The sequence below is a fragment of the Streptomyces similanensis genome (assembly GCF_039543625.1).
Taxonomy (GTDB): domain Bacteria; phylum Actinomycetota; class Actinomycetes; order Streptomycetales; family Streptomycetaceae; genus Streptomyces; species Streptomyces similanensis.
Genome location: NZ_BAABKC010000021.1, coordinates 1 through 106,287, shown reverse-complemented (window position 1 = coordinate 106,287; position 106,287 = coordinate 1). Strand labels below are relative to the sequence as shown.

The following is a 106,287-nucleotide window of genomic DNA, read 5'->3' as shown; positions in this document are numbered from 1 at the left end:
CGCCGCCGTGTGCGGGCCCCGGTCCGGGACCTGCGCGACGGGTCACCCCGTACGCAGTTTTCCCGCGCTGAACCCGGGGCCGTACGCGGCCACGAACTCGCCGATGATGGCGTCCCGTTCGCGCCGCACGTCGCGTTTGCCGCACAGCGAGTCCAGTACGGCGCTGAACTCCCCGTGCATCCGCTGCGCCACGTCATAGGGCACGTTGGTGAACGCGACCAACTGGTAGAGCGGGGTGAACAGTTCGGGGTGCAGCTCGTGCAGTCGGCGCTCCAGCGCGCGCCGGTCCAGGAACGCCAGGCTGTTGACGTGGTCCGACAGCTCCTCCAGGTTGCGCAGCGACAGTTCGGCCAGCGCGTGGCCCGCCTTCACCCGTACGTCGCTGTACTCGCCGACGGCGGCCTCCACGAGGGTCTCGTCCTCCTCGCGGCGGGCGAACCGGAACTTCTCCAGCAGCCCGGCGAGCGTGGCGGCGTCCTCGAAACTGCAGTTGATGCCCTGCCCGAAGAACGGGACGACCGTGTGCGCGGCGTCTCCGACCAGCACCGTGCGCCGGTGGTGGTACGGGGCGCAGTCGACGATCCGCAGCCGGCCCGGGCGGCGCGCGGTGAGGTCCTTGCCGACGCCGGCCATCCGGCCGAAGACGTCGGGGAACTCGGCCGCGCAGTACCGGCTGACCGCGTCGGCCGACGGCAGTCCGGCGAAGTGCGGTCGCGAGGCGTCGTCGGTCAGCGGTTTGAACAGGCTGGTGGTGAAGGTGCGGTCGCGGTTGGGCTGGGCCTGGAGGAAGTGGTCGCCGCGCGGCCACAGGTGCATGCCGGTCGGGTCGGCGTCCCCGTAGTCCATCGTGATCTCGGCGTGCCCGTGGGCGATGGTGCGCCGCCGCACCCACAGGTCGCCGGGGTGGGCGGCGGCGAGCGCGTCGCGCACCGCGCTGCCCGCGCCGTCGCAGCCGACCAGCAGGTCCGCCGTCACCCACGCGGTGGCGCCGCCGCTGTCGCGCAGCAGCGCCGCCGGGCGGCCGGTGTCCACGCCGACGCACGCGCGGCCGTAGTGGATCCGGGCGCCGGCCCGCAGGGCCTGGTCGCGCAGGGTGTCCTGGAGGACGCGGCGCGGGATGGACAGCAGGTGGTGGGTGTCGCTGGTGCCGTAGGGCTGGGTGGAGATCGCGCCGTCGCGGTGGTGGATGACGCGTTTGCCCAGCACCGCGCCTTGCAGATAGAGGCGGCGTTGCACCGAGCGGGGCAGGCAGCTCAGGCCGCGCAGGGTGAGGGTGAGGTTGAAGGAGTTCCCGGAGCCGCTGCCGGCGGACTCCGTCTCGCGTTCGTACACGTCCACGTCCACTCCCTGCCGCCGCAGCAGCAGGGCCAGGGCGCAGCCGACCGGTCCGGCGCCGATCACCGCCACCGAGCGCCTGTGCAGTTCAGCCATCGTGACCTCCCAGGGTGACCCCGTCCGGCGGCGGGACCGAGCCGTTGGCACGGAAGTACGCGAACATCTGCCGGATCCATTCCGTGTCCGCCGGCGGACACGGGCATCCGGCCTCGGCCGCGGCGCGCATGGTTCTCGTGTTGTCGAAGGTGTGGGAGCCCAGCCGCATCACGCCCTCGCGCATCAGGGGCACCAGCGGGCCGAGGCCCTGGCCCTGGGCGTCGGTCTCGACCTGCCGTTCGAGGGCGGCCAGCCACGCGGACGGGGCGGCCGGTTCCACGGCGTACCCCTGGGCGCGGATGGTGTCGAGGATGGCGGGCCAGGCGAGTCCCTGGGCGTGGTAGAGGTGCCAGTTGGCGTCGTCCGGGCCGTTCTCGGCCAGCCGGACGATCGCGTGCGCGACGTAGTCCACCGGCAGCAGATCGACGGCCGGCGCGTCGGCGATGTCGTCCGGGCAGCGGCCGAGCGAGGCGAACGCCTTCATCTGCAGCCAGAAGAAGTCGTCGTGGCGGCACGCGCCGGTGCGGCTGTGTCCGGCGATCCGGCCCACCCGGTACACGGTGACCGGCAGTCCGGCCCGCCGTGCCCCCGCCGCGAGCTGTTCGGCGACCCACTTGCTCTGGGAGTATCCGATGCCGAGCGAGGCGGGGTCGCCCGGGACGGTGTCCTCGCCGATCACCCCCGTGGTGGCGTCCGGCGGGAAGACGCCCAGGGTGGAGATCAGGCGCAGCGGTGTGCGGTGGGCGGCGCAGAAGTCGAGCAGGTGGCGCAGGCCGTCGACGTTGGTGCGTTTGACGGTGGGGTACGGGACGACGAAGTTGATGTGCGCGGCGGCGTGGTACACCTCGGCGACCTCGCCCGCGCGGGTCTCGAACGCGTCGCCGAGTCCGAGCCGGGGCCGGGCGAGGTCGCCCGGCCAGATCCCGGTGCGGTCGAGGCCGGAGGGGTCGAGGGCGAACTTCTCGAAGGCCGCCCGGAGCCGCTCGCGGCCCTGCGTCACGCTGTCGGCCCGCACCAGGCAGATCACGCGGCGTCCGGTGCGCAGGAGTTCGTCGAGCAGGTGGCTGCCGAGGAAACCGGTGGCCCCGGTGAGCAGCACCGGGCCGTCGGCGGGTGCCCGCCGCTCGCCGATGACGAGGTCGTGCAGGCGGGCCTCTGCGCGCAGGTCGGGCGGCTGGGTCGCGCCGCCGCCGGTGAGGCCGGCGGCCATGCCGCGCACGGTGGGTGTGCCGAGCAGCACCGAGAGCGGTACGTCGGCGTCCAGCCGCTCGCGGACCAGCCGGTGCAGGCGGGCGGCGAGCAGCGAGTGGCCGCCCTGTTCGAAGAAGTCGTCGTCCGGCGTCGCGGGCGCGTGCCCGAGGACGTCCCGCCACAGGGCGGCGACCGCCCGTTCGCGGTCCGTCCAGTCGGCCGGGTCGTCCGCGGCGGACTCGGTTGCGGCGGGACCGGCCGCGGCGGGGTCCGTCTCGGCGGGGTCGGCCGGCCGGGCCGCCAGGGCGCGGCGGTCGGTCTTGCCGTTCGGCGTGACCGGGAACGTGTCGAGCCGGGTGACGCTGTGCGGGACCATGTATCCGGGCAGGACGGCGGCGAGGCGGGCGCGCCAGTCGGGGGGCGGCTCCTGGCCGCCGCGCACGAAGGCGTGCAGCGCGTGGTCCTGGCCGGCCGGTACGACGACCACGGCGGCGGCCTCCACGTGCGGCAGCCCCTCCAACGCGGCCTCGATCTCGCCGGGTTCGACGCGGTAGCCGCGGATCTTGACCTGGTCGTCGGCCCGGCCGCGGTAGTGCAGGCGGCCGTCCGGGTCCAGGACCACCAGATCGCCGGTGCGGTACATGAGCTGGCCGGGGACGAAGGGGTCGGGGACCATCGCCCGGCGGGTCTTGTCGGGAAGGCCGATGTAGCCGGGCGAGACGACCGGCCCGGCGACGCACAGCTCTCCTTCGACGCCGAACGGCGCCGGCTCGTCCCCGTCCAGGAGCACCCGGGCGTCGAGTCCGGCCACCACCCGTCCGATGGACGGGATCGCGGGCCAGGCGTCGGGGTCGGCCGGCAGCGTCTCGGCGCTGACCAGGTGGGCTTCGGAGGGCCCGTAGGCGTTGATCAGCCGGGCCTCGGGGTGGCGGCGGAACATCTCCCGCAGCTCCTCGGTGATCACCAGCCGCTCCCCGGTGACGTACACCTCGCGCAGGTCGGGCAGGCGCGTCGCGGACGAGCGCAGGACGGCGGCGAGTTCGCGCAGCGCGACGTAGGGGAAGTACGCCCGCTCGACGCGCTGTTCGGCCAGCAGCGCGGCCAGCGCGGCGAAGTCGGTGCGGGCGTGCGCGGGCGGGACGATCAGCGTGCCGCCGGTGCACAGGGTGCCGAAGACCTCCAGGGAGAACACGTCGAAGGCGGGCGGCATGTACTGGAGGGTGCGCATCCGGCGGTGCTCGGACAGCACGGCCTGGTTGTGCACGAGGTTGGTCAGGGTGGGCTCGCGCAGCACCACTCCCTTGGGGCGTCCGGTGGAGCCCGAGGTGTAGACGACGTACACCTGGTCGTCGGGCGACTTCCTGAGGCCCGGTGCGGGCGCTGCCCCGCCGTCCAGGCCGGCCGGGGTGGCGGTGTGCGTCCCGTCGGGCAGCGGTACGTCCGTGAGGTCGGCGTCCGGTGCGTGCAGCAGGATCCGGGCGCCGCAGTCGGCGAGTGTGAAGGCCAGCCGTCCCGGTGGCTGGTCGGGGTCGAGGACGACGTAGCTGCCGCCGGCCCGCAGGATGCCGGTCACGGTGGTCACCAGGTCGAGGCCCGGTCGCATCAGCACGGCCACCGGCCGTCCGTCGCGCACGCCCCGGGCGGCCAGGCCGGCCGCCACCGCGTCCACCCGCCGGGCCAGTTCGGCGTAGCTGGTCACGGTGCCGTCCGCGACGACGGCGGGGTCGGCGGGCGTCGCCGTGACGGTGTCGGCGAAGAGGTCGGCCGTCACCTCGGCGCCCAGGGTGGGCGCGTCCTGGCGGCGGGCGCAGCGTGCGGCTACCTCCCGTTCCTCCTCCTGGCTCACCCAGTTCAGCCTGCGGACGTCGGTGTCCGGGCCGGCCAGCACGCCGCGGACGAGTGTCTCCAGGCGGCCGGCCAGGTGTGCGGCGAAGCGTTCGGCGGCGGGCGCGGCCGAGGTGTGTTCGACGACGAGGGCGTAGTGGCCGGGTGTCTCGTCCACCAGGACCGCCAGTTCGTACTTGGCGCCGCCGGACACGTGCTCCCACGTCCGCGCTCCCCAGGCGCGCAGGTCCAGGCTGCGGGCGGCGGCGGGCATCACCGTGAGCATCGCGTTGAAGAGGTCGCCGACGCCGTCCTTGCCGCCGTGTGCGGAACGGAGTTCGCCGACCACCACCTCCAGCGGTACGTGCCGGTGCCGCAGCGCGTCGAGCATGTCCCGCTTCACGGCGTGTAGGACGTCGCGGGCGCTCGCCCCGGCGGTCAGCCGGTGCCGCAGCACCACCGTGTTGGTCAGGTGGCCGAGGACGTCGGCGTCGCCGCCGTCGCGCACGGTGACCGGGATGCCGAGCAGGAGGTCGTCCCGCCGGGTCTGCCGGTGCAGCAGCAGGAAGGTGAGGGCGGCGAAGAACATGCTGGTGGTGACGCCCTCGGCGGCGCAGAACCGCCGTACCCGGTCGGTCAGCCGGTCGTCCAGGACGCGTTGGCGGGTGACGTGGCGCTCGGGGCCCTCGCCCGGCAGGGCGAGGGGCGGGGCGGCGGGCGCGGCCGCGAGCTTGTCCAGCCAGTGCGGCAGCGACCCGGACGCCTGCCAGCGTTCGGCCCACCGCGCGTACGCTTCGACCGCCTGGCGCCGGGGTGTGCCGGGGTGTTCCGGTCCCCGGGTGTAGGCCGTCTCCAGGCGGGTGAGGTACGGCTTCCACGACAGGCCGTCGAAGACGGTGTGGTGGATGTCGAAGACCAAGACGCTGCGGCCGCTGCGGCCCTCGTCCCGCAGCCGCAGGTGCCGGACCCGCGCGAGCGGTCCGCGGCGCAGGTCGAAGACGGTGGCCGCGATCTCGGCCACCTGCTCGGCCACCCAGGCGTCGGCGGCGTCGCCGGTGTGGTCGCGCACGTCGAGGATCGGTTCCAGCTCCTCGTGCACGAGCTGGCGCAGTTCGCCGTCCGCGTCCATGTCGAAGGTGGTGCGCAGCGAGCAGTCCTCCCGGTGGACCAGGCGCAGCGCCCGCTGGAGGCGGCCGTGGTCCAGCAGGGTGTCCAGGCGCAGCACCAGGGGCTGGCTGTAGGCGGTGGGGTCGGTGCCGTAGGTGCTGGCGAACCACAGGCCGGCCTGGGCCGGTGACGGCGGGAAGCTCTGGGCGCCGGTCGTGCGCCGGTGATCGGTGGCAGTCATCTCAGCCTCGGGCACGCTGGGTGCGTATCAGGTCGGCGACGCCGCGCGGGGTGCCGGCGTCGAAGATCTCGTCGGGCGCCAGGGCGACGCCCGCCACGTCGTCCAGCCGGGCGCCCAGGTCGATCAGGTGCAGGGAGGTGACGCCGTTCTCGATCAGGCCGTCGTCCGGGCCGATCGGGTCCTGTCCGGTCACCTCCGCCAGGGTGGAGCGGACGGTCTCGGCCAGCCGGTCCGCGGTGCCGCCGTCGGGCGTCGCGGCGCGCGGGCGGGCGGTGAGCCGGGCGGCGAGTTCCGTGCGGTCGATCTTGCCGTTCGCGTTCAGCGGGAAGGCGTCGAGGACGCGCACCGTGGCGGGGACCAGGTGGTCGGGCAGGTGGCGGCGCAGATGGTCGAGGAGGGCGGACTCGGCGAGTTCACGCCCGGGTGCGGGCACGCACCACAGGGCGAGCCGGTCGGCCGCGCCGTCGCTCGGCGCTGCCTGCGCCACCGCGCGTTCGACGTCCGGGTGGCTCTCGGCGGTCAGTTCGACCTGCCGTGGTTCGACGCGGAAGCCCCGTACCTTCAGCATCTGGTCGGTGCGGCCGGCGAGTACGATCTCCCCGTCCTCGGTCCGCCTGGCCAGGTCCCCGGTGCGCAGCAGGCGTCCGCCGCGGTGCGGGACGAACTTGCGGTCGGTGAGGTCCGGGTCGTCCAGGTAGCCGAGGGCCACGCCGTCGCCGCCGACGCACAGTTCGCCGATCTCGCCGGGCGGGCACTCCTCGAACCGGTCGTCGCGGACCGTCATCTCCACGCCCGGCATGGGCCGTCCGACCGGTACGGCGGCCCCGGACAGATCGGCGGCGGTGACCTTGTGGACGGCGGTGAGCGCGGAGTTCTCGGTGCAGCCGAAGGCGTTGAACAGGTCGCCGCCGACGACGGCGAGGGCGCGTTCGAGGTGTGCGGCGGAGGGGAAGTCGCCGCTGACGATGACCGAACGCGTCTGCGCGAGCGTGTCCGGGTGGTGTTCGACCAGGAGGTTGAACAGGCCGACGGGCAGGTTGAGCACGGTGGTGCGTTCGCGTGCGATGAGCGCCGCCAGTTCGCCGAGCTGCGGCAGTTCCTGCGGGGCGAGGGAGAGCCGGCCGCCGCGCAGCAGGCACGTCCAGATGTCGGTGGTGGACGCGGCGAACGAGGGCTGCGCGAGTTGCAGGAAGCGGTCCTGCGGGCCGGGGGTGAACCCGGTCAGGCCCCGGGAGACGCGGGCGATGCCGCGATGGGCGATCACGACTCCCTTGGGCTCGCCGGTCGAGCCCGAGGTGAACAGGATGAACGCCGGTGACTCGGGCGTCACTTCGGCGTCCACCGCTTCGGCGGGCAGCGGCGCGGCCTCGGCCAGCAGGTCGCCGGCCGGCAGTTGCCGGGCCGCCGCCGGGAGGCCGGGGGCGGCGTCGGAGTCGGTCACCGTGAGGGCCGGGGCGGCCAGCCGGTGCATCCGCGCCGTGTAGTGGGCGGGGTGGCCCGGGTTGAACGGGACCACCACGCAGCCGGCCTTCAGCGCGCCCAGGAAGACCTGGTAGAGGGCGGGGCCGCGATCCAGGCGTACGGCGACCCGCTGTCCGGGCCGCAGCCCGCGCTCGCGCAGGGCGCGGGCGATCCGGTCGGTGGCGGCGTCCAGTTCGGCGTAGGTGAGGGTCGTCGCACCGTCGCGCAGCGCCTCGCGCGCCGCGTGCTGCCGCGCCGTCCGGGTGAACGCCTGCGGGATCGTCTCGACGGTGGTCTGGGGCGCGACGGCCGGACCGGCCGCCGTGGCGGTACTGCGTCGTGTCATCACGCGGATGTCACCGTCCCTTCTCGTCTCGGGTCGTTCGGTCCCGATGGGGTCGTGTGCGCTCAGTTCTGGTGGGCCGCCACCAGGCCGAGGTGGGCCAGGGTGGTCCGGCCGAACGGGGTGGCCGGGTCCGCCAGGTCCAGCGGCAGGTCGAAGTGGTCGCGGTCGGGCACCACCTGGGCGGTGACCGGGACCGCGTGCGCGGCCAGGTGGGCGGCGTAGTCCTCCTGCTGGCGCAGGTACGTCCGTGTCTCGTGCCGGCCGGCGGCCAGCAGGACGGCGTCGCAGCGCGGTGCGGACATCCGTACCGGGCTGTGCTCGCGGGCGAGTCGGTCGGTCAGGCCGAGGGCGTCGTTGACGTAGGTGTGCGGGATCTCGCCGAGGTCGTACAGACCGCTGAGCAGGCACGCGGTACGGACCCGGGGGGCGGAGCCGTCGGCGAGCGCTGCGGCGAGCAGGTGAGCGCCCGCGCTGCTGCCCGCCACGTGCAGACGCTCCGGGTCGATGCCGAACCGGGACCCGCTGCCGGCGAGCCACCGCAGGGCCCGGCGCACCGAGGCGATCATGTCGGGCAGGGTGCGGTCCGGGGCGAGGCCGTAGCCCACGGCCACGAACGCGTACCCGTGCGCCACCGCGTTCTCGGCCGCGAAGCAGGCGTCGTCGATGCCGGACTCCTGCCAGTGGCCGCCGTGCACGAAGACCAGCGCGGGAGCGCCGGACCCGGTGGGCGCGGTGGGTGTGTCCTGGGCGGCGGGCGGGTGCGGCGGGGCGGCCGGGAACACGTGGCAGCGCTCGCCGCGCTCGGCGCCGTACGGGACGGCCGGGTGCGCGGTGAGCCGGGCGCGGGCCCGGTCGCCGCGCGTGCGGTAGCGCCGCAGCGTCCCGGCCGGATCGCGGGCGACGGTGCTCGGCGCGTACTCGTCGTCCAGCGGGCCCCGCTCACGCATCGGGCTTGCGCCCCTCGATGACGCCGTGCGGGGTCCAGCCGTCGCTGCGCACCCGGGTGATGTCGGCGAATCCCGCGGCGGTGAGCCAGTCCTCGTGCTCGCTCCACCGGTAGATCGTCGACTCCTCGGCGGGGAGGGTGGCGAAGTAGACGTTGTCCAGGGCGGTGTAGAGCGGCCCGCATCCGTCGTCGTCGGCGAACGCGTTGAACACCGCCACCCGGCCGCCCGGCCGCAGCGCCTCGTGGGCCCGCTTGAGCAGGGCGCGGTTCTGCTCCGGCGACCAGATCACGAACTGGTGGGCGAACAGCACCAGATCGAACCCGTCGGGCAGCGGATCGCCGAACATGTCACCGGCGACCACGCTGATCCGGTCCTCCAGACCGGCGGCGGCGACGTTGTCCCGGGCCACCTCGGTGGCGCCTTCGAGGTCGAACACCGTGATCCTCAGGTGCGGGTGGGCGCGCGCCAGGGCGATGGCGTTGACGGCGTCGCCGCCGCCGACGTCCAGCAGATCGCGTACGCCCGCGTAGTCCACCTGGTGCAGGAGCACCGGATTGGACAGCTCGGACCAGGAGTTCATCCCCCGGAAGAACAGGTTCTCCAGGTCCAGGGCCTGTTCCAGCCGCGAGTACAGGTCGCCGCCCGAGCCGGGCAGGTGTTTGAGCCCTTCGTTCTTGCCGGTGCGCAGCGATTCCGCGTACTCCATGGCCGGCAGGTACGACAGCCGGTGCTGGAAGTCGATGATGTTGCGGATCAGCGGCCACACGCCGCCGTCGATCGCGTCGCGCAGCATCGGGCTGGGCGCGTACCGCCCCTCCTCGTGCTCGGTCAGACCGAGGGAGGTGGTGCCGAGCAGCAGTTTGCGCGCCGACTTGGGCGGCAGCCGCAGCCCCGCCGCGACCTGGTCGCAGGTGGAGGGGCCGTTGAGGGTGAGGTACTCGAAGAGTTGCAGTTCCGAGGCGGCTCGCAGCTGCTGGAAGGCGGCGAACCCGAAGAGCACCGGAACGAGCGGCCCCAGGTCGACCGGCTTCCCGTCGGCCGGATTGACCACGACCGGATGCGGGTCGGTCGGCAGCCCCGTGCGGGGGTTCTTCATCACTTTCCTCCGTGGGTCGGTTCCCGCCCCGGGTCTCGGGGGCGGGTCGGAATGTCCGCGGTTCCGGGTCTCAGAGACGGGTGCGGAAGGTCCACAGCTCCGGGAAGAAACGGTGTTCGTTGATGGTGCGCAGCCAGGCGGCGCCGTCGCTGCCGCCGGTTCCGCTCTTGCCGCCGAGCATCCGCTCGACGACCAGCAGATGGGTGGCCCGCCAGTGGGAGAACTGGTAGGCGACCTCGGTCAGGCACTCGGCCAGGCGGTGCGCGTCGCGGTGCCGGTCCGGGTGCCGGTAGATCTCCAGCCACACGTCCTCGACGCGGGGGTCCTCCTCGTGCTGCTGCTCGGGCGGCCTGTTCACGAAGTCGGCCGGGACCTCGAACCCGCGCCGCGCCAGGTGCCGCAGCGCCGCGTCGTAGACCGACGGCCTGGCCAGCTCCGCCAGCACCGTCGGGTGCCCCTGCCGGAACGCCTCCTCCACCTGCCCGGAGGGCCGGTTGCCCATGATGAACTCCAGGGCGCGGTAGGCGAAGGACTGCACGCCCGAGGCGTCGCCCAGGACGTGCCGGAACGCCGCGAACTCGTCGGCCGACATGCCGTTCATCGACTCCCAGCAGGCGACCAGCACCCGCTGGGTGCGCACCGCCCGCGACAGCGCCAGGCAGGCGGCCGCCGCGTCGTCGTCCTCCAGCGCGTGCCGGGCCGTGTCCAGGTCGTCGGTGACCGCCCGGAACAGCAGTTCCTTGACGTGGCTGAGCAGGATGAAGTTCAGTTCGCCCCGGGCCTCGCTGCGCGGGTGCTGCAACTCGTGCAACTCGTCCATGCGGGCGTAGGAGACGTACTCGGGAGCCCGGTTCATCGCACTCCTTTCACGGCAGGGCGCGGTGCAGTTCGCGCACCGCGCGCCACACCTGCTCATGGGTCACATACAGCGGGGCGAACGCGAACCGGACCAGGTCCGGCGGCCGGGCGTCGACGAGCACGCCGGCGCCGGCCAGGGCCTGTTCGAGCCCTTCGGCGTCGGGGACGCGCAGGGCGAGGTGTCCGCCGCGCAGGTCCGGGTCGCGGGGCGAGGCGAGCCGCCGCGGCAGATCGGGGCGGCCCTCGCCCAGGCAGGTCAGGAAGAACTCCCCGAGGTCGCGGCCGCGTCGGTGCAGCTCTCGGATGCCGGTGTCCACCAGGGGGTCCAGGGCATGGTCCAGCGCGGCGAGGCTGAGCAGCGGCGGGGTGCCGGTACGGCCGCGGTCCACGCCCTCGGCCGGTTCGAACTCCGGCGCCATGGCGAACGGCCGCGCGTGGCCGTGCCAGCCCGCCAGCGGGAAGTCCACGTCCGGCTGGAGGTCGGAGCGGACGTAGAGGAAGGCCGGCGCTCCGGGGCCGCCGCCGAGGTACTTGTAGCCGCAGCCGACCGCCAGGTCCACCGCGCAGGCGTCCAGTTCGACCGGCAGGACGCCGGCGGCGTGGCTGAGGTCCCACACGGACACGGCGCCGGCGGTATGGCACAGCGCGGTGGTCGGCCCGATCGCGCGCCGCTCCCCGGTGCGGAAGTCCACCGGCGCGGTGAGCGCGGCCGCCGTCTGCCGCCCGTGCGTGGCGAGATACGCGTCGAAACCCGCCCGCGGTTCCACGACGAGCCGGCGGTCCAGGAGCCGCGCCACCGAGTCCGCGATGTACAGATCGGTGGGGAAGGCGCCGGCCTCGACGAGCAGGACGGGGCGGTCCGCGCGCAGCCGGCAGGCGGCGACCAGGGCGTTGAACAGGGTCGTGGACGTCGTCTCGCCGGCGACCACCACCTGGCCCGGACCGGCGCCGAGCAGCGGGGCCAGCTTGTCGCCGACGGTGCGGGGCAGGTCGAGCCAGCCGTCCTGGAACCAGGCCCGCACCTGCCGGGGCGCCCACTGTCCGGACACCACGCCGCCGAGTGCGGACGTGAGGCTCTCCCTGGGCGGTCCGAGGGAGTTGCCGTTGAGGTGGACGGCGCCGCCGGTGGCGTACCGGGAGGCGTACGCGGTCAGCGGATCGCGCTCGTCGCGGCGCCGTGCCTCGTCGCGCAGCGCCGGGAGGCCGGTCCGGGTCGCGGTCGCCGGGGCCGCCGGGGACGCCGACTGACGGGTAGTCATGACGCACCCGCTTTCCTGGACGCGCCAGCTTCCCGGTCGCCCGTCCCGCCGGTCCACACCCGTCCGGTGACCGTCATGCTCACCGCGCCGTCGCGGACGGAGCCGGTGCAGTGGAAGACCGACTCGGTGCGTCGAGCGGTGACTTGACGTACCGTCACCGGTTGCCGCACGTCGGTGGCCGGGCCCAGTGCCGTGGCGCCGAGCGCGGCGGCCGCAGGCAGGCAGCCGGCGTCCTCGGGGATGCCGAAGCCCGGCGCGAACACCCGTGCCAGCACCTCGGCGCGGACCGGGTCCCACCGGTAGAGGATGAGGTCGGTGAGGTTCCGTTCCCGCATGCGCCCGGGATCGGGTGCGGGCAGTGTGCGGGGGTCCTCGGTGACGGGCAGCAGGGTGAAGGCGCGGCCGACGCCCCCGGCGTACGGGGTGCCGGTGTACGGGCCGAACAGCGCGGCGTCGTAGGGGACTTCCTCGTGCACGAGGGGGCCGGCGAACGGCACCCGGACCTCGCGGCCGTCGGTCCACAGCGGCTGGGTGCCGCTCTCGGCCGTCCGGCTGACCTCCCCCGCCGGCAGACAGCCCGCGCCGACCAGGTACGCGGCCGTGCCCGCCAGGGAGTGGGTGGCGAACGGCGTCTCGCCGGCCGCGTTGAAGATCCGCGACGCGAAGGTCCGTTCCGCGCTGCGGCACTCGACCACCAGGGCGCTCTCGTCGGCGGGCGTGCGGCGCGCGTGCGCCGCGGCCTCCTCGGCCGCCGTCGCCTCCCCCGCGCCGTCCACACCGTGCGGGCCGTGCGGGTCTTCCGGGACGAGCACGTCCAGGGTGCTCCCCCGGCCCGGCGCCACACCGAACATGTCCACCGTCGTCACGCGCACGGTCCACCCGCCAGGTGCTCGGCGGCGAAGTCGAAGAGGACCTGTTCGTCGCCCTGGTAGGGCTGGTCGGGGCGCGGCCAGTGCACGACGAGGTCGGTGAAGCCGGCCGCCTCCAGCTCGCCCGCCGCGTCCTCGTAGGCGGACAGCGAGGCGGTGATGCCGCCGACCGCCGCGTCGGCCACCAGCAGCCGGCGCAGCGTGGCCGGGTCGCGCCCGGCCCGCTCGCAGGCCGCGTCCACACCGCGCAGTTGCTCGCGCAGCCCCGGCAGGGCCTCGCGCAGCGACCGGGTGCGGAAGTCGTTGGGCGGTCCGGAGGTGATCCAGTACTGCCCGAAGCGGGCGGTCAGGGCCATGCCCCGCGGTCCGGCGGCGGCCACCGCGAAGGGCGGGCGCGGCCCGTACCCGGCCCTCGGGTGGAAGGTCACGCCGTGCGCCGCGTACCAGGGTGTGGTCCGGTCCACGTCGCCGTCGACCAGCACCGCGTCGAGCAGTTCCACGAACGCGGCGAAGCGGTCGGCGCGTTCGCCGGGGCCGAGCGCCGGGCCGCCGAGGACCCCGCCGTCGTGGCCGGGGGCGCCGGAGCCCAGGCCGCAGATCAGACGGCCCTCGGCGATGTCGTCGACGGAGGCCAGGTCCTTGGCCAGCACCACGGGGTGGCGGAAGTTGGGGGTGGCCACGAGCATGCCGAGGCCGATGCGGTCGGTCACGACGGCCGCGGCGGTGAGGGTGGGGACCGAGCCGTACCAGCGGCGGTCGGCGAACCAGCGCCACATCAGGTGGTCGTAGGTCCAGGCGTGGTGGTAGCCGAGCTGTTCCGCGGTCCGCCACCGCTCGGCCGCGGCCTTCCACTCGTGTTCGGGCAGCAGGACGACACCGTGCCTCATGAGCGCACTTCCTCCAGGCGCAGGTGCGCCATCAGCCGCGTCGCCCGGTCCAGCACCCGCAGCACTCCGGTGAGCAGCGGCTCCATCACTCCGGCCGACTGCCAGGTGACGACCGGGTGATGGCGTCCGTCGACGTCGGGGTAGAGCCCGTTGTGCGCGAGGTCGGTCGCGACCTCGGCGACACGTGTGTCCAGCTGGGCGACGAGTTCGGTATGGCCGACGGGGCGGCGGACGGTGAGGAAGAAGTTGTCGTACAGGTCTTCCTTCTCGCGCGACACGCTCACTCCCGGCGCGCCGGCGGACTGCTGGAGCAGGGACCGTCCGTCGGGCACGAGGTGATTGGCTATGTGGTCGTGGGTCACGCCGTTGCGGGCGATCGCCTCGTCCAGGGCCTCGCACGAGCGGCCGCCCTGCCAGGGGAACCGGCCGCGGAAGATCCGGCGCACCGGCCGGTAGTCCGGCGCCCAGGCGCCGCTGAACGACGGGTGCTGGAGCGCCATCCGCGCCCGGGTGTGGGCGTGGTAGTGGGCCCGCGGGACGGTGGCCGAGTAGAGCAGCATCGCGCTGTACCCGTCGATGCAGGTGGCCAGCGCGTCGAGCTCGCGGTCGCCGGGCGGGTCGTCGGGGTGGCGCCACAGGATGTCGCCCATGGCCCGCCAGAGCACGAAGGAGATCTGGTGGCCGGCGATCCAGCGGTACCAGAACAGCCGCTGCGCGTCGACGGGCCGCGCGCCGAGCAGGTCGTACTCCGGCAGTTCCCGCTCGGCGGTCCCGGCGGTGTGCGGCGGCTCGGCGGGCCTCTGGTACGGGTGGCCGACCTGCGGCATGAACAGCAGTTGCGGCTGCATCAGCGGCGGGTGCCCCGCGCTGGGTACGGCGTCAGGTCCTCGGCGGTTGCTCACGATCCCGCTCCTGGAAAGTAGATGAACTCGAGTTCGAGACCGTTGGGGTCCAGGACGTAGAGGCTCTGCATGCCGTCGTCGTCGGTCACGATGTCCGACGGCGGTTCGTCCCTGGCCCACCGCAGGTCGGTCCGCTCGCGGGCGCGCAGCCATCGCTCGCGCAGCCGCACGAGGTCTTCCGGCCGGTCCACGGTGATCCCGATGTGCTGGTACTGGTAGCCGAGCGGGTCCGGGCCGCCCCGGCTGTGCTCCGCCCGGTCGAAGATGTGGAAGCGCGCGTGCCCCTTCCGTACCTCGACCAGCTTCCGGATGCCGGGAAGCCGTGCGTGAGTGAGGGGGGAGAAGGTGTCGAGCGACCACTCCACCGTGGCTCCGAGGAATTCCTCGTACCAGCTGATCGTGGCGTCCACGTCGTCCGTCTGGACGGCGACGTGGTGGAATCCCGGCGCGATGTCAAGCCCGTTCATCAAAAGCCTCTCCGTCGCGGATGTGCTCGGCTCGTTCCGTGTCTTCGCGGAGTGGAAGCAATCGATTCCATGTTCGGCGCGGGACGGCGTCGGCGGCAATCAGAGCCCCTACAAAGAAGCCTTAAATCGCTTTCAAGTGACTTTTTAGACGACCTTTCAGCCGGTCGCGCGGTCGGCCGGTCGGGACCGACGAGGGCCGGAGCGGCCCGGTGGGGCCTGTGGGGGCCGGTGAGGGCCTGTGGGGGCCTGCGTGGGGGCCTGTGGGGGCCGTCCGCAGGGCGGTACGTCGGCGCCCCGCGCGTACGGTGAACCGGTCGGCGCCCGGCCGGTATTCCCGTGGAGTTCGCCTCCGCGCGGTCCGCAGGGTCTCTTTCTTTCACACGGGAAGGGCCCGTATGCGATACGGGCCGAATATGGCGTGAACGCGGCCGTGGCGGAAAATGTTTTCCGCCACGGCCGCGCATTGTTCATCCCCCTCGTCCGCCTGTTTCACCTCAGGCTCTGACCGCTTTCCCGTCGCGCTCGGGCGCCGGCTCCTCCTCGGACCGCGCCCGGAGATCGGGCAGCAGGGTGGCCAGCGCGCACACCGCCATCACCGCCCCGATCCACAGCGGCGCCGCGAGGCCGAGTCCGGCGCTGATCCCCATGCCGCCGAGCCAGGGGCCGAGCATCACGCCGATGTTGATGGCGGACCCGTTGACCGTGTTGACCAGCGCGCCCTCGTTGGACACCGACATCACCCGGGCGGCCAGCGCCGGGTTGAGCGGCAGGCCGATCAGGCCGAGCAGCACGGTGCAGACGACCACCGGCGCCTGGTGCGCGACACTCAGCGCGAAGGCGGCGAGGACGAGGGTGACCGCGGCCAGGCCGCCGAAGAGGATCGGGCGCGTCCGGCGGTCCGCGAACCGGCCGACGACGGTGTTGCCCACCACCGTGGCCGCCCCGTACACCGCGAACAGCACCGGCACGGTCGAGGGGGTGAAGTGGGCGGCGTCGGTGAGGATCAGGGAGAGGTAGGTGAAGGCGGCGACGACCGCGCCGATGGCGAGCGCACTGGTCGAGTACGCGCCCCACAGACGCCAGTTGCGGAAGTCCCGCAGCTCTGTTCGCAGATCGAGGGTGTCGGGGTCGCCGCCGGCCGGCACCTTCAGCGCGACCGCCGCGACGCACCCGAGCGCCAGCAGGTCGACCGCCCAGAAGCTGGCCCGCCAGTCCAGGCGCTGTTCGATGAAGGTGGCCGCCGGCAGCCCGACGACCTGGGCGACCATGATGCCGCCGTACAGGGCCGACATCGCGCGGCCGCGCCGCTCGGCGCCGACGAGGCGGATGCACACGGCGGCGCTCACCCCGAAGAACGCCGAGGCGGCCAGCGCGGTCAGCACCCGGGCGACCACGAGCACCCAGTAGGCGGAGGCGAGGGCCCCGATCGTCTGCCCGACGACGAAGACCGCCAGCAGCCACAGCAGCGCCCGCTTCTGCGCCGTCCGGGACAGGCCGATGGTCAGCAGGGGGCCGCCGACGACCATGCCGACGGCGTAGACGGACACGAGGTAGCCGACGGCGGCGACGGAGACGCCGAGGTCGCCCGCGATGCCCTGGAGCAGTCCGGCGACCATGATCTCGGTCGTGTTGAGGCAGCAGACGGCCACCGCCAGCACGTACACAGCGAAAGGCATGCCTCTCCCCCCGGGGGAAGTCGGGCGGCGCTCACGCGCCGGCGGGCCGGGAGAAGGAACTCCACCTGATGCCGAGGGGGTCGGTGAACTGTCCGATGACCAGTCCGTCGGCGTCGGCGAACGGGCCGGTCACCCGTCGGCCGCCGCCCGCCTCGCACCGCTCCAGCAGGTCAGGGACGTCGTCCACGAGCAGGCCGGGGATCGCGTAGTCGGCCGCCTCGGGCGTGTCGGACAGGTCGAGCACTCCCCCGATGGGCTCGCGCGCGCCGGGGGGCAGGAAGCCGTAGTACTCCACTCCCACGGCCGCCTCGTCGCGCTGCTGCCTCCAGCCGAAGGCCCGCTCGTAGAACGTCCGGGTCGCCGCCGGGTCGTTCGTCCCGATCTCGAACCACGCCGTGGCGTTCGGAGCCGGCGGTTCCGGCTCGTACCGGCTGCCGGGTTCGAACAGCCCGAGCCGGTTGCCGCGCACGTCGGTGACGACCGCGTGCAGGTCACCCGCGGGGGTGCGGGCGGGCGGTTCGACGAGGGTGGCGCCCAGCGCCCGCAGCGGCGCGATCGCGGCCGTCACGTTGTCGCACACGACGCCCAGGGACACGGTGTCCCGCTCGCCCCGGCGCAGCGCGCCCATGGCGGACGCGGCGGCGGGCGCGGTGATCGTGCTGTAGGCGTCGTCGTCGGCCAGGGCGGTGAACTTCCAGTCCAGGAGGGTGCGGTAGAACTCCTGGCTGCGGGCCGGGTCGGTGGTGGTGATCTCGAACCAGCCCACGGTCGCCGGACGGATGTCGGGTGTGCTCATGGTTGTTCCCTCCCGGTGCGTCGGCACGGCGGTGGCGGTGCCGGTCAGCGGCGCACCTGTTCCAGATCGGTCCGCAGGTAGCGGGCGGTGATCGAGTGCTCGTCGGCGGCGAGTTCCTTGGGGGTGCCCTCGAAGAGCACCTGGCCGCCGTGCCGGCCGGCGTCCGGTCCCAGGTCGATGACCCAGTCGGCGTGTTTGACGACCTGGAGGTCGTGCTCCACGACGACGACCGTGTTGCCGTCGTCCACGATGCGGTCGAGCAGGGCGAGCAGCGTGTCGACGTCCGCCATGTGCAGCCCGGTGGTCGGTTCGTCGAAGACGAAGACGCTGCCGGTGTCCTGGAGGCGGTGGGCGAGCTTGAGCCGCTGCCGCTCGCCGCCGGAGAGGGTCGACAGCGGCTGGCCGAGCGTCAGGTACGACAGTCCCACGTCCTGGAGCGTCGCCAGCTTGCGGACCACGGCGGCGTCCTCCTCGAAGTAGGACAGCCCCTCCTCGACGGTGAGCGCGAGCACCTCGGCGATGTTCTTCCCGCGCAGCGTCTTCTCCAGTGCCTCGGGCCGGTAGCGGCGGCCCTCGCACACCTCGCAGGTGACGGTCACCGGGTCCATGTAGGCGAGGTCGGTCTGGATGACGCCGCGGCCCTGGCAGGCCGGGCAGCCGCCGGTGGAGTTGAAGCTGAACAGGCCGGGTTCGGCGTCGTTGGCCCGTGCGAACAGCGTGCGGACCGTGTCCATGATGTCCACGTAGGTGGCCGGTGTGGAGCGCGAGGAGATGCCGATGCCCGACTGGTCGATCATGACGGCCTCGGGGTACTGGGCGGCGAACACCCCGGAGATCAGGGAGCTCTTGCCGGAGCCGGCCACTCCGGTGATCGCGGTCAGGACGCCCGTGGGGATGCCGACGGTGACGTTCTTGAGGTTGTTGAGCGCGGCGTCGCGGATGGTCAGGGAGCCGGTGGGGGTGCGCAGTTCGTCCTTGAGGCCGCGGCGCTCGCGCAGCTTGCGGCCGGTGAGCGTGCCGGCCTTGCCCAGCTGCCGGTAGGTGCCCTCGAAGACGATCTCGCCGCCGTGCACGCCGGCGCCCGGGCCCATGTCGACGATGTGGTCGGCGGCGGCCATGACGTCCGGGTTGTGCTCCACGACGAGCACGGTGTTGCCCTTGTCCCGCAGGTCGCCGAGGAGTTCGTTGAGCCGGTGCACGTCCCGCGGGTGCAGGGCGACGCTCGGCTCGTCGAAGATGAAGGTGAGGTCGCTCAGGCTGCTGCCCAGGTGCCGTACCGTCTTCAGCCGCTGGCCCTCGCCCCCGGACAGGGTGGACGTCTCCCGGGCGAGGCTGAGGTAGCCCAGTCCGATCGCCTCCACCCGTTTGAGGGCGGCGGTGACCGCCTCGACGACGGGCTTGGCCACCGGGTCGTCGATGCGGGCGAGTTCGGCGATCAGCTCGGTCACTTCCAGGGCGGCGTAGTCGGCGATGTTCTTGCCGTCGATCCTGGAGGCGAGCGCCGCCTCGTTGAGCCGGCCGCCGCCGCACACCTCGCAGACCCCGGTCCGCACGACCTGTTCGGCGGCCCGGCGCTCCTTGCCCTTCAGCGCGTCCAGTCCGCCCTTGAGGTAGCGGCGGTTGAAGCGGACCACGATTCCCTCGTACTCATTGGAATACGTCAGTTCTCGGCCGGGCCGCTGGACCTTGAATCCCTCGCCGTGCAGCAGGAGTTCCCGGTCCTTCGCGGTGAATTCCCGGATCGGTTTGTCGGGGTCGAACAGTCCCGACTGAGCATAAAGTTGCCAGTTGAAGCTTCCCACGGCGAACAGCGATGACGTGATCGCGCCGTCGTTGAGCGACTTGTCCTCGTCCAGCAGCAGTCCGAGGTCGAGCCGCGCGGTGCGGCCAAGGCCCTCGCACTCGGGGCACATGCCCTGCGGGTCGTTGAACGAATACAGGGTGGACGGCCCGGCGCTGGGTCGGCCGTGCCGGGAGAACAGCACGCGTAACGCCGCGTTGATCTCCGTCATGGTGCCCACCGTGGAGCGGGAATTGCCGCCGATCGGTTTCTGGTCGACCACGATGGCGGTGGACAGATGGTCCATTCCCCGGGCGTTCGGGCGCTCGTGCTTCGGCAGCCGGTTGCGGATGAACCAGGGGAAGGTGGCGTTGAGTTGTCGTTGGGACTCGACGGCGATCGTGCCGAACACCAGGGACGACTTGCCGGATCCGGAGACACCCGTGAACACGGTCAGGCATCCTTTCGGGATGCGCAGCGAAACGTTCTTGAGATTGTTCTCCCGGACGCCTTCCAAAGTGATGGTGTCGTTCGCCTGCCGCCCGCCCCGGCTTTCCATGAATCCTCCCTCGGCCTTCCGGCACCTTTATGCGGAACTGGTCCCTGATCAGACGTTACCGCACTCGCACACAGCGCGACCGGAGTCCGTCCGGCGCCTGTGTGAAATGTGGTTTGAGGAGGCTCTGACAGTAACTTGAAAATCGTCTGAGTGTGCCGCGCCGGGCTCCCGGCTAGTGTTCGAGACAGGGCGGCGCACAGGCCGGGAAGCAGCGCGGGCGCGGCAATTCGAGCCATGGCCGCCCGGCGGGAGGAGTGGACGTGAAGACACCTGACGGGACACGACGGGAGACGACATGACGAGCCGCCCGGACCCCTCCGCGGACACCGCGGTCCTGGGCTACGACCCGACCGCACGCACCTGGGTCACCGGCCCCGCGGCCACGACGACATCGTTCGCCGCCGCACCGGCGATCGAGGGCGAACTCCTCGCCGACGAGGCGTCCCGCCGGGCGGTCGCCACCGACCTGGGCAACATCACCGTCCAGGCGCCGGGCGCGGTGCTGCGGCCGCGCTCGGCCGAGGACGTCGGCGCGATGGTCCGCTTCTGCCGCGAGCACGGCATCACCGTCTCCACCAGGGGACAGGCGCACACCACGCTCGGCCAGGGACTCACCGACGGACTCCTCATCGAGGCCCGCTCCCTGAACCGCGTCCACTCACTGGGCCCGGACACGGCCGAGGTCGACGCCGGCGTCCACTGGAAGGACCTGGTCCTGGCCGGCTTCGACCACTCGCCCCGGCTCACGCCCCCGGCGGTCACCGGGTACACCTCGCTGACCGTGGGCGGCACGCTGTCGGTCGGCGGACTCGGCGGCCTGGTCGGCGCGCTGCGCACCGGACTCCAGGTGGACCACGTCCGCGAACTGGAGGTCGTCACCGGTACCGGCGACATCGAGCGCTGCTCCCCGCACCACCGGCGCGACCTGTTCGAGGCGGTGCTCGGCGGGCTCGGCCAGTGCGGCATCATCACCAAGGCGGTCCTCGACCTCGTGCCCGCCCGGCGCTATGCCCGCACCTACGTGCTGGAGCACACCGACAACGCCGCGTTCTTCCGCGACCTGCGCGTCGTCATCGAACACCCCGGCATCGACCACGTCTACGCCGAGCTCTACGCGCCGGGCGCCGAGCCGACCCACAAGTGCTACGCGACCGTCTTCCACGACGGGCCGACCCCGCCGGACGACGCGACGGTGCTCGCCGGGCTGACCGCCGAGCCGGCCGTCGAGGACACCGGCTACCTGGACTACGTGTTCTCCATCGACCGCCTGGTGGACGGGATGCGGGACACCGTGGGCTGGGACGGGCTGCTCAAACCCTGGTACGACGTGTGGCTGACCGGGTCCGTCGTGGAGGAGTACATCGCCGAGCTCCATCCGACGCTCACCGCACGCGACATCGGCCCGTTCGGCATCAGCCTGATCTACCCGCAGCGGCGCTCCACCCTCACCCGGCCGCTGCCCCGGCTGCCCGAACCGGACGGCTCCGACTGGGTGTTCGTGCTCGACATCAACACCGTGGCCGAAACCCCCGGCGCCGACCCGGAGTTCGTCGAGGAGATGCTGGAGCGCAACACCCGGCTGTTCGCCGACGCCCGCGACCGCTACGGCGCGGTGCTCTACCCGATCGGCTCGGTGCCGTTCACCGAGCAGGACTGGCGCGCCCACTACGGCGACCAGTGGGAGACCTTCCGCGACGCCAAGAAGCGCTACGACCCCGACTCCGTCCTCACCCCCGGCCCCGGCATCTTCCGCAACGGCTGACCCGCGCGAGCGCCGCGCGACCGAGGACCCCACCCCACCCCCGACCATGGAGGAGCGGCATGCTTCCGTCCAAGCCCGAGCTGACCGGGACCGTCGGCGCCGTGGCCAGCACGCACTGGCTCGCCTCGGCCGCGGGGATGAGAATCCTGGCCAACGGCGGCAACGCGTTCGACGCCGCGGTCGCCGCGGGTTTCGTCCTCCAGGTGATCGAGCCCCACTTCAACGGCCCCGGCGGTGACGTGTCCATCGTCGCGCACCGGGCCGGCCGCGACGACGTGCAGGCCGTCTGCGGGCAGGGTCCGATGCCGCGCGCCGCGGACATCGACACCTTCACCGGCCTCGGGCTCGACGCCATCCCGGGGTCGGGACTGCTGCCGGCCTGCGTCCCCGGTGCGTTCGGCGGCTGGATGCGGCTGCTCGCCGAGTTCGGGACGATGCGCCTGGCCGACGTCCTGGCGCCGGCGATCGGCTACGCCGAGGGCGGCTTCCCGCTGCTCCCGGAGACCGCGCTCGCCATCGAGGTGCTCGCCCCGCTGTTCCGCGAGGAGTGGCACGGCTCCGGGCAGACGTATCTGCCCGGCGGCCGCGTCCCGGCGGCGGGCAGCCGGTTCCGCAACCCGGCGCTGGCCGCCACCTACCAGCGGCTGATCAAGGAGGCGGAGGCCGCCGCCGGCGACCGCGAGGCCCAGATACAGGCCGCGCACGACGCCTTCTACCAGGGCTTCGTCGCCGAGGAGATCACCGACTTCCTCGCCTCGGGACCCATGCTCGACGCCACCGGCCGGCGGCACCGGGGGCTGCTCACCGGGGACGACCTGGCCGGCTGGGAGGCGACGGTGGAGACCGCGCCGAGCCACGGCTACCGCGGCTACCAGGTGTACAAACCGGGGCCGTGGTCGCAGGGCCCGGTCTTCCTCCAGCAACTCGCCCTGCTCGAAGGCTTCGACCTGGCGGCGATGGGGCAGGGCAGCGCCGACTGCCTGCACACCGTGGTGGAGTGCACCAAGCTCGCCATGGCCGACCGCGAGGCGTGGTACGGCGATCCGGCGTTCAGCGACGTGCCGTTGGCCGGCCTGCTGGACGAGGAGTACACCCGGCGGCGGCGCGCGCTGGTCGGCGAGCGCGCCGAGCCGACCCTGCGGCCGGGCGAGCCCGGCGGCCGCACCTCGTTCATCCCCGCCCTGACCGCCCCCGACGCCGCGGAACCGGACACCGACTTGATGTCCCAGCTGCGCAACGGGCTGCCGACGGTCCTGCGGGCCACCACCGCCAAGGGCGACACCTGCACGGTCACCGCCGTCGACCGGCACGGCAACATGGTGGCCGCCACCCCCAGCGGCGGCTGGCTGAAGAGTTCGCCCGCCGTTCCCGGCCTCGGCTTCCCGCTCGGCACCCGCGGCCAGTCCATGTACCTGGTCGACGGGCACCCCAACTCGCTGGCGCCCGGCAAGCGTCCGCGCACCACCCTCAGCCCCACCGTGGTGCTGCGCGACGGGCGTCCGTTCGTCGCGTTCGGGACGCCGGGCGGCGACCGGCAGGACCAGTGGACGCTCCAGTTCTTCCTCAACGTCGCCGACTTCGGGCTCGACCTGCAGAGCGCGACCGAGACGACCGCCTTCCACACCGACCAGGTGCCCGCCTCCTTCACCCCGCACGCGCACCGGCCCGGCGTGCTGGTCGCCGAGGAGACCTGCGCCCAGGAGGTGGTCGAGGAGCTGGAACGGCGCGGCCACGAGGTGGAGCTCGTCCCGGCGTACTCGCTGGGCCGGGTCTGCGCCGCCGGACTGACCGGCGAGGACGGCTTCGTACGGGCCGCGGCCGGACCGCGCGGCCGGCACGCGTACGCCGTGTGCGAGTAGGACCGGGCGACGGCTTCGCGGACGACTGCGAAGACGCCTTCGGAGACGACTTCGGAAGGGAAGAGAACATGACGCTCAGCACCACCGGCCCGGAGGTCATCGAGCTTCAGGACGAGAGGCAGCGCCGGGACTGGCAGGCCTTCCTGCTGTCCGGCCTGCCCGAGATGATCAGCGCCATGCACATGTGCCACGCGGTGCGGGCGATCGCCGACACCCCGCTGCTGGAACGGCTGCGCAACGGCCCGCGGCGCCCCGAGGACGGGCTGCTGGCCGGCCTCGACCCCGACATCGGCAAGGGGTTCCTGCGCTACCTGGTCGACCGCGGCGTCCTGGAGACCCGCGCCGACGAGTACTTCCTCACCCGGCTGGGCGACTTCCTGACCACCGACGTCTCGCTGGCCCGCCTGGGCGTGTACCTGGGCGCGTACGGCGAGGTCACCAGCCGGACCGGCGACCTGCTCTCCGGCAAGGCCGTCTACGGCACCGACGTGACCCGCGACGGCGCCCAACTCGGCGCCCACTGCGCCACCTTGTTCTCCGCCTTCCACACCCCGGTGGTGCTGGAGGCGATGCGCGGACGCGGGGTGCGCCGGATGCTCGACATAGGCTGCGGCGGCGGCCAGTTGATCGTGGACGCCTGTCTGCGCGATCCGTCCCTGACCGGCATCGGGCTCGACATCGACGCGGACGCCATCGCGGTCGCCAACGACCTCGCGCGTCAGTACGGCGTGTCCGACCGGGTCGAGTTCGTCGTCGCGGACGCCTTCGCGCCCGACACCTGGCCCGAGGTGTGCGCCGAGGCCGACGGACTGTGCATCATGAGCGCGCTGCACGAACACTTCCGCAAGGGCGAACAGGCCGTCGTGGACCTGCTGGACGAGATCGCGGCGAAGTTCCCGCAGCAGAAGATCCTGCTGGTCGGCGAGCCGGAGATCCGCCACGACGGCCGGGAGAACGACGACGACTTCTTCCTGATCCACGTCCTGACCGGCCAGGGCCTCCCGCGCGAGCGCACCTCGTGGCTGCCGGTGTTCGAGAAGTCCACACTCCAGTGCCGCCGGCTGTACCACCGGCCCGGCGCGGGTCCGCGCATGTGCTTCTACGACCTGGCGGCGCGGCCGAGCTGAACCGCCACGGACGAGAGCAGAGAGGAACGAGAGCGTGACCGCAGCAAGGACGCCGACCGCCGCCCCCCGGACCGACCTGGAACTCTTCGCCACCGACGCGCTCCTGGACCCGTTCCCGCACTACGCGCGGCTGCGGGACCTGGGGCCGGTCGTCCACCTGGACGAGTACGACCTGTACGGCCTGTTCCGCTACGAGCAGGTGCGCGCCGCCCTCGTCGACTGGGAGACCTTCAGCTCCGCGCAGGGCATCGCCATGAACCCGACCGCCAACGAACTCTCCGCGGACTCCGTCCTGTCGGTCGACCCGCCCCGGCAGCGCACCCTGCGCAAGGTCTTCGACGACGCGCTGCGCCCCAAGTACGTGCGCAAGGTCGCCGGTGACATCGAGCGGCTGGCCGGCGAGCTGGTCGACGACCTGGTACGGCGCGGCGAGTTCGACGGGGTCGCCGACTTCGCGTGCAAGCTGCCGGTGGAGATCGTCATGGACCTCATCGGCTTCCCGCGCGACGAGCACCGCGCGGACATCCTCCGGTGGGCGCTCGGCGCGTTCAACTTCATGGGCCCGCCCGGGGAACGGCAGGAGTCGACGTTCCCGGACGTGCAGGCCCTGATGCAATATCTGGTGACGGAGGCGACGCCCGACCGGCTGCTGCCGGGCAGCTTCGGCCAGATCGTGTGGGAGGCGGCCGACCGCGGGGAGATCACCGGCAACGAGGCGCTGATGGCGATGAGCGCCTACGCCTGCGCCGGCCTCGACACCACGATCGCCGGGGTGGCCGGCACACTGTGGCTGCTGGCGCTCCACCCGGACCAGTGGCGGGCCGTACGGCAGGATCCGCAGCTCGTTCCCGGCGCGTTCCTGGAGGGTGTGCGGCTGGAGACGCCGCTCCAGGCCTTCTCCCGCGTCACCACGCACGACGTCGAGATCGACGGCGTGGCGATCCCGCGGGGCGCGCGGGTGCTGCTCTCCTACGGCTCGGCCAACCGCGACGAGCGCAACTACCCCGACCCCGACCGGTTCGACGTGCGCCGCAACCCGGTGGACACCCTCGGGTTCGGGGTGGGTGTGCACACCTGCCCCGGGCGCACCCTGGCCTCGATGGAGGCACACGCCCTGTTCGGCGCCCTCGCCGAGCGGGCCGTCACCCTGGAACTCGCCGGCGAGCCCGTCCGGTCGCCGAACCACGTCACCCGGAGTCTGGACCGCCTTCCCGTCCGCGTCTCGTGAGCACCTCGTGAGCAACCGGGACACCTGTCCACCACGGCGTACGAGGAAGGGCTGATCGAGGTGCGAGCGGCACAGATCGTCGGGTACGGCGAACCGCTGCGGGTGGGCGAGGTGCCCGACCCCGCCCCCGAACCGGACGGCGTCGTCGTGGCCCTGCTCGCCACCGGCATCTGCCGCAGCGACTGGCACGGCTGGCGGGGCGACTGGGGCTGGCTGGGCGGCCGGATCGACCTGCCCCGCACACCGGGGCACGAGATCGCCGGGGAGGTGGTGGCCACCGGCCCCGACGTGCGCGCCGTACACGTCGGCGACCGGGTCACGGTGCCGTTCCACCTGGCCTGCGGGCTGTGCGAGCGGTGCCGTGCGGGGCAGGCCAACCTGTGCGACGCGATGGAGGTGCTCGGCTTCTGGCGCGACGGCGGCTACGCCGAGTACGTGCGCATCCCGCACGCCGACTTCAACTGCGTACGGATCCCGGACGGCGTCACCGCGCTCACGGCCAGCGCGATCGGCTGCCGGTACATGACCGCGTTCCACGCGGTGGACGGCCGGGGCCGGGTGCGGCCGGGCGAATGGGTGGCCGTGCACGGCGCGGGCGGCGTCGGGCTGTCGTGCGTGCAGATCGCCGCGGCCGCCGGAGCGTCCGTCGTCGCGGTGGACATCGACCCGGCCAAGCTCGTCCTCGCCGAGCAGCAGGGCGCCGTCCACACGGTGGACGCCGGCGCCGGACAGGACGTGCCCGCGCTCGTCCGGGAGATGACCGGCGGCGGCGCCCATGTCTCGATCGACGCCCTGGGCGTGCGCGCCACGGTGGTCAACTCGGTGCGTTCGCTGCGCAAACGCGGCCGGCACGTCCAGGTGGGGCTGACCGGCGCCGAGGACGCCGGGGAGATCGCGCTGCCGATCGACCTGATCACCCTCGGCGAGCTGACCGTGGTGGGCTCGCACGGCAACCCGCACACCGGCTACCCCCGGCTGCTCTCGCTGATCGAGTCCGGCCGGCTCGCGCCGCAGAGCCTCGTGCGCCGCACCGTGTCGCTGGACCGGGCCGGGGACGTCCTCGCCACGATGGACGACTTCGCCACCAGCGGGCTCACCGTCATCGACCGCTTCCGAGCGTAGGGGGCACCCGTGCGCACCTCCCGGGCCGTGGCTGCCCACGCCTTCCTCTCCCGTCCCCGACCGCTGCTGATCGGCGGCCGGTTCACGGCCGCCGCCGCGGGCCGGACCTTCACCACCGTCGACCCGTCCACCGGCGAGGCCCTCGCGGAGGTCGCCCACGCGGGCCCCGAGGACGTCGAGGCCGCCGTCGCGGCCGCGCGGGCCGCGCTCGACGGGGCGTGGGGCAGGCTTCCCGCGGCCGAGCGCGGCCGGCTCCTGACCCGCCTCGCGGACCTGGTCGAGGAGCACGCCGGGGAACTGGCCGAACTCGAATCCCTCGACGCGGGCAAGCCGATCAGCAGGACCCGCACCCTGGACGTCCCGGCCGCCGCGGCCCAGTTCCGCTACTTCGGCGGCTGGCCCACGAAGATCGAGGGCGAGACGATCCCGGTCGCGGTGCCGGACACGCTCTGCCACACCCGCAAGGAACCGGTGGGGGTGTGCGCGCAGATCGTCCCGTGGAACTTCCCGCTGCTGATGGCGTCCTGGAAGCTCGGCACGGCGCTCGCCGCCGGCTGCACCGTGGTGCTCAAACCCGCCCAGCAGACACCGCTGAGCACGCTGCGGCTGGCCGAGCTGATCATGGAGGCCGGCTTCCCCGACGGGACGGTCAACGTGCTCACCGGGGACGGCCGGACCGGCGCCGCGCTGGTCGACCACCCCGGCATCGACAAGATCGCGTTCACCGGCTCCACCGCCGTCGGACGGGAGATCGGCGCCAAGGCCGGCGCCCGGTTCCAGCGGGTGACGCTGGAGCTGGGCGGCAAGAGCCCCAACATCGTCCTGCCCGACGCCGACCTCGACGCCGCGATCGCCGGCGCCGCCGAGGGGATCTTCTTCAACACCGGCCAGGCCTGCAACGCCGCCTCCCGGCTGTACGCGCACCGGGACGTGTTCGACCAGGTGGTCGAGGGCGTACGGGAGCGGGCGCGCACGGCGCGCGTCGGCCCCGCGCTCGACCCGGCGACCGAGTACGGACCGCTGGTGTCGGCCGAACAGTACCGCCGGGTGCGCGGCCACCTCCTGGACGGCATCGCCGAGGGCGCCACGCTGCGCGCCGGGGAGGTGCCGCCGGCCGAACCGGAGGGCGGGTACTTCGTGCGTCCGGCGCTGTTCACGGACGTCACCGCGGACATGCGGATCTGCCGCAGGGAGATCTTCGGGCCGGTGCTCGTGGCGGCGCCGTTCGACACGGTGGACGAGGCGGTCCGGCTGGCCAACGACACGGAGTACGGCCTCGCCGCCGGGGTCTGGACCCGCTCCCTGGGCGCCGCGCACGCCGTCGCCGCCCGGCTGAAGGCGGGGTCGGTCTACCTCAACACCTGGGCGCCCGGCGATCCGGCCGCCCCGTTCGGCGGGCTCAAGGCGTCCGGCGTCGGACGGGAGATGGGGCGCGCCGGCCTCGACGCCTACCTCGAACCGAAGACCGTGTGGACGTCACTGGCCCCGTGATCCTCAGCGGTGGTCCGCGCCGGTCGTGGCCGGCGGTCGTCCCGGCAATCGTTTGTTCCCGGCAGATAAGGGTGTGCCATGTGCGGAATCGTCGGCTGGGTGGACTTCGCCCGCGATCTCAGCTCCGAACAGCGGACCGTCCAGGCGATGGTGGACACGATGGCGCTGCGCGGCCCGGACGAGGAGGGCGTGTGGATACGCCCGCGCGTCGCCCTGGGGCACCGGCGCCTGTCGGTCATCGACCTCGAAGGCGGCAAGCAGCCCATGGTGACGCCGGAGACGCTGCCCGACGGAACACCGCTGGCGGCGGTCAGCTACAGCGGCGAGGTGTACAACTTCACCGAGCTGCGCGCCGAACTCGCCGCCACCGGGCACCGCTTCCGCACCCGGAGCGACACCGAGGTCGTGCTGCGCGCCTACCTGGAGTGGGGCGCGGACTTCGTCGAGCGGCTGAACGGGATGTTCGCCTTCGCGCTCTGGGACGCCCGCAACGAGGAACTGCTGCTGTACCGCGACCGGTTGGGCGTCAAGCCGCTGTTCTACTACCCCACCCGTGACGGCGTCCTGTTCGGCTCCGAGCCGAAGGCGATCCTCGCCCACCCGGACAGCCGGGCGGTGCTCACCCTCGACGGGCTGCGGGACGTGCTGTCGTTCGTCCGGGTGCCCGGACAGACCCCGATGAAGGATCTCCACGAGGTCCGACCCGGCCATGTCCTCAGGGTGCGCGACGGCCACCGGTCCGAACAGCGGTACTGGGCGCTGGAGGCCCGGCCGCACACCGACGACCTGCCGGCGACGGTCGGCACGGTGCGCGCGCTGCTGGAGGACATCGTCGCCCGGCAGATGGTCGCCGACGTCCCGCTGTGCAGCCTGCTCTCCGGCGGGCTGGACTCCAGTGCGCTGACCGCCCTGGCGCAGCGCGGGCTCGACTCCCGCGGGGGCGGCAAGATCCGCAGTTTCTCCGTGGACTTCGTGGGACAGGTGGAGAACTTCGCGCCGGAACCCCTGCGGGAGGCCCCGGACGCGCCGTTCGCGGCGGAGCTGGTGCGGCACGTCGGCACCGACCACCGGGTCATCCTGCTGGACAACGCGGAGCTGGCCTCGCCGGGTGTGCGGTCGGCGGTCATGCGGGCCTGGGATCTCCCGTACGGCGAGGGGGACTTGGGGCCGTCGCTGTATCTGCTGTTCCGGGCGCTGCGGGCCGAGTCCACCGTGGCCCTCTCCGGCGAGTCGGCGGACGAGGTCTTCGGCGGATACCTGTGGTTCCACGACCGGCGGGCCGTGGAGGCCGACACGTTCCCGTGGCACGCGCTCGGCGAGCGGCCGGTGACCGAGCTGTCCACGGCCTTCCTGGACCCGGACCTGACGGCGGAGCTGCGCCTGCCCGAGTACGTCGCCGACCAGTACCGGACGGCGCTGGCGGAGGTGCCGCGGCTGGCCGGGGAGAGCACCGGGGAGCGGCGGATGCGGTGCGCGAGCCATCTGAACATCACGCGGTTCATGCCGATGCTGCTGGACCGCAAGGACCGGCTGAGCATGGCAGCCGGGGTGGAGGTGCGGGTGCCCTTCTGCGACCACCGGCTGGTCGAGTACGTCTTCAACGTGCCCTGGTCGATGAAGACGTACGACGGCCGGGAGAAGAGTCTGCTGCGCGGCGCGGTCGCGGAGCTGCTGCCCGAGTCCGTCGTGCGGCGCCGCAAGGCGCCCTACCCCTCCACCCAGGACGCCGGCTACGACCGGGCGATCCGGCAGGAGTTGGGGAAGATCGTCGCGGAGCCGGCCTCGCCGGTGCTGCCCCTGCTCGACCTGGACGCCGTCCGGCGCCACCTGGACGCGCCGGTCGACGGGGCCTCGTCGATGCTGGTGCGGGGGCTGCACCACGAGACTCCGGCCCGGCTCAACACCTGGCTCGACGCCTACGGGGTGACCCTGGAGCGGTGACGTGCGGTGAGGGTACGGAAACGCGCCGGTCACCGCGGCGGTCCGGTCCGGGAAACAGGCGGTTCCTACCGTGACCGCTCATGGACACCACGTCACGAGCGTCGACGACAGGCACGGCAGGGACCGCCGCCGACCAGGCAGTCAAGGAGACACTGGAGGACTACACCCTCCGTTTCGCACCGCGGAGTTACCGCCGCTGGACCCCCATGGTCGTGGCCACCACCGCCCTGGGCGGGATCGCCTACCTGGCCGACTTCTCCATCGGCGCGGGCATCGGCCTGACGCACGGCACCGGCAACGCGCTGGTGGCGATCGCGGTGGCCGCGGTGGTCATCTTCGTCACCGGTGTGCCGCTGGCGTACTACGGCGCCCGCTACAACCTCGATCTGGACCTGATCACCCGGGGCTCCGGCTTCGGCTACTACGGTTCGGTGCTCACCAGCGTCATCTTCGCCAGCTTCACCTTCATCTTCTTCGCCCTCGAAGGCTCGATCATGGCGCAGGGCCTGAAGCTCGGGCTGCATCTGCCGTTGTGGATCGGCTACTTGGTCTCCACCTTCATGGTGATCCCGCTGGTGGTCTACGGCATGAAGGCGCTCAGCAGGCTCCAGGTGTGGACCACGCCCGTCTGGCTGGTGCTGATGATCGCGCCGCTGGTGTACCTGATCGCCCAGGACCCGGGCACGGTCGACCGTTTCCTCGGCTACGCGGGCACCGACGGCGACGGCGGCGTCGACACCGCCTCCGTGCTCCTCGGCGCGGGTGTGTGCCTGTCGCTGATCGCGCAGATCGGGGAGCAGATCGACTACCTGCGTTTCATGCCGCCCAGGACCGAGGCGAACAGGCGCACCTGGTGGGCCGCGGTGCTGATGGCCGGCCCCGGCTGGGTGGTGCTCGGCGCGCTGAAGCAGGCCATCGGCGTCTTCCTCGCCGTCCACATCCTGACCGAGGTCGGGCCGGCCGCGGCGACCGAGCCCATCCAGCAGTTCCGCGGCGCGTTCGACGCGATGATGCCGTCCTGGCTGGTGATCCCGCTGGCCGTGGTCCTGGTGGTCATCAGCCAGATCAAGATCAACGTGACGAACGCCTACTCCGGCTCGCTCGCCTGGACGAACTCCTTCACCCGGATCACCGGGCACTACCCCGGCCGTATGGTCTTCGTGCTGGTCAACCTCGGTTTCGCGCTCGCGCTGATGGAGGCCGACATGTTCGGCTTCCTCAACGACATCCTCGGCTTCTACTCCAACTGCGCGATCGCCTGGGTGGTCACCGTCGCCACCGACATCGGCGTCAACAAGTTCCTGCTGAAGCTCTCGCCGCTCCAGCCGGAGTTCCGCCGGGGCATGCTGTACGCGGTCAACCCGGTCGGGGTGGTGGCCTTCGTCGCCGCCTCGGGCCTGTCGATCGCCGCGTACTTCCACGCCCTCGGCGACACCCTCCAGCCGTACTCCCCCGTCGTCGCCGCCGTCCTCGCCTTCGCGCTGACCCCGCTGACGGCGATCGCCACCAGGGGCAGGTACTACCTGCGGCGCGCCGACGACGGCATCGCCGAGCCGCTGCTGGACGCGGACGGCAACCCGAGCGCGGTCGTCCTCGACTGCCACGTCTGCCACCAGCCCTACGAACGCCCGGATCTGACGGCCTGCCGGACGCACGACGCCGTCGTCTGCTCCCTGTGCCTGAGCACCGACAGGATCGGCGACCACATCCTCCCCGCCCGGCCGCCGGCCGCCTGACCCGCGCCCGGACGCGTGGCCTCCGCGGGCGGAGGCCCGGTCTCCGGCCGGCCTGGTCACCGACCAGCCGGCCGCGGAGGCCGTCCGGCTCAGGGCGCGGTGGAGTCCCAGGCCGCCTCGATCATCCCGAAGACCTCGTCCGTGGTGGCCCCGGGGTCGTCCGCCCGGCAGGCCAGCGCGTAGGCGTCGATGACGAATCGCGCGGTCGCCCGGCAGGCCGTCGCGCTCCGGGACAGCCGGGGGTCGGCGGCCAGGGCCGCGGCCAGGGCCTGCGCGTGACGCAGGCTCATCGACTCCTCGTACTCCCGCAGCGCCGGTGATCCCTCGATCAGGCGCCGGACGGGAGCGCTGCCCTCCGCCGTGCAGTGCCGCACCAGGGCCTGGACCTCGCGGCGCAGCGCCGGGACGAGCGGCTCGTCGGAAGGCCGGTCGGCGACCGCCCGGACGAGGCGCTGCTCGAAGTCCTGGTCGCGCTCGAACACCAGGGCCTCTTTCGAGGCGAAGTGGGAGAAGACCGTGGTGACGGCCACGTCGGCCTCGGCCGCCACGTCACGGATGCCCACGGCGTCGTACCCGCGCTCCAGGAAGAGCCGCAGCGCGGTGTCGGCGATCTTCTGGCGGGTCGCGGCCTTCTTGCGTTCGCGGCGTCCGGGCGGTGCGGTCATGCCATGACACTATCAGGTAGGAAACCCTGACGGTTGTTAAACACTAACGGTTAGGTCTATCGTCCCCGGCATGAAGATGATCCGCTTCGCCGAGTTCGGCGGTCCCGAAGTCCTGCGCCTGGTCGAAGCCGAGGAGCCTCACGCGGGCCCCGGCCGTATCCGCGTCGCCGTACGAGCGGCGGGCGTCAACCCCGTCGACTGGAGGATCCGGGAGGGCCAGGTCCTGGGCGCCCATCCGGTCGAGCTGCCCGCCGGAGTCGGACTGGACGCCGCCGGGGTGGTGGACGAGGTCGGCGAGGGCGTCGAAGGGGTCGAGATAGGCGACCGCGTGTTCGGCGAAGGCGTCGACACGTATGCCGAGTTCGCCGTGCTGTCGGCCTGGGCCCGGATGCCCGAGGGCCTCGGCTTCGCCGAGGCGGCCGGGTACCCGTCGGTGGTGGAGACCGCGCTGCGCGTCCTGCGCGAGGTCGGCGTGCGACCCGGGCAGACGCTGCTGGTCAGCGGCGCGTCCGGCGGCGTCGGATCGGCCGTGCTCCAGATCGCCCGCGAGCGCGGCATCACCGTGATCGGCACGGCCGGGGCCGCGAACCAGGACTACCTGCGCGGCCTGGGCGCCCTCGCCACCACCTACGGCGAGGGCTGGGTCGAACGGGTGCGGCGCCTGGGCCGGGTCGACGCGGCCCTCGACCTGGCGGGCTCGGGTGTGATCCGCGAACTCGTCGAGCTGACCGGGGACCCGGGCAGGGTCGTCTCCATCGCCGACCTCGGTGCGCCGGGGCTGGGCGTCCGGTTCTCCGGGGTGGCCGGGAGCGTGCCGGACGCGCTCGCCGAGGCCGTCGACCTCATCTCCCGGGGCAGACTCCACATCCCCGTCGAGAAGTCGTACCCGCTCGCCGAGGCGGCGGCGGCACACGCCGACAGCCACACCGGTCACACCCGGGGGCGCCGGGTCCTGATCATCTGAGCCGGACCGAGCCGGCGGGACGCCGGCCGCTCGCCGCGGGACGGGGACGGTCGTTCGGCCGGGGCCGCCTCCGCCCGGCGCGGCAGCGTCCGGTCCGAGAGGCCCTAGCCTTCACGCGTCCACGGCCGCAGCTTCTCCGGGTTGCGGGTCACCCAGACGCGGGTGACGAGGCCGTCGGCGGAGACGTCGAGCGAGGCCACGGTGACGACGGCGCCGGCGCGTCGGGCCACCAGGCCCGGGGCGCCGTTGACGGACCGCGCCAGGAGTTCGAGCCCCGGCGCCCGGTCGGCGATGGCGACCATGTACGCGGCGATGCGCGCGCCGCCCGCGACCGGGCGCAGGACGGTTCCGACCATGCCGCCGCCGTCGGCGGTCATCACGGCGGCCGGGTCGAGGAGGCCGACGAGGGCCGTGATGTCCTTGGTCTCCCATGCCTCCTTGACGCGTCTCACCACGTCGCCGCCGGTCGCCGCCGGAGCCGGGACGCGCGCGTCGCCGACCCGTCGCCGGGCCGAGGACGCCAGTTGCTTGCAGGCCGCGGGGGTCCGGCCGAGGACGCCGGCGATCTCGGCGAACGGGTAGCGGAAGACATCGTGCAGGACGAACGCCACCCGCTCGGCGGGCGTCATCGACTCCAGGACGACGAGGAAGGCCATCGCCACCGACTCGTCCAGCACGATCTGGTCGGCGGGGTCCGCGGGGCCGGCGGAACCCGCCCCGCCCGCGCGGTCCCACTCGGCGCGGTCGGGCAGCGGCTCGGGCAGCCACGCGCCGATGTAGCGTTCACGGCGGGCCCGCGCCGAGCCGAGCAGGTCCAGGCAGATGCGGCCGGTCACCGTCGTCAGCCAGGCGCCCGGGGACAGGATCTCCTCCCGCCGGCTGCGCGACAGCCCGTACCAGCGCGCGTAGGCGTCCTGCACGGCGTCCTCGGCCTCGGTGACCGATCCGAGCAACCGGTAAGCCACGTTGATCAGTTGACGCCGCTCGCCGGCTGTCTCCTCCGTACCGGTCCCGACCCTCGCCATGCTCGCGGACGCCCCCCTCGCCTTACCTTTCGCCGCCCTGCGTCGTCGGGCTGGTGAGACCTTATCGACACTGCCCGAGGGCGGAAAAGGGGACTGTGACATGGCCACTCAGGTGACGGCGAACGAGCGGCGCGCCTCCTCGTTCCTGCGGATCGCGATCGCCCTGCAGACCCTGACCATCTTCCTCCAGGCGGTCTCCGCCGGACTGCTGCTGACCGCGCACTACGGAGAGACGCTGCACAGCGTCGGCGCCCGGGTGATGTACGGGGCGGCGATGCTCTACGTCCTCGCGGCGGTGCTGGCGTGGAAGCCGGGCGGCGGCCCGACCCGCCCCATCTGGCACGCGTCGGGCTTCCTCGTCCTCGCCTCGGTGCAGGTCGTCCTGGGCATCGCCCACGTCCCGTCGGTCCATCTCCCCCTGGGCGTCCTGATGTTCGGCCTGAGCCTGCTGGCCCTGGTCCGGCGGTGACGGCCGGCGGCGGCCCGGCGCGCGTAGCGGGCCGGGCCGGTCCTCACCCGTCCGCGGGGTCGTGGAGGGCGTCGGGGTAGGTGCTGATCTCGACGAGGTTGCCGTCGGGGTCGCGCAGATACGTGCTGAGGAAGGGGCCGCGGGCGCCGGTGCGGCGTACCGGGCCCTCCTCGGGGGTGATGCCGCAGGCTGCCAGGTGTTCCAGAACCTGGGCCTGCGGTGTGTCGGTGACCAGGCACAGGTCGGCACTGCCGGGGGTGGGGCGAGCGGCGTGCGGCAGGAGTTCGCCGCCGGCCCGGTGCAGGTTGATCTTGCTGGCGCCGAACGCCAGGGCGCGGCGGCCCTCGCCGAACGTCACCGGTTCCATACCGAGGACACGCCGGTAGAAGTCGACGGTCCGCTCGATGTCCGCGACGGTGAGCACCAGATGGTCGACGCCGGTGACGCGCGGCGCCGTCGAGGTCCGCGGCCGGGCGTGCGGGCCGAGCTGCCGGACGCAGGCGGCCCACGCGCCGGCGGAGAGCAGGTCGCGCGAGCGGGCGAAGAGTGCGTACAGGTCGGCGCCGTGCCGGGCGGCCAGGTCCGCGTGGTGCGCGAGCACGTCCAGTTCGTTGGCGGCGGTGATCTCCACGAAGGCGCGCAGGTCGGCGTCGGAGGGGGTGTGCTCGCCGCCGGTGAAGCGGTCGCGGAACACCACCGGCCGCTCCCGGCCGAGCAGCGGATACACGGCGGCCCGGTCGCAGCCCGCGTAGAGGCGGACGAGCGCCTCGGCCCGGTCGCCGACGAGGCCGGCCAGCGTCGCGCGCTCGGTGAGGGCGAGCAGGGACGCGTCGAACCCGTCGGTCCCGTAGGCGGCGTGGCACAGTCCGGCGGCCTGGACGTCGGGATCGGCGCCCCACTCGGCCAACAGCCGGGCGACGCGCGTCAGATGGGCCAGCAGGGTGCCGCCGGGGTGGGGCACGCGGTCGGCGCCGCGCTCGCGCAGGAAGTCCTCGACGTGGGTCCAGGGGGACACGGATGCGTTCCGGCTCGTCGTCACGTCACGAGTTATAGTCGTGACGTGAAGGCCGGAGCAACCCCTTTCGACGCCGTCCCCGCCGAGGAACTGAGATTCAACTTCCGTTCCGGCCGGCTGTGTCTGAACTTCGTCGCCACGGTGGGCGAGCGCTGGCGGGGCAACCACGAGCGGCTGCGGGAGCCGGCGGACCTGGCCCGCTGGTACCGGGAGGCAGGTCTGCTCGACGTGCCGCCGGCGATCACCCCGGCCGGACTCGACGCGGCCCGCACGCTCCGGGAGGGCGTCCACCGGATCGCGCGGGCGCTGGCCGCCGGGCGGGTGCCGGCCGGATCGGACGAAGCCCTGGTCAACGCCGCCGCCGCGGCCCCGCCCCTGGTCCCGGAGCTGCGCGCGGGCGTCGGCAGACTGACGCTGCCCTCGGTCGGCGGGCAGGAGGCGGCGCTCAGCACGGTGGCGCGCGATGCCGTCGACCTGGTCACCGGCGCCGGCGCCGGCCGCGTCCGGGAGTGCGCCGGTGACGCGTGCGCTCTGCTGTTCGTCGACACCAGCCGTCCCGGACGGCGCCGTTGGTGCTCCAGCACGGCCTGCGGCGGCAAGGACCGCGCCGCCGCCTACCGCCGCAGACGGGCAGCGGACCCGGACCCCGGCGGCGGCGGTCCGGGGCGGGCGGCCGGTCCGGACTGAGCCGTCGTCGCCCTGCTCCCCCCGCTCCGGCGGGAGTTGGGGACGTCAGAGGGCGTCGGGCCCGACCACCCGGAAGCGTTGGGCGACGACCAGGGTGTCGTCGCCGACGACCGCAGTGTGTCCCAGGAACTCGCTCACACCCTCGCCGCGGAAGAACTCCTCGTGCGCCGCCCGCCATTGGTCGACGCCCGAGTAGCCCCGTCCCTCGGCGCGGGCGAAGTCGTCGTCGATCTCCTTCATCGGAACGACCCGTACCTCGACCAGTTCGATCGTGACGGCCGCGCGCCCGTCGGAGTCGAGCACCGAGAACCGCCGGCCGGCCGCGGGCACCTCCTCCCCCGCGTGCTCGTAGATCTCCAGCAGACCCGTGAGCGCGGTCTTCTCACCGCTCAGGATCGCCGCGACCCCCCGGTCGCGTTCCGGTCCGGGAAAGGCGAGTTCGAGCGTCGGCAGATCGTCGTCGTGTCCCATCGGGCGAGCGTACGAAGACCGGTGGCGTCGATCAAGGGGCGGCCGGCGGACCCGGCCGCGCGTATCCTCGGCCGATGGAGAACAACGCGGTACGGCTGGCGGCGGAGGCCACCAGGACGGCTCCCGCTCTCGTCCTGCGGCCCTGGGGTCCGCGGGACGTCGGCGAGCTGGTCGAGGTGTTCCGGGACGACGCCCTGCGCCGTTGGACGAGCGCGGCCGTGGACGACGAGGCGGGCGCGGCGCGGTGGGTCCGGGAGCAGCTACAGGGATGGGAGACGGGTGAGCGCTACGCGTTCGCCGTCGTCGAGTCCGGGTCGGCGGACGCCGGGGGCGGGCTGGCGGGCCATGTGGTCCTCAAGGGCGTCGTACCGGGCGTCCCGTCCGCCGAGGTCGGCTACTGGACCGTGGCGCACGCGCGCGGCCGGGCCGTGGCGCCCCGGGCCCTGCGGGCCCTGACGGACTGGGCCTTCACCGCCCTGCCCGCCGCCCGCGGCGCCGAACTGACCCGCCTCGAACTCGTGCACCGGGTGGACAACACGGCGTCGTGCCGCGTCGCGCGGAAGTGCCGGTACGCCCTGGCCACGCCGCTGCCCCCGGCCCCGCCGGCCCACCCCGGCGCCGGCCACCTGCACGTACGGGAGCGCGACGACGCCCATGCCGACCGGTCCGAACACGTGTGACGCGTGACATGTGACATGTGACGGTGTCATATGACGTGTGACGGTCGGGGGTGCTGGAGTCGAGGGCGTTCGGGGCGGGGCGGTGGTGGGGCCCTCGGGCGGAACACCGGCGGACTCGGCCGCGGCGGCCCGGCGGGTGCCGAACGGGGCGGCCGCACGGAGGGCTGAAGGACCCGGCCGCAGGGCACCTGGGTGGCACCGGCCCGCGAGGGGTACGCCGGCCACCGGCCGAGCGCCGTTTCCGGGCTCGGCGCCGCCGCTGTGCGATGGTGGCCGTCACCCCTGGGAACCAGGTGGCGGACGAATCGATCAGGGCACTCGCGCGGTGAGGTCGGCGGGCGGAAGGAGCCAGTGCGATGAGCCGAGCGGAGCAGCGCTTCGAGTGGGCGGACCGTCCGGAGGACGGGGCGTCGGGCCCGTCCGGGCTGCTGGACCTGCTGGGCGTCGCCGCGGTGCTGCTGGAGGCAGACGGCCGGATCGACATGTGGAGCCCCCAGGCCGAGGAGCTGTTCGGCTACACCCGCGCCGAGGCGGTCGGCCAGTACGCCGCGCCGCTGCTGCTGCACCCCGAACACCAGGAGGCGGCGATCGGCCTGTTCGCCGAGGTGATGGCGACCGGCCGGGAGTGGGCGGGGGCGTTCCCCGTCCGGCACCGGGACGGCGGCACCCGGATGGTCGAGTTCCGCAACATGCGGCTGACGGACAACCTCGGCGACCACTACGCCCTGGGGCTGGCCACCGACCGGTCCACGGTGCGGGAGGTGGAGCGCCAGGTCGCGCTGTCCACCCGCCTGGTCGCCCAGGCGCCGATCGGGCTGTCCGTCCTGGACACCCGCCTGCGCTACCTGACCGTCAACCCGGCCCTGGCCGCGATGCACGGCGTGGCCGAGGCCGACCACCTCGGCCGCAGCTTCCGCGAGGTGCTTACGGGCGCGTCGTTCGTGGGGGTGGAGGAGATGATGCGCCGGGTCCTGGCCTCCGGCGACCCGGTGGTGGACCTGGAGGTGGTGGACCGTACCGCCGCAGACCCGGAGCACGACCGGGCCTGGGCGGTGTCGCTCTTCCGGCTGGAGGACCACCACGGCCACGCGCTCGGCATCGCCAACGTGGTGGTGGACGTCACCGACCGCTACCGGGCGGCCAAGGAGGCCGAGCGGGCCCAGCACCGCCTGCGCCTGATGGCCACCGGCACGGCCGGCATCGGCACCACCCTGGACGTGGAGCAGACCGCGCGGGAGCTGGCCGACGTGCTGGTGCCCGGTCTGGCCGACCTGGTCACGGTGGACCTCCTGGACTCCTTCCTCGAGACGGGCCGCACGGAGGTGGGCGAGGAGCCGGCGCTGTTCCGCGCCCTGGCGGTGAAGTTCGCCTACCCCTCCGACGCCGTACGGGCGCTCGTCCCGCCGGGCCACCTCACCGCGTACCACGCCGACCACCCGGCCGCCCACTGCATCCGCACCCGCCGGCCCCTCCTGATCACCCGGCTGCGGCACGGCGACGTCGAGCGCGTCGCCGCCGACCCCGAGGCCGCCCGGCTGCTGGCCGAGGCCGGGGTGCACACCGACATGACGGTGCCCCTCATCGCCCGCGACCACGTCATCGGCGTGATGGGCCTGGCCCGCGCCCGCAACCCGCAGCCCTTCGACGAGGACGACCTCACCCTCGCCTGCGAACTGGCCTCGTGCGCCGCCCTGAGCATGGACAACGCCGTCCTGCACCAGCACATCCGCAGCGCCGCCGAGACCCTCCAGCGCAGCCTGCTGCCCCGCCTCTCGCCCCGTCACCCCGGTCTGGAGGTCGCCGCCCGGTACCGGCCCGCCCAGGCCTTCAGCGAGGTCGGCGGCGACTGGTACGACGTCATCCCGCTGGACGGGGACCGCACCGCGCTCACGGTGGGCGACGTCATGGGCAGCGGCATCCCGGCCGCCACCACCATGGCGCGGCTGCGCACCGCCACCTCCACCCTCGCCGACCTCGACCTCGGCCCGGCCCGCATCCTCACCCACCTCGACAAGATCACGCACGGTCTCGACCCCTACATCGCCACCTGCGTGTACGCCGTCTACGACCCCCACCGGGCCCAGCTGCGGGCGGCCTCCGCCGGCCATCTGCCGCCGGTGCTGGTACGGGCCGGCCGGGCGCCGGAGCTCCTCGACCTGCCCAGCGGCATCCCGCTGGGGGTCGGCGGCGCCCCGTTCCAGGCCGTCACGGTCGATCTGCGGCCCGGTGACCAGCTGGTCCTGTACACCGACGGACTGGTCGAGACCCGCAACGATCCCATCGACGAACGCCTGGGCGACCTGCTGCGGCTGCTGTCATCGCCGTACGCCTCGGTGGAGGAGACCTGCGACCAGCTCCTGAAGCAGCTGCGCGACCCCGCGGGCCATGACGACGTGGCGCTTCTCATCGCCCGCGCACACCCGCTGACCGCGGCGGACGGACCCGGCGCGGCCCGGGTCTGACCGCTCCCGGACGGTGCGGACCGCTCAGCCGGAGACGGTGTCGCGCGGCGCGCCGTCGCCGCTGTCCGTCAGCGCCTCGGCGGCCCGGCCGCGGTAGGCGCGGTAGCGGCGCAGGTACGACCGTGCCATGGGGCCCGGCGGGACGCCGCGGGCGAAGGCGCGCATGTTGCGCCCGCCGGTGTTGTAGCCCAGGGCGAGGAGTTCGTCGCGGGAGTAGCGGCGCACGTGCCGCCGCGGCAGGCTCCGGTCGAGGTCGCGCAGGTGCAGGGCCGCCGTGTGGATCGCGAAGGCGGGATCGTCGCGGAGGTCCTGCCACCGCCGCGTGAGGCCGTGGGCGCGCCGCACCCGCTCGAATGTCGCCCGGTGCATGTTGGCGACGCCGAAGGACGCCCCGGGCTTCCACCACTGCCACAGCCGTTCCAGCAGCGGATGGTGCGGCTTGTACGCCTCGTTGTGGAGCACGGTCATCACGAGCACGGGTGACACCCCGGCGGCGTCGGCGCTGTGCGCCACGTGGGCCGCGTAGTCGGCCGGGTCGTAGCCGCCGGGCCGCAGCGGCGGCGTCCGCGCGCCGTCCCGGCCGCCCGTGCCCGCCGCCCCGGGGCCCCGTTCCGCCGCCGCCGTGCCCCGCTCGCTCATCCCGTCTGCCTCTCCTCACCGCCCGCCGGCGCCGCACCGCACCGTCCCGGCGGACCGTCCGCCGTCCTGGGACCCGCATGCCCCCGCCGCCCCGGCCTCAACCGCCGACCGGCCCGGGTACCGCCGTCCGGGGTGCCGTACGGTCCCGCGCGTCCCGTGCCGCGGTGTCGCGCCGGCGGGCGGCCCGGCGGGCGACGGGTCCCGTCGCGTACGCCGCCGCCGTCATCAGCGCGCCCAGCACCAGCCAGCCGAGCGTCCCCCGGTCCAGCAGCAGCCAGGTCACGGTCAGCGGGCCCAGGGTGCGGGCGACGGTCACGCCGGTGCCGAACAGGCCCTGGTACTCCCCCATCCGGTCGGCCGGCGCCAGATCGAAGGAGAGCTGCCACGATCCCGCCGAGTGCCACATCTCCGCCACGACCTGGAGCGTCGCACCGGCGACCAGGATCACGGCGGCGGGCCAGGCGGACCGCCCCGCCGACAGCGCGAACACCGCGCAGGAGGCGGCCGTCACGAGCCCGGACCGGCGCAGCGCCCCGACGGCGGTGTCCACTCCGGTCACCGATCCGGCCGTGCGCACCTGGAACAGCGTCACCGCGCAGGTGTTGAGGACGAACAGCGCGGACGCCAGCCAGGCCGGCGCTCCGGTCCGCTCGGTGATCCACAGCGGCAGCGCCAGGCTGAGCAGCGGCAGCCTCAGCAGCAGGACGGTGTTGAGGAGCGCGAGCAGGGCGTAGGGCCGGTCGCGGAGCACCGCGAGCCGCCGCCCGCCGCCGGCCGCGGCCGAGGACGCACGGGGCCGCCCGGCGGGCAGCCGCAGCAGGAGCCCTGCGCAGCCCAGGAAGCAGAGCGCGTCCAGCGCCAGCGCGCCCCGGTAGGCCGCCGGCGTCCCGGCGCTCAGCGCGATCCCGCCGAGCGCCGCACCCACCGCGAGGCCGCCGTTCAGCGTCGACTGGAGGCGCGCGAGCAGCCCGGTCCGTTCCCCGGCCGACACCAGGCGGCCCAGCAGCGCCTGGCGGGCCGCGGCGAGCCCCGACTGAGCCGCGGCGTAGCAGCAGGCCGTGAGGACGAACGGCGTGAATCCCCGGACCAGGAGGAAGCCGGCGACCGCGGCGGCGGTGCCCAGCGCCAGCAGCACCGCCGTACCGCGCGGCCCGTACCGGTCCGCGAGCCGTCCGCACGGCACCCCGACCAGCGAGCCGGCTCCCCATGCGAGGGTCAGCCCGAGCCCCACCCGTGCGGGCGCGAGTCCGGCGATCCGGGTGAAGTAGAGCGCCGAGGTCACGTAGAAGGCGCCGTCGCCGATGGAGTTGGCCAGCTGGGCGAGCGCCAGAAGGCGTCCCGGTCGAGGTGTCATGCCTGCGACGGTAGAGGCACGGTGGACCGCTGATCAGACCCAATCCGCAGCTGTTTGTCTGGTCCACCCGGGCGTACGGCGGTGCGGGCGGGTGACCGTGGACGGCGGAGGGCTCCTACGGGTGATCGGGTGGGGAGGGGCGTTCGGTGGCGCGGTAGGCGGCGAGGTCGGCCCGGCCGCCGGCGCCCAGGACCCCGGCGTCGGCGACCAGGCGGGCCGAGGACTGGCGGCGCAGTTCCCGCCGCGCCAGACGGGTGACCAGGGGCGGGAAGGCGGGGCGCAGGGGCTGGCACCAGCGCAGCCAGGGGGGTGCGTAGATCTGGCGGGCCCGGTGGGCGATGCCGGTGGCCAGCCAGTCGGCGACCTGCGCGGTGCTGTGCACGACGCGGGTGAAGCGGGGCTGGTTGCGCCGCAGGGCCTGGAGGACGGGGTGCTCGTCGATGCCGGTGACCATGTCGGTCGCGGTCCAGTGCAGATAGGCGATGCCGACGGTGATGCCGTCGGGTTCGATCTCGCCGCGCAGGGCCTGGGCGAAGGACTCGACACCGGATTTGGAGGCGCAGTAGGCGCTCATCATCGGCGCGGAGCCGAACGCGGCGGTCGACGCGATCTGGAGGAAGTAGCCGCGGGTGCGGGCTAGTTGGGGCAGGAAGGCGCGGGCGGTGTTGGCGGAGCCGGTGAGGTTGACGTCGACGACCCGCTGCCACAGGTCCGCCGGGGTGTGCGCGAAGGGCCCGGCGGCGGCGATGCCGGCGTTGGCCACGACCACACTCGCCTGGCCCAGTTCGCCGGCGATCCGGCGGGCGGCGCGGTCGAGGGCGGCGGGGTCGGTGACGTCGGCCTCGACGCAGACGGTCGGTCCCGGCAGCGACGCGGCCGCCCGGCACAGGGTCTCCTCCTCGCGTCCGACCAGCGCGACGCGCAGCCCGGCCTCGGACAGGCGCCGCGCGAGGGCCTCGCCGACCCCGCGTGCGGCGCCGGTCACGACCGCGACCCGGCCCCGCAGCGCCGGGACGGGGTCGGCCCGGCGCCGGCCGGCAGCGGGAGTCACGCGCATACGCCCTCGTTCCTTCGCGGCCGCCTGCCCCACCGACAGCGGCACCCCTACCGGCATACCCGGCCGGGGCCGCCCGGTCCGCGCCTGCCACCCGATCGGCGCAGCGATCCTCGCGAAGCTCCCCCGGAAACACCTGCGGCCGTCCCGCGTGCGGCGGGACGGCCGGAGGTGTCGAGTGGGCGGTGAGGAGAGCGAAGGGACTGGAATCAAGGAAGAGTTGAGAAGGAAGCCCCTTCATGGCCTCGCCACGAGCACGGTAGCACTCAGGCGGGGATCAGGTCGCGCAGATTTTCGGGTGTGACGACCCGCGAGCGCGGATGCAGTCCGTCGGGCCGCTCCAGGCCGATGTAGGTGACGGGACCCGCCGGCACCGTCCCGCCGTCCCACAGGGTGACGGTGGTCGCGTCGTCGGTCATGAGGCCGGCCAGGTAGCGGACGGTCAGCTGTTCGCGTTCGACGAGGCCGCGCAGCAGCGTCGCGACCGTCACCCGGTTGCCCTCCACCCGGTTCGCCGACGGCTCCCCGCGCAGGTACAGGTGCAGCCACTTGGCGCGCCACCGGCCGTCGGACCCGCGCAGGAACGCCAGCGGCAGCGCGACCCGGCCGGGGCCGCGCAGCTCCGACTTCATCCGGACGGTGCGCGGCTCGAACGGGCGCCCCTTCCGCTCGCCCTCGCGGAGCATGAACCCGAAGAACGACTCCTCGGCCTCCTCGAAGCCCTCCCCGGCGTAGATGTTGACCTGCGGGACGATGTACGTGCCGCGTACGGCGCCCAGCCGCAGGTCGATGAACTCCGAGGCGCCCTCGGGCGCGTCCGTGACGTCGCCGGAGTGCGCGCCCTCCTTCTCACGCAGGTTGGTGTACGACAGCCAGGTGACGGTCGTGTAGCGGGCGTCCAGCAGCAGCGCCGACAGGTCGTAGTCGGTGCTGCGTCCGGTCTGCTTCCAGTACACGAAGAAGCGCAGCAGTTCTCCTTCGACCGGGGAGAGCGAGCCGCGCGGCAGCACGCCGAGCCCGGCCGCGGTCGCCCGGCCGCTCAGCGGCAGCGCCACGTCCAGCGCGTCCGGGTCGATCAGCAGGTGGCCGGCGGCGGGCAGCCGGCGGCGCAACTCGGCGTCCAGGGCGGTGATCAGCCGCTCACGCTCGGGCGCGGGCACCGGCCGGCGGGTGTCGTCGGCGGTCTGGGCCCGGCCGCGCCGGTTCACGAACACCCGCCGCGCGCCGGTCTCGCGCGCACGGTTGTGCAGATGCTCGCGCACCGACAGCACGACCCGGCCGGAGACGTCGGGCGCGACCTGCTCGGCGGCGGCCACGACCGCGGCGCGCTCGTCCGGTGTGCGGGCCGAGCGCAGCAGCCGGTCCAGCGAGCGGAACAGCTTGCCGGGCGCGGTCCGCAGCAGCGCGACGGCGGCGGTGAGGTCGCCGTCGGCGAGCAGTTCCTCCACCCGGCCGTCCAGGGAGCGTGCGGTCTTCTCGCCGCGGGCGACGGCGAACACGTCGGCCGCGTGCGGCCACCGGGGGTACTCGTGCGGGTGCAGCCGCTCGCCGAGCCGCTTCCACATCTCGCGGTGCGCGGGGACGTCGGCGAGCTTGGCCGGCGCGGCGGCGACCACCGCGTCCAGGCCGGCGAGCAGGGTCCGGCGCACCGGGCGGGGCAGGGTCCGCAGCCGCGTCGGCTCCTGGAGGGTCACGTCGCCGCCCGCGACGGCGCAGGCCAGCCGGAGGACGTCGGTGACGGTGTCCAGCAGCGGGTCGTGTCCGGCCGTCAGGCGGGCGAGGTTGATCACGGCCCGGTTCTCCCGGACCGGGATCTCCTCGGGCTGCGGTCCGTCCGCGCAGTGCCCGGCGAGGTCCCGCAGGTCCCGCAGGCCGTCCTCGCCCAGGGGCGTACGGCTGGCCGCCAACGCGAGGTAGAGGGCGCTGAGTTCGTCCTCCGGGGTGCCGCCGAGGTGCAGGAGGGTCATCCGGTCGCCGGCCGCGGCGATCAGCTCGTCGTGGTGGGCGAGCATCTCGGCCCAGGTGTGCTGGTAGTGGCCGTACGACGGGAGGGTGAGCAGGTTCACGACGCCGGTGCTCAGCTGCTGGAGGGTGCCGGCGCGGGTCGCGTCGTCGGCGAGCGCCTGCGCGACGCACCGCGTCCAGAAGTCGTAGGTGTCCGGCACGTTGGCCGGGAAGTCGACGAAGTACACGTTGTGCCGGACGTGGTCGCCGACCATCTCGCGCACGGTGCGCAGCGTCCGCTGGGCGGTGCCGACGACCCTGCTCGCGGCCAGTCCCGACAGGTGCTCCAGCAGCTCCGTCGAGAGCTTGAAACCCGCGGACATCAGCGCGGCGTCGAACTGCCGTGCCGCCACGGCGCCGTCGCCGGCGGGTCCGCCGGGGGCGGGGACGCGGTGGGTGTGGCGGACGACCAGGGGGTCGAGTCGGTGAACCATGCGGGCATGCTCCCAAGCCGGGACGAACGACCGCACCCGGTTTTCCGGCGCGCCACGTCGGCGCCGCCCCGGCCGGACAGGCCCCGGTACCGCGACGGTCTTGCTAGTTCGGCACGGCGACCAGGCGCACGGCAAGGCCGGCGAAGACCGTGCCGCTGAACACGTTGAGCCTGCGGGCCATCCGGCGGCTGCGGCGCAGCCGCGAGGAGAGCCGGCCGGCGAACAGCCCGATGGTGGCGTCCACGGCGAGACCCACCAGCACCAAGGTGAGGCCGAGCACGGCGAGTTGGCCTGCCACGTGGCCGAGGTCCGGGTTCACGAACTGCGGCAGGAAGGCGACGTTGAAGAGGATCACCTTCGGGTTCAGCAGGTTGGTGACGGTCCCCTGCCAGAAGGCGCGCAGCTTGCCCGGGGCGAGGCTCGCGGCCGTGCCGTCCTCGCCGTCGGCGCCCAGGGCGGAGCGGTCGCGGAAGGCCTTGACGGCGAGGTAGAGGAGGTAGGCCGCGCCCGCCCAGCGCAGCACGTGGTAGAGCAGCGGCAGCGACAGGAACAGCGCCGACAGGCCGAACATGGCCGCCACCGCGTGCACCAGGGCGCCGAACGCGACGCCCAGCGCGGCCAGTACGCCGGTGGACGGGCCGCCGCGGCCGCCCATGGCCACGATGAACATCATGTCCGGGCCCGGAGTGACGCACAGGGCGAGGGCGGCGACCAGGAAGGCCGCGTACAGGGAGGTGTCCACCATGGCGGCCATGCTCGTCACCGGGGGTGGGTGTGTCCAGCCGATTCCATGCGCTGAGACGGCGGTTGGCGGCGGCGGTCAGCCGCGGCGGGGTCCGAGCAGGTTCCCGGCGAGGGCGTCCACCAGGTCGGGCGGGACGTCGGACCCGGTCAGGGCGCGGTAGACGAGGGGCCCGACGACGGCGTCGAGCGTGGTGTCGGGGTCGAGCGCGGGCGTGATCTCGCCGGCGGCGCTCGCGCGTGTGAGCATGTCCCGTTCCTGGTCGCGGCGGGGCCGCAGATAGCGCTCCTGGAGGCGGTCGGCGGTGCCGGGATCGTGCTGCGCCTGGGCGACGAGTGCGAGCAGCACCTTGCCGGCCGGGTCGTCGGTGAGGAAGCGCGCGAAGTCGCGGAGGTAGCCGCGGACGGTCTCGGCGGTGGGCTCCAGGGCGGGGACGGGGAGGCGTTTGGCGCTGTCCTCGATGAGGGTGTCGAGGAGGATCTCGACCTTCGAGGGCCACCAGCGGTAGATCGTCTGCTTGGCGACGCCGGCCCGGCGCGCGATCGCCTCGACGGTCAGCGCCCCGAAGCCGTGCTCGACGAGCAGATCGTCCGCGGCGTGCAGCACGGCGAGGCGGGCGGCCTCGTCGCGCCGGTTGCCGGAGCGCGGCCTACGGGACTGCGGACTGGCTGCGGACATGCGCAACACCCTACCCGCCGTCGCCTCGGGCCCATTGCCTAGACGCAACGGCGCGTCTAGTCTGGCGAGCCTCACCGCCGACACCCCACCATGGAGAGTGCACATGTCCGCTCTGTCCGATCCGTCCGCCCTGTCCGACCGTCAGGCCGCCGTCCCCGACCGGCACGCTCTCGTCGTCGGGGCCTCGCGGGGGCTGGGGCTCGTCCTCGTCGACGAACTGGCCCGGCGCGGCTGGCGCGTCACCGCCACGACCCGCCGGCCCGGCGGCGCGCTCCAGGCGAGCGCCGACGCCGGGAACGGGCGGGTGAGCGTCGAGTCGCTGGAGATGACCAGCCCTGAGCAAGTGGCAGCTCTGCGACAGCGTCTGACGGGCCGTCGACTGAATCTGCTGTTCGTGAACGCCGCGATCGACCGGGGCGACCTGCCGATCCACGAGGTCCCGACCGACATGTTCACCGAGGTGATGGTCACCAACGCGCTGAGCCCGCTGCGCGTCCTCGAAGCGCTCCGCGACCTGGTCCCGCCCGGCGGAACGGTCGCGGTGATGTCCTCCGAGCAGGGCAGCGTCTCGCTCAACACCGAGGGCGGCTACGAGCTGTACAAGGCCAGCAAGGCCGCGCTCAACCAGCTGATGCGCAGCTACGCCACCCGCCACGCGGGCGACGGCCACACCAAGCTGCTCATCGACCCGGGCCACAACCGGACCCTGCTCGGCGGCCCCGACGCGCCGCTCGCCCCCGAGGAGAGCGTGCCCGCCGTCGTCGACGTGCTCGAAGCGCGGGCCGGCGTCTCCGGCGATCTCTGCTTCCTGGACCGCCACGGCGCGGTCGTCCCCTGGTGAGGCCGCCGGGCTCGGGGACCCGGGCGGCCGCACCCCCGGGCGTCAACCGGCCTTGGCGGCCGAGGCCTTGTCGTCCTTGCCGCCCTCGGAGCCCTCGGCGGGGGCCGGCGGGCCGGCCTTCTTCAGCGGGACCTCGATCACGAGGAGGGCGGCGAGGAAGGCGAGCGCGCACAGCACCGCGCCGGTGAGGAAGATGTGCCCGGTGCCCTCCGTGACGGCGTGCGGGTACGCGGCCCCGACCCCCGCCGGGAGCCCGCGCGGCGCGCCCGCGCCCGCGCCGGTGTCGGCGCCGTCGCCGCCGGGCAGGTGGGCTCCCACGGACCGGGTGAACAGCGAGCCGAAGACGGCGACGCCGAGGGAACCGCCCAGGGTGCGGAAGAGGTTGACCGAGCTCATGGCCGCGCCCATGTCGCGCAGCGGGACGCTGTTCTGGGCGATGGTGCCGGCCATCTGCAGGGTGCAGCCCAGGCCGATGCCGACGAGCACCATGTAGAGGCCGGTCAGCGGGCGCGGGGTGCCGGTGTCCATGGTGGCCAGCAGGCCGAGGCCGGCGGTGAGGAACACGGTGCCGAGGACGGGGAACACCTTGTACCGGCCGGTGGCGGACATGACCTTGCCGGCGAGGGTGGAGACGATCACCACGGGGACCATCATGGGCAGCATCAGCAGCCCGGAGTTGGTGGCCGAGGCGCCCTGCACGGTCTGCTGGAAGAGCGGCAGGTACAGCCCCGCCCCGAACATGACCACACCGGCGACCAGGATCATCACCATCGCGAGCGGGTAGTTGCGGTGGCCGGTGAACACACCGAGCGGCAGCAGCGGTTCGGCGGCCCGCCGCTCCACGCGCACGAACAGCGCGAGCGAGAGCACGGCCACGGCCCCGAGACCGAGTATCCGCCACGAACCCCACGGGTAGGCGACCCCGGCCCAGGTGGCGGCCAGCACGATCGCACTGATGGAGACGGCCAGCAGGGCGATGCCCGCCCAGTCGATCCGCGCCCGGACGCGCCGCGCCGGCACGTGCAGGGTCAGCCACAGCCACACCAGGGCAAGCACGCCGAGCGGCAGGTTGACGTAGAAGGCCCAGCGCCAGTCCCAGTGGCCGGTGACGAAGCCGCCGAGGAGCGGGCCGCCGACGGTGCCGATCGCCATGACGGAGGCGGTCATGCCCTGGTACTTGCCGCGCTCGCGCGGCGGCACGAGGGCGCCGATCAGGGCGAAGGCGCCCGCGCCGATGCCGCCGGCGCCGATGCCCTGCACGACGCGGAAGGCGATCAGCTCGCCCATGGACCGGGACGCGCCGCACAGCGCGGACCCGGCGACGAACACGGCGATGGACGCCAGATAGGTGGTCTTGCGCCCGTACAGGTCGCCGAACTTGCCCCACACCGGGGTGGTGACGGCGGTGACGAGCGTGTAGGCGGTGACGACCCAGGAGATGTGCTCCAGCCCGCCGAGGTCGCCGACGATCGTGGGCATCGCGGTGCTGACGACCATGTTGTCGAGCATCGACAGCAGCATCGCGAGCATCACGCCGAGCAGCACCCAGCGGACGTTCTTCGGCACGGCCGGCTCGGCGGGCGGGAGGGGGGCGGTCGCGGACATGACGGATCGCTCCTTTCGGACGGGAGGAGGGAAGAGGGGGCCGGGCACTGCCTCACGACCACCGCACCAGAGAAAAGCACACCGAGACAATAAGTGCAACAACTCAACTTTTTAAGTCGCACCACCGACCGGTAGACTCCCGTCCATGCCCGACACCGAGTCCGCCACCGAAACCGCCACCGAGACCGGCACCGCGCCCGCGCCCCTGGGCCGCCGTGAGCGCAAGAAGGCCGCCACCCGGCAGGCCATCGCCGACGCCGCCCTGCGCCTGTTCCTGGAGCGGGGGTACGACGACGTCGGCATCCGCGAGATCGCGGACGCCGCCGACGTGTCGACCACCACCCTGTTCAAGCACTTCCCCGTCAAGGAGGCCCTCGTCTTCGACGAGGACGCCGACCAGGAAGCCCGGCTCCTCGCCGCCGTACGCGAGCGCCCCGCCGGGCGGTCGATCCTCGCGGCCCTGCGCGAGCACGCGCTGAGCCACCGGATGGCCACCGCCGACGGCGACCCCCGCTTCACGGCCTTCTTCGAGCTGATCGACGGCACCCCGGCCCTGCGCGACTACGTCCAGGGCATGTGGCTGCGGCACACCGCCGCCCTGGCCCGGGTCATCGCCGAGGAGAGCGGCCTGGCCGCGGACGACCCCGCCTGCACCGCCCTGGCCCACTTCGCCCTGGAAGCCCCTCGCGCCGCGCGCGGCCAGGGTGACGTCCGCGAGGCCGTCACGCGCGCCTTCGACCTGCTGGAGAACGGCTGGCACGGCCTCGGGAAGTAGCCGAGGCCCCGGCGCGGGGACGGGTCGTACGGGTCGACTCCCTCCGGCCGGGGCCTCGTCGTGCGATGCGCCCCTCCTGCTCGTGCTCTCTCCCGCGCGGCTCCCTCCCGCGCGGCGGCGGCTCAGCTCGCGGGCACCGTGTCCTCGAAGGCGGTGCCGGCCGACCGGTACGCCGCAATCTTGGCGCTGACCTGAGCGGGGGTGAGCACCTGGTCCTTGACGTGCAGGAAGTAGTCGACCTGCTCCTGGTAGGCGCGGGGTGTGGTGGAGGTCTGGCCGTTCAGGTCGATCAGCCACTGGTTGAAGTTGACCGACATCGGGCGCTCGGGCAGGTAGGCGGCGTCGTGGGTGCCGAACAACTGCCCGTCGATGTAGTACTTGATGGCGCTGTCGTCGATGGTCAGCAGCAGGTCGTGCCAGCCGTTGTAGCTCTGGCGGCCCTCGGTGTGCTGGTTGACCGCCTGCCACGGGTCGGGGTTGTAGGTCTCCCAGGAGGTGGTGTAGAGGATGTCGGAGGGCTCGCCCCAGCCGCCGTTGGGCAGGTACTCGAAGTCGTACTCCGAGTAGTCGTCGGCCATCGGCGCCTTGAGGTCGTTGATGGTGAAGAACGTCTGCACCAGGTGGTCGCCGTCGGGGCCGGAGACGGGCGCGTCGTTGAACCTCACCCGGGCCGCGTAGGTGCCGTTCTTGAACTTGGTCGCCTTGGTGAGGACTTCGGTCTGCTCGGTGCCCGAGGCAGTGCCGTCGGTGGAGGTCTCCAGCGTCATGACCGTGTTGCCGGCGCTGCTGCCGAAGGTGACGTTCGAGGGGTCCCAGGTGGCGCCCGGGACGCCGGGGCCGCCGGAGTTGGAGCGGACCGACCAGCCGTTGGCGGAGATCTTCGGGTCGGTGTACGAGCTGTAGCTGAAGTCGTCCCAGAAGGCGCCGGAGCCGCCGGGCGGCGGTGAGGTGGGGGGCGGGGTGGTCGGCGGGTCGGTGGGGGCGTTGCCGTCGGGGGCGGTGCCCCACACCAGGGCGCCGGCGCGGGTGGCGGTGACCTTGGTCCAGTCGCCGTAGGCGGTCTGGGCCGCGCCGAAGGAGTAGTCGTCGCTCTGGGTGAGGGTCTGCCAGTTCGCCTGGTAGAAGCGCAGTTGCAGGTCGCCGGTGTCGGCGCCCGGGGCGAGCGAGCCGGCGCCGGAGGTGAAGCCGATCTCCAGGTAGCGGTCGGCGGTCGCGGTGGGGTGGGCGAGGACGCCGAAGGAGCCGGTGACGTTGGCGCAGCCCTTGACCGCCCAGGAACAGGCGAAGCGGTAACTGGCGGCGGCCGCGTCGGCCTTGAAGTAGTAGCGGAGCTTGACCTCGCTCAGCGGCAGGGAGCCGCTGCCGGTGTTGCGCACCTTGAACCAGGGCTCGCTCTGGTCGGCGGTGGCGCCGGTGGCACTGGTGCGGTACTGCACCGCCAGGGTGTCGGCGGCGCTGGCGCTGCCCGGCAGGGCGGCCAGGGCGGTGGCGCCCAGGGCCGTGACGACGGCCGCGGCGGCGGCGGTGCGCAGCCGGCGGCGGTGGCCCGCCGGCCGGTTCTCGTTGCTGGTCACAGTGCGGTCCTCTCCGTGGTGGGATCGGTGGGGGTCATGCGGAGGGCGCTGTACCGGCCGGTGCCGCGCCGGTGCGCGGCGTGTCGGGGGTGCGGTGGCGGCGGACGCCGAGGGCGTCCAGTCGCCGGGTGTGCGCTGTGAGCCGCTCTGTGAAGTCCGCCCAGGCGGTGGGCCCGCTCCAGGCCCGGTCGGCCAGTGCGCACAGTCGGGGGTAGGCGAGGCGGTCGAGGTCGGCGGCGGCGGGCGCGAACTCGGTCCAGATCTGCGCCTGGGTGCCGAGCACCCGCGCCCCGTCCGCGCCGCCGGTGCGCGGCTCGGGGTCGCCGCCGTGGACGGCGCGCAGGTCGACGACCGGGCCGGGCTGGGCGAGCGGCCCGTCCGGGGCGTCGTCCTGGGCGTAGTCGAGATACGTGGTGCGGTGGTGGGTGAGGACGACGTCGTGGCCGCGGCGCAGCGCGGCGACCGCGTGGGCGGGTTCGCGCCAGCTCATCGCCGTGAATCCGGGCGGCAGCCGGGCGCCGTTCTCGGCCCAGCCGACCGGGCGCCGGCCGTGTGCGCGCACGTACGCGCCCGCCCGGCCCAGGAGCCAGCCGTGCAGCGCGGCGGGGGCGGGCAGTCCTTCGGCGGCGGCCCGGGCGCGGGCGGCGGGGCTGTGCTCCCACTCGGTGGTGGGGCACTCGTCGCCGCCGAGGTGGACGTAGGGGGCGGGGAAGACCTCCATCACCTCGGCGAGCACGGCGCGGCAGAAGTCGAGCACCTCGTCGTGCACGCCGAGGACGGTGTCGCACACGCCCCAGCGGGTCCACACGTCGAGGGCGCGGTCGGGGCGGTTGCCCAGGTGCGGGTAGGCGGCGAGGGCGGCCCGGACATGGCCGGGCATCCCGATCTCCGGGACCACGCTCACGCCGCGCCGGGCGGCGTGGGCGACGAGGCCGGTGAGTTCGGCGCGGGTGTACGCGCCGCCGTGCGGGCGGCCGTCGAAGCGGGTGGAGCCGTCGGGTCCGCGCATCGACTCGGCCCGCCGGGCGCCGACCGTGGTGAGGCGCGGGTAGGCCGCGACGGGCATCCGCCAGCCCTGGTCGTCGGTGAGGTGCAGGTGCAGGACGTTGAGCTTGTGCAGGGCGAGCAGGTCGATCTGGCGGCGCAGGGTCGCGGCGTCGTGGAAGTGGCGGGCGACGTCGATCATCAGGCCGCGCCAGTCGTGCCGGGGCACGTCGGTGATCTCCGTGCACGGCAGGTCCCAGCGCTCGGCGCGCGGGGCGGCGGGGGCGAGCGCCTCGGGCGGCAGGAGCTGGCGCAGGGTCTGGACGCCGCGGAGCAGGCCGGTGGGGGTGGCGGCGCGCAGCAGGACGGAGTGCGGGGAGACGGTGAGTCCGTAGCCCTCCTCGCCCAGGCCGCGCAGTCCCCGGTCCACGGCGAGGGTGACGGCGCCGGTCGGCGAGGGCGCCAGGGGCAGGCCGGTGGCGGGGGTGAGGAGGGTGCGCAGCAGGTCGGCGGCGCCCTGGGCGTCGGAGCCGGCGCGGACGGTGGTGGCGGCGTCGAGCGTGAAGTGTCCGGAGCGGGGGGCGAACCGGGTGGGCCGGGGCAGGAGGGTCTGTTCGCGGCGGGGTGAGGGCACGGGCGGCGGCCTTCCGGGTGGGGGCGCGGGCGGGTGCGGTGCGGGGGGCGGTGCGGAGGGGTGCGGGTGGGCGGGGGCGTGGCCGGGGTGGCGGAAAGGGGGTGTCGGAAAAGGGGTGTCGGCGGGTGCGGGGGAAGGGGTGTTCAGCCCTTGACGGCGCCGGCGGCTAGGCCCGATGTGACGTGGCGCTGGAGGAGCAGGAAGACGGCCAGGGCGGGCAGCGCGAAGAGGGTGGAGGCGGCCATGGTGGCGCCCCAGTCGGTGCCGAAGGTGTTCTTGAACGAGGACAGCCACACCGGCAGGGTCCGGTTGTCCTGGTTCTTGATGATCAGGAAGTTGGCGTAGGCGAACTCGTTCCAGGCGGTGATGAAGCCGAACAGCGAGGTGGCCATCAGGCCGGGGGCGAGCAGCGGCAGGGCGATGCGCCGGAACGCCCCGAACCGGGTGCAGCCGTCGACCCGTGCCGCCTCCTCCAGCTCCGGCGGGACGGTGGCGATGAAGCCGCGCAGCACGATGGTGGTGAACGGCAGCGTGACCATGAAGTAGACCAGGGTGAGGGTGACGAGCCGGTCGAGCATGTCGGTGTCGCGGGCGATGATGTAGACCGGGATGATCAGCGACTCCCAGGGCGCCATCTGGGCGACGAAGACGGCGAGGACGAACTGCCGCCGCCCGCGCCACCGCATCCGGGCCACGGCGAACGCCGCGCCGAGGGCGATGACGAGGGAGAGCAGCACCGCGCCGCCGGTGACCAGCAGGCTGTTGCACCAGAAGCGGGCGAAGCCGGCCGTGTGCACGGCGGTGCGGAAGTGTTCCAGTGTCCAGGTGTGCGGGACGAGCTGCGGGGTGGCGGACTGGATGTCGCGGGAGGGTTTGAAGGCGGTGGCGGCCATCCAGTAGACGGGGAACAGGCAGACCAGCACGGTGAGGGCGGCGCCCGCGTGCAGCGGGAGGCGGCGCAGCCGGCGTGCGGAACTCCGTTTGGTCACCGGGATGTTCGGGCGTACGGCGCTCACAGCTCGTCCTCCTGTCGGAACATCTGGCGGAAGTAGAGGACCAGCACGCCGGACATGAGCACCACGGTGACCATCGAGGCCGCCGAGCCGAGGTCGTAGCGCTGGCCGGCGAGGGCGGTCTGCACGGCGTAGACCGGCAGGATGGTGGTGGCGTCGCCGGGGCCGCCGCGGGTCATCACCCAGATCTGCGTGAACGCCTTGAACGTCCAGATCACTTCGAGGCACAGGACGAGCATCACGATCGGCCGGATCATCGGGAAGGTGACCGATGCGAGGACGCGGAGGGCGCCGGCGCCGTCGAGGCGGGCGGACTCGTGCAGTTCGGCGGGGACGGTGGTGAGCGCGGAGTACAGGGTAATGGCGGCGAACGGCACCGACTGCCACACCACCAGCAGGACGAGGATCGCGAAGGCGGCCGTGCCGTGGGCGAACCAGGGGTAGTGCGCGAAGGAGTCGAAGCCGAGGGAGGTCAGCGCCCAGTTGACGACGCCGAACTCGGAGTGGAACAGCCACTGGAAGACGGTGGTGGCCGCCACCACCGGCATCGCCCAGGCCAGAACGAGGGAGCTGAGGACGGCGGTTCGCCAGATCCGGCCGAGCCGCTCGGTCATCAGCGCCACCAGCAGGGCGATCACCATGATGAGGACGACGTTGACCGCCATGAACACGAACGTGCGGCGTACCACCGTCCAGAACCGGGGATCGGTCAGCAGCGTGCGGTAGTTGGCGAATCCGACGAACTTCGCGTGACCGGAGATGAGTTGACGCAGCCGGAAGTCCTGGAAGGAGATCAGGACGGCGCGGATGAGCGGGTAGACCAGCAGGTAGAGCATGCCGAGGACGGCGGGCGCCACCAGCAGGTACGGCCAGGGGCCGCCGCGGTCCCGGGAGGCGCGGGAGGCGGCCGGGGGCGGGGAGGTGCGGCCGGGCCGGCGGCCGGCGGGGCGGGGTACGGCGCGTTCACGGATGGCCGACACGGCTCCTCCATTCGTACGGGACGGGCGGCGGGACGCTGCTGAGATCAGGACGCGTCGTTCATCGCCCGGGTGATCTCCTCGGAGGTCTTCGCCGCCTCCCGCTCGAGGTCGCCGCCGGTGAGGACGGCCGTCATGTAGTCCTTGATCGGGTTCTCCGCCTCCACGGCGGCCCAGCCGGGCGTGTTCGGCGTGGCGTGGCCCTGCGCGGCGCCGACGGCCATCGCGGCGGCGCCGGGGTCGGAGGCCACCGCGGAGGCGAGGGAGGTCTTGTTCGGCACGTAGCTCATGGCGAGGGCGAGCTTCTTCTGCCAGGTGTCGCCGGTGAGTTCCTTGACGAAGGTGTAGGCGGCGTCCTGGTGCCGGGAGGCGGCCGGGATCACGAGGTCGGAGCCGCCGGTGAAGACCGCGCCGGGCTTGTCGGCGCTCTTGCCGGGGATGGGGAAGAAGCCCAGCTTTCCCTTGAGTCGCGGGTTCTGCTCGGTGACGACGTTGGCGCCGCCGGGGGTGGCGATGATCTGCGCCACCTTGCCCTTGGCCATCACCTCGGCCTGGGGCGGGTTGGCCTCGTCGGCGTCCTTGGGTCCCTTGCCCAGCGCCTGGAGCCGCCGGTAGAACTCCATCCCGGCCAGCGCCCCGGGGGTGTCCAGGGCGCCCTGCCACCTGCCGTCCCGCTGGACGGCCAGGTCGCCGCCCTCGTCCCAGATGAAGCCGGCCAGCGCGTACCAGGTCTGGCCGGTGAGGTAGATCCCCTGCTGGTCGCCCTTGTTCAGTTTCTCGGTCGCGGCGAGCCACTGGTCGCGGGTCTTGACGGCGGCCGGGTCGACGCCGGCCCGCTGGAAGAGGTCCTTGCGGTAGACGACGACGCGGTTGGCCGCGTAGTACGGGATGCCGTACTGCTTGCCCTCCCAGGCGCCGGGCTCGGCCAGCCCTTTGAGCCAGGTGTCGCCGCCGAGGTCGCTCCTGCGGTCGCTGAGGTCGAGCAGGCCGCCGCTCTGGGCGTACTGGGCGACCTGGGTGTTGCCGACCTCGATGACGTCGGGTGCGTCGTTGCCGGCGAGGGCGGCGGTGACCTTCTGGCCGATGCCGTCCCACTCCTGGATCTGGATCTTCAGGTGGATGTCGGGGTGGTCGGCGGCGAAGGCGGTGGCGAACTCCTTCTGGAAGGCGGCCGAGACGCTGTCCCGCATCAGCCAGACGGTCAGCTCGGACGTACCGCCCGCGCCGTCGCCGGCCGCGTCGTCGGAGCCGCTGGAACAGCCGCTGACGATCAGGGCCGCAGTGAGGACGGACGCACCGGTGAGCATGCGGAACTTCACGGGTCACCTCGGGGAAGCTCAGGAGGGCGCGGAGCAGGAAGGCCCCAACCAGTAACCTGACCAGTTGGCGAGTGGACAGGTGACCTGCTGGTGGCAGATGAAACTGGCACGGACCCATGAGGCCGTCAACCCCCCATTTCACAAAGGATTTTCGGTGACTCGGGCGTGGCAGAGTCTTCGTGGGCCCCTGACCTGAAGACATGAACTGGTTCTGACCAGTACGGTGTTGGGGGCACGGAGGTGACAACTGGTCACCTGTGCGGGCCGGTACGCACCGAGAGGGGACGACGCGGATGGGTGACAGGGAGCCGGGCACGGCGGGGCCGGGCGGTGTTCTCAAACGGGAGCGGGTGCGCGACGCGGTGCTGGAGATGGTCGAGGAGCGCCGGCCCGGGGACGCGATCCCCTCCGAGCGGACGCTGTGCGCTCAACTCGACGTGTCCCGGCCGACGTTGCGGGCAGCCGTGGACGAACTCGTCACCGCGGGGGTGCTCGTCCGCGAACACGGCCGGGGGGTGTTCGTCGCACCGGAGAAGATCACCCAGGAACTGGTGCAGGGCACCCACTCGCTCAGCGTGCCGCGGGCCGCGGGCACCTGGGCGAGCCGGCTGCTGGAGTTCACCACCGTGCCCGCGGGTGCCCGGGTGGGCCGCAGGCTGCGCCTCTCCCCCGCCGCGCAGATCGTCTACGTGGCCCGGCTGCGTCTGGTGGACGCCGCGCCCATGGCCATCGAGCACCTGCACATCCCGGCCGACCTGGTGCCCGGCCTCACCGCCCGCGAACTCGAACAGGGCGACCTGTACGAGCACTTGAGCACCCGGCACGGCATTCACGTGAGCGAGGCCACCCAGGCGATCGAGCCGACCGTGGTGACCCGCGCCGAGGCGGAGGTGCTCGATGTGCCGGAGCTGTCCCCGGCCCTGCTGTTCGAACGCCTGACCACCGACACCGGCGGCCGCCCGGTGGAGTACGTCCACTCGCTCTACCGCGGCGACCGGTACCGCATCGTGTCGCGGCTGACGCTCGGCGCCGACAGCGCGCCCGCCCCGCCGCCGGACGGGCACCACCCGGGCATTCCGCCGGGCGACTTCCCGCACGGCGACCCGGTCACCGCCTCGACCCTGGGCGACGTCCAGAACCAGCGCTGACCCAGCCGCCCACCGCGCCCCGGGGCCGACCGGCGCCCCACCGGCCAACACCCCACCCCATGGCACCGCACCGGGCGGCACCGGGCGGCGATCGGTCCCCCGTGCCGATCGCCGCCCGGCGCCCCGCCGCTACCGCCGCGCCGCTACCGCCGGTCCGCCGGGCGCGCGTCCGCGCGGGCGGCCGCCGACGCCGCGAGGCGCAGCAGTTCGTCGACCGACCACTGGTCGTAGGCGTGCGCGCCGTACTTGGCGGCCAGGACCGCGCCGTCGGGTGCGACGAGGAGGTCGGCGGGAAGGCCCAGCCGGCCGCCGTGCGGGCTGCGGGCGGGCAGGCGCTCCCGGCCGCGCACCACGTTCCACGTGCCGCTGAGGACCGCCCACGCGATCGGCCCCCACACCCGGGGGTCGAGCAGGGAGCGCGGCGAGCGCTCGACGCCGAAGGCCGCGTACAGCGCCCGGTCCGGGTCGGCGACGACGGCGAACGGGAGACCGGTGGTGTGGGGCGCCAGTTCCTCGGCCGGCGAGTGGAAGAGCACGACCTCGCGCACCCCCGCCGCCTCGATCTCCGCGTGCCGCCGCACCACGGAACGCAGGTGCAGATTGCAGACGGGACAGCCGGCGAAGCGGCGGAACTGGAGGTGGAGCAGCCGTCCGGGGTCGGGAACGGCGACCTGGTCGCCCGAGACGGCGGTGAGTGAGCGTGCGTCGACGGTGGCGCCGGGCATCAGCCGGGCGCGGGATCCGCGCATGGACGTTCCCTTCGTAGGCGTATGCCGTACGCCTACCAGCGTAGGCGTATGCCGTACGCTGTCAACCGTCATGCCACGCCCGCGTTCCCTCACCCCCGACCAGCTCGCCTCGGCCGCGCTCGCCGTCATCGACCGCGACGGCCTCGCCGGGCTCTCGATGCGCGCCGTCGCCAAGGAACTGGGCATGAGCACCATGGGGCTGTACCGGTACGTACAGGACCGTGACGCACTCGAACGGCTCGTCGTCGAACGCGTCCTGGGCGCCGTGGACACCGCGCCGCCCGCCGCGGACGCGCCCTGGCGCGAGCGGGTCGCGGTCCTGGCGCGGCGCCTGCGCGACACCGTGGGCGCGCATCCGGAGGTCGTCCCGCTCACCGTCACCCACCGGCACCACTCCCTGGGCGTGCTGCGCTGGTCGGAGACCGTGCTCGCGGTCCTCACCGAGGCGGGCGTCCGGGGCGAGCGGCGGGTGGTCGCCCTGCGCGCACTGCTCAGCTACGTCATCGGGGCGATCCAGCTGGAACACCTCGGTCCCCTGTCCGGCCCCGGCACCACCGTCCTCGCCGGGCTGCCCGCCGACGCGTTCCCGCTCATGGCCGAGACGGCGCGGGCCGCCCGCGGGGTCGACGCCGACCGGGAGTTCCTGGAGGGCCTCGCCCTGCTGCTCGCCGGCCTCGGCGACTGAGCCGGCCGTAGCCGCAGCTCAGGACATGGCGCCGCTGACGTACCAACAAGTGCGAAGGTGTGGTCAGCGGGCGGCCAGGTGAGGAGGATGGGCGCCATGACGGATCACGGTTCCTCCATCGACCCCAACAAGCCCAGCATCGCCCGCGTTTACGACTATCTGCTCGGCGGCAAGGACAACTACGCCGTGGACCGGGAGATCGGCGACGTGTTCAAGCGCGACCTCCCCGGCTCGGTGGCGATCGCCTTCGCCAACCGCGCGGCTCTGACCCGGGCGGTCGGGGAGATCGTGACGACCACGGACATACGGCAGTTCATCGACCTGGGCAGCGGTCTGCCGACCGCCGACAACGTCCACCAGGTCGCGCAGCGGCACGCCCCGGAGTCCCGGGTCGTGTACGTCGACATCGATCCTCAAGTGCTCGTCCACGGTCGCGCGTTGCTGGAGGAGAACGACAGGACGCGGGTCGTCGCGGTCGACGTCCGGGACCCCGAGGGCGTCTTCGCCCACCCCGACACGCAGGACCTGATCGACTTCGGGCAGCCCGTCGCCGTCGTCTTCAGCGCCATCCTGCACCACGTCAACGACGAGGAGGACCCCGCCGCGATCGTCCGCTACTGGCGCGACCGTGTGCCCTCGGGGAGCCACTTCTTCGTCAGCCACTTCCGCTCCGGCAACAACGCGGAGACGGAGGAGGCCGAGAGGGTCCTCCAGCAGACCTTCGGCCGCGGCCGGTGGCGCACCGACGCGGAGATCGCGGCCCTGCTCGACGGCCTGGAGATCCTGGAGCCGGGGATCGTGCCCGCCTCCCTGTGGCATCCCGAGGTGGTGGACAACCCGCGGATCGGCGGTGGCGGCGAACGCGAACTGACCGTCTGGGAGCGTCTCATCGCCGCCGGACTGGCCCGCAAGCCGTAGGGCCCGCGCGGCGGAAGCCGCTGCGGCGGCGGCGCCCCGCGGCCGAGGGCTGCTTGGGGGGAGCCCTGCGGCCAGGGGCTGCTTGGGGGGCGGTGCGCCGCCGTGCCCGTCCGACGTGCCGGGAGGTCGGCGAGGACCTACGGTGTCGGTATGACTGCGGAGCGTTCGGCGCGGCCGCCGTGCGTGCGGCCGGCCAGGAGCCACGCGCCGCCGCCGTGCCACGCCGCGCCGTGCGCACCGGCGGCGCGCGCCCGCGCGCGACGCCACCCGGGCAGCGGAGCGGGGAAGGCAGTCCGCCGCCGCCGAACACGCCCGGCGCCCGCTCCCCGGGAGCGGCCGGCCCCGCACGGCCCGGCGGTGGTCCGCAGGCCGACAGTGGGCGGCGGAGCGGCGGTGGTCCGCGGATCGGTGCTGGTCGGCGGAGCGGGTGGGGTGTGTCGTTCCGGCCGCGTTCCGTACGGCCGGGCCGGGGCCGTGTTCCGGGGTTCCGGTGTTCCGGTGTTCCGCCATGGCCGCCGGTCCCGCTCCTGATGCCTCTCCGGCGGGGCCGGCCCGGCCGGGGAGGAGCCGCGCGGGGTGCGGTCCGCGCGCGCTTCCGCCTCCTCCCCGCGCTGGTCGCCGCGCTGCTCCTGGTCGGCGGGGTGGTGGGCGATCTGTTCGGGTCGCAGCCGTACATGGGTCTGCCGCTGCTGTCCGCGGCCCCCCTGGTCGCCAGCGCCCTGCTGTCCTTCCGCGCCAGCCTGTTCTTCGCGGTGTCGGCGTGCGCGGTCTCCGTCCTGCTCGACCTGCATCTGGGGCGCCCGAGGACGGCGCTGCTGGTCGACCTGGCCGACGTGCTGACCACCAGCTGCCTGGCGCTGGGGATCAACCGGATCCTGGCCCTGCAAGGGCGCCGGCTCGCGCAGGTGCGGGACGTGGCCGAGATCGCGCAGCGGGCGGTGCTCCCGGATCCGCCGCGCCGCGCGGGCCCGGTGACCGTGGCCGCCCGGTACGTGGCCGCGCAGACCGAGGCGCGGATCGGCGGCGATCTGTACGCGGTCCAGTCGACCCCGTTCGGCGTGCGCGCGATCATCGGGGACGTCAAGGGCAAGGGCCTCGGGGCCGTGTCCACCGTCTCGGTGCTGATCGGTGCGTTCCGCGTGGAGGCCGACCACGTGCCCACCCTGGGCGAGCTGGCGGCCCGGCTGGACGACGTCCTCGCGCGGGGGGCGGGCGAGGCGTCCGAGGACTTCACCACCGCCGTGCTGCTCCAGATCCCCCCGGACGGGCGCACGGCACACGTGTGCAACCGCGGGCACCCGCCGCCGTACCTGGTGGACGAACGGACCGTGTCCCCGCTGGAGCCCAGCACCCACGAACTGCCGCTGGGGCTGCGTCTGTGGGGCGCCGGGCCGGACGGCGGCGCGCCCACGGACGTCTTCCCGCTGGGCCCCGGCGCCTCCCTGCTGCTGATCACCGACGGGGTGACCGAGGCGCGTGACGAGCGGGGAACGTTCTACGACCCGGTGGACCGGCTCGCCCCCGGCCCGTACGCGACCCCCCGGCGGCTCGTGGACGCGCTGGTGCGGGACGTGGCCCGGTGGACGGGGGGCGGCAACCAGGACGACATGGCGGTCCTCGCCCTGACCCGTACCGCCGGGAGGAGTCGCGGGCCCGGCGACACCGCGCCGCCGACCCCCTGAGACGCGCCTCCCGCTCGGCTCAGTGCGCGGCGCGCTCCCCCTCGCGGCCGAGGATGTCCCGTGCCGCCGCGACGAGCGGGGCGTTGCCCTCGGCGGGCGTGCCGTCCGGGAGGAAGAGGACGTCCTCCAGGCCGATCCTGGTGTCCAGGCCCAGTCGGGCGGCCGTCCGCAGGACGGGCCAGGCGGTGTCCTCGTCGCCGTGCAGCAGGACGGGCGCCGAGGTCGCGCCCGTCAGCCGCCCGACCAGGTCGAGGGCGGCTCGCTCGGCCTGGTCGGCGGGGGTGCCGGTGACCTCGGCCAGCACCCGCAGCACCCGGTCGGCGAACGGGGACGCGAGGAAGCGGCGCGGCCCGTCGGTGCCGGAGAACAGCCCGGCCTCGATGCCGACGCCGCGCTCGGTGAGGGCCCGTGCCGTCGCGTCGGCGCCGTCCTCGTGCCAGTTGACCGAGGCGTGGTCGGGCGTCGTCGTCCAGGACTCGACGAGCCGGACACGGCGGCGGGCGTCGGGCTCGATCCACTCCCCCGTCGTCACCCCGACCGGGACACCGGGGCCGACCGCCTCGCGGACGGCCTGGAGCACGTCCCGGACCACCGCCGCGTCCAGGCTGTCGCGTCCCCGGTGGTCCTTGGGGTGCAGATGGACGTCCCGCGCTCCCGCGCCGACCGCCCGGCGCGCCTCGGCCGCCACCTCCTCGGCGGAGACGGGCACCCAGGGGCTGTCGGCGGGCCGGCGCACTCCGTTGGGACACACTTGCAGCATGTACGGCACTCTGCCACGCCAGGGCCCGGCGGCGAAGTAACCCGCGCCGGGCGGAAGTTCTCCACAGCAGCGGACACATGTCCGGACCGCTGCCACATCCGAGCGCGGCGTCGTCGGCCACATCACGATGGCCGTGAACCCCGCCGCCATTTACGGCGGCGGGGGCGCACCCGGGACACGGGCGGTCTACTTCTCCCGTGCTCCGCCGCGGGCCTGGTGGAAGGCCTCGGAGATGGTCTCCGCGGCGCCGGACAGGACGCCCTTGGCGGCGCCGTGCGCCCCCGACTCCTTCATCCGCCCCGGCAGCTCGGTCAGCCCGGGCGGTTTGCGCGGTCCCGACTCCAGATCGAGCCGGTTGCACGCCTCGGCGAACCGCAGATACGTGTCCACGCTCGCCACCACGATACGTATGTCGATCTTCAGTATCTCGATGCCGACGAGGGAGACGCGGATGAACGCGTCGATCACCAGCCCCCGGTCGAGAATCAGCTCCAGCACGTCGTAGAGGCCGCTGGAGCCGCCTCCTCCGCCACCGCGCTGCTGTGTCGCCACGGTCATCAGCCGCCAGCCCCTTCCGCTACCGCTACCACCTCTCGGATAGCCCCGGCCGCCGTTCTCAAACGGCGGCCGGGGCACCGGTGCGGACGAGATCCGCGGTCAGTCCCGCAGTTCCAGCACCCATTCGCCGAGCGAGCGGACCTGGAGGAGCGAGCGGGATATGCGGTGCGGTCCCGAGGACGCGGTGAGCTGGCGGTGCGGGAACAGGTTCTCGTCCAGTTCGAACACGTGGGTGAGGGCCGTCCCGACGATCACCAGCTCGCGCTCGGGCCCTTCGTGCCGTACGACGCCGTACCAGCCGCCACGGGTGCGCCCATCGAGCACCGGCGCCGCGTCGAGCGGCTGCGGCTCCAGCTCCCACTTCACGCCCTCCACGGCCCTGACCACCACGAAACAGGCGCCGCCCGGATCGACCCACACGGGACCGAGGGCGGGACGGCGCCGGAAGTCGGTGTCCGCGATCAGCGCGCTCTTGCCGTAGGGGTGGTTCAGGGCGACGGCGGCCACGTTCTCGTGCTCGCCGCCCGAGGTGCGCCGCACGGTCAGCAGCATGGGCGGCCCCTGGTAGCGCAGGACCGCGGAGCCCTCGCCCTCGACCGCGCCGGTGAGCAGCGGCGCCTCCTCCTCGGGCAGCAGGCTCAGCGCCCACTCGCCGGTGTGCCGTACGCGCACGGTCTGCTCGGCCTCGCCCGCGCGGAAGGCCACGACGGTGCCGCGGGTCCCGTGCTGCGCGCCGGTGAGCCAGTCGGTCTCGTCGCCGTACTCGTCGACGGTCTTGACTTCGAGGGTGTAGTCGGCCTCGGCGCCCGGGAAGTCGTAGCGGAACAGCATCGGGCGGCCCGGGCGCGGGTTGACCAGCGTGATCGTCTGCTCGCCGCGGCCTTCGTACACGCCGGCCGGTCGGCTCCCGGACTCCTTGGACAGCGCGGACGGGGAGACCTCGGGCCTCCGGTCCGGGGCGGAGTGGCGGGCGGGACCCGGGCTCGGGACGGCGTACGGGTCCGGGGCGGGGTGGTGGACGGGCAGGGGCTTGGCGGTCAGCTCCCAGTGGCCTTCGCCGTTCTCCACGACCAGCAGGAGCGGGCCGTCGGGCACCGGGACGGTCTGGTCCAGGCGGCCGGTCTCGTTGACGAGCATCTCGTGCCGGTCGAGGTCGTCGAGGTGGGCCGCCTCGTGGCAGTTCATGAGCAACCACTCGTCGCGGTCCGCGCCACCGTCGAACCGGACCCGTACGTCGGCCACCGGACCGGTGTAGGCGATCACGTCGGCGCCGCGGCCGGTGAGTCCCCGCGTGTCGAGCCGGCGGGCCGCGGAGAGCGGGAGCACCGTGATCGTCCACGCGCCGGCGTAGTCGACGTTCAGCCGCAGGGGGCGGTCCCGCGGAGGCTGGACCAGTGCGCGGCCGTGGAAGTCGGGCAGCTCGGTGTTGAAGACGGTCAGGTCCTTCTTGTTGCGGCGGTTGAGGGTCTCGACGCAGAAGTACTCGTCGCCCTCGATCCGGGCCTCCACGATCACCGGCCCCGGCGGCAGCGGAGTCGCCACGGTGACCACGCCGTTGCCGCGGCCGCTCTGGACGTGGGGCACGAAGCCGGCGCCGAGGGGGAGGGGATCGGGATCGGCGGGGGCGACGGGAGCCGCGGGGGCCGCGGGGGCGGCATGGGTGTCCGGGACAGCGGGGGCGGCGGGCTCGTCCCGCACCGCGATCCCGAAGTCGGTGGCCAGTCCGGCGAGTCCGGAGTCGTACCCCTGGCCCACCGCCCGGAACTTCCACGTCCCGTCGCGCCGGTACAGCTCCCCCAGCACGAACGCCGTCTCGTTCCGGGCGTCGGTCACGTCGTAGTGCGCCGCCACCGTGCCGTCGGCCGCCAGCACCCGCACGTCCAGGCCGGGCACCTGACCGAACACCCCGCCGTCGCAGGAGCCCGCGATCAACACCCGCTGCACCGCCGGCTCGACGCGCGGCAGGTCCACCTCCAGCCACTCGGCGCGCAGCCCGGCGCCCTCCCCCGCACCCGTGTGCCGTACGGCTCCCGAGGGGTGCGCCGACTGGTTGTAGAACACGAGGTCGGCGTCGCCGCGGACCTTGCCCGTCGCGTCGAGCAGGAGGGCCGAGGCGTCCACGACCGGAGTCCCCGGGACGCTGCGCCGGCAGACGGCTACCCGCACCAGCCCCTCGGGGACAGGTGTGTTGGCGCCTTTGGTGAGGTGCGTCATGAGGATCATGGTGACAGTGAAGACGGCGTGAAGTCGATGGTCCGACGCGAACACGTCGGGGAGCGACGGCGTCGTCAGGGGGCCGTCGCCCGGGGCCGGAGCCGGTCTCCTACGACAGCCACGCCTTGCGCACCAGCCGGGGCGTCCGCCGCACCAGCCAGGCGCAGGCCAGCCCGACGACGGCGCCGGCCGCCACGTCGCTGGGGTAGTGGGCGCCGCTCTGTACGCGTTCGACGGCGACGAGGCCGGCCGGAACTGCGCACAGGGCGCCCGCCAGCGGCGCGCCCGGCGCGACGGCGGCGGTGAAGGCGACGGCGGCCGCCGTGTGTCCGGACGGGAAGGAGGACGAGTCGGGGCGGTCCTCGACCTCGTCGTGCGGTATCCACTCCTCGGGCGGGCGCGGCCGGTCCGCGAGCCGCTTGCACAGGGCGTTGGACACCACCTGCGCGGCGGCGAGCGCCGTCAGCCCCGTCACGGCGGCCCGCCGGCCGCGCCACCCGCCGGCCGCGGCCATGAGCACGGCGGCGCCGCACCACAGTTTCGAGCGCTCCGCGCACTCCTCGACGGCCGACAACACCTTGGCGGCCCCGGCCGGTATACGGGACGCGGCCTGCCGGGTCAGCCTCCGGTCCGCGTCGAGGAACACTGTCACCGCTTCCATGACCAGCAGGTATCCCGATCAGGGGGCATCGACACCACCGAGCGGGTCTCCGGCCGTGCCGGTCCTGGTCGGTGTGCGCGGGCGCCGCCCGGCCGCGGGGCCGGGCGGCGGGGCGTTCAGTCGTGGGCGACGACCGCGACGGGGGCGGTCGCGTGGTGCAGTACGGCGTGGGTGACGTGCCCGATGTGGGCGCCCAGGGGGTTGCGGCGCACCCGCCGGCCCACGACCACCAAGGACGCCTCCTCGGCCGCCTCGACCAGGAGTCGGGCGGGACTGCCGGCGGCGGACCGCTCCTCGACCGCGACGTCCGGGTACTTCTGACGCCAGGGGCGCAGCGCCTCGGTCAGGCCGGCGGCCTCGCCCACCTCGACGGCCGTGTACAGCTCGGCGTCGGCCGGCACGGCGTAGCCGTAGTACGGGGGCGGGTACCAGCCGTGCACGACCCGCAGCGAGGTGCCGCGGCGCAGGGCGGCCTCGAACGCGAACTCGATCGGACCGGGGTCCGGACGGCGGGTGTCCAGGCCCAGGACGACGGGCCGGAAGGGGGCCGCGACGGACGGGACGCCAGCGCTGTCCTCGCTGTCCTTGTTGTCCTGGCTGTTCCGGCTGTCTTTGCCGTCCCGGGTGTCTTTGCCGCCCGTCGCGTGTTCCTGGCCGGCCCGGTTGCCGGAGCGGACGAGGACGACGGGCTGCCGGGTGTGCGCCACGACGGACAGGCTCACGGAGCCGACCAGGAAGCCGCCGAGGCCGCCCAGGGCGCGTGAGCCCAGCACCAGCAGGTCCGCGGTCCCGGCGGTCTCGGCGAGCACCTGGGCCGGGACACCGGTCAGTTGCTCGGTGGTGACGTCGAGGTCCGGGTGGCTTCGCCGGAGTTCCAGCGCGGCCTCGCGGGGCACCCGCTCCGTCCAGTTCAGGTGTGTGCGCTCGCTCACGACGGGCGCCAGGGCCATGGGTTCGGGTACCGGCTCCCACACGTGCACGAGTTGGACGGCCGCGCCGAGCAACTCCGCTTCGCGCGCGGCCCATTCGGCGGCGGCCCGGCTTTCCGGCGACCCGTCGAGACCGACGGTGACTGTGCGGGGCATGATCTCCACCTCCGTGCGACGACTGATCCGCTCCGAGCATGCGCGGTGCGTCGTCCGCGGGGCAGGGGCCGCAAGTCCCCATCAGGGGCCGCAGGTCCCCACCGGGGACCGAGCGGCCCACCCGGCGCGGCGAGCCGGCGAAGCCCCCGGCGGCCGTCTCACCCCGAGGCCGTGCCCTCCGCCGCCGTGGATCTCCCAGCCGTCCCGGCGTTCTGGGCCGCCCCGTGCTCCTCCGCCGCCGCGGACTCCGTCGCCGCCCGGCGGCGGGCGTAGTGGCGGGCGGCGCGGACGCGGTCGCCGCACCGCGTGCAGCACCACTGGCGTCTGCCGTGGGTGCGCAGCAGCAGCCGCGCGCACCCCTCGGCCGGGCAGACCGAGAGCGCCCCGGCGTCCGGCCCGCACAGCAGGGTGACGGCGTCGTCGGCTAGGCGGTGCAGGGCGCGGGCGACCGGCGCGTCCGCCGCGACCACGGCCTCCCGGCCCGGTGGGCCGCCGGCGGGCCAGCTGAGCACGGTGGTGACCGGCGCCGCCGCCAGCACCCGGTTCACCGACGCGACCCACTCCGGATCGGGCGCCCGACCGGTGACCGCCGCGTCGAACAGCCCGCGCACGGCCTGCCGCAGCCGGTGCAGCGCGGCCAACTCCCCGGCGGCCGGCCCCCGGACGTCCGGCGGAACGGCAGCGCCACCCTTACCGCCACCGACACCAGCACCAGCACCAGCACCAGCACCAGCACCGCCACCGCCACCGCCACCGCCACCGCCACCGCCACCGATGAGACGGTGATCGGCGAGCCACCGTGCGGCACGCTCCGGCGTGTCCAGTTCGTCGACCGGGGCGCCGCCCCGTGTGGTGAGCGTGTTGACGAGGGCGAGCGCGGGTGAGCGCTGCTCCCCCGGCGCCGGGGGAAGCGGGTCGGGGCGGTCCGGGGACGTGACGGCGGAGCGGGCGTTCCCTGTCATGCACCTCATGGTAACCGTTGACGTATTCCGTGAGCATCTCCTAGATTCCCTCACGCGAGAACAGGCTCTTTACCGTGAGACACTTCCTGCGGCCCTTCCCGCGAAAGGAGTTCGACGTGTCGTCGAGCCTGACCCTCCGTGCCGTCGGCGGACCGACCGCCGTGCTGGAACTGGGCGGCCTGCGCCTCCTCACCGACCCGACGTTCGACGAGGAGGGCTCGTACACCTCCCCCTCCGGCTCGGTGCTCACCAAGACCGCCGGTCCGGCGCTCGCCCCGGCGGAACTCGGCCGCGTGGACGCCGTCCTGCTCTCCCACGACCAGCACGCCGACAACCTCGACCGGTCCGGCCGCGCCCTGCTGCCCACCGTCCCGGTCGTCCTCACCACGCCCAGCGCCGCCGACCGGCTCGGCGGCAACGCGCACGCCCTCACCCCCTGGGCGCACACCGAACTCCCGCGCCCGGACGGCGCCCCGGCGCTGCGGATCACCGGTGTGCCCGCCCGGCACGGACCGGTCGGGTGCGAACCCGTCTGCGGCGAGGTCACCGGCTTCGTCCTGACCGCGCCCGACCTGCCGACCGTCTACGTCAGCGGCGACAACGCCTCCCTGGGGGCGGTGCGGCAGGTGGCCGACCGGTTCGGGCCGGTCGACGTGGCCGTGATCTTCGCGGGCGGCGCGCGGACGGCCGCGATGGACGGAGCCCTGCTCACCCTGGACAGCGCCCGGACCGCCGAGGCCGCCCGCATCCTCGGCGCCGCCCACTGCCTGCCCCTGCACTGCGACGGTTGGGCACACTTCACCGAAGGCCGCGACGACCTGAGCGCCGCGTTCGGGGAAGCCGGCCTCGCCGACCGCCTGACGCTGTTGACGCCGGGCCGGTCGGCCACCCTGTGACCGCGAGACGACCACGAGAGACGTGAACGACACCATGCTCATCCGGACGACCACCGAGAACGAACGAGAGCTGTTCCTGCGCACGCTGATGGCGGCGTTCGGGACCCACCTCACGCCGCCCGCCGAGGGCGAGGGCGCGTGGTGGGCGGCGCTGGAGGCGGACGACAGCCTGCTCGCCCTGGACGAGGACGGCGCCCCGGTCGGCACCGCCGGCGCCTACTCCTTCGAACTCACGCTGCCCGGCGGCCGGATGACGCCCGTCCCCGGTGTGACGACGGTGGGCGTCCTGCCCACGCACCGCCGACGCGGGGTGCTCACCGCCCTGATGCGGCACCAACTGCGGCAGTTCCAGGAGCGCGGCGCGGCGCTGTCGGTCCTGCTGGCCAGCGAGGCGGTCATCTACCGCCGGTTCGGGTACGGACCGGCCGCCTTCAGTCAGCGGCTGACCGTGGACAGCCACCGTTCCGCCTTCGCGGCGCCCGTCGAGGCGGCGGGCCGCATCGAGCTGCGGCGCCGCGCGGACAGCGGCGAGCTGCTGGCCGAGGTCTACGACCGCTACCGGCGCACCCAGCCGGGCGCCCTCTCCCGTCCGGCGCGCTGGTGGTCCGCCGGCGCGGGACAGCCTCCCGTCGCGCACACCCCGCGCCACATCGTCCTGCACCGGGACGCCGACGGCACACCCGACGGCTACGCCAGCTACTCCGTGGGCCCCACCGACCCCGTGACGCGGACCCGCACGCTCACCGTCGACGAGGTCATCGCGTGCGACGACACGGTGCACGCCGCCCTGGTCCGGTACTGCCTGGACCACGACCTGGTCACCACCACCGTCTTCGCCAACCTGCCGCCCGAGCACCCGGTGCGCTGGCGTCTGAAGGACTTCCGCGCCGCCCGCACCGGCCCGAGCCAGGACGGCCTGTGGGTGCGCCTGCTGGACATTCCCCGGGCGCTGGCCGCACGCCGGTACGCGGCCGGCGGCGACCTCGTCCTGGAGGTCCACGACCCGTTCCTCGCCACCACCGGCCGCTACCGGCTCACCACCGACGCCGAGGGCCACGCCGACTGCGCCCGCACCGACCGCGCCGCCGATCTCACCCTGGACGTCAGCGACTTGGGCGCGCTCTACCTCGGCGGGACCGCGCCCAGCACCCTGGTCCGCGCCGGACGCATACGCCCCCACCACGACACCGCCGCCCTGCGCGCCGACACCCTCTTCACCCGCCCCACCGGCACACCCCACTGCGTCCACTGGTTCTGACCCGACCGATCCCGGCCAGCCGCGCCCCCGCACCCCGGCACCAAGGTTCCTCCGTCCCGCACCACTTGATCGACAACGGCGCAGGACGCTGACAGGCTGGCCCGATGCACCCGAACACCTCCCGCGAAGCGGAACAGAGCCACCGACCGTCCCTGCGGATCGGTGCGCTGGCGCCCCTGACCCCGCCCGGTTGGGTGGAGGCCGGACAGCATCTGCTGGCCGGGCTCGAACTGGGGGTCAAGGAGGTCAACGGCCGGGGCGGAGCGGGCGGGACGCCGCTGGAGCTGGTGGTGCGGGACACCGCCGCCGATCCGCTGCGGGCCGCCGCGGCCGTGGACGAGCTGGCCGAGGCGGGTGTGGCCGCCCTGGTGGGCGAGTACCACAGCGTCGTCGCCCGGGCCGCCGCCGCCCGGGCCGACGCGCTCGGGCTGCCGTTCCTCTGCTCGTCGGCGGTGCTCGACGCGCTGACCGAGGAGCCGACGGAGTGGGTCGCCCGGCTGGCCCCGGCGCAGTCGCGCGGCTGGCGCGTCTACGCCGACTTCCTGCTCGCCGCCGGGCACACCCGGATCGCCGTCGTGGCCGGGCCCGGCGTCTACTGGGCGGCCGGCACCGGCATCCTGCGGGAGCACTTCGCCGCACACGGCGGCACGGTCGTCGGACTCGACCTGAGCGCGCTCACTCCCGCGGCGGTGTGCGACGCGCTCGCGGCGCACCGCGCGACGGCGGTCCTCGTGCTGGCCGGCATCCCGGAGCCGGCGGTGCCGGTCGTCCGGGCCGTCCGCGGCGACCGGCGCCTGGCCGGCGTCCTGATCGGCGCCCCGGCCGGGCAGCCGGAGTTCGCCGCGTGGGCGGCCGCGCTGGGCGAGGCCGGCGCCGGGGTGCCGTTCCTGCGCTATCTGCCCGAGCGTCTCACCCCGCTCGGCAGCCGCGTCGAGGCGGCCCTGCGGGAACGGCTCGCCGAGGCGCCCTCCTTCGTCGCCTTCGAGGGCTACGACGCGATCGCCGTCCTGGCCGACGTACTGGAGACGCACGGCGCGGACCGGGCGCGTATCGCCGCGTCCTGGCCACGGGTGTCGGTCGAGGGGACGCGCGGGCGGATCCGGTTCTCGCGCGCGCCGGGCATCGGCGTGTGGCAGTGGGCCTGGCCGGCGGTCCAGGTGGTGGACCGGGACCCGGCCCACCCCGGCCGCTTCCGGGTCCTGCACACCGGCTGAGAGCACACCGGCCGAGACCACACCGGCTGAAACAGGCCCGCCCCTGCGCCGTCAGCGCGGCCCGCGAGGCGGCCACGGGAAGAAGCCGCTGGTGCGGGCCGCGTACTCCGGCCAGCCGGGGCGGTCGGCCATGTGCTGTTCCAGGAGCCGCTTCCCGCTGCCCCTGGTCAGCAGCAGGGTCATCACCAGCGGCGAGACGACACAGAGCGCGGCCGGACGCCAGCCGCCGTCGCAGGCGACGAGGAACAGTCCCCACCACACGCAGAAGTCGCCGAAGTAGTTGGGATGCCGGGTCCAGCGCCACAGCCCCCGGTCCATGATCCGGCCCCGGTTGCCCGGATCGCGGGTGAAGCGGGCGAGCTGGGCGTCGCCGACCGCCTCGAAGAACAGGCCGACCGCCCACAGTGCCGTACCCGCCCAGGCCAGGGCGGACAGCGAGGCCGGAGCGTACTGGGCGGCCTGCACCGGCAGGGACACCAGCCAGACCAGGGCCGCCTGGAGGAGGTAGACCATGCGCAGCGCGTACCAGGCGCGGCTGCCCGGCGCGCGGGCGAGCAGGGCGGCGTAGCGCGGGTCCTCGCCGCGGCCGCGGCCCCGGCGGGCGATGTGCGCGGCCAGGCGCAGCCCCCACACCGCGGTGAGGACGGTGACCAGCGCCCGGCGGCCCGGATCGCCGGTTCCGGCCGACAGCGCGTACGTCACCAGGGCGACCGCCGCGAAGGCGGCCCCCCAGGCCACGTCCACGATCCGGTGCACTCCCGTGCGCAGGGCGACGGCGAAGGTGAGCAGGAGGACCGCGAGGGCGGTCGCCGCCGCCCAGCCGAGGTTCGCCGCGAACGTCGCCCACGCGAAGGCGGTCACCGCTCGCCCAGGCCGTGGTACCAGCCGGCCGCCTCGGCCGCCGTCAGGCCGCTGTCGCCGTCGGCGGTGGGCCGGGCGCACAGGATCTGGTCGACACCCATGCGCCGTTCCTCGAACGCCAGCGCGCCGCCCACCAGATACAGCCGCCACACCCGGGCGCTCTCCTCGCCGACCAGCCGGACGAAGTCGTCCCACCGCTCCTCCAGAGTGCGGTGCCAGGCGTCGACGGTGCGCACGTAGTGCTCGCGCATCGACTCCACCGACCGCACCTCCAGCCCGGCCGCCTCCAGCAGTCCGACGGTCTCGCCGACGGGACGCATGTGCATGTCGGGGGCGATGTACGCCTCGATGAACGCGCCGCCGCCCGGCGCCCGGGCGCCCCGGGACATCTGCTGCACCAGGACGCGGCCGCACCCGCGGACCATCCGGTGCAGCGCGGCCGCGAACGCCGGGTACTCGGCGTCGCCGACGTGCTCGCCCATCTCGATGGCGCTGACCGCGTCGAAGGCGCCGCCGCAGATGTCCCGGTAGTCCTGGCACACCACCTCCACCCGGTTCTCAAGGCCGCGCTCACGCACCCGCGCGCGTACGTACGCGGCCTGTTCGCGGGCCAGGGTGACGGCGGTGACCTGGGCCTTGTGCTGTTCGGCCGCGTACAGGGCGAGCGCGCCCCAGCCGCAGCCGATGTCGAGCAGCCGGGCGCCGGGGACGATGCCGAGCTTGCGGCAGACCAGCTCCAGTTTGGCGCGCTGCGCGTCGGCGGGGGTGACGTCGAGGTCCCCGGCGGTCCAGTAGCCGCAGGAGTAGGCCAGGGTGTCGTCGAGCAGGAGCCGGTAGAAGTCGTTGGACAGGTCGTAGTGGTGGCTGATCGCGGCCCGGTCGCGGGCCTTGGTGTGCAGGCCGCCGCGCAGCCTGGCCTGGGCGGCGGGGGCGGGCGGCCGCGGGCCGAGGGCGCCGAGCCGGACCGCCTGCCCGACCGCGCGGGCCCGGTCGGGCAGCGTACGGCCCGGGGTGTGCGGGCCCCGCTCCCGCGCCGCGGCCCACATCGCCCGCAGTCCGGTGCGCAGATCGCCCTCGATGTCGAGTTCGCCGGTGACGTACGCCTGGGCGAGGCCGAGTTCGCCGGGCTGCCACAGCAGCCGGCGCAGCGCCCGCCGGGAGCGTACGACGACCACGGGGGCGTCGGCCGGGCCGGACTCGCTGCCGTCCCAGGCGCGCAGCCGCACCGGCAGCGGCCCGCCGAGCGCGTCCTCGGCGAGGGCGGCCAGCCGGTGTGCGGCGCCGGTGCGGGCCGGGGTGCGGACGGATGTCATCGCTCGGAGCCCTCCTTGGTGAGCAGGTACTGCTGGACGTCCAGGTAGCCGGAGCGGAACCCGGCCTCGGAGTAGGCGAGGTAGAAGGTCCACAGCCGGCGGAAGACGGCGTCGAAGCCGAGCGCGGCCACCTCGTCGCGGCGTTCGGTGAACCGCTGCCGCCACAGCCGCAGCGTCTCGGCGTAGTGCGCGCCGAGGGCGTCGCGGGCGGTGACGGTCAGGCCGGTGTGCTCGCGCACCGTCTGCTCGACGGCCTCGGTGGAGGGGATCAGTCCGCCGGGGAAGACGTACTTCTGGATCCAGGTGTGGGTGTCGCGGGCGGCGAGCATACGGGCGTGCGGCATGGTGATGGCCTGGAGGGCGACCCGTCCGCCGGGCGCCAGCCGTTCGTCCAGGGTGCGGAAGTACACCGGCCAGAACTCCGCGCCGACGGCCTCGATCATCTCCACGCTGATCACCGCGTCGTAACTGCCGCGCGCCTCCCGGTAGTCGCACAGCTCGATGCGCACCCGGTCGGCGACGCCGGCCTCGCGCACCCGCCGCAGGGCGAGTGCGCGCTGCTCCTGGGAGAGGGTGAGGGAGGTGACGTGCGCGCCGCGCAGGGCGGCGCGCAGGGCGAGTTCGCCCCAGCCGGTGCCGATCTCCAGCAGCCGGGTGCCCTCCTGGACGCCGGCCAGGTCGAGCAGCCGGTCGATCTTGCGGCGCTGGGCGGCGGCCAGCAGCGGCCACTGGGCCGGGAAGCCGCGGAAGACGGCGGCGGAGTAGGTGAGGGTGTCGTCGAGGAAGAGGGTGAACAGGTCGTTGGACAGGTCGTAGTGGCGGCTGATGTTGTCCCGGGCGCCGTCGGGTGTGTTGCGCTGCGCGGCCGGCTGGCGTACGGCCCACAGCCGGCGCAGCCGTTGCAGCGGGGCGGGGACGAGGTCGGCGGCGTGGGCGGCCAGTACGGTCAGCGCCCCGACCAGGTCCGGGGCGTCCCACTCGCCCGCCATGTACGACTCGCCGAAGCCGATCAGGCCGCCGGCGCCGATCCGGGCGTGGAACGCCTTCGGGTCGTGCACCTCTATCAGCGGGCCGCCCAGACCGAGGGTGGTGCCGTCGGCGAAGCGGACCCGTAGCGGCAGCCGTCGCAGGGCGTTGCGCAGGACGGCGGCGGTGGTCGCCCGTACGGGCCAGGACGTGCCGGGGACGGCGGCGACGTCGGGCCAGCGGTGCGGGTCGGCCGGGGCGGCGGCGGTGCTGTGGCGGGTGGTGGGCCGGGACGGGGCTGTGGTCATGTGGCACTCTCCGGGGTGCGGCGGCCCGGGCGCGGCTGCACCGGCAGGCCCCGCAGATACAGGCGGACACCGTGGAAGCGGATGGCGGCCGACACCGCGAGCGTCGAGAACGGGTGACGCAGCGTCAGCCGGAGCAGAGCGGGTGCGGTCGCCGGGCGGCGGGCGCCGGTGACGGTGGCCGTGAAGGGCGGGCTGCCGGGCCGGTCGAGTTTCACGGTCAGGCGCAGGCGTTCGGCGGGTGGCGGGAGCCGCATGGCGTAGTGGCCGTCGACGGGGAAGAACGGCGAGACGTAGAAGTCCTTGGCCACCGAGGCGGTCCCGGTGTCGGTGGGGTGCAGCAGGTAGGCGTGGCGTTCGCCGTAGGTGTTGTGGACCTCGGCGACCACGCAGCGCGGGGCGCCTTCGCGGTCGTGACACCAGTACAGGGTCAGGGGGTTGAAGACGTGGCCGAGGACCCGGGCGTGGGCGAGCATCATGACCCGGCCGCCGTCGAGGTCGATGCCGTGTCCGGCGAGGAAGCCGTCGAGCGCGGCGCGCAGGGTCGGGGCCCGTCCGGTGAAGTGGTCGTGGGGGCTGAAGCGGGCCAACGGGCGCAGCAGGCGCGGGAGTTCGGGCAGGTGGTCGAGGTCGACCAGCCAGAGGTAGGTGCGGTGGCGCAGGACGTGGCGGACGGGCGCCCGGCGGACGTGGCGGACCGTGCAGGAATACAGGGCGGGCGGCCGGGGCGACGCGTGCCGTGCGGGCGGGGCGGGGGTCACCACGTCACCCCCAGCGCTGCCGCCGCCTCGACGCCGCTGCGGCAGCCGTCCTCGTGGAACCCCCAGCCGTGGTAGGCGCCCGCGAACGCGGTGACGGAGGTGGTCAGTTCGGGCAGGCGGCGCTGGGCGGCGACCGACTCGGGCGTGTAGACGGGGTGTTCGTACGTCATCCGGGCCAGCACCCGGTCCGGGCGGACCCGGTCCTCGCCGCCGAGCGTGACGACGAAGGTGTCCGCGGCGTCCAGGCGCTGGAGGCGGTTCATGTCGTAGCTGACCCGGACCCGGTCGGCGCTCGCCCGGCAGGAGGGCATGAGGTAGTTCCAGGAGGCGCGGGCGCGGGGCGCGTCGGGCAGCAGCGCGGTGTCGGTGTGCAGCAGGGTGGTGTTGCGGGAGTAGCGGAAGGCGCCGAGCACCTCCTTCTCCCGCGGGGTGGCGTCGGCGAGCAGCCGCAGCGCCTGGTCGGGGTGGACGGCGACGACGAGCCGGTCGTGGGCGGTGGTGGTCCCGTCGTGCGCGGTGACCTCGACGCCGTCCGCGTGCCGCAGGACCGCGCGGACCGGGGTGGCGGCGCGCACCTCGTCCAGACCGGCCGCGACGCGGTCGACGTAGGAGCGGGAGCCGCCGGTGACCGTGCGCCAGGCGGGCGACCCGGCCACCGCGAGCATGCCGTGGTGGGCGAGGAACCGGAACAGGTAGGCGGCCGGGTAGCGCAGGGCGGTCTCGGCGTCGCAGGACCACACGGCGGACACCAGCGGGGTCATGAAGTGGGCGCGGAAGTAGGCCGAGAAGCCCTTCCGGTCCAGGAACGCGCCGAGGGTGAGGGTGTGGTCGGCGTCCCCGTCCGCCAGTTGCCGGCGGGCGGCGCGGTGGAAGCGGGGGACCTCGGCCAGCATCCGCAGGTATGCCCCGCGTACGGCGTCGCGCGGCTGGGCGAGGAGTCCGCGCGGGCCGCGGGCGCCGGCGTACTGGAGGCCGCAGCCCTCGCAGCGCACCGACATGCTCATCTCCGACTCCTGCGTGGCGACGCCGAGTTCGGTGAACAGCCGCAGCAGCTGGGGGTAGGTGCGGCGGTTGTGCACGATGAAGCCGGAGTCGACGCGGTGCACCCGGCCGTCGGAGGCGGTCAGTTCGTGGGTGTGGGCGTGTCCGCCGAGCCGGTCGTCCGCCTCGTACAGGGTGACGTGGTGGGCGCGGGACAGGATGTGGGCCGCGGTGAGTCCGGCCACGCCGCTGCCGATGACGGCGGTGCGGGGGCGCCCGTCGCGGGCGGCGGCCCGGCTCCCCGCCCGGCCCGGTGTCGTCCCCTCGGACGGTGGTCGCATGGGTGGTTCCCTCCCCGGGTGTTCATAGGTGTGCGGCCACCGGCCCGGACGGTCCGCGGGCCGGGTGGCCCGTGGACCGGTCCGGGCCGGGCGCCCGCCGGTTTCCCTGCCCCTCGTCGGTCAGCTCTTCGGCATGAGGACGGTGTCGATGATGTAGACGGTGGCGTTGGCGGTCTGGACGTTGCCGCAGACGACCTTCGCGGAGTCGTTGACCGTGTACATCTCGTCCGAGCCGGAGGTCGTCAGCTTCGACTTCTCCAGGGTCTCGAAGGAGCCCTTCTCCAGGTCCTTCGGCATGAGGCGCTTGCCGACGACGTGGTAGGTGAGGATCTTCGTCAGCTGGGCCTTGTCGTTGAGGACCTTGTCCAGGGTGGCCTTCGGGAGCTTGGCGAAGGCGTCGTTGGTGGGCGCGAACACGGTGATGTCCTGCGCGTTGTTGAGGGTGTCGACCAGGCCCGCCTTCTTCACCGCGGTCACCAGGGTGGACAGCGCGGGATTGTGGGAGGCGGCGGTGGCGACCGGGTCCTTGGCCATGCCGTCGAAGGAGCCCGCGCCGTCCTTGGGCACCGCGGAACACGCCGCGCCGAACGGCTGGTCCATGGCGCTCGCGGTGTTGCCGGAACCGCCCATGTCGTCGCTGCTCGGCGAGGCGGACGTCTTGGCCGAGGAGTCCGACTTGCCGGAGTCGCCGCTGTCGTTGGAGCAGGCGGTCAGGGCGAGGGGCAGGACCGCCGCGGCGGCGAGGCTGACGGCGAGACGGCGGGTACGGGTGGTCATCGTGGTTCTCCTGTGGAGGGTAACGGCGTGCTGTCGGGGCGGAGGCGACGAAGGCGGTGACCCGGCCGCACGGGGCCGGCCGGGGTCCTCGCCTTCGTTCCTCACGCGGGGAATCCGGTGCCGTGGCCTGGCCAGATGGGTCACAACCCTCGATCGGGTGAAAGAACTTCTCGCGGCAATCCGGTCCGGCCGCGGCGACGTATTACCCCATGGCCCTGTGACGGATTCCTCATCGGACCCCTGGTGCCAGGGGTCGCCCCGGGGCCTGGTCAGGGGCGATCGTGGGCGGCATGAACGATCACCGCGAGGCGTCCGCCGACCCCGTGCCGGCCGTGAGCGAGGAGGCGGGTGAGGTCCGCAGGTTCTGGGCCGGGCTCGGTCTTCCGGGACTGATCGACGTCCACACGCACTTCATGCCCGAGCGGGTCCTGCGCAAGGTCTGGGACTACTTCGACGCGGGCGGGTCGCTGGTCGGCGGGCGCGAGTGGCCGATCACGTACCGCGAGGAAGAGGCGGAACGGACGGCGCTGCTACGGGGGTTCGGGGTGCGGGCGTTCACCGCGATGCTCTACCCGCACAAGCCCGGCATGGCCGAGTGGCTGAACGGCTGGGCCGCCGGCTTCGCCCGCCGCACCCCCGACTGCCTGCACACCGCCACGCTCTATCCCGAGCCCGGGGTGGAGAGGTACGTCCGCGATGCCGTCGAGGCGGGGGCGCGGGTGTTCAAGGCGCATGTGCAGGTGGGGGCGTACGACCCGGCCGACGAGCGGCTGCGGCCGGTGTGGGGGCTGCTGGCCGAGGCCGGTGTCCCGGTGGTGATGCACTGCGGCTCGGGGCCCGCGCCCGGCGAGCACACGGGCCCCGGACCCGTCGCCCGGCTGCTGGCGCGCCACCCGCGGCTGCGGCTGATCGTCGCGCACCTGGGCATGCCCGAGTACGAGGACTTCCTCGGCCTCGCCGAGCGCTACGAGGAGGTGCGGCTGGACACGACGATGGCGTTCACCGACTTCTCCGAGGAGTTCATGCCGTTCCCCCGCCGGGCCCTGCCGAGGCTCGCCGCGCTCGGCGACCGCGTGCTGCTCGGCTCCGACTTCCCCAACATCCCCTATCCCTACCCGCATCAGCTCCGGGCCATGGAGCGGCTGGACCTCGGGGCGGACTGGCTGCGGGCCGTCTGCCACGACAACGCGGCGAAGCTGTTCGCCGTGGCCTGAGGCGCGGGCCAGGGATCAGCCGGCGGGAAGCGCCGCCCGGCGGCCGGTCAGCTCCGCAGCCAGATCCGCAGGGGACCGATCGCCTCGAAGCCGTGGCGGACCGCCGCGGCCAGGTCCTCCCCGTGCTCGTAGCCCACCACGGGCAGGCCGGGGAAGAGCCGGTGCGCCGTGTGCAGCACGCCCGGCCAGGCCGCGGCGGCGCCGCCGTCCGACGCGAAGACGTTGGAGATGCCGAGCACCCGTTCGCTGCGGCTCGCCACCGCGCCGGCGGTCACTCGGCCGTCGGCCGTCCGTCCGGCGAGCACGAAGGTGGCCGGATCGTCGAGCAGCTCGGGCCGGAACAGATCCGCGTCGCCCGCGCCGCCGTCCCAGGCGAGCGCCCAGGCGCGCAGCGCCCCCGGAGCGCGGACCACGTCCCAGGCGAGTTCCGGCGCGCCGGCCGGGGCCCCGGCCGGGCGGTGGATCCACCGCGCGTCGCACAGCACCCGGAAGCCCGCCGGCGTCAGATCCAGGTCGGCGAAGCTGTCCTTGACGCTCGCGCCGGGCGCCTCGGCGTCGATCCGGGCCAGCAGTCCGGCCGCGTCGGACTCCGGCGCCAGCGTCACCGCGTCGGGGTAGTACGGCGGCGTACGGACCGCGGCGGTCCACGCCTCCCGGCCGAACGTGCCACGCACACCGTGCGTCCGGCTCATCACAGCGCACCACTCGGCGTTGTTGCGGGCCGCCGCCTCGACCAGGAACCGCTTCGTCGTCGTCACGAGAGCGGATCATGAACGGTCGGGGCCCGCGCCGTCGAGGGGTTTTCGCCCGGGCGGGGCCTTGGGGCGGGGGCGCAACGGGCGGCGTCAAACAGGGGGGGGGACGATGGCCGACGCGGGGTGGTGAGCGGGCAGGGGGCGTGCCGGGGTTGCCCTTGACGTGCGGGTCAGGGATTAGCGTCTGCGGGCCCGGTGCCGCCCGCGGCGGACATCCGGCCGCCGGGCGCACGCCGCAGCCCGTCCGTCCCTTCGCCTGTCGAGAGGCCGCCCATGACCACAGCCCTGCCCCGGACCGTTCGTGAGGTACGGCTCGCCGCCCCGCCCCGGGGACTGCCCGCCCCCTCGGACCTCGCCGTCGTCGAGACCCCGTTGCCGGCCCCCGCGCCGGACCAAGTCCTGGTCCGCAACCGCTGGTTCCTCGTCTTCGGCGGCCTGCGCACCCTGCTCGGCGGCGAGGCGAGGAACACCCCGGTACCGGGACTCGTCCGCGGGGACACGCTGTACGGCCCGGCGCTCGGCGAGGTGGTGCTCGCACCGCCGGGCAGCGCGCTGCGCCCGGGCGACCTGGTGACGCATCTGCTCGGCTGGCGCGAGTACGCCCTCGTCCCCGAGGCGCAGTGCACCGCCGTCGACCCCGCGCTGCCCGACCCCGTCGCCCAGCTCTCCTCCGGCGCCGCCGCCTACGGGGCGCTGACCCGGCTCACCGGGGTGCGCGCGGGCGACGTCGTCCTGGTCACCGGCGCCGCCGGCGGCGTGGGGTCCCTGGCCGGGCAGATCGCCCGGCTGCTGGGCGCCGCCCGGGTCATCGGCACCACCGGTTCACCGGAGAAGGCCGCACGGCTCGTCTCCGAGCTGGGGTACGACGCCGTCCTGACCGCCGGTTCCTGGCGCGAGGCCCCGGACGCCGCGAACCCCCGGGCGGCGTACCGGGCGTTCGCCGCGCAGCTCGCCGAGGCCGCGCCGGACGGCATCGACGTGCTGCTGGACAACGTGGGCGGCGCGCAGCTGGCCGCGGCGGTCGACGCCGCCCGGCAGGGCGCGCGGTTCGCGCTGGTCGGGGCGCTGTCCGGGCAACTGGCCCAGGAGGGCGCCGGGGCCACCGCCCCGCTGGAGATCGACGCCTTCCGGCTCATCCTCAAGGGGGTGTCGCTCAGGGGGTACCTCGGCGTCGACCACCCCGACGTGGAGGCGGAGTGGCTGCGGCGGTTCGCCGACTGGCTGCGCCGCGGTGAGATCCGGTTCCCGCTCACCCGGATCGCGGGCATAGAACGCGCGCCGCTGGCGTTGCGGGAGCTGACCGAGGGCAAGCTGTTCGGCACGGTCGTCGTGGAGCTGCCGGGCCACGGCTGACGGCGGGCGGGCCTGGCGGGCAGGAGGCGAACGGCATGCGGATCGGCGACGCCGCGGCGGCGGTGGGCGCGACGCCCCGGGCGCTGCGCTTCTACGAACAGCGCGGACTCCTGCCCGCGCCGCGCCGGACGGGAGCGGGGCAGCGGGACTACGGCCCTGAGGAACTCGCCGTCCTGCGCGTCATCCGCCGACTCCTCGCCCTCGGGCTCACCGTGGAGGATCTGCGCGGCATCGCCGATCGCATTCCGCTGCTCGCCGCCGACCCGCGGCCGCGCTGCGGCTCCACGGCGGCGCAGACGCCCGAGACCGGAAAGACGCCCGGGGCCGGAAAGACGCCAGAGGCGGGGGAGACGCCGCAGGCGGGGGTCGTCGGGGCGGCGGTGGTGGAGCGGCGGATCGCGGCACTCGACGCGGACATCGAGCGGCTCACCCGGCTGCGCGACGCCCTGAAGGCCGGTCTCGCCGACCGGCACGGGTCCGACGGGCCGCGGTGCTCCCGGGCGACCTGAAGCGCTCGGACGCCCCGGCCGGCGGGGCGTCGTCGCGGGACGCGTCACGGGGGGTGTGAGCGGCGGGTACGGCCCGCCGCTCACGGCACGGACGGACGGCGGCCCGCTACGGGACGCGGGCCACGGCGGCGTAGATGCCGCTCTCCTCCTGCTGCGGGAGCGGCGCTTCCCGGGCCCACTCGGTGGCGGTCACCAGGCCGGGCTCGACGAGTTCGAGGCCGTCGAAGAAGCGGGCGACCTCCGGCCGGGTGCGGAAGCCGAGCCGGATGCCGCCCTTGGCGTACTCGGCGGTGACCTGCTCCGCCAGCTCCGGGAACAGGTCGGAGGCGGCGTGCGACAGGACGAGGTAGCTGCCCGACGGGAGCGCGTCGACCAGTCCGCGCACGATGCCGTGGGCGTCCTGGTCGTCGGGGACGAAGTGCATCAGCGCGATCAGCGACAGCACCACGGGACGCTTGAAGTCGAGTATCTCGCGCGCGTGTTCCAGGATCTCGTCCGGCCGGCGCACATCGGCCTGGATGTAGTCGGTGGTTCCCTCCGGGTGGCTGATCAGCAGCGCCTCGGCGTGCCGCAGCACGATCGGGTCGTTGTCCGTGTAGACGATCCGGGCGGCGGGCACGGCGCGCTGGACGATCTGGTGCAGGTTCGGCTCGGTGGGGATGCCGGTGCCGATGTCCAGGAACTGGTCCAGGCCCTGGGCGGCGAGCCAGGCCGCCGCGCGGTTCATGAACGCGCGGTTCTGCCGGGCGGCGTCGTGCGCCTCGGCCGGCAGCGCCCGGCCGACCGCCTCGTCCACCGGGTAGTTGTCCTTGCCGCCCAGCAGCCAGTCGTACACCCGGGCCGGGTGTGCCTTGCTGGTGTCTATCCGGGGAAACGGGAGGTCGGGGGTGCCGGTCGCCATGGCGGACTCCGTCGTGCGAGTGGATCAGCAGAGGTCGATCACCGCAGTTTCGCACACGATCCGCCGCTCCAGTAGGCGCAGTTGGGGCCCCGCGCCATCAACCGGCGCGCGGGCCGGGCGGATCCGGGCGGACCGGTGCCGGGGGCGGTCGGTCAGGGGAGGATCGCGTCGACGTAACCGCCGTCGACGCGCAGCGCGCCGCCCGTCGTGGCGGACGCGAAGTCGGAGCTGAGGTACACCACCATGTTGGCGATCTCCTCGGGTTCGATGAGGCGTTGCAGCAGGGACTGCGGGCGGTGCTCCCGCATGAAGAGGCGCTGGGCCTCGTCCCACGGCAGGTCGCGGTCGACGAGCTGGTATACGAAGTCCTCCACGCCCTCGGTGTGGGTGGGTCCGGCGATGACGGAGTTCACCGTGACCCCGGTGCCCGCCGCCTGCTTGGCGAAGCCGCGGCCGACGGCGAGCAGGGCGGTCTTGGACATCCCGTAGTGGATCATCTCGGCGGGCACCACCACCGCCGAGTCGCTGGCGATGTACTGAATCCGGCCCCAGCCCCGCTCGGCCATCCGCGGCAGGAAGGCGCGGGTGAGGCGTACGGCGGCCAGCACGTTCACCTCGAAGTAGCGGCGCCACTCCTCGTCGGTGATCTCCAGCGGGTCCTTGGCCCCGAAGATGCCGAGGTTGTTGACGAGGATGTCCACCTCCGGCAGGAACTCCCCGACCGCGGCGGCGCCGTCGTCCGCGGCCACGTCGGCGGGGACGGCGACGAACTCGCCGTCCGGCGCCTCGCTGCGGAAGCGCTCGATCGCCTCGTCCACCCGGCGCCGGTCGCGTCCGTTGACCCCCACCCGCGCACCGGCCCGGGCCAGTCCCGTCGCGATCGCGGCGCCGATGCCCTGGGTGGAGCCCGTGACGAGAGCCGTCCGTCCGGTGAGGTCGATACGCATGCCTTGTCCCTTCGCGGTGTGCGGTGTTCGCGGTGTACGGATGTGCGGGTCTTCACGCTGTGCGGGTGTGCGCGGTGTGTGGGTGCGCCGGCCGGGATGACCGGTGCGGCCTTCCGGTTTCCCCGGCCGCGGTCCGGCTCCCCTCCTGCTTTCGTGACCGCCATCATCGTCCGGTCACGGGACGAGCGGAGCGAGGCGCGCGGGGGCGGCGGTGCGGGGCGCGGCCGGGGCTGTCCGGCCGCAGGGTGGCCCCGCTGATCGGGACTGGCCGGTGCCCGTAGCAGAGAGATAGGTTGGGCGGATGTCCGCCGTGCCGGTGATTCTGCTGCTGTCGGGGAGCCTGCGCGCCGGGTCCACGAACGAGACCGTGCTGCGCACGGCGCGGGACGTGGCGTCGGCCGCGCGGGTGCGCGCCGTCCTGTACGACGGCCTGGCGGGACTGCCGCACTTCAACCCCGACGACGACACCGAGCCGTTGCCGCCCGCCGTGGCCGGACTGCGCGCGGCGATCGACGCGGCGGCGGGGATCCTCGTGTGCACGCCGGAGTACGCGGGCACGCTGCCGGGCGCGTTCAAGAACCTGCTCGACTGGACGGTCGGCGGGACCGAGATCTGCGACAAGCCCGTCGCCTGGGTCAACGCGGCGGCCCCGGGCCGGGGCCGGGGCGCGGAGGCCACGCTGCGGACCGTCCTGGGCTACACCGGCGCCCACATCGTGGAGCCGGCCTGCGTGGCGATCCCGGTGGACAGAGGGGCGATCGACGCGGACGGCCTCCTCACCGACCCGGAGGCCCGCCGCCGACTCGGCTCGGTGCTGGGCCTGTTGGCCGCTTCCGGCAGCGGACGGCCGTAGGGCCGCGTCCGGCGGATTCTCCTCGCCGCCGCCCGGCCACCGACGAGGACGGCGTCCTGGGTGAGGGCCGGCGGCCCCGGGGAACGTCTCCTACCGCGAGCTCCAGCGACCGCCCACGGACACGACGGGTTGCGGCGCGGGCTGCTCGGTCGGTCCGCGCGGGAGGGCGCCGCCGCCGGCGGGCGCCGGTGTGCCGGCGCCCGATGTGTCGGCATCAGGTGTGCCGGCGTCCGGCGTCCGGGCGGTAATTCCCTCGCGCCGCGGCCGCGACGGAGCGAGACTCGGTTCCATGACTGACATGGGGGCGTTCCGGGACGCGGTCACCGTCTGGGCGGCGGGCGGCCCCGCCGCCCCCGCGCACGAGCTGGCGGTGCGGCTCGCGGTCCGGGTGGCCGTACTGCTCGAAGGGCCGAGCGACGTCGCGGCGGTCGACGCGCTGGCCGAGCGACGCGGCCGGGACCTGGCGGCCGAGGGGGTCTGCGTCCTGCCGATCGGCGGCGCGATGAGCGTCGGGCGCTACGCCCCGCTCCTCGGCCCGTCCGGCCTCGGCCTGCGCCTCACCGGGCTGTGCGACGAGGCGGAACGCCCCTACTACACGCGCGGCTTCGAGCGGGCCGGTGCGGCGCCGCACGGCTTCTCCGTCTGCGCGGCGGACCTGGAGGACGAACTCATCCGCGCGCTGGGCATGCCCCGGGTGACGGAACTCGTACGGGGCGAAGGCGACTTGCGGGCCCTGGAGACGTTCCTGCGCCAGCCCGCGCAGCAAGGCCGCCCCCCGCAGCGGCAGTTCCGGCGGTTCCTCGGGACGAAGAAGGGCCGCAAGATCCACTACGGCCGTGTCCTCGTCCAGGCCCTCGACCCCGACCGCGTCCCGGCCCCGCTCGACGACCTGCTCGCCGTTCTCTGATCCGACTCCCCGGCCGACCCCCGCCGGACCCGCGACCGCCACGCCCCGCGCGCCACCAGCCGCTGTCGCCCCGCGCGCCACCAGCCGCTGTAGCCCCACGCGCCACCACCCGGCACGCCGCCCCGCGCGCCCCGCCGCCGTGCCCGCCGCGCCACGACCCACCGCCGTCGTACGCCGCCGCGCCCCGCCTCTCCCCTTCCGCGTCCCGCCGCACCACCCCCTCCGCGCCCCGCCGCACCTCTCCGGGACCGTCCACACCCGCGCACCAGCATGTTTACCTTCGCAATGCTTGCCTTTGCCAAGGTTTTGCGCCGAGAGGCCCGATTTGGACGCCCGAGGCAATCAACCGCCTTTATGGTTGCTACAAGCAACGATTACGGAGGTGTGATGGCCGAGCAGGCGCAGTACGAAGAACTGGCGCGTCAGCTCAGTGCCGTCGGGGCCGTGAAACGGGACATGGCGCGAATCCTGCCGCCCGACTGCCCGGCCGGCTCCGCCGCCGTGCTGACCCTGCTCGGCCGCCACGGCGACATGCGCATGAGCAAGCTCGCCGAGCTGCTCGCCGTGGACATGTCGGTGACCAGCCGGCACGTCGCGCACGTCGCCGCCCGCGGCTGGATCGAACGGCTGCCGGACCCGGCGGACAAGCGCTCGCGCCTCCTGCGCCTGACGCCCGCCGGTCTGCACCAGATCGACGAGCTGTCCCGTCGCACCACGCACCTGCTGACCGAGCGGCTGAGCCACTGGACCGACGACGAGGTCGGCCAGCTCATCCGGCTGATGGGCCGGCTGCGCGACGACTTCGGCGACTGCCGGTCCGCCCCGGTGCGGCTCCTCGCCCCCCTGGCCGAGCAGTCCGTGCCCGTGGCTCCGTAGACGCCGAGACCACCCGTACACCCGCAAGCACGTAAGCAAAGGAAGTCCATGGCAACGACCACACCAGCCGGTGTGCGGGCCCACGCGCGGCGAGGGGGCGACGCCCACTCCCCGGACGACGCCCCGATGACGCACCGTCAGATCATGGAGGCGCTGTCCGGGCTGCTGCTCGGGCTGTTCGCCGCCATCCTGTCCTCGACGATCGTCACCAACGCCCTGCCGACGATCATCAAGGACCTGGGCGGCGGCCAGTCGGCGTACACCTGGGTCGTCACCGCGGCGCTGCTCGCCATGACGGCCTCGGTGCCGCTGTGGGGCAAGCTCTCGGACCTGCTCAGCAAGAAGGCGCTCGTCCAGATAGCCCTGGTGATCTACGTCGCGGGCTCGGTCATAGCGGGCCTGGCGCAGAACCCGGCCATGCTGATCACCGCGCGCGTCGTGCAGGGCCTGGGCGCGGGCGGTCTGTCCGCGCTGGTGCAGGTCATCATGGCCGCGATGATCGCGCCCCGGGAGCGCGGCCGCTACTCCGGCTACACCGGCGCCACGTTCGCCGTCGCCACCGTCGGCGGCCCGCTGCTCGGCGGTGTCATCACCGACACCTCGTGGCTGGGCTGGCGCTACTGCCTGTTCGTCGGCATCCCCTTCGCCCTGATCGCCCTGCTGGTGCTCCAGAAGACGCTGCACCTGCCGGTCGCCAAGCGCCAGGTCAAGGTCGACTGGGGCGGCGCCTTCCTGATCACCGCCGCGGCCTCCCTGCTGCTGCTCTGGGTCACCTTCGCGAACGACAAGTACGACTGGGTGTCGTGGCAGACGTTCACGATGGTGGGCGGCGTGATCGTGCTGGCGCTGCTGTTCGTGTTCGTGGAGACCCGGGCGAGCGCGCCGATCATCCCGCTGCGCCTGTTCCGCAACCGCACCATCGCGCTGGCGTCGCTCGCCTCGCTCTTCGTCGGTGTCGGCATGTACTCGGGCACCGTGTTCTTCTCGCAGTACTTCCAGCTGGCCCGCGACAAGTCCCCGACGATGTCCGGCGTCATGACGATCCCGATGATCGGCGGCCTGTTCGTCGCCTCCATGGTCTCCGGCCAGATCATCACCCGCACCGGCCGCTGGAAGGCCTGGCTGGTGGCCGGCGGCGCGTGCCTGACCGCGGGCCTCGGCCTGCTCGGCACGATGCGCTACGACACCCCGTACTGGCACCTGTCGATCTACATGGCGCTGCTCGGCGTCGGCGTCGGCATGACGATGCAGAACCTGGTGCTCTCCACCCAGAACCAGGTCGCCCCGCAGGATCTCGGCGCGGCGTCCTCGACGGTCAGCTTCTTCCGTACCCTCGGCGGCGCGGTCGGCGTCGGTGTGCTCGGCTCGGTGATGTCCACCCGCATCAGCCACCACGCCAAGGACACCCTCATGTCTCTGAGCCCGCACGCGCGGGCCGCCGCCGCCAAGGCGATGAGCGCCGACGGCGCGCTGCCCGACATGGACGCGCTGCCCCGCGCGGTGCGCACCTGGCTGGAGGGCGCCTACGGCCACGGCATCGCCGACGCCTTCCTCTACGCCGCGCCCTGCGCGTTCATCGCCTTCCTCGTCGTGCTGTTCATCAAGGAGGTTCCGTTGCGTACCACCGGTGCGCTGGCCCAGGCGGCCCAGCAGCAGACCCCCGCCGCCGCTCCGGCAGTCGCCGGGGCAGACGTCCCGGCGGCGGAGGCCGCCGTGGCCGACACGTTCACCCCGGCCGCGCAGCGGGTGCCCAGCTGGGCCGGCGCGGACTCCGGCGCCGAGGCGGGTCCGGAGGGCACCCAGCGGCTGTCCGCGGTGGCCACCCTCGCTCCTGAGGGAGCGGGTTCCGGTGCGGGCGGCGGGATTGCGGTGCGCGGGTTCGTGCGGGGTGCGGAGAGTGCTCCGGTGGCGCGGGCGGCGGTGACGCTGATCTCGCTGGCGGGCCGTCAGCTGGGCCGTTCGGCCGCGCGGGCCGACGGCGCCTACACGATCGACGCGCCGGGCGCGGGCTCGTACGTGCTGATCGCCTCCGCGGACGGGTTCCAGCCGCAGGCCTCCACCGTCGTGGTCAACGACGAGCCGGTCGCCTTCGACATCCTGCTCAGCGGCACCAGCGGCCTCACCGGCACGGTCCGCTCCGCCGACAGCGGACTGCCGGTCAAGGACGCCATGGTGATCGTCACCGACGTACGCGGCGACCTGCTCGCCACCGGGACCACCGGGGAGGACGGCGCGTTCTCCTTCACGGAGCTGGTGCCGGGCGCGGTCACCGTCGCGGTCAACGCCGCCGGCCACCGCCCCCGCGCCCTGCCCGTCGAGATCGGCGGTACCGGCGTCACCCGCGTCGGGATCGACCTGGACGCCGGCGCGCAGCTCCAGGGCGTGGTGCGGGCCCCGCACGGCCCCCTGGCCGACGCCCGCGTCACCCTGGTCGACGCGGCGGGCAACGTGGTCGCCACCGCCACCACCGGCACCGACGGCGCCTACGCCTTCAGCGACCTCGGCAGCGGCGACTACACCGTCATCGCCACCGGCTACCCCCCGGCCGCCACCGCCCTGACCGTCACCGGCCACGGCGTCGACGGCCACGACATCCACCTCGCCCACCCCGGCGAGTAACCCACAGCCGGCCCGCGGCCGGGGCGCGTCCGCGAAACGACGCGCCTTGGCCGCGGGCCGGCCACTTCACGACATCACGACCGAGTCACGCCGCACCGCCGCAGAGCGGTGCCGCGGGGCTCCGCAGGGAGAGAGAAACGGGATGGGACTGACCGCGAGGATCCGCACCCGGGACGGATGGGCCGTGTCGCACGCGGTCGTCACGGTGACCGACATGACCGGCGCCCAGGTACTGCGCGCCGAGGCCGACCACGAGGGCGCCGTCCGCGACACCACCCACCTGGCGCCCGGCGCCCACACCGTCATCGTCACCGCCGTCGGCTACCAGCCCACCGCCGCCAGCGCCCTCGTCACCGCCAGCGGCCGCGCCGAGATCGGCACCCTCACCCTGGCCCGCCAGGGCGGCAGCGAACTGCCCCCGCCCGGCCCCTGGACCGTCGACCCCGCCCACTCCTCCGTCGCCGCCGTCGCCCAGCACCTCGGCATCTCCAGCGTCCACGGCCGCTTCACCGACTTCACCGCCACCCTCGACATCGCCCCCGACGACATCACCAAGTCCCGCGTCGAAGCCGTCATCCACGCCGCCTCCATCGACACCGGCAACACCCTGCGCGACCAGCACCTCACCTCCCCCGACTTCCTCGACACCCAACACCACCCCCACATCACCTACCGCTCCACCCACCTCACCGCCGACGGCCCCGACCACTGGACCGTCCACGGCGAACTCACCATGCACGGCATCGCCCGACCCGTCGACCTCCGCCTCGCCTACCTCGGCACCGGCGCCGACCCCTGGGGCGGCACCCGCGCCGCCTTCCGCGCCACCACCGAACTGCGCCGCGAGGACTTCGCCATGAACTACAACCAGATCCTCCAGGCAGGCATCGCCGCCATCGGCACCACCCTCAGAATCGAACTCGACATCCAGGCCGTCCAGGGAGACACCCTCCCCACCGCCTGAGCGAGCGGGGGCGACGCGTCCCGCGTACGGGCCCGGCCTCCCCGGCTCCGGCGCGGGCGTGGGCTAACCTCACCGGGCACCTGTCCGTCGCCGCCGTACGCACGAGGGAGCAGCGCCCATGCCCGAGGCCGAGCCCGCCGGCGCGGGCGCGGACGGCACGGACACGTTTCCGGCCGTCTGCGCCCACACCCACCTGTTCCCCGGCGCCCGCTGCCGGGTCCAGGGCCTGTCGGACCCGGGCGCCTTCGCGGCCGACCCGTCGCCCCTCGACGTGGACCTGCGCTTCTCCGACGGCGTGCTCACCGCGGCGCAGCTGCGCACCGGGACCCCGGCGGGCGCGGTGCTGGTCGTCCCCGCGTACACCACCGCCGCCGGCACGTCGGTCGACGGCCGCACCTGGCGGGTCCGGGAGCTCCTCCGGGCGGGTGACGAGGTCGAGATCGCCGTCGCCGGTCTCCTCTCGCCGTGACCGCGGCGGCTTCACTCAGGCCAGGGCCGCCAGGAGCTCGCGTTCCCTGTCCTGGGTGAGGCCCGCGCGGCGGGGCCGGTGCAGGCCCTCCTCGCGTTCCCAGCGCAGGGTGTCGGTGAGGAGTCCGGTGCGGGAGCGGTGGCGCAGGCCCGCCCGGACGGCGGCGGAGCCGTCGCGCGCCGCCCAGCCCTCCGAGCCCGGTTCGACCAGCCACAGGGGCAGGGAGCCGGGGCCCATGTACTGGACCACTCCGTGCGCCGTCAGCAGCTCGGACGGCACCGTGACGACCGGCCCGGTGTGTCCGCCGACCAGGCGCGACAGCTCGACCCAGTCGGCGAAGGGCATCGTGGGGCCCAGCGCGTTGTGGACGCCGGTGGTTCCGCGTTCCGCGGAGTCCAGGAGCCAGGCCGCCAGGTCGCGTACGTCGATCACCTGCGTCGGGGCGTCGGGGGTGTCGGGGACGAGGAGCGGCGCCTCGGGGTCCCGGGCGGCGCGGGTCACCCAGTAGCCGGAGCGGCCGGTGTGGTCGCCGGGGCCGCCGATGAGCCCGGCGCGGGCGATCAGGTGGCGGTCGGGGAGGGCCGTACGGGTGAGGGTCTCGCAGGCGGACTTGGCCTCGCCGTACAGCTCCTGTCCGGCCTCCTCCCGGTCCGTGGCCGGCAGCAGGGCGGCGGACTCGTCCGCGCCGGGCTCGCCGTGCGAGCCGTAGGCGCTGACCGAGGAGACGTGGCTCCAGTGCCGTGCCCGCGCGCCCAGCTCCGTGAGCGCCCGCCGTACGAAGCCGGGCTGCCAGGACACCTCGACCACCGCGTCCCAGTCCTGGCGGGGCAGGGACGCGTACGCGTCGGGGTCGCGGCGGTCCGCGGTCACCAGGTGCGCGCCGCGCGCCACCGCTCCGTTGCCGCCGCGGGCCAGACAGGTCACGCGGTGGCCGCGCTCGACGGCCTGCCGGGACACCTCGCGTCCCAGCCAGGCCGTACCGCCGAGGACCAGAATCTCCATGTTCTCCATGCCCGAAGCCAACCAGTGCGGCGCGCTCGCTCCAAGGGGCTTCTGCCAGGGGCAGAGCGGGGTCCGCGGCGGGGCGCGGTGTCAGCAGGGCACGCGGAACGTGTTGCCGGCGCGGGTGAGTTGGGCGGCCTCGGTGCGGGAGGCGACGGCGCCGTCGCGGCCGAGGGCGCGGGGCGCCGCCGTGGCGGTCTCGCCGAGACGGGCCGAGGGGGCGGCGGAGTTGGCGGCCGTCACCCGGTCGCGTTCGGCGGGGGTGAGCCGCGGGTGCGCCCGGACGAACGCCACGAAGCTCTCGAAGTCGCGGGTGTGGCGGACCGGTGCGGTGAAGCCGGCGAACGCGGTGAACCCGTCGGCGCCCAGCAGGGTGTACGCGGTCGCGGCCAGCCGGTAGCGGCGGTCCGGGTCCAGGGGCCGGCCGTCGACGAGGACGTCGGCCGGATCGACGCGGTCGCCGACCGGGCCGGTGGCGTCGAAGGCGTAGCGGACGTTGGCGGACACGGCGAGCGGCGCGAAGCGCAGGGTGCCGTCGGCCGCCGTGGTCCACTGCTGTTCGAGGGCGTCGTGCAGTTGCCTGCCGTCGACCGTGACGGTGAGGATCGGGTCGCCGTAGCCGATGGCGTTCCATGCCTGGCCGAAGGTGACGGCGCCCCCGGACGCGCTGTCGAAGGCGAGGTCGTGGTTGATGACGCTCTGGCCGACCTGCGGCGCGGCGACGATCAGGGCGAGTTCGGCGGGGGTGTTGGGCTGGTCGTTGCCGTCGTTCATCGGGCCGAGCGGCTGCCGCCCGGCCCACAGGGCCCAGTCCGCCGCCAGGTCGCCCATGGTGCTTTCGCCGCTGTTGTCACGGGCGCGGGTGAAGGAGGCGGTCTGGCTGCCGAGGGGGGTGCGGGCGCGCTCGGCGGCGTATCCCGTCCAGTAGTCGGCGACTTCCTTGAGTTCCGGGTCGGGGGTGACGTCGCGGGTGTTGGGGTGGTTGGTGGAGGTGGTCAGGGCGCGGACGACCTTGCCGGTGCGCGGGTCGAGGCGCAGGCTGATCTCGTTGATCACCTGGCCGTGGCAGCCGGCCTCGACGAACGGGCGGGGCACGCCGTCGGGGTCGGGGACCATCATGTTGAAGCGGCAGTGCCAGTGGCCGGTGACGATGGCGTCGATGTCCGGGGAGACCTGGCGGGCCAGGTCGTAGGCGGGGCCCGAGGGGTTGCTGCCGGAGTCGAAGTCGCTGCCGGCGACCGCGCCGTCGTGCATGCTCAGCACGATCGCGTGGACGCCGCGGGCCTTCAGTTCGGCGGCGGCGCGGTTGGCGGTGGCCACCTCGTCCAGGGAGGACAGGGCGGGCTGGTAGGAGGTGGAGCCGGTGTCGGTGCCCACGGCGGTCAGGTGGATGAACCCGATCGGCAGTCTGCGGCCGTGCCCGGCGTCCACCCACTCGATGTTGTACGGCGGCAGCACGGTGCGGCCGGTGCGCGACCACACCATGTTGGCGCTGTAGTAGCGGAAGTCGGCGCCCCGGAAGCGGTGTCCGGTGGAGTCGGGGAAGGCGTCGTCCCGGCCGGCGCGCGGGAAGGGCACGCCGTCCTCCATGTGCGCGGTCAGGAACTGCGGGGACTTGTCGAACTCGTGGTTGCCCGCGGTCGCGAAGTCCAGGCCGAGCCGGTTGAGCGCCTCGATCGTCGGCTCGTCGGCGAGGCTCTCGGCGGCGAACTCCCAGCCGGAGAAGAGGTCTCCGGGTGCGAAGAAGAGGGAGTTGCGGCGTCCGTCGCGCAGTCGCTCCAGGTGCGTCGCCAGGTAGGCGACCCCGCCGACGCTGTACGTTCTGCCGCCGGCGCCGGTGATGACGGCGGTGCCGCCGGGCGCCGCCTGCAAGTAGCCGTGCAGATCGGTGATGTTGAGCAGTTGTACGTCCACCAGGTCGTCGGCGGTGGCCGCGTCCCGTGCGTCGTCCGTGGCGTGGGCGGGGGTGCCGACCGCCGCCGTGGTGACGGCGGCCCCGGCCGCGGTGAGGAAGGTGCGTCGTCCGAACTCTCGCGCCATCAGGCCCTCCTGGGTCGTCGCAACGGCCCAGGAGTCAAGCACGGGCGCGGGGCGCGGCGACAGAGTCGAGGCGGACCGGGGGTGAATTTCGGCGATCGTTCACGGGCCGTCCGCCTGGCGGCGGGAGTGCCGTTCGGCCGGTGGCGGAAAACTGATGCCGCCCTGCTCCCCCCGAACCATCCCAGGACGGAATCCGTGACTGCATCGATCGCCCGCCGCCGGCGCCGTGGTCTCGCCCTCTTCCTCGTCGCGGGGCCGCTGCTGGCCGCCGGCGCGCTCACCGTGCCGGCTCACGCGGCCCCGGCCGACGACATCCGCGTCAACGAGGTGGTGACCACCGGGGACGTCAACGACTCGATCGAGCTGTACAACAAGGGCGCCGCCGCGGTCGACGTCTCGGGCTGGATCCTCAAGGACGACGACAACGGCTCCCGGTACGCGATCCCCTCCGGCACCACGCTCGCGCCCGGCGCCTTCCGCGCCTTCGACGTCCACGCGCAGTTCGGTCTCGGCTCCAGCGACCAGGCCCGGCTGTTCCTGGCGGACGGCAAGACCCTGGTCGACAGCTTCTCCTGGACCAAGCACTCCGCCCCGTCCTGGTCGCGCTGCCCCGACGGCACCGGCGCCTTCAAGGCGGCCGCGCTCACCCTGGGCGGCCCCAACGACTGCGGCGGCAGCGGCGGCGGGACGACCGCTCCGGTGGCCTGGCCGGGCAGCGCCACGGTCACCACCGCGGACGGCGCCGACGTCTTCGGCGAGGACCTCAGCGGCCTCTACCAGGAGGGCGGCGTGCTGTGGGGCGCCCAGAACAGCGGGAAGCTGTGGCGCCTGGTGCGGGACGGCTCCGGCGGCTGGAAGCCCGACACGTCCGGCGGCTGGTCGGCCGGCAAGACCCTGCGCTACCCCGGCGGTTCCGGCAGCCCCGACGACGAGGGCGTGACCCTCACCGGCTCCGGCTCGGCCGCCGGAGTGTTCGTGGCCACCGAGCGCGACGGCGCCGCCTCCGGCACCAGCCGGCTGTCCGTGCTCAAGTACGACGTGAGCGGGACCGGTTCGACGCTGACCGCCGCCAAGGAGTGGAACCTCACCGCCGACCTCCCCCCGGTCGGCTCCAACCTGGGTCTTGAGGGCGTCACTTGGGTGCCGGACACCTATCTGACCGGGGCCGGCTTCAAGGACGCCTCGACCGGTGCGGCGTACGACCCGTCCCGCTACGGCGCGCACGGCGCCGGGGTGTTCTTCGTCGGCGTCGAGGGCACCGGCATGGTCTACGGCTACGTCCTCCAGGACTCCGGCGCCTTCACCCGCGTCGCCTCCGTCAGCAGCGGCATGAGCGGCGTGATGGAACTCCAGTGGGAGCCGCAGGCGTCGCGGCTGTGGGTCGTCTGCGACGACACCTGCCACGGCGAGCACCGCACCCTGCGGGTGGACGCCACCGGCGCCTTCGCCACCACCGCGGTCTACGACCGTCCCAGCGGCATGCCCGACTACAACAATGAGGGCTTCGCCCTGGCCGGCGCCGACGAGTGCGTGGCCGGCGCCAAGCCCGTCTACTGGGCCGACGACGCCGACGACGGCGGCCACGCGCTGCGCCGGGGCAGCATCACCTGCTGAGGCACGGCGGAGGCGGCAGCGGTGCGGGCGCCGCCGCCTCCGGTACGGCGCGGAACGCCTCGATCACATAGGCGGCGAAGCGGCGGGAGGCCGCGGGCCGGGCGGCCTGCGGCACGTCCTGAAGTCCCCGGTGCGCCATGAGCATCAGGACCAGGTCGTCGACGACGAAGCCGGGGCGCAGACGGCCGGTCCGCTGGGCGCGGCGGGCCAGTTCGGCCACCGCGCGCAGGGCCGGTTCCCGGTCGGCGGCGAAGTCCATGGCCTCGGGGTGGGCGGTCATGAAGGCGTCGGCGAACCCCCGGCTGAGCGCGTGGAGTTCGCAGACGCGCTCGATCAGGCTCCGGAACCCGTGCCACGGGTCGGGCTCGGCGAGGGCGTCGTGGACGATGCTCCGGCACACGCGCCGCTGGTCGGCGTAGGCCGCCGCGATCAGGTCCCCTTTGGCCGGGAAGTGCCGGTAGAGCGTGGCGGGACCGACGTCCGCGCGCCGGGCGACCTCCCGCACGGGCGCGCCAAGGCCCGCCTCGCCGAACACCGCGCGGGCGGCGGCCAGGATGCGGGCCCGGTTGTCGCGGGCGTCGGAGCGCGCGGGGTGAGGCAAATGGCCGGTCATCGTCTCTCATTTTAACCAACCGGGCGGGTGCGCCGACTACGGTCCGACAGCGATGGTGGCCGACCGACCGGAGGAGCGGGGATGCGAGCCGTGGTGATCAGGACGTTCGGGGACGCCGACGGACTGGAGGTGGTCGAGGTGCCCGCACCCGTCCCCGGGCCCGGGCAGGTGGGCATCGCCGTGGCGGCGATCGGGGTGGGCGGGGTGGACGCCGTGATCCGCCGGGGGCAGTTGGCCGCGTACGGCTTCCGGGAGGGGCATCTGCTGGGCAGCGAGGTGGCGGGGACGGTGACCTCGGTGGGCGCGGGGGTGGACGCTTCGTGGACGGGGCGGCGGGTGTGGGCGTTCACCGGTCTGTCCGGCGGGTACGCCGAGCGGGCCGTCGCCGCGGTCGAGGACGTCCTCGCGCTGCCCGAGGGGCTGACGTGCGCCGACGCGGTGACGCTCGGCGGCTCGGGCCCGGTCGCTCATTTCGCCCTGGAGCGTGCCCGTTTCGCGCCGGGTGAGTCGGTGCTGGTGCGCGGTGCGGCGGGCAGCATCGGCGTCACGGCGGTGCAGCTCGCGGCCCGGGGCGGTGCGGGCGCGGTGGTGGTCACCACCGCGTCGGCCGAACGGGGCGACCGGCTGCGGGACCTGGGCGCGACGCACGTCCTGGACCGCTCCGGTGGGGGCGGCGGCCCGGACGCGCCGTCGGGTTTCGACGTGGTGATCGACGTCGTCGGCGGTCCCCGGCTGCCGTATTTCCTGGACCGGTTGAACGCCAACGGGCGGTTCGTGGCCGTCGGCGTGGTGGGCGGGCAGCCGCCGGCCGACTTCGGCACGCGGCTGCTGGCCGCCTTCCGGAAGTCGCTGTCGTTCGCCACGTTCAGCTCGGACAGTGTGCCAGGGCCCGAGCGGCGGGCCGTGCGGTCGGCCCAGTTCGCAGAGGCGGCGCGCGGCGTCCTGCGCACGGTCGTGCACGAGGTGCTGCCGCTCGGCGAGGCGGTGTCGGCCCACCGGAGGATGGACACGGGCGAGGTGTTCGGCAGGATCGTGCTGACGCCCTGAGCCGGCGGCCTCCCCGAAGACGCTCATGCGCCGCACTCCGACGCACTCCGTCTCACTCCGTGTCGGTCTCGCGCAGCCCGACCGCGTCATGGCGCCAGAACGGCTCGGAATAGACCAGTGTTCCCGTCATCCAGGGCTGGTGGTCCGGGAGGGCGAGGACCTGGAAGGCGCCGTCGGGGATGCGCAGGGACGGCTTGCGGAAGCCGAGGCCGCCGCCGGGGACGAAGCCGTGACGCGCGTAGTAGCCGGGGTCGCCCTCCAGGAAGATCAGGGGGACGCCCCGCTCGGCGAGGGCCGCCGCTCCGCGCCGGACCAGGGCCGTGCCGACACCGCGCCGCTGGAAGGCGGGCAGCACGGCGAGCGGGCTGAGCACCTGCACCTCGACCAGCCGCCGGGGGGCGTCGAGCAGACTGCGGGTGAACATGATGTGCCCGGCGATCCGCCCGTCCTCCTCGGCCACCAGGGAGAGCCCGTCGTCGGGTGTGACGGTGTTCCGCAGGGTGTCGACCAGGTCGGCCACGACGAGGCCGTGATCGCCGAACGCCCGCAGGTGGACGTCCCGTACGGCCCGCCGGTCGGCCGGCAATTCTTCGCGCAGTTCCATGCCCGGAGGGTAGGAACCCGGACCGGAGGCGCGCATCCCGTTTTCGGCGCGCTCCCGGCCCTGCCGGCCGGTCAAGCGTCGGAGACAAGGGATTCAGAGGCTTAAGCAAAGCCTAAAGGAAAGTCGGTTCAACGTCTTGACCGAGGCATGGCGGGCGGGCATGGTGCGGGAGAGCGCTCTCCCGCACCTCGCGCTCCGGGTCCGCACCGCCCGCGGCGCGCACCCGGCGAACGGCTCCCTCCGGGTCGGACCCAGCCCGCCCCGCACCCCGCCCGGAGGGGCCGCACCCGCACCGAGCCGACTCTCCAGGAGCATCCGTGTTCAGATCCCCCGCCACCGCCGCCTCTCCCCCACGCCGGGCCGCCGTCCCCCTGCTGGCGCTCGGCGCCCTGCTCGCCTCGTCGCTCACCGTCGCCGTCGCGCCGGGCGCGCACGCGGCCGACGCCCTCCTGTCCCAGGGCAAGGCCGCCACCGCCTCCTCCCAGGAAGGGGACGGCTACGCGGCCGGCCTGGCGGTGGACGGCAACCTGACCGGGACCCGGTGGGCCAGCCAGTGGAGCGACCAGCAGTGGATCCAGGTCGACCTGGGGCAGCAGTCCACCCTCAGCCGCGTCGTCCTGACCTGGGAGTCGGCCTACGGCAAGAACTACGAGATCCAGGCCTCCGACAACGGCGCCGACTGGCACACCCTGAAGACGGTGACCGGCGGCGACGGCGGCACCGACGACCTCGCCCTCTCCGGGACCGGCCGTTACGTGCGGATGCAGGGCCTGGCCCGCTCCGGCGGATACGGCTACTCGCTGTGGGAGTTCCAGGTCTACGGCACGCCCGGCGGCGGCACCACCCCGCCGCCCTCCTCGGGCGGCGCGGTCAAGGTCGAGGGCAGCCAGGGCAACTGGCGTCTGACGGCGGGCGGCCAGCCCTACACCGTCAAGGGAGTGACGTGGGGCCCGGCGGTCTCCGACGGCCCCAAGTACCTGCCGGACGTGAAGGCGATGGGCGCCAACACCATCCGCACCTGGGGCACCGACGCGTCCAGCAAGACGCTCCTGGACGCGGCTGCGGCCAACGGCATCCGCGTCATCAACGGCTTCTGGCTCCAGCCCGGCGGCGGTCCGGGCGCGGGCGGCTGCGTCGACTACGTCACCGACACGACGTACAAGAACAACTCGCTGACCGAGTTCGCCAAGTGGGTGGAGGCGTACAAGAGCCACCCGGCGACGCTGATGTGGAACGTCGGCAACGAATCGGTGCTCGGCCTCCAGAACTGCTACAGCGGCAGCCATCTGGAGGCGGAGCGCAACGCGTACACCAGCTTCGTCAACGACGTCGCCAAGAAGATCCACAGCATCGACCCGGACCACCCGGTCACCTCCACCGACGCGTGGACCGGCGCCTGGCCGTACTACAAGCGCAACGCGCCCGACCTGGACCTGTACGCGATGAACTCGTACAGCAACGTGTGCAAGGTCCGCCAGGACTGGATCGACGGCGGCTACACCAAGCCGTACATCATCACCGAGACCGGCCCGGCCGGCGAATGGGAGGTGCCGAACGACGCCAACGGCATCCCGGACGAGCCGACCGACGTGCAGAAGGCGGACGGCTACACCAAGGCGTGGAACTGCGTGACGGCCCATCAGGGCGTCGCCCTGGGCGCCACGTTGTTCCACTACGGCACCGAGCACGACTTCGGCGGCGTCTGGTTCAACCTGGTGCCCGACGGGCTGAAGCGGCTGTCGTACTACGCCGTGAAGAAGGCGTACACCGGCTCGACGGCGGGCGACAACACGCCTCCGGTGATCAGCAACATGGCCGTCGACCCGGCCTCCAGCGCCCCGGCCGGCGGCGAGTTCACCGTGCGCGCCGACGTCCGCGACCCCGACGGCGACCCGATCACGTACAAGGTGTTCCTCAGCGGCAACTACGCCAGCGGCGACAAGGGACTCGTCGCGGCGAAGTGGCGGCAGACCGGGAACGGGACGTTCGCCGTCACCGCCCCGCAGAAGCTCGGCGTGTGGAAGGTGTACCTCCAGGCCGAGGACGGGCACGGCAACGCCGGCATCGAGACCAAGTCCGTCAAGGTGGTCGCCCCGCCGGTGAGCGGCACCAACCTGGCGCTGAACCGGCCGGCCACCGCCTCCTCCTCCCAGCAGTCCTACGGCGACTGCCCCTGCACCCCGCAGCTGGCCGTCGACGGCAACACCGCCACCCGCTGGGCCAGCGACTGGAGCGACCCGCAGTGGTTCCAGGTCGACCTGGGCGCGTCCAAGCCGCTGCGCAAGCTCCAGCTGGTCTGGGACCCCGCCTACGGCAAGTCCTACGAGGTGCAGGTGTCCGACGACGGCAGCACCTGGCGCTCGGTGTACTCCACCGCCTCCGGCGACGGCGACGTGGACACCCTCGACGTCTCGGCCACCGGCCGCTACGTGCGCCTGAACCTCACGGCCCGCGGCACGAGCTGGGGCTACTCCCTCCACGAGCTGGGAGTCTACAGCTGACCGCTGTGCCCCGCACGAGCGCACCACCCGCGCACACGTGTGCGCGGTCCCTCTTCCCACCCCACGGGCAGGAGAACCCCATGAGATCGAGTCCGCGAAAGCGCCTCCCCGCACTCCTCCTCGGCACCGCCCTCCTCGCGAGCGTCCTGGGCGTCGGCACCATCGCCTCCGCCGCCACCGACACCGGCGGTGACACACCCGCGGCGGCGAGCGCCGTCCACACCGGGCACACGATGGCCGTGTCCACCCAGGCGTCCGGCGACGACCCGGACGGCGACGGCTACATCCCGGCCGTGCCGCAGGTCACCGGTGTGACCCCGTCCACGGCCACCCCGCCGGCCCGCTACTTCCACGAGTTCCAGGCCAACTGCTCGGTCACGCACACCGCCCCGGACGACCCGATCGTCTTCCCGGGCCAGCCCGGCAAGTCCCACGACCACACGTTCATGGGCAACACCTCGACCAACGCGTACAGCACCACCGCCTCCCTCGACGGCGGCGCCACCACCTGCAAGGCGCCCGCCGACGCCTCCGCGTACTGGATGCCCTCGCTGTTCAAGGGCGACCAGAAGATCCTGCCCGTCGGACCGCAGACCATCTACTACAAGGCCGGCGTCACCGACTACACCAGCGTGCGTCCCTTCCCCAAGGGGCTGCGGTTCGTGGTGGGCAACCCGATGCAGAGCGCCGACGAGTTCCGCCACCTCAAGGGCTTCGTCGAGGGCTGGGAGTGCGGCGACAGCTACTTCAACGTCGACATACCGGCGAGCTGTCCCAACCGGGCCGACGTGCAGCTCAACATCCGTTTCCAGGCGCCCAGCTGCTGGGACGGCAAGTACCTCGACACACCGGACCACCAGAGCCACATGGCCTATCCGGTCGTCAAGCCGGGCACCAACGACAACATGTGCCCGGCCGACCACCCGGTGGCGCTGCCGATGATCGAGTTCAAGATGGCGTTCCCGGTCAACGGCGACATGTCCCAGGTGCGCCTGGCCAGCGGCCGCGGCTACTCCTTCCACTACGACTTCTTCAACGGCTGGGAGGACCGCACGCTCAAGGCCATGGTCGACCACTGCATCGTGGGCGGCCTCCAGTGCGACGCCCGCGGGTACGACCAGACGCACCCGGAGGCGGGCGCGGCCCTCAACGCGGACTACCGGCTGCCCTGACCGCCGGCCCGTTCCGCCCGGCCCGGCCCGCCCCGCGCGCCCGCGCCGGGCGGGCCGGGCCCTCGGCCGTCTCCCGCCGCGGGAGACGGCCTTCACCGGCACACCATGGGGTGGGGATGAACGACGACATCAACGACGGCTTCGAGGACAGCGCCGGACCCGGCACGGGAGAGGGCGCCGGACCCGGCATCGAGGACGGCCTGCTCGACCGGCTGATCGACAAACTGAGCCCGGAGCAGAAGACACGGCTGCTCACCGGCGCCACGACCTGGCGCACCGCGGCGGAGCCGGACATCGGGCTGCGGCAGCTGGTCCTGTCCGACGGGCCGGCCGGGGTGCGCGGGGAGAGCTGGGACGAACGGCGCACCTCCGCGCTGCTGCCCTCCGCCTCCGCCCTCGGCGCGCTGTGGGACGAGGAGCTGCTGGAGCGGCTGGGCGGGCTGCTGGCCACCGAGGCCGTCCGCAAGGGCGTGGACGTCGTCCTCGCGCCCACCCTCAACCTGCACCGCAGCCCGCTGGGCGGCCGGCACTTCGAGTGCTTCTCGGAGGACCCGGAACTGACCGGCCGCACCGGCGCTGCCCTGATCCGGGGCGTGCAGGCGCACGGGGTCGCGGCCACGGCCAAGCACTTCGTCGCCAACGACTCGGAGACCGACCGGCTCTCCGTCGACGTCCGGGTCGCCGAACGGGTGCTGCGCGAGGTGTACCTGGCGCCGTTCGAGGCCGCCGTCGAGGCCGGGGTGTGGCTCGTCATGGCCGCCTACAACAGCGTCAACGGCGCCACCATGACCGCCAGCGACCTGCTCGGCGACGTCCTCAAGGGCGAGTGGGGCTTCGACGGGGCCGCGGTCTCCGACTGGGCCGCCGTGCGCAGCACGGAGGAGCCGGCCCGCGCCGCGCTCGACCTCGCGATGCCCGGCCCGCACAGCCCGTGGGCCGAGTCGCTGGCCGAGGCGGTGGCCGACGGGCGGGTGCCGCGGGAGGCCGTGGACGACAAGGTACGGCGGCTGCTCCGGCTCGCCGACCGGGTGGGCGCGCTCGATCCGGGCGCGCCCCGCCGCGGCCCGGCGGTCTCCGCGCGCGGTGCCCGCGCCCTGCTGCGCCGTGCCGTCGCGGCCGGCTCCGTGCTGGTGCGCAACGCGGAGGGCGTACTGCCGCTGGACCCGGCCGCGTTGTCGACCGTCGCCGTGCTCGGGGCGCACGCGGCGACGCCCCGCGTCCAGGGCGGCGGCAGCGCCGGCGTCCATCCCTCGGGCGTGGTCAGCCCGCTCGACGGCATCCGCACCCGGCTGCGCGGCCGGGCCCGGGTGCTGCACCGGCCCGGCCCGTCGCTCGGCCTGCCGCCGGCTCCCGTGGACGCCGACCGGTGCACGGATCCCCGGTCGGGCGCGCCCGGGGTACTGGTACGGCTGCTGGACGAGCACGGCCGCGAACTGCACGCCGAACACCGTTTGTCGGGACGCCAGTTGGAGCCGACGCTCGTGCCGGGAGCGCACACGGTGGAGATCAGCGCGCTGCTGCGGCCCCGGAGCGCCGGTGAATGGGCCTTCGGCGTCGGCGGGTTCGGGCGCATGTCGCTCCGCGTCGACGAACAGGTGCTGCTGGACGACGATTTCCCGTGCCGTACCGACGATCCGGCGGTGGTGCACGTCACCCCGCCCGTGCACACCGTCCGGGCCGTCCTCGCGGCGCGGCGGCCCGTGCTCCTGACGGCCCGGCGCGAACTCGCGGCCGGTACCGGCCGGGCCACCGTCCTGGCCGCCGCGCCGCCCGAGGAGGATCCCGGGGCGGCCCTCGCCGCCGCGGTCGACGCCGCCCGGCGGGCGGACGCCGCGGTGGTGTTCGTCGGCACCACCGAGCACAGTGAGACCGAGGGGCAGGACCGCACCGGTCTGTCCCTCGGCGGCGGGCAGGACGCACTCGTGCGCGCGGTGGCCGCGGCCAATCCGCGCACGGTCGTGGTCGTCAACAGCGGCGGCCCCGTCGAACTTCCCTGGCGCGAGGAGGTGGGCGCCGTGCTGCTGACCTGGTTCCCGGGCCAGGAGGCGGGCGGCGGCGTCGCCGACGTCCTCTTCGGCCGGGCGGAGCCCGGTGGCCGGCTGCCCACCACCTGGGCGGCCGCGCTGGCGGACGCCCCCGTCACCGACACCCGCCCGTCCGCCGACGGCGTCCTGGAGTACACCGAGGGCCTGCACATCGGCTACCGGGCCTGGCTGCAGGCCGGGCGCACACCCGCGTACTGGTTCGGCCACGGCCTCGGCTACACCACCTGGGACTACGAAAGCGTGGCCGCGCCGGCGCGGGTGGCCGCAGGCGCGGCGTTCACCGTCCGGGTCGGGCTGCGCAACACCGGCCGGCGGGCGGGGCGCGAGGTGGTCCAGGTCTATCTGGCCCGCCCCGGTTCGGCCGTGGACCGGCCGGAGCGCTGGTTCGCCGGCTACGCCGCGGTACGCGCCGAGCCGGGCGCGACGGCGACCGCCGAGGTGGTGGTGCCGGCCCGTGCGCTGCGGCACTGGTCGCCGGCGGACGCCGGCTGGCGCACGGAGCCGGGCGCCTACCGGCTCCTGGTCGGGCGCTCGGCGGGCGACGTGCGGTGGGAGGACTCGCTCACGGTCACCGAGGCCGGGTGAGGTGAGCGCGGGGCCGGGCGTTACGGGGGGACGCCCGGCCCCGGCGGGACCGGTGACCGTGGACGCGGAACGCCGGTCCGGTGCCGCCCTCCGGGTGCGGCACGGCCGCGGCCCCGTCCGCCGGGTAGGGTCCGGCGGACGGGGCCGCGGTGCGCGGGCGCGTACGGTCCGTACGAGGTCCGTACGGAATCAGAGCGGGCTCGGAACGGGCTCCGTACGGGAGGGGTCAGGCGGTGGCATCGCCCTGGCGGTGGGCGCGGACGATCTCCGCGTAGCGCCGTCCGCTCGTCTTGACGGTGCGCTTCTGGGTGGCGTAGTCGACGTGGACGAGGCCGAAGCGCTTGTCGTAGCCGTAGGCCCACTCGAAGTTGTCCAGCAGCGACCAGGCGTAGTAGCCGGCCAGCGGGGCGCCCTTGCGGACGGCGCGGGCGCAGGCCGCCAGGTGCTGTTCCAGGTAGCGGGTCCGGCCGGGGTCGTCGACGGCGCCGTCGGGGCCGACGGTGTCGGGGAAGGCGGAGCCGTTCTCGGTGACGTACAGGCGGCGGACGCCGTAGTCGTCGGTGAGCCGCATCAGCAGGCTCTCCAGGCCGTCGGCGTCGACCTGCCAGTCCATGCCGGTGCGCGGCACGTCGGGCAGCCGGACCTCGCGGGCGTACGGGACCGGGCCGGTGGGGTCGTCCTCGACCGTGACCGGGAAGTAGTAGTTCAGTCCGTGCCAGTCCATCGGGGTGGCGATGGTCTCCAAGTCACCCGCCTGTTCGGGCAGTTCGACTCCGTACAGTTCGCGCATGTCGGCGGGGAAGCCGCGGCCGTGGATCGGGTCCAGCCACCAACGGTTGGTGTGACCGTCCATCCGGGCGGCCGCCGCGACGTCCTCCGGGCGCGTGGAGGCGGCCGCGACGGTGGAGTGATTGGTGACCAGGCCGATCCGCGCGGCCGGCACCGCGGCGCGGATCGCCTGGGCGGCCAGGCCGTGGCCGAGCAGCAGGTGGTAGGAGGCGCGGACGGCGGTGGTGAGGTCGGTCAGACCCGGCGCCATCCGGCCCTCCAGGTGGCCGATCCAGGCCGAGCACAGCGGTTCGTTCAGGGTGGCCCACTGGGTGACCCGGTCGCCGAGGCGCTCGGCGACGACCGAGGCGTAGCGGGCGAGGTGTTCGGCGGTGGCGCGTTCGTTCCAGCCGCCGCGGTCCTGGAGGGCCTGCGGGAGGTCCCAGTGGTAGACGGTGACGTTGGGGGTGAGACCGGCCTCCAGCACGCCGTCGATGAGCCGGTCGTAGAAGTCCAGACCCTTGGCGTTGACGGGACCGCCGCCGTCCGGCACCACCCGGGGCCAGGCGAGGGACAGCCGGTAGGCGTCCGTGCCCAGCTCCTTCATCAGGGCCACGTCTTCGGGCCAGCGGTGGTAGTGGTCGCACGCGATGTCGCCGTGGTCGTCGTTGTCGACCTTCCCCGGGGTGTGGGAGAAGGTGTCCCAGATGGACGGCGCGCGGCCGTCCTCGGCGGCGGCCCCTTCGATCTGGTAGGCCGAAGTGGCGGTGCCCCAGGCGAAGTCGGGGGGGAAGGCGGCGAGGTCGATCGGGTCGGACACGGGAGGCCTTTCGAAAGAGGGGGCGGGAGGGGTTACTTGACCGCGCCCGCGGTGAGTCCGGCGACGAGGTAGCGCTGGAGGAGGAGGAAGCCGGCGACGACGGGGACGCTGACGACGAGGGAGGCGGCCATGATCTGGTTCCAGTACACGTCGTTGAGGGTGGAGTAGCCCTGGAGTCCGACGGCGAGGGTGCGGGTGGTGTCGTTGGTCATGACGGAGGCGAACAGCACTTCGCCCCAGGCGGTCATGAAGGCGTAGACGGCGACCGCGACGATGCCGGGGATCGCGGCGGGGACCACGACGCGGAACAGGGCGCCCAGCGGGCCGCAGCCGTCGACCAGGGCCGCTTCGTCCAGGTCCTTGGGGACGGAGTCGAAGTAGCCGATCAGCATCCAGATCGAGAACGGCAGCGTGAAGGTGAGGTAGGTGAGGATCAGTCCGCCGCGGGAGCCGAACAGGGCGATGCCGGTGGTGTTGCCGATGTTGACGTAGAGGAGGAACAGCGGGAGGAGGAAGAGGATGCCGGGGAACATCTGGGTGGACAGGACGGTGACGGTGAAGACGCGTTTGCCGCGGAAGGAGTAGCGGCTGACGGCGTAGGCGGCGAACACCGCGATGACCACGGATCCGGCGGTGGCGGCGCCGGCGACGACGAGGGAGTTGGTGAAGTACCGGGCCAGGGGGATGGTGGACCAGATGTCGATGTAGGGGCGGATGGTCAGGCCGCTGGGCAGCCAGCGGAACTTGCCCGAGACGTCCTGCAAGGGTTTGAGGGAGCTGGAGACCATCACGTAGACGGGCAGGAGGACGAAGGCGGTCAGCAGGGTGAGGAAGACGCGGCGTGACCAGTGGAAGGAGCGGGGCGGGGCCATCGGGGAGCGGGCCGGGCGCCGGGCGGTGACGGTGGTGGGAGCGGTGGTGGTGGGGGTGTCAGGCATCGGCTGTCTTCCTTCCGCGGGAGGTGAGCAGGAGGTAGAGGCCGGTGA

Annotated in this window: 88 protein-coding genes; 36 read left to right on the top strand and 52 right to left on the bottom strand. The window is 73.8% G+C overall.

Annotated elements, in window-relative coordinates; translation table 11 throughout:
* Nucleotides 1-42: 42 nt before the first annotated feature.
* The 14 genes from ABEB07_RS08635 to ABEB07_RS08570 form a co-directional block, all read right to left on the bottom strand.
* Nucleotides 43-1,431 carry an FAD-dependent oxidoreductase gene (locus ABEB07_RS08635; protein WP_176146991.1) on the bottom strand — a complete coding sequence of 463 codons (1,389 nt, stop codon included), beginning with the start codon at nucleotides 1,429-1,431 and terminating at the stop codon, nucleotides 43-45.
* A complete protein-coding gene (locus tag ABEB07_RS08630) occupies nucleotides 1,424-5,794 on the bottom strand; it encodes an amino acid adenylation domain-containing protein (RefSeq protein WP_345667715.1) in 4,371 nt (1,456 codons plus the stop codon). Before ABEB07_RS08630 ends, ABEB07_RS08635 begins: the two co-directional genes overlap by 8 nt.
* A 1-nt stretch (nucleotide 5,795) precedes the next feature.
* Nucleotides 5,796-7,601: a non-ribosomal peptide synthetase gene (locus ABEB07_RS08625; protein WP_345667714.1), complete on the bottom strand. Its 1,806-nt coding sequence runs from the start codon at nucleotides 7,599-7,601 to the stop codon at nucleotides 5,796-5,798.
* Between the two features lie 62 nt (nucleotides 7,602-7,663).
* Nucleotides 7,664-8,548 (bottom strand): alpha/beta hydrolase, encoded by an 885-nt coding sequence (locus ABEB07_RS08620; protein WP_345667713.1) that lies wholly within the window; start codon nucleotides 8,546-8,548, stop codon nucleotides 7,664-7,666.
* Nucleotides 8,541-9,644: a methyltransferase gene (locus tag ABEB07_RS08615; RefSeq protein ID WP_176146995.1), complete on the bottom strand. Its 1,104-nt coding sequence runs from the start codon at nucleotides 9,642-9,644 to the stop codon at nucleotides 8,541-8,543. Before ABEB07_RS08615 ends, ABEB07_RS08620 begins: the two co-directional genes overlap by 8 nt.
* A 70-nt stretch (nucleotides 9,645-9,714) precedes the next feature.
* Nucleotides 9,715-10,500, bottom strand: a complete 786-nt coding sequence (locus ABEB07_RS08610; protein ID WP_345667712.1) for a tryptophan 2,3-dioxygenase — start codon at nucleotides 10,498-10,500, stop codon at nucleotides 9,715-9,717.
* Between the two features lie 10 nt (nucleotides 10,501-10,510).
* Nucleotides 10,511-11,761 carry an aminotransferase class V-fold PLP-dependent enzyme gene (locus tag ABEB07_RS08605; RefSeq protein WP_345667710.1) on the bottom strand — a complete coding sequence of 417 codons (1,251 nt, stop codon included), beginning with the start codon at nucleotides 11,759-11,761 and terminating at the stop codon, nucleotides 10,511-10,513.
* The gene (locus ABEB07_RS08600; RefSeq protein WP_345667709.1) at nucleotides 11,758-12,627 is read right to left on the bottom strand and encodes a hypothetical protein; all 870 of its coding nucleotides are present in this window, start codon (nucleotides 12,625-12,627) and stop codon (nucleotides 11,758-11,760) included. Before ABEB07_RS08600 ends, ABEB07_RS08605 begins: the two co-directional genes overlap by 4 nt.
* Nucleotides 12,624-13,517: an LLM class flavin-dependent oxidoreductase gene (locus ABEB07_RS08595; protein ID WP_345667708.1), complete on the bottom strand. Its 894-nt coding sequence runs from the start codon at nucleotides 13,515-13,517 to the stop codon at nucleotides 12,624-12,626. The genes ABEB07_RS08600 and ABEB07_RS08595 overlap by 4 nt, the downstream gene beginning before the upstream one ends.
* Complete coding sequence (locus ABEB07_RS08590) at nucleotides 13,514-14,419, bottom strand: hypothetical protein (RefSeq protein ID WP_217711049.1); 906 nt, start codon at nucleotides 14,417-14,419, stop codon at nucleotides 13,514-13,516. Before ABEB07_RS08590 ends, ABEB07_RS08595 begins: the two co-directional genes overlap by 4 nt.
* Complete coding sequence (locus ABEB07_RS08585; protein WP_164587837.1) at nucleotides 14,416-14,886, bottom strand: VOC family protein; 471 nt, start codon at nucleotides 14,884-14,886, stop codon at nucleotides 14,416-14,418. The genes ABEB07_RS08590 and ABEB07_RS08585 overlap by 4 nt, the downstream gene beginning before the upstream one ends.
* A 494-nt stretch (nucleotides 14,887-15,380) precedes the next feature.
* Nucleotides 15,381-16,562: an MFS transporter gene (locus ABEB07_RS08580; protein ID WP_345667707.1), complete on the bottom strand. Its 1,182-nt coding sequence runs from the start codon at nucleotides 16,560-16,562 to the stop codon at nucleotides 15,381-15,383.
* Between the two features lie 31 nt (nucleotides 16,563-16,593).
* Complete coding sequence (locus ABEB07_RS08575; protein WP_345667706.1) at nucleotides 16,594-17,358, bottom strand: VOC family protein; 765 nt, start codon at nucleotides 17,356-17,358, stop codon at nucleotides 16,594-16,596.
* 44 nt (nucleotides 17,359-17,402) lie between these two features.
* Nucleotides 17,403-19,697, bottom strand: a complete 2,295-nt coding sequence (locus ABEB07_RS08570) for an excinuclease ABC subunit UvrA (protein ID WP_345667705.1) — start codon at nucleotides 19,695-19,697, stop codon at nucleotides 17,403-17,405.
* Nucleotides 19,698-19,992: 295 nt separating this feature from the next.
* Here ABEB07_RS08570 and ABEB07_RS08565 point away from each other — a divergent pair, with 295 nt between their 5' ends.
* The 8 genes from ABEB07_RS08565 to ABEB07_RS08530 all read left to right on the top strand — a co-directional run bounded on the left by ABEB07_RS08565 (nucleotide 19,993) and on the right by ABEB07_RS08530 (nucleotide 31,963).
* Entirely contained in the window at nucleotides 19,993-21,459 is a 1,467-nt protein-coding gene (locus ABEB07_RS08565; protein WP_345667704.1) for an FAD-binding protein, read from the top strand.
* A gap of 59 nt (nucleotides 21,460-21,518) precedes the next feature.
* Nucleotides 21,519-23,318, top strand: a complete 1,800-nt coding sequence (locus tag ABEB07_RS08560) for a gamma-glutamyltransferase family protein (RefSeq protein ID WP_345667703.1) — start codon at nucleotides 21,519-21,521, stop codon at nucleotides 23,316-23,318.
* Nucleotides 23,319-23,386: 68 nt separating this feature from the next.
* The gene (locus tag ABEB07_RS08555; protein WP_345667702.1) at nucleotides 23,387-24,445 is read left to right on the top strand and encodes a class I SAM-dependent methyltransferase; all 1,059 of its coding nucleotides are present in this window, start codon (nucleotides 23,387-23,389) and stop codon (nucleotides 24,443-24,445) included.
* A gap of 34 nt (nucleotides 24,446-24,479) precedes the next feature.
* Nucleotides 24,480-25,673, top strand: coding sequence for a cytochrome P450 (locus ABEB07_RS08550; RefSeq protein ID WP_345667701.1), 1,194 nt, complete (start codon nucleotides 24,480-24,482; stop codon nucleotides 25,671-25,673).
* 60 nt (nucleotides 25,674-25,733) lie between these two features.
* Complete coding sequence (locus ABEB07_RS08545) at nucleotides 25,734-26,795, top strand: zinc-dependent alcohol dehydrogenase family protein (RefSeq protein ID WP_176147007.1); 1,062 nt, start codon at nucleotides 25,734-25,736, stop codon at nucleotides 26,793-26,795.
* A 9-nt stretch (nucleotides 26,796-26,804) separates the two neighbouring features.
* Entirely contained in the window at nucleotides 26,805-28,286 is a 1,482-nt protein-coding gene (locus ABEB07_RS08540) for an aldehyde dehydrogenase family protein (RefSeq protein ID WP_345667700.1), read from the top strand.
* A 78-nt stretch (nucleotides 28,287-28,364) separates the two neighbouring features.
* On the top strand, nucleotides 28,365-30,227 hold the full coding sequence (gene asnB, locus ABEB07_RS08535; protein ID WP_345667699.1) for an asparagine synthase (glutamine-hydrolyzing): 1,863 nt from the start codon (nucleotides 28,365-28,367) through the stop codon (nucleotides 30,225-30,227).
* 80 nt (nucleotides 30,228-30,307) lie between these two features.
* A complete protein-coding gene (locus tag ABEB07_RS08530; protein WP_345667698.1) occupies nucleotides 30,308-31,963 on the top strand; it encodes an allantoin permease in 1,656 nt (551 codons plus the stop codon).
* A gap of 89 nt (nucleotides 31,964-32,052) precedes the next feature.
* Here the strand turns inward: ABEB07_RS08530 and ABEB07_RS08525 are convergent, their stop codons facing one another.
* Nucleotides 32,053-32,628, bottom strand: a complete 576-nt coding sequence (locus ABEB07_RS08525) for a TetR/AcrR family transcriptional regulator (RefSeq protein WP_345667697.1) — start codon at nucleotides 32,626-32,628, stop codon at nucleotides 32,053-32,055.
* A 70-nt stretch (nucleotides 32,629-32,698) separates the two neighbouring features.
* Between ABEB07_RS08525 and ABEB07_RS08520 the strand changes: the two genes are divergently transcribed.
* On the top strand, nucleotides 32,699-33,592 hold the full coding sequence (locus tag ABEB07_RS08520; protein WP_345667696.1) for an NADP-dependent oxidoreductase: 894 nt from the start codon (nucleotides 32,699-32,701) through the stop codon (nucleotides 33,590-33,592).
* A gap of 104 nt (nucleotides 33,593-33,696) precedes the next feature.
* On the opposite strand, the gene sigJ is transcribed toward ABEB07_RS08520, so the two are convergent.
* Nucleotides 33,697-34,617 carry an RNA polymerase sigma factor SigJ gene (gene sigJ, locus ABEB07_RS08515; RefSeq protein ID WP_345667694.1) on the bottom strand — a complete coding sequence of 307 codons (921 nt, stop codon included), beginning with the start codon at nucleotides 34,615-34,617 and terminating at the stop codon, nucleotides 33,697-33,699.
* A gap of 100 nt (nucleotides 34,618-34,717) precedes the next feature.
* On the opposite strand from sigJ, the gene ABEB07_RS08510 reads away from it, so the two are divergent.
* On the top strand, nucleotides 34,718-35,086 hold the full coding sequence (locus ABEB07_RS08510; RefSeq protein ID WP_345667693.1) for a hypothetical protein: 369 nt from the start codon (nucleotides 34,718-34,720) through the stop codon (nucleotides 35,084-35,086).
* A gap of 43 nt (nucleotides 35,087-35,129) precedes the next feature.
* Here ABEB07_RS08510 and ABEB07_RS08505 read toward each other — a convergent pair whose 3' ends face one another.
* Complete coding sequence (locus tag ABEB07_RS08505; protein ID WP_345667692.1) at nucleotides 35,130-36,101, bottom strand: DUF6817 domain-containing protein; 972 nt, start codon at nucleotides 36,099-36,101, stop codon at nucleotides 35,130-35,132.
* 45 nt (nucleotides 36,102-36,146) lie between these two features.
* On the opposite strand from ABEB07_RS08505, the gene ABEB07_RS08500 reads away from it, so the two are divergent.
* Complete coding sequence (locus ABEB07_RS08500; protein ID WP_345667690.1) at nucleotides 36,147-36,788, top strand: CGNR zinc finger domain-containing protein; 642 nt, start codon at nucleotides 36,147-36,149, stop codon at nucleotides 36,786-36,788.
* Nucleotides 36,789-36,833: 45 nt separating this feature from the next.
* Here the strand turns inward: ABEB07_RS08500 and ABEB07_RS08495 are convergent, their stop codons facing one another.
* The gene (locus ABEB07_RS08495; protein WP_345667688.1) at nucleotides 36,834-37,259 is read right to left on the bottom strand and encodes an ASCH domain-containing protein; all 426 of its coding nucleotides are present in this window, start codon (nucleotides 37,257-37,259) and stop codon (nucleotides 36,834-36,836) included.
* A gap of 74 nt (nucleotides 37,260-37,333) precedes the next feature.
* On the opposite strand from ABEB07_RS08495, the gene ABEB07_RS08490 reads away from it, so the two are divergent.
* On the top strand, nucleotides 37,334-37,939 hold the full coding sequence (locus tag ABEB07_RS08490) for a GNAT family N-acetyltransferase (protein ID WP_345667687.1): 606 nt from the start codon (nucleotides 37,334-37,336) through the stop codon (nucleotides 37,937-37,939).
* A gap of 356 nt (nucleotides 37,940-38,295) precedes the next feature.
* Nucleotides 38,296-40,401 carry a SpoIIE family protein phosphatase gene (locus ABEB07_RS08485; protein WP_176147017.1) on the top strand — a complete coding sequence of 702 codons (2,106 nt, stop codon included), beginning with the start codon at nucleotides 38,296-38,298 and terminating at the stop codon, nucleotides 40,399-40,401.
* A gap of 24 nt (nucleotides 40,402-40,425) precedes the next feature.
* On the opposite strand, the gene ABEB07_RS08480 is transcribed toward ABEB07_RS08485, so the two are convergent.
* From ABEB07_RS08480 to ABEB07_RS08455, 6 genes are all read right to left on the bottom strand, one after another.
* The gene (locus tag ABEB07_RS08480) at nucleotides 40,426-41,040 is read right to left on the bottom strand and encodes a lytic transglycosylase domain-containing protein (protein ID WP_345667685.1); all 615 of its coding nucleotides are present in this window, start codon (nucleotides 41,038-41,040) and stop codon (nucleotides 40,426-40,428) included.
* Nucleotides 41,041-41,137: 97 nt separating this feature from the next.
* Entirely contained in the window at nucleotides 41,138-42,394 is a 1,257-nt protein-coding gene (locus ABEB07_RS08475; protein WP_345667684.1) for an MFS transporter, read from the bottom strand.
* 115 nt (nucleotides 42,395-42,509) lie between these two features.
* A complete protein-coding gene (locus tag ABEB07_RS08470) occupies nucleotides 42,510-43,451 on the bottom strand; it encodes an SDR family oxidoreductase (protein WP_345667683.1) in 942 nt (313 codons plus the stop codon).
* A 263-nt stretch (nucleotides 43,452-43,714) separates the two neighbouring features.
* Complete coding sequence (locus tag ABEB07_RS08465; RefSeq protein ID WP_345667682.1) at nucleotides 43,715-45,886, bottom strand: hypothetical protein; 2,172 nt, start codon at nucleotides 45,884-45,886, stop codon at nucleotides 43,715-43,717.
* Between the two features lie 103 nt (nucleotides 45,887-45,989).
* Complete coding sequence (locus ABEB07_RS08460) at nucleotides 45,990-46,631, bottom strand: LysE family translocator (RefSeq protein WP_164588804.1); 642 nt, start codon at nucleotides 46,629-46,631, stop codon at nucleotides 45,990-45,992.
* A gap of 75 nt (nucleotides 46,632-46,706) precedes the next feature.
* A complete protein-coding gene (locus ABEB07_RS08455) occupies nucleotides 46,707-47,306 on the bottom strand; it encodes a TetR/AcrR family transcriptional regulator (RefSeq protein WP_176147022.1) in 600 nt (199 codons plus the stop codon).
* 103 nt (nucleotides 47,307-47,409) lie between these two features.
* On the opposite strand from ABEB07_RS08455, the gene ABEB07_RS08450 reads away from it, so the two are divergent.
* Nucleotides 47,410-48,147, top strand: a complete 738-nt coding sequence (locus tag ABEB07_RS08450; protein WP_345667681.1) for an SDR family NAD(P)-dependent oxidoreductase — start codon at nucleotides 47,410-47,412, stop codon at nucleotides 48,145-48,147.
* Between the two features lie 42 nt (nucleotides 48,148-48,189).
* Here the strand turns inward: ABEB07_RS08450 and ABEB07_RS08445 are convergent, their stop codons facing one another.
* Complete coding sequence (locus ABEB07_RS08445) at nucleotides 48,190-49,752, bottom strand: MDR family MFS transporter (protein ID WP_345667680.1); 1,563 nt, start codon at nucleotides 49,750-49,752, stop codon at nucleotides 48,190-48,192.
* Nucleotides 49,753-49,897: 145 nt separating this feature from the next.
* On the opposite strand from ABEB07_RS08445, the gene ABEB07_RS08440 reads away from it, so the two are divergent.
* A complete protein-coding gene (locus ABEB07_RS08440; RefSeq protein ID WP_345667679.1) occupies nucleotides 49,898-50,527 on the top strand; it encodes a TetR/AcrR family transcriptional regulator in 630 nt (209 codons plus the stop codon).
* A gap of 122 nt (nucleotides 50,528-50,649) precedes the next feature.
* Here the strand turns inward: ABEB07_RS08440 and ABEB07_RS08435 are convergent, their stop codons facing one another.
* From ABEB07_RS08435 to ABEB07_RS08415, 5 genes are all read right to left on the bottom strand, one after another.
* The gene (locus ABEB07_RS08435) at nucleotides 50,650-52,101 is read right to left on the bottom strand and encodes a cellulose binding domain-containing protein (protein WP_345667677.1); all 1,452 of its coding nucleotides are present in this window, start codon (nucleotides 52,099-52,101) and stop codon (nucleotides 50,650-50,652) included.
* Nucleotides 52,102-52,135: 34 nt separating this feature from the next.
* A complete protein-coding gene (locus ABEB07_RS08430; protein WP_345667676.1) occupies nucleotides 52,136-53,719 on the bottom strand; it encodes a beta-N-acetylhexosaminidase in 1,584 nt (527 codons plus the stop codon).
* A 143-nt stretch (nucleotides 53,720-53,862) separates the two neighbouring features.
* Nucleotides 53,863-54,735, bottom strand: a complete 873-nt coding sequence (locus tag ABEB07_RS08425; protein WP_425588974.1) for a carbohydrate ABC transporter permease — start codon at nucleotides 54,733-54,735, stop codon at nucleotides 53,863-53,865.
* A complete protein-coding gene (locus tag ABEB07_RS08420; protein ID WP_345667675.1) occupies nucleotides 54,732-55,712 on the bottom strand; it encodes a carbohydrate ABC transporter permease in 981 nt (326 codons plus the stop codon). Before ABEB07_RS08420 ends, ABEB07_RS08425 begins: the two co-directional genes overlap by 4 nt.
* Before the next feature lie 44 nt (nucleotides 55,713-55,756).
* Complete coding sequence (locus ABEB07_RS08415; protein WP_345667674.1) at nucleotides 55,757-57,028, bottom strand: extracellular solute-binding protein; 1,272 nt, start codon at nucleotides 57,026-57,028, stop codon at nucleotides 55,757-55,759.
* Between the two features lie 293 nt (nucleotides 57,029-57,321).
* On the opposite strand from ABEB07_RS08415, the gene ABEB07_RS08410 reads away from it, so the two are divergent.
* The gene (locus ABEB07_RS08410) at nucleotides 57,322-58,176 is read left to right on the top strand and encodes a GntR family transcriptional regulator (RefSeq protein ID WP_345667673.1); all 855 of its coding nucleotides are present in this window, start codon (nucleotides 57,322-57,324) and stop codon (nucleotides 58,174-58,176) included.
* Between the two features lie 143 nt (nucleotides 58,177-58,319).
* Here the strand turns inward: ABEB07_RS08410 and ABEB07_RS08405 are convergent, their stop codons facing one another.
* Nucleotides 58,320-58,925, bottom strand: a complete 606-nt coding sequence (locus ABEB07_RS08405) for a peroxiredoxin-like family protein (RefSeq protein ID WP_345667672.1) — start codon at nucleotides 58,923-58,925, stop codon at nucleotides 58,320-58,322.
* Between the two features lie 70 nt (nucleotides 58,926-58,995).
* Here ABEB07_RS08405 and ABEB07_RS08400 point away from each other — a divergent pair, with 70 nt between their 5' ends.
* The 3 genes from ABEB07_RS08400 (at nucleotide 58,996) to ABEB07_RS08390 (ending at nucleotide 62,210) form a co-directional block, all read left to right on the top strand.
* Nucleotides 58,996-59,610, top strand: coding sequence for a TetR/AcrR family transcriptional regulator (locus ABEB07_RS08400; RefSeq protein ID WP_176147032.1), 615 nt, complete (start codon nucleotides 58,996-58,998; stop codon nucleotides 59,608-59,610).
* A gap of 96 nt (nucleotides 59,611-59,706) precedes the next feature.
* Nucleotides 59,707-60,528, top strand: a complete 822-nt coding sequence (locus ABEB07_RS08395) for an SAM-dependent methyltransferase (RefSeq protein ID WP_176147033.1) — start codon at nucleotides 59,707-59,709, stop codon at nucleotides 60,526-60,528.
* A gap of 530 nt (nucleotides 60,529-61,058) precedes the next feature.
* Nucleotides 61,059-62,210 carry a PP2C family protein-serine/threonine phosphatase gene (locus ABEB07_RS08390; protein ID WP_176147034.1) on the top strand — a complete coding sequence of 384 codons (1,152 nt, stop codon included), beginning with the start codon at nucleotides 61,059-61,061 and terminating at the stop codon, nucleotides 62,208-62,210.
* Between the two features lie 19 nt (nucleotides 62,211-62,229).
* Here ABEB07_RS08390 and ABEB07_RS08385 read toward each other — a convergent pair whose 3' ends face one another.
* The 6 genes from ABEB07_RS08385 to ABEB07_RS08360 form a co-directional block, all read right to left on the bottom strand.
* Nucleotides 62,230-62,970: a 3-keto-5-aminohexanoate cleavage protein gene (locus ABEB07_RS08385; RefSeq protein ID WP_176147035.1), complete on the bottom strand. Its 741-nt coding sequence runs from the start codon at nucleotides 62,968-62,970 to the stop codon at nucleotides 62,230-62,232.
* Nucleotides 62,971-63,156: 186 nt separating this feature from the next.
* Nucleotides 63,157-63,528 (bottom strand): gas vesicle structural protein GvpA, encoded by a 372-nt coding sequence (locus ABEB07_RS08380; RefSeq protein WP_345667671.1) that lies wholly within the window; start codon nucleotides 63,526-63,528, stop codon nucleotides 63,157-63,159.
* A 99-nt stretch (nucleotides 63,529-63,627) separates the two neighbouring features.
* On the bottom strand, nucleotides 63,628-65,742 hold the full coding sequence (locus ABEB07_RS08375; protein ID WP_345667670.1) for a TerD family protein: 2,115 nt from the start codon (nucleotides 65,740-65,742) through the stop codon (nucleotides 63,628-63,630).
* A 109-nt stretch (nucleotides 65,743-65,851) separates the two neighbouring features.
* Nucleotides 65,852-66,403 carry a phosphatase PAP2 family protein gene (locus tag ABEB07_RS08370; RefSeq protein WP_345667669.1) on the bottom strand — a complete coding sequence of 184 codons (552 nt, stop codon included), beginning with the start codon at nucleotides 66,401-66,403 and terminating at the stop codon, nucleotides 65,852-65,854.
* 116 nt (nucleotides 66,404-66,519) lie between these two features.
* Nucleotides 66,520-67,488 (bottom strand): universal stress protein, encoded by a 969-nt coding sequence (locus tag ABEB07_RS08365; protein WP_345667668.1) that lies wholly within the window; start codon nucleotides 67,486-67,488, stop codon nucleotides 66,520-66,522.
* Between the two features lie 158 nt (nucleotides 67,489-67,646).
* Nucleotides 67,647-68,450 carry a CGNR zinc finger domain-containing protein gene (locus tag ABEB07_RS08360; RefSeq protein ID WP_345667667.1) on the bottom strand — a complete coding sequence of 268 codons (804 nt, stop codon included), beginning with the start codon at nucleotides 68,448-68,450 and terminating at the stop codon, nucleotides 67,647-67,649.
* A 116-nt stretch (nucleotides 68,451-68,566) separates the two neighbouring features.
* Between ABEB07_RS08360 and ABEB07_RS08355 the strand changes: the two genes are divergently transcribed.
* The 3 genes from ABEB07_RS08355 to ABEB07_RS08345 all read left to right on the top strand — a co-directional run bounded on the left by ABEB07_RS08355 (nucleotide 68,567) and on the right by ABEB07_RS08345 (nucleotide 71,818).
* Nucleotides 68,567-69,346: an MBL fold metallo-hydrolase gene (locus tag ABEB07_RS08355; protein WP_345667666.1), complete on the top strand. Its 780-nt coding sequence runs from the start codon at nucleotides 68,567-68,569 to the stop codon at nucleotides 69,344-69,346.
* A 34-nt stretch (nucleotides 69,347-69,380) separates the two neighbouring features.
* Entirely contained in the window at nucleotides 69,381-70,604 is a 1,224-nt protein-coding gene (locus ABEB07_RS08350; protein WP_345667736.1) for a GNAT family N-acetyltransferase, read from the top strand.
* Nucleotides 70,605-70,708: 104 nt separating this feature from the next.
* The gene (locus ABEB07_RS08345; RefSeq protein WP_345667665.1) at nucleotides 70,709-71,818 is read left to right on the top strand and encodes an ABC transporter substrate-binding protein; all 1,110 of its coding nucleotides are present in this window, start codon (nucleotides 70,709-70,711) and stop codon (nucleotides 71,816-71,818) included.
* 51 nt (nucleotides 71,819-71,869) lie between these two features.
* Here the strand turns inward: ABEB07_RS08345 and ABEB07_RS08340 are convergent, their stop codons facing one another.
* The 6 genes from ABEB07_RS08340 to ABEB07_RS08315 form a co-directional block, all read right to left on the bottom strand.
* A complete protein-coding gene (locus ABEB07_RS08340) occupies nucleotides 71,870-72,679 on the bottom strand; it encodes a DUF1295 domain-containing protein (RefSeq protein ID WP_345667664.1) in 810 nt (269 codons plus the stop codon).
* Nucleotides 72,676-73,992 carry a cyclopropane-fatty-acyl-phospholipid synthase family protein gene (locus ABEB07_RS08335; protein WP_345667663.1) on the bottom strand — a complete coding sequence of 439 codons (1,317 nt, stop codon included), beginning with the start codon at nucleotides 73,990-73,992 and terminating at the stop codon, nucleotides 72,676-72,678. Before ABEB07_RS08335 ends, ABEB07_RS08340 begins: the two co-directional genes overlap by 4 nt.
* Nucleotides 73,989-75,266 carry a cyclopropane-fatty-acyl-phospholipid synthase family protein gene (locus ABEB07_RS08330; RefSeq protein ID WP_345667662.1) on the bottom strand — a complete coding sequence of 426 codons (1,278 nt, stop codon included), beginning with the start codon at nucleotides 75,264-75,266 and terminating at the stop codon, nucleotides 73,989-73,991. The genes ABEB07_RS08335 and ABEB07_RS08330 overlap by 4 nt, the downstream gene beginning before the upstream one ends.
* Nucleotides 75,263-76,024, bottom strand: a complete 762-nt coding sequence (locus ABEB07_RS08325) for a DUF1365 domain-containing protein (RefSeq protein WP_345667661.1) — start codon at nucleotides 76,022-76,024, stop codon at nucleotides 75,263-75,265. The genes ABEB07_RS08330 and ABEB07_RS08325 overlap by 4 nt, the downstream gene beginning before the upstream one ends.
* Nucleotides 76,021-77,346: an NAD(P)/FAD-dependent oxidoreductase gene (locus tag ABEB07_RS08320; protein ID WP_345667660.1), complete on the bottom strand. Its 1,326-nt coding sequence runs from the start codon at nucleotides 77,344-77,346 to the stop codon at nucleotides 76,021-76,023. The genes ABEB07_RS08325 and ABEB07_RS08320 overlap by 4 nt, the downstream gene beginning before the upstream one ends.
* 120 nt (nucleotides 77,347-77,466) lie before the next feature.
* Entirely contained in the window at nucleotides 77,467-78,123 is a 657-nt protein-coding gene (locus ABEB07_RS08315; RefSeq protein WP_176147045.1) for a fasciclin domain-containing protein, read from the bottom strand.
* Nucleotides 78,124-78,413: 290 nt separating this feature from the next.
* On the opposite strand from ABEB07_RS08315, the gene ABEB07_RS08310 reads away from it, so the two are divergent.
* Nucleotides 78,414-79,337: an amidohydrolase family protein gene (locus tag ABEB07_RS08310; RefSeq protein WP_345667659.1), complete on the top strand. Its 924-nt coding sequence runs from the start codon at nucleotides 78,414-78,416 to the stop codon at nucleotides 79,335-79,337.
* 47 nt (nucleotides 79,338-79,384) lie between these two features.
* Here the strand turns inward: ABEB07_RS08310 and ABEB07_RS08305 are convergent, their stop codons facing one another.
* Nucleotides 79,385-80,095 carry a hypothetical protein gene (locus ABEB07_RS08305; protein ID WP_345667658.1) on the bottom strand — a complete coding sequence of 237 codons (711 nt, stop codon included), beginning with the start codon at nucleotides 80,093-80,095 and terminating at the stop codon, nucleotides 79,385-79,387.
* 270 nt (nucleotides 80,096-80,365) lie between these two features.
* On the opposite strand from ABEB07_RS08305, the gene ABEB07_RS08300 reads away from it, so the two are divergent.
* Together ABEB07_RS08300 and ABEB07_RS08295 are read left to right on the top strand one after the other, a co-directional pair.
* The gene (locus ABEB07_RS08300; RefSeq protein ID WP_345667657.1) at nucleotides 80,366-81,445 is read left to right on the top strand and encodes an MDR family NADP-dependent oxidoreductase; all 1,080 of its coding nucleotides are present in this window, start codon (nucleotides 80,366-80,368) and stop codon (nucleotides 81,443-81,445) included.
* A 35-nt stretch (nucleotides 81,446-81,480) separates the two neighbouring features.
* Nucleotides 81,481-81,954, top strand: coding sequence for a MerR family transcriptional regulator (locus ABEB07_RS08295; protein WP_345667656.1), 474 nt, complete (start codon nucleotides 81,481-81,483; stop codon nucleotides 81,952-81,954).
* Nucleotides 81,955-82,060: 106 nt separating this feature from the next.
* Here the strand turns inward: ABEB07_RS08295 and ABEB07_RS08290 are convergent, their stop codons facing one another.
* Both ABEB07_RS08290 and ABEB07_RS08285 read right to left on the bottom strand, forming a co-directional pair.
* Entirely contained in the window at nucleotides 82,061-82,855 is a 795-nt protein-coding gene (locus tag ABEB07_RS08290) for an SAM-dependent methyltransferase (protein WP_345667655.1), read from the bottom strand.
* 152 nt (nucleotides 82,856-83,007) lie between these two features.
* Nucleotides 83,008-83,802: an SDR family NAD(P)-dependent oxidoreductase gene (locus ABEB07_RS08285; RefSeq protein WP_345667654.1), complete on the bottom strand. Its 795-nt coding sequence runs from the start codon at nucleotides 83,800-83,802 to the stop codon at nucleotides 83,008-83,010.
* A 301-nt stretch (nucleotides 83,803-84,103) separates the two neighbouring features.
* On the opposite strand from ABEB07_RS08285, the gene ABEB07_RS08280 reads away from it, so the two are divergent.
* From ABEB07_RS08280 to ABEB07_RS08255, 6 genes are all read left to right on the top strand, one after another.
* Nucleotides 84,104-84,655, top strand: a complete 552-nt coding sequence (locus ABEB07_RS08280; protein WP_345667653.1) for an NADPH-dependent FMN reductase — start codon at nucleotides 84,104-84,106, stop codon at nucleotides 84,653-84,655.
* Nucleotides 84,656-84,944: 289 nt separating this feature from the next.
* Nucleotides 84,945-85,562 (top strand): TOPRIM nucleotidyl transferase/hydrolase domain-containing protein, encoded by a 618-nt coding sequence (locus ABEB07_RS08275; protein WP_345667652.1) that lies wholly within the window; start codon nucleotides 84,945-84,947, stop codon nucleotides 85,560-85,562.
* A 387-nt stretch (nucleotides 85,563-85,949) separates the two neighbouring features.
* The gene (locus tag ABEB07_RS08270) at nucleotides 85,950-86,438 is read left to right on the top strand and encodes a MarR family winged helix-turn-helix transcriptional regulator (RefSeq protein WP_345667651.1); all 489 of its coding nucleotides are present in this window, start codon (nucleotides 85,950-85,952) and stop codon (nucleotides 86,436-86,438) included.
* A 126-nt stretch (nucleotides 86,439-86,564) separates the two neighbouring features.
* On the top strand, nucleotides 86,565-89,057 hold the full coding sequence (locus ABEB07_RS08265; protein WP_459115375.1) for an MFS transporter: 2,493 nt from the start codon (nucleotides 86,565-86,567) through the stop codon (nucleotides 89,055-89,057).
* A 142-nt stretch (nucleotides 89,058-89,199) separates the two neighbouring features.
* On the top strand, nucleotides 89,200-90,021 hold the full coding sequence (locus tag ABEB07_RS08260; RefSeq protein ID WP_345667648.1) for a YceI family protein: 822 nt from the start codon (nucleotides 89,200-89,202) through the stop codon (nucleotides 90,019-90,021).
* A gap of 118 nt (nucleotides 90,022-90,139) precedes the next feature.
* Nucleotides 90,140-90,490 carry a hypothetical protein gene (locus ABEB07_RS08255; RefSeq protein ID WP_345667646.1) on the top strand — a complete coding sequence of 117 codons (351 nt, stop codon included), beginning with the start codon at nucleotides 90,140-90,142 and terminating at the stop codon, nucleotides 90,488-90,490.
* Nucleotides 90,491-90,505: 15 nt separating this feature from the next.
* Here the strand turns inward: ABEB07_RS08255 and ABEB07_RS08250 are convergent, their stop codons facing one another.
* Nucleotides 90,506-91,492 (bottom strand): NAD-dependent epimerase/dehydratase family protein, encoded by a 987-nt coding sequence (locus ABEB07_RS08250; protein WP_345667645.1) that lies wholly within the window; start codon nucleotides 91,490-91,492, stop codon nucleotides 90,506-90,508.
* Between the two features lie 90 nt (nucleotides 91,493-91,582).
* Entirely contained in the window at nucleotides 91,583-93,532 is a 1,950-nt protein-coding gene (locus ABEB07_RS08245; protein WP_345667644.1) for a bifunctional metallophosphatase/5'-nucleotidase, read from the bottom strand.
* 195 nt (nucleotides 93,533-93,727) lie between these two features.
* On the opposite strand from ABEB07_RS08245, the gene ABEB07_RS08240 reads away from it, so the two are divergent.
* On the top strand, nucleotides 93,728-95,146 hold the full coding sequence (locus ABEB07_RS08240; RefSeq protein ID WP_345667642.1) for a lamin tail domain-containing protein: 1,419 nt from the start codon (nucleotides 93,728-93,730) through the stop codon (nucleotides 95,144-95,146).
* Here ABEB07_RS08240 and ABEB07_RS08235 read toward each other — a convergent pair.
* Nucleotides 95,136-95,759 (bottom strand): TetR/AcrR family transcriptional regulator, encoded by a 624-nt coding sequence (locus tag ABEB07_RS08235; protein ID WP_176147059.1) that lies wholly within the window; start codon nucleotides 95,757-95,759, stop codon nucleotides 95,136-95,138. The genes ABEB07_RS08240 and ABEB07_RS08235 overlap by 11 nt on opposite strands.
* Nucleotides 95,760-95,840: 81 nt before the next feature.
* On the opposite strand from ABEB07_RS08235, the gene ABEB07_RS08230 reads away from it, so the two are divergent.
* On the top strand, nucleotides 95,841-96,806 hold the full coding sequence (locus ABEB07_RS08230; protein WP_345667641.1) for a zinc-binding dehydrogenase: 966 nt from the start codon (nucleotides 95,841-95,843) through the stop codon (nucleotides 96,804-96,806).
* Nucleotides 96,807-96,858: 52 nt separating this feature from the next.
* Here the strand turns inward: ABEB07_RS08230 and ABEB07_RS08225 are convergent, their stop codons facing one another.
* Complete coding sequence (locus ABEB07_RS08225) at nucleotides 96,859-97,410, bottom strand: GNAT family N-acetyltransferase (protein ID WP_345667640.1); 552 nt, start codon at nucleotides 97,408-97,410, stop codon at nucleotides 96,859-96,861.
* Nucleotides 97,411-97,727: 317 nt separating this feature from the next.
* Here ABEB07_RS08225 and ABEB07_RS08220 point away from each other — a divergent pair, with 317 nt between their 5' ends.
* From ABEB07_RS08220 to ABEB07_RS08210, 3 genes are all read left to right on the top strand, one after another.
* On the top strand, nucleotides 97,728-99,911 hold the full coding sequence (locus ABEB07_RS08220) for a discoidin domain-containing protein (protein ID WP_345667639.1): 2,184 nt from the start codon (nucleotides 97,728-97,730) through the stop codon (nucleotides 99,909-99,911).
* Nucleotides 99,912-99,991: 80 nt separating this feature from the next.
* Nucleotides 99,992-101,083: a DUF1996 domain-containing protein gene (locus tag ABEB07_RS08215; RefSeq protein ID WP_164584832.1), complete on the top strand. Its 1,092-nt coding sequence runs from the start codon at nucleotides 99,992-99,994 to the stop codon at nucleotides 101,081-101,083.
* 116 nt (nucleotides 101,084-101,199) lie between these two features.
* On the top strand, nucleotides 101,200-103,713 hold the full coding sequence (locus ABEB07_RS08210; protein ID WP_345667638.1) for a beta-glucosidase: 2,514 nt from the start codon (nucleotides 101,200-101,202) through the stop codon (nucleotides 103,711-103,713).
* A gap of 226 nt (nucleotides 103,714-103,939) precedes the next feature.
* Here ABEB07_RS08210 and ABEB07_RS08205 read toward each other — a convergent pair whose 3' ends face one another.
* Both ABEB07_RS08205 and ABEB07_RS08200 read right to left on the bottom strand, forming a co-directional pair.
* The gene (locus ABEB07_RS08205; protein WP_345667637.1) at nucleotides 103,940-105,301 is read right to left on the bottom strand and encodes a GH1 family beta-glucosidase; all 1,362 of its coding nucleotides are present in this window, start codon (nucleotides 105,299-105,301) and stop codon (nucleotides 103,940-103,942) included.
* A gap of 32 nt (nucleotides 105,302-105,333) precedes the next feature.
* Entirely contained in the window at nucleotides 105,334-106,239 is a 906-nt protein-coding gene (locus ABEB07_RS08200; protein WP_345667636.1) for a carbohydrate ABC transporter permease, read from the bottom strand.
* Nucleotides 106,240-106,287 lie beyond the last annotated feature (48 nt).

Bases quoted from the DNA above. Each gene is read 5' to 3' on its own strand.
- ABEB07_RS08635 (WP_176146991.1), bottom strand. From the start codon at position 1,431: ATGGCTGAACTGCACAGGCGCTCGGTGGCGGTGATCGGCGCCGGACCG.
- ABEB07_RS08630 (WP_345667715.1), bottom strand. From the start codon at position 5,794: ATGACTGCCACCGATCACCGGCGCACGACCGGCGCCCAGAGCTTCCCG.
- ABEB07_RS08625 (WP_345667714.1), bottom strand. From the start codon at position 7,601: ATGACACGACGCAGTACCGCCACGGCGGCCGGTCCGGCCGTCGCGCCC.
- ABEB07_RS08620 (WP_345667713.1), bottom strand. From the start codon at position 8,548: ATGCGTGAGCGGGGCCCGCTGGACGACGAGTACGCGCCGAGCACCGTC.
- ABEB07_RS08615 (WP_176146995.1), bottom strand. From the start codon at position 9,644: ATGAAGAACCCCCGCACGGGGCTGCCGACCGACCCGCATCCGGTCGTG.
- ABEB07_RS08610 (WP_345667712.1), bottom strand. From the start codon at position 10,500: ATGAACCGGGCTCCCGAGTACGTCTCCTACGCCCGCATGGACGAGTTG.
- ABEB07_RS08605 (WP_345667710.1), bottom strand. From the start codon at position 11,761: ATGACTACCCGTCAGTCGGCGTCCCCGGCGGCCCCGGCGACCGCGACC.
- ABEB07_RS08595 (WP_345667708.1), bottom strand. From the start codon at position 13,517: ATGAGGCACGGTGTCGTCCTGCTGCCCGAACACGAGTGGAAGGCCGCG.
- ABEB07_RS08585 (WP_164587837.1), bottom strand. From the start codon at position 14,886: ATGAACGGGCTTGACATCGCGCCGGGATTCCACCACGTCGCCGTCCAG.
- ABEB07_RS08580 (WP_345667707.1), bottom strand. From the start codon at position 16,562: ATGCCTTTCGCTGTGTACGTGCTGGCGGTGGCCGTCTGCTGCCTCAAC.
- ABEB07_RS08575 (WP_345667706.1), bottom strand. From the start codon at position 17,358: ATGAGCACACCCGACATCCGTCCGGCGACCGTGGGCTGGTTCGAGATC.
- ABEB07_RS08570 (WP_345667705.1), bottom strand. From the start codon at position 19,697: ATGGAAAGCCGGGGCGGGCGGCAGGCGAACGACACCATCACTTTGGAA.
- ABEB07_RS08565 (WP_345667704.1), top strand. From the start codon at position 19,993: ATGACGAGCCGCCCGGACCCCTCCGCGGACACCGCGGTCCTGGGCTAC.
- ABEB07_RS08560 (WP_345667703.1), top strand. From the start codon at position 21,519: ATGCTTCCGTCCAAGCCCGAGCTGACCGGGACCGTCGGCGCCGTGGCC.
- ABEB07_RS08555 (WP_345667702.1), top strand. From the start codon at position 23,387: ATGACGCTCAGCACCACCGGCCCGGAGGTCATCGAGCTTCAGGACGAG.
- asnB (WP_345667699.1), top strand. From the start codon at position 28,365: ATGTGCGGAATCGTCGGCTGGGTGGACTTCGCCCGCGATCTCAGCTCC.
- ABEB07_RS08530 (WP_345667698.1), top strand. From the start codon at position 30,308: ATGGACACCACGTCACGAGCGTCGACGACAGGCACGGCAGGGACCGCC.
- ABEB07_RS08525 (WP_345667697.1), bottom strand. From the start codon at position 32,628: ATGACCGCACCGCCCGGACGCCGCGAACGCAAGAAGGCCGCGACCCGC.
- ABEB07_RS08520 (WP_345667696.1), top strand. From the start codon at position 32,699: ATGAAGATGATCCGCTTCGCCGAGTTCGGCGGTCCCGAAGTCCTGCGC.
- sigJ (WP_345667694.1), bottom strand. From the start codon at position 34,617: ATGGCGAGGGTCGGGACCGGTACGGAGGAGACAGCCGGCGAGCGGCGT.
- ABEB07_RS08510 (WP_345667693.1), top strand. From the start codon at position 34,718: ATGGCCACTCAGGTGACGGCGAACGAGCGGCGCGCCTCCTCGTTCCTG.
- ABEB07_RS08495 (WP_345667688.1), bottom strand. From the start codon at position 37,259: ATGGGACACGACGACGATCTGCCGACGCTCGAACTCGCCTTTCCCGGA.
- ABEB07_RS08490 (WP_345667687.1), top strand. From the start codon at position 37,334: ATGGAGAACAACGCGGTACGGCTGGCGGCGGAGGCCACCAGGACGGCT.
- ABEB07_RS08485 (WP_176147017.1), top strand. From the start codon at position 38,296: ATGAGCCGAGCGGAGCAGCGCTTCGAGTGGGCGGACCGTCCGGAGGAC.
- ABEB07_RS08480 (WP_345667685.1), bottom strand. From the start codon at position 41,040: ATGAGCGAGCGGGGCACGGCGGCGGCGGAACGGGGCCCCGGGGCGGCG.
- ABEB07_RS08475 (WP_345667684.1), bottom strand. From the start codon at position 42,394: ATGACACCTCGACCGGGACGCCTTCTGGCGCTCGCCCAGCTGGCCAAC.
- ABEB07_RS08470 (WP_345667683.1), bottom strand. From the start codon at position 43,451: ATGCGCGTGACTCCCGCTGCCGGCCGGCGCCGGGCCGACCCCGTCCCG.
- ABEB07_RS08465 (WP_345667682.1), bottom strand. From the start codon at position 45,886: ATGGTTCACCGACTCGACCCCCTGGTCGTCCGCCACACCCACCGCGTC.
- ABEB07_RS08460 (WP_164588804.1), bottom strand. From the start codon at position 46,631: ATGGTGGACACCTCCCTGTACGCGGCCTTCCTGGTCGCCGCCCTCGCC.
- ABEB07_RS08455 (WP_176147022.1), bottom strand. From the start codon at position 47,306: ATGTCCGCAGCCAGTCCGCAGTCCCGTAGGCCGCGCTCCGGCAACCGG.
- ABEB07_RS08450 (WP_345667681.1), top strand. From the start codon at position 47,410: ATGTCCGCTCTGTCCGATCCGTCCGCCCTGTCCGACCGTCAGGCCGCC.
- ABEB07_RS08445 (WP_345667680.1), bottom strand. From the start codon at position 49,752: ATGTCCGCGACCGCCCCCCTCCCGCCCGCCGAGCCGGCCGTGCCGAAG.
- ABEB07_RS08440 (WP_345667679.1), top strand. From the start codon at position 49,898: ATGCCCGACACCGAGTCCGCCACCGAAACCGCCACCGAGACCGGCACC.
- ABEB07_RS08410 (WP_345667673.1), top strand. From the start codon at position 57,322: ATGGGTGACAGGGAGCCGGGCACGGCGGGGCCGGGCGGTGTTCTCAAA.
- ABEB07_RS08405 (WP_345667672.1), bottom strand. From the start codon at position 58,925: ATGCGCGGATCCCGCGCCCGGCTGATGCCCGGCGCCACCGTCGACGCA.
- ABEB07_RS08400 (WP_176147032.1), top strand. From the start codon at position 58,996: ATGCCACGCCCGCGTTCCCTCACCCCCGACCAGCTCGCCTCGGCCGCG.
- ABEB07_RS08395 (WP_176147033.1), top strand. From the start codon at position 59,707: ATGACGGATCACGGTTCCTCCATCGACCCCAACAAGCCCAGCATCGCC.
- ABEB07_RS08390 (WP_176147034.1), top strand. From the start codon at position 61,059: ATGCCTCTCCGGCGGGGCCGGCCCGGCCGGGGAGGAGCCGCGCGGGGT.
- ABEB07_RS08385 (WP_176147035.1), bottom strand. From the start codon at position 62,970: ATGCTGCAAGTGTGTCCCAACGGAGTGCGCCGGCCCGCCGACAGCCCC.
- ABEB07_RS08380 (WP_345667671.1), bottom strand. From the start codon at position 63,528: ATGACCGTGGCGACACAGCAGCGCGGTGGCGGAGGAGGCGGCTCCAGC.
- ABEB07_RS08375 (WP_345667670.1), bottom strand. From the start codon at position 65,742: ATGACGCACCTCACCAAAGGCGCCAACACACCTGTCCCCGAGGGGCTG.
- ABEB07_RS08370 (WP_345667669.1), bottom strand. From the start codon at position 66,403: ATGGAAGCGGTGACAGTGTTCCTCGACGCGGACCGGAGGCTGACCCGG.
- ABEB07_RS08365 (WP_345667668.1), bottom strand. From the start codon at position 67,488: ATGCCCCGCACAGTCACCGTCGGTCTCGACGGGTCGCCGGAAAGCCGG.
- ABEB07_RS08360 (WP_345667667.1), bottom strand. From the start codon at position 68,450: ATGACAGGGAACGCCCGCTCCGCCGTCACGTCCCCGGACCGCCCCGAC.
- ABEB07_RS08350 (WP_345667736.1), top strand. From the start codon at position 69,381: ATGCTCATCCGGACGACCACCGAGAACGAACGAGAGCTGTTCCTGCGC.
- ABEB07_RS08345 (WP_345667665.1), top strand. From the start codon at position 70,709: ATGCACCCGAACACCTCCCGCGAAGCGGAACAGAGCCACCGACCGTCC.
- ABEB07_RS08335 (WP_345667663.1), bottom strand. From the start codon at position 73,992: ATGACATCCGTCCGCACCCCGGCCCGCACCGGCGCCGCACACCGGCTG.
- ABEB07_RS08330 (WP_345667662.1), bottom strand. From the start codon at position 75,266: ATGACCACAGCCCCGTCCCGGCCCACCACCCGCCACAGCACCGCCGCC.
- ABEB07_RS08320 (WP_345667660.1), bottom strand. From the start codon at position 77,346: ATGCGACCACCGTCCGAGGGGACGACACCGGGCCGGGCGGGGAGCCGG.
- ABEB07_RS08315 (WP_176147045.1), bottom strand. From the start codon at position 78,123: ATGACCACCCGTACCCGCCGTCTCGCCGTCAGCCTCGCCGCCGCGGCG.
- ABEB07_RS08310 (WP_345667659.1), top strand. From the start codon at position 78,414: ATGAACGATCACCGCGAGGCGTCCGCCGACCCCGTGCCGGCCGTGAGC.
- ABEB07_RS08300 (WP_345667657.1), top strand. From the start codon at position 80,366: ATGACCACAGCCCTGCCCCGGACCGTTCGTGAGGTACGGCTCGCCGCC.
- ABEB07_RS08295 (WP_345667656.1), top strand. From the start codon at position 81,481: ATGCGGATCGGCGACGCCGCGGCGGCGGTGGGCGCGACGCCCCGGGCG.
- ABEB07_RS08290 (WP_345667655.1), bottom strand. From the start codon at position 82,855: ATGGCGACCGGCACCCCCGACCTCCCGTTTCCCCGGATAGACACCAGC.
- ABEB07_RS08285 (WP_345667654.1), bottom strand. From the start codon at position 83,802: ATGCGTATCGACCTCACCGGACGGACGGCTCTCGTCACGGGCTCCACC.
- ABEB07_RS08280 (WP_345667653.1), top strand. From the start codon at position 84,104: ATGTCCGCCGTGCCGGTGATTCTGCTGCTGTCGGGGAGCCTGCGCGCC.
- ABEB07_RS08275 (WP_345667652.1), top strand. From the start codon at position 84,945: ATGACTGACATGGGGGCGTTCCGGGACGCGGTCACCGTCTGGGCGGCG.
- ABEB07_RS08270 (WP_345667651.1), top strand. From the start codon at position 85,950: ATGGCCGAGCAGGCGCAGTACGAAGAACTGGCGCGTCAGCTCAGTGCC.
- ABEB07_RS08265 (WP_459115375.1), top strand. From the start codon at position 86,565: ATGACGCACCGTCAGATCATGGAGGCGCTGTCCGGGCTGCTGCTCGGG.
- ABEB07_RS08260 (WP_345667648.1), top strand. From the start codon at position 89,200: ATGGGACTGACCGCGAGGATCCGCACCCGGGACGGATGGGCCGTGTCG.
- ABEB07_RS08255 (WP_345667646.1), top strand. From the start codon at position 90,140: ATGCCCGAGGCCGAGCCCGCCGGCGCGGGCGCGGACGGCACGGACACG.
- ABEB07_RS08250 (WP_345667645.1), bottom strand. From the start codon at position 91,492: ATGGAGATTCTGGTCCTCGGCGGTACGGCCTGGCTGGGACGCGAGGTG.
- ABEB07_RS08245 (WP_345667644.1), bottom strand. From the start codon at position 93,532: ATGGCGCGAGAGTTCGGACGACGCACCTTCCTCACCGCGGCCGGGGCC.
- ABEB07_RS08235 (WP_176147059.1), bottom strand. From the start codon at position 95,759: ATGACCGGCCATTTGCCTCACCCCGCGCGCTCCGACGCCCGCGACAAC.
- ABEB07_RS08230 (WP_345667641.1), top strand. From the start codon at position 95,841: ATGCGAGCCGTGGTGATCAGGACGTTCGGGGACGCCGACGGACTGGAG.
- ABEB07_RS08225 (WP_345667640.1), bottom strand. From the start codon at position 97,410: ATGGAACTGCGCGAAGAATTGCCGGCCGACCGGCGGGCCGTACGGGAC.
- ABEB07_RS08215 (WP_164584832.1), top strand. From the start codon at position 99,992: ATGAGATCGAGTCCGCGAAAGCGCCTCCCCGCACTCCTCCTCGGCACC.
- ABEB07_RS08210 (WP_345667638.1), top strand. From the start codon at position 101,200: ATGAACGACGACATCAACGACGGCTTCGAGGACAGCGCCGGACCCGGC.
- ABEB07_RS08200 (WP_345667636.1), bottom strand. From the start codon at position 106,239: ATGCCTGACACCCCCACCACCACCGCTCCCACCACCGTCACCGCCCGG.